At 70.8% G+C, this 102,151-nt stretch carries 89 protein-coding genes, 3 tRNA genes and 1 riboswitch (1 of these 93 only partly in view); of the genes, 37 read left to right on the plus strand and 55 right to left on the minus strand.

Features of this window, described 5'->3' with window-relative positions:
• The 3 genes from FFS25_RS02775 to FFS25_RS02785 form a co-directional block, all read right to left on the minus strand.
• Positions 1 to 677 carry the 5' portion of a D-hexose-6-phosphate mutarotase gene (locus FFS25_RS02775; RefSeq protein ID WP_058870756.1) on the minus strand. Its footprint begins 160 nt before the window's first position, so 677 of the gene's 837 nt are visible here — the first part of the coding sequence; the start codon lies at positions 675 to 677; the stop codon falls past the left edge of the window.
• 111 nt (positions 678 to 788) lie between these two features.
• On the minus strand, positions 789 to 2,228 hold the full coding sequence (locus FFS25_RS02780) for an alanine/glycine:cation symporter family protein (protein WP_040560477.1): 1,440 nt from the start codon (positions 2,226 to 2,228) through the stop codon (positions 789 to 791).
• Between the two features lie 211 nt (positions 2,229 to 2,439).
• On the minus strand, positions 2,440 to 3,663 hold the full coding sequence (locus FFS25_RS02785) for a multidrug effflux MFS transporter (RefSeq protein ID WP_058870757.1): 1,224 nt from the start codon (positions 3,661 to 3,663) through the stop codon (positions 2,440 to 2,442).
• 87 nt (positions 3,664 to 3,750) lie between these two features.
• Between FFS25_RS02785 and trmB the strand changes: the two genes are divergently transcribed.
• The gene (gene trmB, locus FFS25_RS02790) at positions 3,751 to 4,560 is read left to right on the plus strand and encodes a tRNA (guanosine(46)-N7)-methyltransferase TrmB (protein ID WP_171004075.1); all 810 of its coding nucleotides are present in this window, start codon (positions 3,751 to 3,753) and stop codon (positions 4,558 to 4,560) included.
• Here trmB and FFS25_RS02795 read toward each other — a convergent pair.
• From FFS25_RS02795 to dnaK, 5 genes are all read right to left on the minus strand, one after another.
• Positions 4,542 to 6,560, minus strand: coding sequence for a BCCT family transporter (locus FFS25_RS02795; protein WP_058870759.1), 2,019 nt, complete (start codon positions 6,558 to 6,560; stop codon positions 4,542 to 4,544). The two genes, trmB and FFS25_RS02795, sit on opposite strands and share 19 nt — an antisense overlap.
• 125 nt (positions 6,561 to 6,685) lie before the next feature.
• A complete protein-coding gene (locus tag FFS25_RS02800) occupies positions 6,686 to 7,168 on the minus strand; it encodes a heat shock protein transcriptional repressor HspR (RefSeq protein ID WP_058870760.1) in 483 nt (160 codons plus the stop codon).
• 101 nt (positions 7,169 to 7,269) lie between these two features.
• Complete coding sequence (locus FFS25_RS02805; RefSeq protein ID WP_137801837.1) at positions 7,270 to 8,268, minus strand: DnaJ C-terminal domain-containing protein; 999 nt, start codon at positions 8,266 to 8,268, stop codon at positions 7,270 to 7,272.
• 168 nt (positions 8,269 to 8,436) lie between these two features.
• The gene (locus FFS25_RS02810; RefSeq protein WP_058870762.1) at positions 8,437 to 9,030 is read right to left on the minus strand and encodes a nucleotide exchange factor GrpE; all 594 of its coding nucleotides are present in this window, start codon (positions 9,028 to 9,030) and stop codon (positions 8,437 to 8,439) included.
• Between the two features lie 163 nt (positions 9,031 to 9,193).
• Positions 9,194 to 11,053: a molecular chaperone DnaK gene (gene dnaK / locus FFS25_RS02815; RefSeq protein WP_058870763.1), complete on the minus strand. Its 1,860-nt coding sequence runs from the start codon at positions 11,051 to 11,053 to the stop codon at positions 9,194 to 9,196.
• Between the two features lie 265 nt (positions 11,054 to 11,318).
• On the opposite strand from dnaK, the gene FFS25_RS02820 reads away from it, so the two are divergent.
• Both FFS25_RS02820 and FFS25_RS02825 read left to right on the plus strand, forming a co-directional pair.
• A complete protein-coding gene (locus FFS25_RS02820; RefSeq protein ID WP_137801838.1) occupies positions 11,319 to 11,810 on the plus strand; it encodes a low molecular weight protein-tyrosine-phosphatase in 492 nt (163 codons plus the stop codon).
• 3 nt (positions 11,811 to 11,813) lie between these two features.
• A complete protein-coding gene (locus tag FFS25_RS02825; protein ID WP_006213843.1) occupies positions 11,814 to 12,404 on the plus strand; it encodes a nucleoside/nucleotide kinase family protein in 591 nt (196 codons plus the stop codon).
• A 10-nt stretch (positions 12,405 to 12,414) separates the two neighbouring features.
• Here the strand turns inward: FFS25_RS02825 and FFS25_RS02830 are convergent, their stop codons facing one another.
• The 9 genes from FFS25_RS02830 to FFS25_RS02870 form a co-directional block, all read right to left on the minus strand.
• Positions 12,415 to 14,793, minus strand: coding sequence for an ATP-binding cassette domain-containing protein (locus FFS25_RS02830; RefSeq protein ID WP_137801839.1), 2,379 nt, complete (start codon positions 14,791 to 14,793; stop codon positions 12,415 to 12,417).
• On the minus strand, positions 14,790 to 15,488 hold the full coding sequence (locus tag FFS25_RS02835; RefSeq protein WP_137801840.1) for an ECF transporter S component: 699 nt from the start codon (positions 15,486 to 15,488) through the stop codon (positions 14,790 to 14,792). The genes FFS25_RS02830 and FFS25_RS02835 overlap by 4 nt, the downstream gene beginning before the upstream one ends.
• 115 nt (positions 15,489 to 15,603) lie before the next feature.
• Positions 15,604 to 15,708: riboswitch (TPP riboswitch) on the minus strand.
• A 144-nt stretch (positions 15,709 to 15,852) separates the two neighbouring features.
• Positions 15,853 to 16,134, minus strand: coding sequence for a DUF4235 domain-containing protein (locus FFS25_RS02840; protein WP_058870766.1), 282 nt, complete (start codon positions 16,132 to 16,134; stop codon positions 15,853 to 15,855).
• A 107-nt stretch (positions 16,135 to 16,241) separates the two neighbouring features.
• On the minus strand, positions 16,242 to 16,631 hold the full coding sequence (mnhG, locus tag FFS25_RS02845; protein ID WP_024289798.1) for a monovalent cation/H(+) antiporter subunit G: 390 nt from the start codon (positions 16,629 to 16,631) through the stop codon (positions 16,242 to 16,244).
• The gene (locus tag FFS25_RS13990) at positions 16,631 to 17,017 is read right to left on the minus strand and encodes an MrpF/PhaF family protein (RefSeq protein WP_082676849.1); all 387 of its coding nucleotides are present in this window, start codon (positions 17,015 to 17,017) and stop codon (positions 16,631 to 16,633) included. The genes mnhG and FFS25_RS13990 overlap by 1 nt, the downstream gene beginning before the upstream one ends.
• Positions 17,014 to 17,697 (minus strand): Na+/H+ antiporter subunit E, encoded by a 684-nt coding sequence (locus tag FFS25_RS02855; RefSeq protein ID WP_058870767.1) that lies wholly within the window; start codon positions 17,695 to 17,697, stop codon positions 17,014 to 17,016. The genes FFS25_RS13990 and FFS25_RS02855 overlap by 4 nt, the downstream gene beginning before the upstream one ends.
• Positions 17,694 to 19,529 (minus strand): Na+/H+ antiporter subunit D, encoded by a 1,836-nt coding sequence (locus FFS25_RS02860; protein ID WP_058870768.1) that lies wholly within the window; start codon positions 19,527 to 19,529, stop codon positions 17,694 to 17,696. Before FFS25_RS02860 ends, FFS25_RS02855 begins: the two co-directional genes overlap by 4 nt.
• Positions 19,526 to 20,047 (minus strand): Na(+)/H(+) antiporter subunit C, encoded by a 522-nt coding sequence (locus tag FFS25_RS02865; protein WP_024289794.1) that lies wholly within the window; start codon positions 20,045 to 20,047, stop codon positions 19,526 to 19,528. Before FFS25_RS02865 ends, FFS25_RS02860 begins: the two co-directional genes overlap by 4 nt.
• Positions 20,044 to 23,268 (minus strand): Na+/H+ antiporter subunit A, encoded by a 3,225-nt coding sequence (locus FFS25_RS02870; RefSeq protein ID WP_058870769.1) that lies wholly within the window; start codon positions 23,266 to 23,268, stop codon positions 20,044 to 20,046. Before FFS25_RS02870 ends, FFS25_RS02865 begins: the two co-directional genes overlap by 4 nt.
• A gap of 232 nt (positions 23,269 to 23,500) precedes the next feature.
• Between FFS25_RS02870 and FFS25_RS02875 the strand changes: the two genes are divergently transcribed.
• Positions 23,501 to 24,871: an MFS transporter gene (locus tag FFS25_RS02875; RefSeq protein ID WP_058870770.1), complete on the plus strand. Its 1,371-nt coding sequence runs from the start codon at positions 23,501 to 23,503 to the stop codon at positions 24,869 to 24,871.
• Positions 24,872 to 24,921: 50 nt separating this feature from the next.
• Here FFS25_RS02875 and dcd read toward each other — a convergent pair whose 3' ends face one another.
• Positions 24,922 to 25,503: a dCTP deaminase gene (gene dcd / locus FFS25_RS02880; RefSeq protein ID WP_024289791.1), complete on the minus strand. Its 582-nt coding sequence runs from the start codon at positions 25,501 to 25,503 to the stop codon at positions 24,922 to 24,924.
• Between the two features lie 78 nt (positions 25,504 to 25,581).
• Here dcd and FFS25_RS02885 point away from each other — a divergent pair.
• The 7 genes from FFS25_RS02885 to FFS25_RS02915 all read left to right on the plus strand — a co-directional run bounded on the left by FFS25_RS02885 (position 25,582) and on the right by FFS25_RS02915 (position 31,845).
• Positions 25,582 to 25,652: transfer RNA gene (locus FFS25_RS02885), tRNA-Gly, on the plus strand.
• A 184-nt stretch (positions 25,653 to 25,836) separates the two neighbouring features.
• Positions 25,837 to 26,286, plus strand: a complete 450-nt coding sequence (panD, locus tag FFS25_RS02890) for an aspartate 1-decarboxylase (RefSeq protein ID WP_058870771.1) — start codon at positions 25,837 to 25,839, stop codon at positions 26,284 to 26,286.
• Between the two features lies 1 nt (position 26,287).
• Positions 26,288 to 27,310 carry an AEC family transporter gene (locus FFS25_RS02895; RefSeq protein ID WP_058870772.1) on the plus strand — a complete coding sequence of 341 codons (1,023 nt, stop codon included), beginning with the start codon at positions 26,288 to 26,290 and terminating at the stop codon, positions 27,308 to 27,310.
• 149 nt (positions 27,311 to 27,459) lie between these two features.
• Complete coding sequence (locus FFS25_RS02900) at positions 27,460 to 28,758, plus strand: extracellular solute-binding protein (RefSeq protein ID WP_058870773.1); 1,299 nt, start codon at positions 27,460 to 27,462, stop codon at positions 28,756 to 28,758.
• Positions 28,755 to 29,693 carry a carbohydrate ABC transporter permease gene (locus FFS25_RS02905; RefSeq protein WP_058870774.1) on the plus strand — a complete coding sequence of 313 codons (939 nt, stop codon included), beginning with the start codon at positions 28,755 to 28,757 and terminating at the stop codon, positions 29,691 to 29,693. Before FFS25_RS02900 ends, FFS25_RS02905 begins: the two co-directional genes overlap by 4 nt.
• 4 nt (positions 29,694 to 29,697) lie before the next feature.
• Positions 29,698 to 30,531, plus strand: coding sequence for a carbohydrate ABC transporter permease (locus tag FFS25_RS02910; RefSeq protein ID WP_058870775.1), 834 nt, complete (start codon positions 29,698 to 29,700; stop codon positions 30,529 to 30,531).
• Between the two features lie 54 nt (positions 30,532 to 30,585).
• Positions 30,586 to 31,845: an ABC transporter ATP-binding protein gene (locus FFS25_RS02915; protein ID WP_058870776.1), complete on the plus strand. Its 1,260-nt coding sequence runs from the start codon at positions 30,586 to 30,588 to the stop codon at positions 31,843 to 31,845.
• 126 nt (positions 31,846 to 31,971) lie between these two features.
• Here the strand turns inward: FFS25_RS02915 and FFS25_RS02920 are convergent, their stop codons facing one another.
• Positions 31,972 to 32,634, minus strand: coding sequence for a hypothetical protein (locus FFS25_RS02920; RefSeq protein ID WP_058870777.1), 663 nt, complete (start codon positions 32,632 to 32,634; stop codon positions 31,972 to 31,974).
• A gap of 52 nt (positions 32,635 to 32,686) precedes the next feature.
• Here FFS25_RS02920 and FFS25_RS02925 point away from each other — a divergent pair, with 52 nt between their 5' ends.
• Complete coding sequence (locus tag FFS25_RS02925) at positions 32,687 to 33,670, plus strand: hypothetical protein (protein WP_040560442.1); 984 nt, start codon at positions 32,687 to 32,689, stop codon at positions 33,668 to 33,670.
• A gap of 86 nt (positions 33,671 to 33,756) precedes the next feature.
• Here the strand turns inward: FFS25_RS02925 and FFS25_RS02930 are convergent, their stop codons facing one another.
• The 13 genes from FFS25_RS02930 to FFS25_RS02990 form a co-directional block, all read right to left on the minus strand.
• Positions 33,757 to 35,655 (minus strand): NHL domain-containing thioredoxin family protein, encoded by a 1,899-nt coding sequence (locus tag FFS25_RS02930; protein ID WP_137801841.1) that lies wholly within the window; start codon positions 35,653 to 35,655, stop codon positions 33,757 to 33,759.
• Between the two features lie 100 nt (positions 35,656 to 35,755).
• Positions 35,756 to 37,966, minus strand: coding sequence for a bifunctional copper resistance protein CopD/cytochrome c oxidase assembly protein (locus tag FFS25_RS02935; protein WP_249933742.1), 2,211 nt, complete (start codon positions 37,964 to 37,966; stop codon positions 35,756 to 35,758).
• Positions 37,967 to 38,105: 139 nt separating this feature from the next.
• Positions 38,106 to 39,509, minus strand: coding sequence for a Dyp-type peroxidase (locus FFS25_RS02940; RefSeq protein ID WP_137801843.1), 1,404 nt, complete (start codon positions 39,507 to 39,509; stop codon positions 38,106 to 38,108).
• On the minus strand, positions 39,506 to 40,186 hold the full coding sequence (locus tag FFS25_RS02945; protein ID WP_137801844.1) for a copper chaperone PCu(A)C: 681 nt from the start codon (positions 40,184 to 40,186) through the stop codon (positions 39,506 to 39,508). The genes FFS25_RS02940 and FFS25_RS02945 overlap by 4 nt, the downstream gene beginning before the upstream one ends.
• The gene (locus FFS25_RS02950; RefSeq protein ID WP_171004076.1) at positions 40,183 to 40,830 is read right to left on the minus strand and encodes a copper resistance CopC family protein; all 648 of its coding nucleotides are present in this window, start codon (positions 40,828 to 40,830) and stop codon (positions 40,183 to 40,185) included. The genes FFS25_RS02945 and FFS25_RS02950 overlap by 4 nt, the downstream gene beginning before the upstream one ends.
• A gap of 241 nt (positions 40,831 to 41,071) precedes the next feature.
• A complete protein-coding gene (locus FFS25_RS02955; RefSeq protein ID WP_137801846.1) occupies positions 41,072 to 41,731 on the minus strand; it encodes a hypothetical protein in 660 nt (219 codons plus the stop codon).
• A 248-nt stretch (positions 41,732 to 41,979) separates the two neighbouring features.
• The gene (locus FFS25_RS02960) at positions 41,980 to 42,264 is read right to left on the minus strand and encodes an HU family DNA-binding protein (RefSeq protein WP_006213874.1); all 285 of its coding nucleotides are present in this window, start codon (positions 42,262 to 42,264) and stop codon (positions 41,980 to 41,982) included.
• Between the two features lie 70 nt (positions 42,265 to 42,334).
• On the minus strand, positions 42,335 to 42,640 hold the full coding sequence (gene rpsN / locus FFS25_RS02965; protein ID WP_053447915.1) for a 30S ribosomal protein S14: 306 nt from the start codon (positions 42,638 to 42,640) through the stop codon (positions 42,335 to 42,337).
• A gap of 1 nt (position 42,641) precedes the next feature.
• The gene (gene rpmG, locus FFS25_RS02970; protein ID WP_006213876.1) at positions 42,642 to 42,809 is read right to left on the minus strand and encodes a 50S ribosomal protein L33; all 168 of its coding nucleotides are present in this window, start codon (positions 42,807 to 42,809) and stop codon (positions 42,642 to 42,644) included.
• A gap of 1 nt (position 42,810) precedes the next feature.
• Complete coding sequence (gene rpmB / locus FFS25_RS02975) at positions 42,811 to 43,047, minus strand: 50S ribosomal protein L28 (RefSeq protein ID WP_006213877.1); 237 nt, start codon at positions 43,045 to 43,047, stop codon at positions 42,811 to 42,813.
• Between the two features lie 419 nt (positions 43,048 to 43,466).
• Positions 43,467 to 45,740 (minus strand): 4-alpha-glucanotransferase, encoded by a 2,274-nt coding sequence (gene malQ, locus FFS25_RS02980; protein WP_349654407.1) that lies wholly within the window; start codon positions 45,738 to 45,740, stop codon positions 43,467 to 43,469.
• 119 nt (positions 45,741 to 45,859) lie between these two features.
• On the minus strand, positions 45,860 to 46,708 hold the full coding sequence (locus FFS25_RS02985; protein WP_137801848.1) for an HpcH/HpaI aldolase/citrate lyase family protein: 849 nt from the start codon (positions 46,706 to 46,708) through the stop codon (positions 45,860 to 45,862).
• A 152-nt stretch (positions 46,709 to 46,860) separates the two neighbouring features.
• Positions 46,861 to 47,937: a glutathione S-transferase family protein gene (locus FFS25_RS02990; RefSeq protein WP_137801849.1), complete on the minus strand. Its 1,077-nt coding sequence runs from the start codon at positions 47,935 to 47,937 to the stop codon at positions 46,861 to 46,863.
• 246 nt (positions 47,938 to 48,183) lie between these two features.
• On the opposite strand from FFS25_RS02990, the gene FFS25_RS02995 reads away from it, so the two are divergent.
• Positions 48,184 to 49,323 carry a hypothetical protein gene (locus FFS25_RS02995; protein ID WP_137801850.1) on the plus strand — a complete coding sequence of 380 codons (1,140 nt, stop codon included), beginning with the start codon at positions 48,184 to 48,186 and terminating at the stop codon, positions 49,321 to 49,323.
• A 59-nt stretch (positions 49,324 to 49,382) separates the two neighbouring features.
• Positions 49,383 to 49,979: a hypothetical protein gene (locus FFS25_RS03000; RefSeq protein WP_137801851.1), complete on the plus strand. Its 597-nt coding sequence runs from the start codon at positions 49,383 to 49,385 to the stop codon at positions 49,977 to 49,979.
• Between the two features lie 347 nt (positions 49,980 to 50,326).
• On the opposite strand, the gene catA is transcribed toward FFS25_RS03000, so the two are convergent.
• Positions 50,327 to 51,196 (minus strand): catechol 1,2-dioxygenase, encoded by an 870-nt coding sequence (gene catA / locus FFS25_RS03005; protein WP_137801852.1) that lies wholly within the window; start codon positions 51,194 to 51,196, stop codon positions 50,327 to 50,329.
• 412 nt (positions 51,197 to 51,608) lie between these two features.
• Between catA and benA the strand changes: the two genes are divergently transcribed.
• The 5 genes from benA to FFS25_RS03030 all read left to right on the plus strand — a co-directional run bounded on the left by benA (position 51,609) and on the right by FFS25_RS03030 (position 59,317).
• A complete protein-coding gene (gene benA / locus FFS25_RS03010; RefSeq protein WP_137801853.1) occupies positions 51,609 to 52,985 on the plus strand; it encodes a benzoate 1,2-dioxygenase large subunit in 1,377 nt (458 codons plus the stop codon).
• A gap of 47 nt (positions 52,986 to 53,032) precedes the next feature.
• Positions 53,033 to 53,548: a benzoate 1,2-dioxygenase small subunit gene (gene benB, locus FFS25_RS03015; RefSeq protein WP_171004077.1), complete on the plus strand. Its 516-nt coding sequence runs from the start codon at positions 53,033 to 53,035 to the stop codon at positions 53,546 to 53,548.
• A 251-nt stretch (positions 53,549 to 53,799) separates the two neighbouring features.
• Complete coding sequence (gene benC / locus FFS25_RS03020; protein WP_137801854.1) at positions 53,800 to 55,401, plus strand: benzoate 1,2-dioxygenase electron transfer component BenC; 1,602 nt, start codon at positions 53,800 to 53,802, stop codon at positions 55,399 to 55,401.
• On the plus strand, positions 55,401 to 56,306 hold the full coding sequence (locus FFS25_RS03025; protein ID WP_283957202.1) for a 1,6-dihydroxycyclohexa-2,4-diene-1-carboxylate dehydrogenase: 906 nt from the start codon (positions 55,401 to 55,403) through the stop codon (positions 56,304 to 56,306). Before benC ends, FFS25_RS03025 begins: the two co-directional genes overlap by 1 nt.
• A gap of 137 nt (positions 56,307 to 56,443) precedes the next feature.
• Positions 56,444 to 59,317, plus strand: a complete 2,874-nt coding sequence (locus tag FFS25_RS03030; RefSeq protein ID WP_137801855.1) for an AAA family ATPase — start codon at positions 56,444 to 56,446, stop codon at positions 59,315 to 59,317.
• Between the two features lie 51 nt (positions 59,318 to 59,368).
• Here the strand turns inward: FFS25_RS03030 and FFS25_RS03035 are convergent, their stop codons facing one another.
• The 3 genes from FFS25_RS03035 to FFS25_RS03045 are packed head-to-tail and all read right to left on the minus strand — an operon-like array spanning position 59,369 to position 63,150.
• Entirely contained in the window at positions 59,369 to 60,469 is a 1,101-nt protein-coding gene (locus tag FFS25_RS03035; protein ID WP_137801856.1) for a mandelate racemase/muconate lactonizing enzyme family protein, read from the minus strand.
• Complete coding sequence (locus tag FFS25_RS03040; protein ID WP_137801857.1) at positions 60,469 to 61,398, minus strand: LysR family transcriptional regulator; 930 nt, start codon at positions 61,396 to 61,398, stop codon at positions 60,469 to 60,471. Before FFS25_RS03040 ends, FFS25_RS03035 begins: the two co-directional genes overlap by 1 nt.
• A gap of 9 nt (positions 61,399 to 61,407) precedes the next feature.
• Positions 61,408 to 63,150, minus strand: coding sequence for a long-chain-fatty-acid--CoA ligase (locus FFS25_RS03045; protein ID WP_006213895.1), 1,743 nt, complete (start codon positions 63,148 to 63,150; stop codon positions 61,408 to 61,410).
• 315 nt (positions 63,151 to 63,465) lie between these two features.
• Between FFS25_RS03045 and FFS25_RS03050 the strand changes: the two genes are divergently transcribed.
• From FFS25_RS03050 to FFS25_RS03065, 4 genes are all read left to right on the plus strand, one after another.
• Complete coding sequence (locus FFS25_RS03050; protein ID WP_137801858.1) at positions 63,466 to 64,182, plus strand: LuxR C-terminal-related transcriptional regulator; 717 nt, start codon at positions 63,466 to 63,468, stop codon at positions 64,180 to 64,182.
• A gap of 40 nt (positions 64,183 to 64,222) precedes the next feature.
• Entirely contained in the window at positions 64,223 to 65,524 is a 1,302-nt protein-coding gene (locus FFS25_RS03055) for a sensor histidine kinase (protein WP_137801859.1), read from the plus strand.
• On the plus strand, positions 65,505 to 66,626 hold the full coding sequence (locus FFS25_RS03060) for a DUF8320 family protein (protein WP_137801860.1): 1,122 nt from the start codon (positions 65,505 to 65,507) through the stop codon (positions 66,624 to 66,626). The genes FFS25_RS03055 and FFS25_RS03060 overlap by 20 nt, the downstream gene beginning before the upstream one ends.
• A 113-nt stretch (positions 66,627 to 66,739) precedes the next feature.
• On the plus strand, positions 66,740 to 67,339 hold the full coding sequence (locus tag FFS25_RS03065) for a DNA-3-methyladenine glycosylase I (RefSeq protein WP_137801861.1): 600 nt from the start codon (positions 66,740 to 66,742) through the stop codon (positions 67,337 to 67,339).
• A 96-nt stretch (positions 67,340 to 67,435) separates the two neighbouring features.
• On the opposite strand, the gene FFS25_RS03070 is transcribed toward FFS25_RS03065, so the two are convergent.
• The 4 genes from FFS25_RS03070 to FFS25_RS03085 form a co-directional block, all read right to left on the minus strand.
• Complete coding sequence (locus FFS25_RS03070; RefSeq protein WP_137801862.1) at positions 67,436 to 69,004, minus strand: dihydrolipoamide acetyltransferase family protein; 1,569 nt, start codon at positions 69,002 to 69,004, stop codon at positions 67,436 to 67,438.
• A 54-nt stretch (positions 69,005 to 69,058) separates the two neighbouring features.
• Positions 69,059 to 70,072 carry an alpha-ketoacid dehydrogenase subunit beta gene (locus tag FFS25_RS03075; RefSeq protein WP_137801863.1) on the minus strand — a complete coding sequence of 338 codons (1,014 nt, stop codon included), beginning with the start codon at positions 70,070 to 70,072 and terminating at the stop codon, positions 69,059 to 69,061.
• Entirely contained in the window at positions 70,069 to 71,220 is a 1,152-nt protein-coding gene (locus FFS25_RS03080) for a thiamine pyrophosphate-dependent enzyme (protein WP_212742706.1), read from the minus strand. Before FFS25_RS03080 ends, FFS25_RS03075 begins: the two co-directional genes overlap by 4 nt.
• Before the next feature lie 324 nt (positions 71,221 to 71,544).
• Positions 71,545 to 72,651 (minus strand): histidinol-phosphate transaminase, encoded by a 1,107-nt coding sequence (locus FFS25_RS03085; protein WP_137801865.1) that lies wholly within the window; start codon positions 72,649 to 72,651, stop codon positions 71,545 to 71,547.
• A 132-nt stretch (positions 72,652 to 72,783) separates the two neighbouring features.
• Here FFS25_RS03085 and purB point away from each other — a divergent pair, with 132 nt between their 5' ends.
• A complete protein-coding gene (gene purB, locus FFS25_RS03090; RefSeq protein ID WP_137801866.1) occupies positions 72,784 to 74,226 on the plus strand; it encodes an adenylosuccinate lyase in 1,443 nt (480 codons plus the stop codon).
• A 130-nt stretch (positions 74,227 to 74,356) separates the two neighbouring features.
• Here purB and FFS25_RS03095 read toward each other — a convergent pair whose 3' ends face one another.
• The 4 genes from FFS25_RS03095 to FFS25_RS03110 all read right to left on the minus strand — a co-directional run bounded on the left by FFS25_RS03095 (position 74,357) and on the right by FFS25_RS03110 (position 78,802).
• The gene (locus FFS25_RS03095) at positions 74,357 to 75,169 is read right to left on the minus strand and encodes an FAD:protein FMN transferase (RefSeq protein ID WP_137801867.1); all 813 of its coding nucleotides are present in this window, start codon (positions 75,167 to 75,169) and stop codon (positions 74,357 to 74,359) included.
• 383 nt (positions 75,170 to 75,552) lie between these two features.
• Complete coding sequence (locus tag FFS25_RS03100) at positions 75,553 to 76,452, minus strand: glycerophosphodiester phosphodiesterase (protein WP_249933743.1); 900 nt, start codon at positions 76,450 to 76,452, stop codon at positions 75,553 to 75,555.
• Positions 76,453 to 76,654: 202 nt separating this feature from the next.
• The gene (locus FFS25_RS03105) at positions 76,655 to 77,476 is read right to left on the minus strand and encodes a hypothetical protein (protein WP_006213911.1); all 822 of its coding nucleotides are present in this window, start codon (positions 77,474 to 77,476) and stop codon (positions 76,655 to 76,657) included.
• 111 nt (positions 77,477 to 77,587) lie between these two features.
• Complete coding sequence (locus tag FFS25_RS03110; protein WP_137801868.1) at positions 77,588 to 78,802, minus strand: endonuclease/exonuclease/phosphatase family protein; 1,215 nt, start codon at positions 78,800 to 78,802, stop codon at positions 77,588 to 77,590.
• Positions 78,803 to 78,931: 129 nt separating this feature from the next.
• Here FFS25_RS03110 and FFS25_RS03115 point away from each other — a divergent pair, with 129 nt between their 5' ends.
• The gene (locus tag FFS25_RS03115; RefSeq protein ID WP_137801869.1) at positions 78,932 to 79,747 is read left to right on the plus strand and encodes a spermidine synthase; all 816 of its coding nucleotides are present in this window, start codon (positions 78,932 to 78,934) and stop codon (positions 79,745 to 79,747) included.
• A 9-nt stretch (positions 79,748 to 79,756) separates the two neighbouring features.
• On the opposite strand, the gene FFS25_RS03120 is transcribed toward FFS25_RS03115, so the two are convergent.
• Both FFS25_RS03120 and FFS25_RS03125 read right to left on the minus strand, forming a co-directional pair.
• Positions 79,757 to 80,080: an acylphosphatase gene (locus tag FFS25_RS03120; RefSeq protein ID WP_137801870.1), complete on the minus strand. Its 324-nt coding sequence runs from the start codon at positions 80,078 to 80,080 to the stop codon at positions 79,757 to 79,759.
• Positions 80,077 to 80,925 carry a DsbA family protein gene (locus tag FFS25_RS03125; RefSeq protein ID WP_171004078.1) on the minus strand — a complete coding sequence of 283 codons (849 nt, stop codon included), beginning with the start codon at positions 80,923 to 80,925 and terminating at the stop codon, positions 80,077 to 80,079. The genes FFS25_RS03120 and FFS25_RS03125 overlap by 4 nt, the downstream gene beginning before the upstream one ends.
• Positions 80,926 to 81,068: 143 nt before the next feature.
• Here FFS25_RS03125 and FFS25_RS03135 point away from each other — a divergent pair, with 143 nt between their 5' ends.
• The gene (locus tag FFS25_RS03135; RefSeq protein ID WP_006213916.1) at positions 81,069 to 81,269 is read left to right on the plus strand and encodes a hypothetical protein; all 201 of its coding nucleotides are present in this window, start codon (positions 81,069 to 81,071) and stop codon (positions 81,267 to 81,269) included.
• Between the two features lie 7 nt (positions 81,270 to 81,276).
• On the opposite strand, the gene FFS25_RS03140 is transcribed toward FFS25_RS03135, so the two are convergent.
• The 3 genes from FFS25_RS03140 to manA form a co-directional block, all read right to left on the minus strand.
• Positions 81,277 to 82,488: a hypothetical protein gene (locus FFS25_RS03140; protein ID WP_137801871.1), complete on the minus strand. Its 1,212-nt coding sequence runs from the start codon at positions 82,486 to 82,488 to the stop codon at positions 81,277 to 81,279.
• 125 nt (positions 82,489 to 82,613) lie between these two features.
• On the minus strand, positions 82,614 to 85,235 hold the full coding sequence (locus FFS25_RS03145; RefSeq protein ID WP_137801872.1) for an AAA family ATPase: 2,622 nt from the start codon (positions 85,233 to 85,235) through the stop codon (positions 82,614 to 82,616).
• Positions 85,232 to 86,404, minus strand: a complete 1,173-nt coding sequence (gene manA, locus FFS25_RS03150) for a mannose-6-phosphate isomerase, class I (protein WP_137801873.1) — start codon at positions 86,402 to 86,404, stop codon at positions 85,232 to 85,234. The genes FFS25_RS03145 and manA overlap by 4 nt, the downstream gene beginning before the upstream one ends.
• A 131-nt stretch (positions 86,405 to 86,535) precedes the next feature.
• On the opposite strand from manA, the gene FFS25_RS03155 reads away from it, so the two are divergent.
• Positions 86,536 to 87,933 (plus strand): phosphomannomutase/phosphoglucomutase, encoded by a 1,398-nt coding sequence (locus tag FFS25_RS03155; protein WP_137801874.1) that lies wholly within the window; start codon positions 86,536 to 86,538, stop codon positions 87,931 to 87,933.
• Between the two features lie 477 nt (positions 87,934 to 88,410).
• On the plus strand, positions 88,411 to 88,695 hold the full coding sequence (locus tag FFS25_RS03160; protein ID WP_249933744.1) for a hypothetical protein: 285 nt from the start codon (positions 88,411 to 88,413) through the stop codon (positions 88,693 to 88,695).
• Positions 88,696 to 88,790: 95 nt separating this feature from the next.
• Here the strand turns inward: FFS25_RS03160 and FFS25_RS13360 are convergent, their stop codons facing one another.
• Positions 88,791 to 88,967, minus strand: a complete 177-nt coding sequence (locus FFS25_RS13360) for a hypothetical protein (RefSeq protein ID WP_171004079.1) — start codon at positions 88,965 to 88,967, stop codon at positions 88,791 to 88,793.
• A gap of 651 nt (positions 88,968 to 89,618) precedes the next feature.
• Positions 89,619 to 91,478 carry a phosphoenolpyruvate carboxykinase (GTP) gene (locus FFS25_RS03165; protein WP_137801876.1) on the minus strand — a complete coding sequence of 620 codons (1,860 nt, stop codon included), beginning with the start codon at positions 91,476 to 91,478 and terminating at the stop codon, positions 89,619 to 89,621.
• Positions 91,479 to 91,798: 320 nt separating this feature from the next.
• Here FFS25_RS03165 and FFS25_RS03170 point away from each other — a divergent pair, with 320 nt between their 5' ends.
• The 6 genes from FFS25_RS03170 (at position 91,799) to FFS25_RS03195 (ending at position 97,023) form a co-directional block, all read left to right on the plus strand.
• Positions 91,799 to 92,905 carry an iron-siderophore ABC transporter substrate-binding protein gene (locus FFS25_RS03170; RefSeq protein ID WP_137801877.1) on the plus strand — a complete coding sequence of 369 codons (1,107 nt, stop codon included), beginning with the start codon at positions 91,799 to 91,801 and terminating at the stop codon, positions 92,903 to 92,905.
• A complete protein-coding gene (locus tag FFS25_RS03175) occupies positions 92,902 to 93,957 on the plus strand; it encodes a FecCD family ABC transporter permease (RefSeq protein ID WP_137801878.1) in 1,056 nt (351 codons plus the stop codon). Before FFS25_RS03170 ends, FFS25_RS03175 begins: the two co-directional genes overlap by 4 nt.
• Complete coding sequence (locus FFS25_RS03180; RefSeq protein WP_249933745.1) at positions 93,954 to 95,003, plus strand: FecCD family ABC transporter permease; 1,050 nt, start codon at positions 93,954 to 93,956, stop codon at positions 95,001 to 95,003. The genes FFS25_RS03175 and FFS25_RS03180 overlap by 4 nt, the downstream gene beginning before the upstream one ends.
• A complete protein-coding gene (locus FFS25_RS03185; protein ID WP_137801879.1) occupies positions 95,000 to 95,800 on the plus strand; it encodes an ABC transporter ATP-binding protein in 801 nt (266 codons plus the stop codon). The genes FFS25_RS03180 and FFS25_RS03185 overlap by 4 nt, the downstream gene beginning before the upstream one ends.
• 50 nt (positions 95,801 to 95,850) lie before the next feature.
• Positions 95,851 to 96,849, plus strand: a complete 999-nt coding sequence (locus tag FFS25_RS03190; RefSeq protein WP_137801880.1) for a siderophore-interacting protein — start codon at positions 95,851 to 95,853, stop codon at positions 96,847 to 96,849.
• 101 nt (positions 96,850 to 96,950) lie between these two features.
• Positions 96,951 to 97,023, plus strand: a tRNA-Arg gene (locus tag FFS25_RS03195).
• Between the two features lie 153 nt (positions 97,024 to 97,176).
• Here FFS25_RS03195 and FFS25_RS03200 read toward each other — a convergent pair.
• Positions 97,177 to 98,181: an aldo/keto reductase gene (locus FFS25_RS03200; protein ID WP_249933746.1), complete on the minus strand. Its 1,005-nt coding sequence runs from the start codon at positions 98,179 to 98,181 to the stop codon at positions 97,177 to 97,179.
• Between the two features lie 121 nt (positions 98,182 to 98,302).
• Here FFS25_RS03200 and FFS25_RS03205 point away from each other — a divergent pair, with 121 nt between their 5' ends.
• Complete coding sequence (locus FFS25_RS03205; RefSeq protein ID WP_137801881.1) at positions 98,303 to 98,740, plus strand: DUF488 domain-containing protein; 438 nt, start codon at positions 98,303 to 98,305, stop codon at positions 98,738 to 98,740.
• Between the two features lie 6 nt (positions 98,741 to 98,746).
• Here FFS25_RS03205 and FFS25_RS03210 read toward each other — a convergent pair whose 3' ends face one another.
• The 3 genes from FFS25_RS03210 to upp form a co-directional block, all read right to left on the minus strand.
• Complete coding sequence (locus tag FFS25_RS03210; RefSeq protein WP_137801882.1) at positions 98,747 to 99,289, minus strand: SixA phosphatase family protein; 543 nt, start codon at positions 99,287 to 99,289, stop codon at positions 98,747 to 98,749.
• A 106-nt stretch (positions 99,290 to 99,395) separates the two neighbouring features.
• Entirely contained in the window at positions 99,396 to 100,199 is an 804-nt protein-coding gene (locus FFS25_RS03215) for a winged helix-turn-helix domain-containing protein (protein WP_137801883.1), read from the minus strand.
• Positions 100,200 to 100,689: 490 nt separating this feature from the next.
• A complete protein-coding gene (gene upp, locus FFS25_RS03220) occupies positions 100,690 to 101,325 on the minus strand; it encodes a uracil phosphoribosyltransferase (protein WP_006213935.1) in 636 nt (211 codons plus the stop codon).
• A 94-nt stretch (positions 101,326 to 101,419) separates the two neighbouring features.
• On the opposite strand from upp, the gene tadA reads away from it, so the two are divergent.
• Positions 101,420 to 101,884, plus strand: coding sequence for a tRNA adenosine(34) deaminase TadA (tadA, locus tag FFS25_RS03225; RefSeq protein WP_137801897.1), 465 nt, complete (start codon positions 101,420 to 101,422; stop codon positions 101,882 to 101,884).
• Between the two features lie 63 nt (positions 101,885 to 101,947).
• Positions 101,948 to 102,034 (plus strand) — tRNA-Ser (locus FFS25_RS03230).
• The last annotated feature ends 117 nt before the right edge of the window (positions 102,035 to 102,151 follow it).

Raw genomic sequence — 102,151 nt, forward strand, 5'->3', positions numbered from 1 at the left:
TTCCACACGACGGTGTCCGCCGCCCCGCGCATGGTGATGCGCAGGCGCCGGCCCAGCACAGGATCCGCGACCGTCACGGGCCCGCCCGAGAGGTACACGCGGTCCGTCTCCCCCGTCAGCCGCAGCGACCGGCCGGCGGCGGGCACGAGCGCGTTGTCCTGCGTCTTGTCGATGAACTCGGCGTCCTCGAGGCCGCGCACCTCGACCTCCCGGACGTCGCCGACGGCCAGGTAGGTGTGCAGCGCCTCCTCGATCTCGAAGGCCTCCTCCCCCGTGTTCTCCACGCTGAGCACGACCTCCAGCGACGCCCCGGCACGCACGGAGAGCCGAGCGCGGAACGCGTGCGGGAAGGACTCCCGGTGCTCCTGCGACAGCGTCTCGTCGGTGAGCTCGAAGACGGCCGCATCCTGCTCGGTGCTCACCCGCGCCCAGTCCACGGTGCGCGCGAATCCGTGCGCCGGCTTCCGGTCCCCGCTGCGGCCGGGACCGAACCACGGGAAGCACACGGGGATCCCGCCGCGGATGGACCTGCCCACCTGGAATCCGGAGCGCCGGGACACGAACAGGACCGGGTCGTGGCCGAACGGGGTCCAGGAGGCGACGTGGGCGCCCTGGTCGTAGACGGTGGCGATCCCGGCGTCGCCGCTCAGGGCCAGAGGGTGGTTGAGTTCGCTCATGCTCCCACCCTAGGCACGCTCGGCTGCCGCAGGGGAAGCTGTCGTCGTCGTTTGCCGTGGAAAAGCGACGAGGGGCCTGCCGGTCCGCCGGCAGGCCCCTCCCGAGTGCGCTCAGCGCCCGGTCGACTCGTACGTGTCGATGCCGCCGGGGTGGCCCGCCATGAAGGCGTCGATCTGCGCCTTGCCGGCCCGCAGCTGCGGATCGTTGTCGAGGTAGTACTTGGTCTCCCGGTAGATCAGCCCGGAGAGCACGAGCAGGCCGATCAGGTTGGGGATCGCCATGAGGCCGTTCATGACGTCGGCGAAGTTCCACACGACCGCCAGGGGGACGGTGCAGCCGATGTAGACGACGATCGAGAACACGACGCGGTAGGGCATGACGGCCCTGCGGCCGAACAGCCGCTCCATGCAGCGCTCGCCGTAGTAGGCCCAGCCCAGGATCGTGGAGTAGGCGAACAGGACGAGTCCGATGGTCACCACGTAGTGGCCCCAGTTGCCGGGCAGGCCGTGCGAGAAGGCGTCGCCCGTCATGGTCGCGGCGAAGTCCGAGCCCTGCTCCCACACGCCGGTCGTGATGATCACCAGGCCGGTGAACGTCACCACGATGATCGTGTCGATGAAGGTCTGGGTCATGGACACCAGGCCCTGGCGCACCGGGTGGGTGGTCTGGGCGGCGGCGGCGGCGATGGCGGCCGAGCCCATGCCGGACTCGTTGGAGAACGCGCCGCGGGCCACGCCCATCTGCACGGCCAGGATCAGCGCAGAGCCGGCGAAGCCGCCCACGGCGGCCGTCCCGGAGAAGGCGTCGGTGAAGATCAGGGCGATCGCCGCGGGGACGTCGACGATGTTGACGATCAGGATCCAGATCGCGCCCACGACGTAGAACACGATCATGATCGGCACGAAGCCCGAGGAGACCTTGGCGATCGACTTGATGCCGCCCACCAGCACGGCGAGCGTCAGGATGGCCAGCACCGCTCCAGTGATCCACAGGGGGATGCCGAACGAGCCCTCGACATTCGAGGAGATGGAGTTGCCCTGCGTCATGTTGCCGATGCCGAACGACGCCAGCGCTGCGGCCACCGCGAAGAACAGGGCCAGGAACTTGCCGATGCCGCCCGGGATGCCGCGCTGCAGGTAGTACTGCGGCCCGCCCGAGATCTCCCCCTTGGCATCGGTCGTGCGGAAGCGCACGCCCAGGAAGGCCTCGGAGTACTTGGAGGCCATGCCGAACACGCCCGTGACCCACATCCAGAACAGGGCGCCGGGGCCGCCGATCGAGATCGCGGTGGCCACGCCCACGATGTTGCCGGTGCCCACCGTGGCCGCCAGGGCCGTAGTGAGCGCTTGGAACTGGGAGACGTCGCCGCCCACGGCGTCGTCGTCCGCCCGGTCGAGCAGGGCCAGGCGCAGCGACGGGCCCAGCTTGCGCAGCTGCAGGCCCGAGAGGCGGATGGTCAGGTACATGCCCGTGAGCAGCATCAGCGGGATGAGGCAGAAGGGCCCCCAGATGATCGACCCGAAGCTGCCGAAGCACTGGGCGGCATCGATCGAGCCGGGGGTGAAGCAGTACGAGCCGATGCCCGCGAGCTGGTCGAGCAGGTCCTGGATCACGGGGGGTCCTCTCGTCAGGGAGTCTGGAGCCGGTGAGACGCGCGACACGCCCCATCCGAAAGCATCTAAGCACACAGGTGATTGCCAGCCGGTGCTCGGCCTGCTCACGGGAGAAGTGTGTCGGCAGGCCTGCCCGTCGCTGGTCCGCTCAGTCGGCGTCGGCGCGCCGGGACAGCCGCAGGGCGGTCACGGCGCAGGTCAGCGCCAGTCCGGAGAAGATCAGCATCCACACCGCCATGGGCACCGCAGTGCTGTCGCCGCCGAGTCCGGACAGCGGGCTGGCGATCCCTCCGAGCAGGAACTGCAGCAGCCCGAGAACCGCCGAGCCGGCCCCGGCCCGGTGCCGCGCCTCGGCCTGGCCCAGCGCGATCGCATTGCCCATCACGAATCCGAAGCACGCCTGGGCGGCCACCACGTGGGCGATCAGCGTCCACATCGGCGCACCGGCCAGCAGAGCCGCCAGACCCACCAGGTTGATGCAGCTGAGCGCGATCAGCGCCGTGCGCAGGATAGCGCCTGGGGAGAAGCGGTTCAGGAGGCGGACGTTGACCAGGCCCCCGAGCAGCCCGCACAGCGCGCCGAGGGCGAAGACGAGCGAGTAGCCGAGCTCCGAGAGCCCCACGATGTTCTGGAGCACGAACGAGGAGGCGGAGATGTAGGAGAACAGGCAGCCGAAGGCGAAGGCCAGGGCCAGCGCCCAGCCCATGAACACGGGCTGGCCCAGCATGCGCCACGGCCCCTCGAAGATCCCCACCAGGCCGGCACGGCTGCGCTCGGCCGGAGGCAGCGTCTCCTTGAGGACCACGAGCGTCCCGGTGAGCATGAGCAGGCCGAAGCCCGTGAGCAGCCAGAAGACCGTCTGCCACACCGCCTGCGAGGCGATCACTCCGCCGATCAGCGGCGCGACGATGGGCGCCATGGAGGTGATCGTGCCGAGCAGCGTGTAGACCTTGGCGGCCTCGATGCCGGAGACCGTGTCCGAGACCATCGCACGACCGACCACCACGCCCGCGGCACCAGCGATCCCCTGGACGGCGCGCAGCACGAGCATCATCTCGATGCTCGTGGACAGGGCGATGCCCGCCGAGCTCAGCGTGAACACCGAGGTGCCGGCCACGATCAGGCCGTAGCGCCCCAGGCGATCGGAGACGGGCCCCAGCACGAGCTGCCCCAGGGCCATGCCGATCATGTACGTGCTCAGCGAGAGCTGGACCGCCGTGATCGGAGTCCGGAAGTACTCGGCGGCCGCCGGGATCGAGGCCAGGTAGATGTCCGTGGCCATGGGGCTCACCGCCGCCATGATGCCCAGGGCCACGATGAACATGGCCCGATCTGCTCCGGAGGACAGCTTCAGCCTGGTCAGCGACGACACGGTGCTCCTGCGCGACATGCCCGGTCGGGGCGGGGAGGGGTGGGCGGCGGCCCCATCACCCTAGCGGCTGGCTAGACTCACCGACTGATGAGCGAGCACAGTTCCCCCGATCAGACCGCGCCCGAGACCGACGACCAGACCGGCGGGGATGCGGATCCCACCCGCTTCCACCGCCAGCCGCTGTCCTTCGTGCGCCGCGGCGACCGCCTGACCCATCGCCGGCAGAGGGCCTGGGACGAGCTGGCCCCCGAGCGGATCCTTCAGGTCCCGCGCGAGATCACCGACACCTCCGTGGCCGCCCACGCCGTGTTCGACCAGGAGGCCGTCTACGGCCGGCGCGCCCCGCTGGTCGTCGAGATCGGCTCCGGGCTGGGCGAGGCCATGGCCCACCGCGCCGCCGAGATCCCCGAGCAGGACTTCCTGGCTGTCGAGGTCTACACCCCCGGTCTGGCCGACCTGCTCTCCAAGTCCGACGCCGCCGGGGCCACCAACGTGCGCGCCGTGCAGGCCAATGCCCCCGAGGTGCTCGAGCATTTCCTGGAGCCGGCCTCGGTCGACGAGCTGTGGGTCTTCTTCCCCGATCCGTGGCACAAGAAGCGCCACCACAAGCGCCGCCTGGTCTCCCCCGGCTTCGTCGAGAAGGTCGCCCGCGTGCTGCGCCCGGGCGCCACCTGGCGACTGGCCACGGACTGGCAGGAGTACGCGATCCAGATGCGCGAGGTCATCGAGGCCGACGGCCGCTTCGAGAACCTGCACCCCGGCCCCCTGGCCGATGACGCCCAGCCGGATCAGGGCTGGGCGCCGCGCTGGGAGGGCCGCACCCTCACCAGCTTCGAGCGCAAGGCCAGGGAGGCCGGGCGCACTCCGCGGGATCTGACCTACCGCTTCTCGGGCTGATCCCCGGCGGGGCCGGCCTCGGCGCCCGGCTGGGCGCCGGCCTCCGGGCGCCCCTCGACCGACGACCCGTCGGCGTCCGGGCTGCGGGGCTCGTCCTCCTGAGCGGGGAACGTGCCCGTGCCCCAGTCGTAGTCCACGGGACGGCCGTTCTCATCGGTGCGCTGGTACCAGTCGGTGTACTCGCTGGCCGAGGAGTCGAAATCGGCCGCCGTGGCCCACTCCCGGTCGGGGCCGTCGGCCTTCTGCACGGCGAGCATGAAGTCGTCGCCGTGCTCGTCCACGCCGTGGCGCACGGCCTTCTCCAGGGCCCATTCCCCGTAGGCGCTGCGCAGGATGTAGGGGTCGGTGCGCAGATCCTTGTGAAAGGCCACGGCCATGGCGAAGATGATCAGCGTGAACGGCAGCGCGGTCACGGTGATCATGTTCTGCAGTCCGGTCAGGGCGTTCTCACCACCGACCAGCAGCAGCACGACCGCGATCCCGGCCATGCACAGGCCCCAGAAGACGGTGACGAGCTTGCGGGGCTCGGGGTTGCCCTTCTGCGACATCTGCGAGGCCACGACCGAGGCGGAGTCCGCCGTGGTGATGAAGAAGACCGCGAGCATCACGATCACGATGCCCGTCACGATCGCCCCGCCGGGCAGGGTGTCTGCCACCACGAAGAAGATCTCCTCCGGGGCGGCAAGGGTCGCGGCGGTCCCGTCCGGGGCGATGGTCTGGTTCTGCAGCTGCTCCCGGATGGCGGTGCCGCCCAGGATCGTGAAGGCCAGCACCACGATCGACGACGGGATGAACAGCACGCCGAAGATGAACTGCCGGATCGTGCGCCCGCGCGAGATCTTGGCGACGAACACGCCCACGAACGGCGACCACGACACCCACCAGGCCCAGTAGAACGTGGTCCATGAGGAGAGGAACTCCTGCATCTCGGGGCCGTCGGACATCGAGGCGGAGAGCATCGTGGGCAGCTCCGCGAAGTAGGTGACCACCACGGCGGGGACGTAGTTCGCCAGGAACGCCGTGGGCCCCACGATGAAGAAGAACAGCGCCAGGGCCACCGCCAGCACCATGTTGATGTTGGACAGCCAGCGGATGCCGCGGGAGACCCCGGAGACCGCCGAGGCGATGAACCCGGCGGTGAGCAGGGCGATGATCATCAGCGCCATGGCGTTGCCGGTCTCGCCCAGGCCGGCGAAGATCTCGACGCCGCGACCGATCTGCAGCGCCCCGATGCCGAGCGAGGCGGCCGTGCCGAACAGCGTGGCGATGATCGCCAGGATGTCGATGATCTTCCCCGCGGCGTTGTCCGTGCGCCCGTCGCGGAAGAACGGGGCGAACACCGAGCTCATCAGCGGGACGCGGCCGCGGCGGTAGGAGGCGTAGGCCACGGCCAGGCCCACCATGCCGTAGATCGCCCAGGCATTGAGCCCCCAGTGCAGAGCGGCCTGGGCCGAGGCCAGCTTCATGGCCTCCTGCGTGGCCGGATCCACCGAGCCGGGGCGCGGGGAGAGGAAGTAGGTCATGGGCTCGAACGGCCCGAAGAAGATGATGCCGATGCCGATGCCCGCCGCGAAGAGCATGGCCGCCCACGACGCGGTGGAGTACTCGGGCTTGTCGGTGTCCAGCCCCAGGGGGATCCGCCCGTAGCGCGACAGGGCGAGGCACACCAGGTAGATCAGCAGCCCCACGGCCAGGGAGTTGAAGGCCCAGCCCATGTTCACGCTGGTCCAATGCAGCGCTGCCGTGGAGATCTCGGTCAGCGACTGCGTGTCGAGCAGTCCCCACACGATGAACGCCAGGATCAGCGCTCCGGAGACCACGGTGACGATGCGATCCACGCCGTAGCGGTTGAGCTGGTCGTCCACCGAGATACCGGGCACCAGCACCGGGTGGATGTTGTGCGGGTAGTTGATCTCCCGCAGGAAGGATCGCCCTGCTGCGGCCTCCTTCCCGTGTCGTCGGGATGCGGCGGGGGTGCCGGGCGCTTCGCTGCTGGGCATGGGGGGGGACCTTCGGTGTCGCGGGTGATGTGGACCGTTTCACCATAGGCGAAGGCGGCGGCCCGTCCCGGGGAGGACGGACCGCCGCCTTCACAGCCTCGACGTCCGAGTGCCGCTGTGCTGCCTCAGGGCCGCTGCCGCTCCGTCGCGGAGGCGCGCCCCTGGGCGCGGCTCGGGCGGTAGAGCATCAGCGCCCGGGAGCTGGACAGCTCGGGGCGCTCGGTCGGCAGGCGGCGCCTGCCGCGGGGCAGGCGCACGATCTCGCCGGAGGGCATGGCCGCGAACACGGACTGATCGGACTCCAGCTGCTCGAGGGCCTCGTCGCGCTCCTGCGTGAGCTCGGTGACCCGGTGCTGCAGGGCGGCGACCTGGTTCTCGAGCTCGATGATGCGCTTGATCCCCTGCAGGGAGACGCCATCCTGGGACAGCTCCTGGACCTGGCGCAGCTTCTCCACATCGCGCTGGGAGTAGCGCCGGGCGCGCCCAGGCGCCCGGGACGGGCGCACGAGTCCGAGGCGGTCGTACTGGCGCAGGGTCTGCGGGTGCATGGACGCCAGCTCGGCGGCCACGGAGATCACGAACAGCGGCTTGTCCGCGTCGAGAGCCATTGCACTCACGTTCCTTTCCAGATGATGGGGTTCCAGTGTCCCGGCGGGGGGACCCGGGAGCGTTCCCGGGTCCGCGGCGCGAGGCCGGGCCCGGAGCCGGCTCACGCGCCGGCGCGCTCCATGAGCTTGGCCCGAGGATCCTCGCCGGCGGTGGCGGCGGCGAAGTCCTCGACCGCCTTGCGGGAAGCCTCGTCGAGATCGGCCGGCACCGCCACCTCCACCGTGACGATCAGGTTGCCCTGGCCCTTGGACGAGTGCACGCCCTGGCCCTTCACGCGGAAGCGGCGTCCCGAGGACGTCCCGGCGGGGATGCGCAGCGACACGGTGCCTCCGGTCGGCTTGGGGACCTGCACGGTGGCACCGAGCGCGGCCTCCGGGAAGGAGATCGGCACCGTCACCTGGAGGTCGTCGGTGTCTCCCTTGCGGGAGAAGACGGGGTGGCCGCCGACCTTGACCGTGAGGATCAGATCGCCGGGGCCGCCCGGGCCGCTGTGGCCCTTGCCCCGCAGCTTGAGCTTCTGCCCGTCGCGCACGCCCTGCGGGACCTTGACCGTGGTGGTCTCGCCGTCGCCACGGCGCAGCCGCACCGTGGTGCCCTTGAGCATGTCGTCGAAGGAGATCAGCGTGGACGTGGTGAGGTTCTCGCCCTTGGCGGGCGGCTGAGGGGACTCGTAGCCGTCGAAGCCTCCGGCGCTGTAGCCCCCACCGCCGAAGCCGCCGCCTCCGAAGAGGTCCTCGAAGCTGAAGCCTCCACCGCCGCCGGTGGTGGTGTAGCGGGTGCGGGTGCGCCCGCCCCCTCCGAAGGCGTCGCCGAACAGGTCCTCGAAGCCCCCGCCTCCGGAGCCGCCGGCGAAGCGGGCGCCGGAGCCCATGGCGCGGATCTGGTCGTACTGCTGGCGCTCCTCAGGGTCTGCGAGGACGTCGTGCGCCTCGGAGATCTCCTTGAAGCGGGCCTCCGCCTCCGGGTCACCGGGGTGGCGATCCGGGTGATGCTTCTTGGCGAGCGTGCGGTAGGCCTTCTTGATCTCGGCGTCGGTCGCGTCCTTGGAGACGCCCAGAACGCCATAGAAGTCCTTGTCGATCCAGTCCTGACTGGCCATGACGCCTCCTTTCAGGGGCAGTTGACGGTGTCGGTGTGCGGCCGGCCCGCTTCTTCGGGGCCTGCCGGGGAGCTGACGGGGCCGCCCGCCGAGGCGGACGGCCCCGTCAGCTCAGGTGCTCGAGCCGCAGGCGGCGGCTCGGGGCGCGGTGCTCGTGAGCGCTCGGGCTCACTCGCCCGGGGCCACGGCCACCTGGGCCGCGCGCACCACGCGCCCGCCGACGCGGAAGCCGGAGCGCAGCACAAGCGAGACGTGATCCGCCTCGACGCCCTCGGCCGGCTGCTGCAGCACGGCCTCGTGCACGTTCGGGTCGAAGGCCTCCCCGACCGCGCCCACGCGCTCCAGACCGCTGCGCTGCAGCGTGTCCTCGAGCTTCTCGGAGATCCGCGCGAAGGGGCCGTCGGTGATCTCCCCGGCCTGGCGGCCGGCGTCGATGTCGTCGAGCACCGGGATCAGCGAGCCGATGACATCGGCGACGACGTGGTCGCGCAGCTGCTCGCGCTCGCGCGCGGTGCGGTTCTTGTAGTTCACGAACTCGGCCTGCAGGCGGCGCAGGTCCTCGAGGCGCTCGCGGGCGAGGTCATCGCCCTCGGGCTGCTGGTCCTGATCGGCCTGGCGGGCCTCCTCGGTCTGCTCCGCGCCCAGGACGTCCTCCGGGGTCAGCGGCTGCTCTGCCGAGGTCTGCTCCTGATCCTGAGCGGGCTGCTCGGAATCGCCGGGCTCCTGGCCCTGCGAGCGCGGATCCTCTGGGTTGGTGGTCATATCTGGCTCCTCAAGCGGTGGGTCGCCGTGCCCGGCCGCTCGGCCTGCGGCTGCGGCGCACGACGGGGTGCGGATGCGGGTGAGGCCCGCCCGGCGCCGTCGCAGGTCCGTCGCTGCTGGGCGACGGATCCTGCGCGGCGCTCGGGCGAGCCTCAGGTGCGGGTCACTTCGAGGAGGAGTCGTCCTTCTCATCGTCCACGACCTCGGCGTCGACGATGTCCTCGTCCTCGTCCTGAGCGGGCTGCTCGCCTGCGGCAGCGCCCTCGGCGCCGTCCTGCGAGTACACGGCCTCGCCGATCTTGCCCATGGAGCCCTGCAGCTTCTCGACGGCCGACTCCACGGCGGAGTCGTCGTCGCCCTCGAGCGCGGTCTTCACCGCGTCGATGTCCGCCTGGACCTCGGTCTTGACGTCGTCCGAGAGCTTCTCGTCGTTGTCCTTGACGAGCTTCTCGGTCGAGTAGGCCAGCTGCTCGGCGTTGTTGCGCATGTCCGCGGCCTCGCGGCGCTTCTTGTCCGACTCGGCGTTGGCCTCGGCATCCTTGACCATGCGATCGATGTCCTCCTGGGACAGCGAGGTGCCGCCGGTGATCGTCATGGACTGCTCGGTGCCGGTGCCCTTGTCCTTGGCGGACACGTGCACGATGCCGTTGGCGTCGATGTCGAAGGTGACCTCGATCTGCGGCACGCCGCGCGGGGCCGGCGCGATGCCGGTCAGCTCGAACGTGCCCAGGTTCTTGTTGTCCCGGGTGAACTCCCGCTCGCCCTGGAAGACCTGGATCGAGACCGAGGGCTGGTTGTCCTCGGCGGTCGTGTAGACCTGCGAGCGCTTGGTCGGGATGGCCGTGTTGCGCTCGATCAGCTTGTTCATGACGCCGCCCTTGGTCTCGATGCCCAGCGACAGCGGGGTCACGTCGATCAGCAGCACGTCCTTGCGGTCGCCCTTGAGCACGCCTGCCTGGATGGCGGCGCCGATCGCGACGACCTCATCCGGGTTGACGCTCTTGCTGGGCTCCTTGCCGCCCGAGAGCTCCTTGACCTTCTCCACGACCGCGGGCATGCGGGTCGAGCCGCCCACGAGGACCACGTGGTCGATGTCCGAGACCTTGATCCCGGCCTCCGAGATGACATCCCGGAAGGGCTTCTCCACGCGGGCCAGCAGATCCGAGGTCAGGGACTCGAACTTGGCGCGGGTCAGGGTCTCATCCAGGTGCACCGGGCCCTCGCTGGTGACGGAGAGGTACTGCAGCGAGATGTTGGTCGAGGAGGCGGAGGACAGCTCCTTCTTGGCCTGCTCGGCGGTCTCCTTGAGGCGCTGCAGGGCGATCTTGTCCTTGGACAGATCCGCGCCGGTCTTGGACTTCACCTGCTCCAGCAGCCAGTCGACGATGCGCTGATCCCAGTCATCGCCGCCCAGGCGGTTGTCGCCGGCGGTGGCCGCGACCTGGATGGTGGAGAAGTCGTCGTCGTCCTTGCCGACCTCCAGCAGGGAGACGTCGAACGTGCCGCCGCCGAGGTCGAAGACGAGGATGTTCTCGTCCTCCTTGCCCTTCTCCAGGCCGTAGGCCAGGGCAGCCGCGGTGGGCTCGTTGATGATGCGCAGGACGTTCAGGCCCGCGATCTCACCGGCCTCCTTGGTGGCCTGGCGCTCGGCGTCGTTGAAGTAGGCGGGGACGGTGATGACCGCATCCGTGACGTCGTCGCCCAGGTAGGACTCGGCGTCCGTCTTGAGCTTCATGAGCGTGCGGGCCGAGATCTCCTGCGGGGTGTACTTCTTGTCGTCGATCGTGGTCGTCCAGTCCGTGCCCATGTGGCGCTTGACCGAGGCGATGGTGCGATCGACGTTCGTGACGGCCTGTCGCTTGGCGACGGCGCCCACGAGGGTCTCGCCGTCCTTGGAGAAGGCGACGACCGACGGGGTGGTGCGGGCGCCCTCCGCGTTGGCGATGACGACGGGCTCGCCGCCCTCCAGCACTGCGACGCAGGAGTTGGTGGTGCCCAGATCGATGCCGACTGCTCGAGCCATGGTGGTTCCTCCTTCTGCCGAAGCCTCTGACGGGGCTTTCGGATCTGTTCTGCGGTGCTCAATCTGCGAGCGGTTGCCGGATCCTTCAGCCCCGGACGGCCTCTCGTTGAGCTTTCTGGACTCAAGTATAGCCCTGCCAACCTTCATGTCAAGAAGACTTGAGTCAGTTCGTATCAACTTTCCGATGTGCCCGTGCACTCCGCTGTCCCGCGCTCGTCAGGGCCCGCTCATACGCCGCACATGCATGCCGCCTACACTGGAGCGCATGTATCGCATCGCAGTCGTGTGCACCGGCAACATCTGCCGCTCGCCGATGGCCGAGTTCGCCCTGGCGCGCGAGCTCGACTGGGCAGGGCTCAGCGGGTCGGTGGCCGTGGACTCCGGCGGGATCTCGGACGAGGAGCACGGCAATCCCGTGGACCCCCGTGCCGCGCGCGTGCTCGAGCGCGAGGGCCTGGATCCCTCGGGGCACAGCGCACGCCAGGTCACCCCGCAGTGGCTCGAGGACCACGACCTCCTGCTGGCCATGACCCCGGACCATGCCCGCGCGCTGCGCGCCATGGCCCCGGAGGGCACCCAGGACCGGGTCCGCCTGTACCGCTCCTTCGATCCGCAGGCCGCCGAGCTGCCCGAGTCCGAGCAGGGCGTGGCCGATCCCTGGTATGGCGGGGCCGAGGGCTTCGAGACTACGTGGGAGATGGTCGTCGACGCGCTGCCGGGGATCGTCGAGCACGCCCGCGAACAGGCAGGGGCCTGAGCCATGCAGGACGTCGAGCTGCACATGGACCCCGCGATCGCCGAGCGCAACCCCTCGGGCATCGCCCTCATGCATCAGCTCACCGAGCCGATCCACCGGCCCCACCTCATCGGGATCGACGGGCGCTCCGGGGCGGGCAAGACCTCGCTGGCCGGGCAGCTCGCGCAGGTGCTGTCCGTGACCCGAGATGTCGTGGTCTTCCACCTCGAGGACCTCTACCCGGGCTGGGACGGCCTGGATCGGGGCATCGCCATGTACGAGGAGTCCATCCTCTCCCCGCTGCGCGACGGCCGGGACGCCTACTGGACGGCGTGGGACTGGCTGGCCGACTCGCCGGGCGGACCGCGGCTGACCCGTGCTGCGGAGATCGTGGTCCTGGAGGGTGTGGGAGCCTGCAGCGCACCGGCGCGAGAGGTCCTCGACGTCTCCGTGTGGGTCGAGCTGCCGGAGGCCCAGCGCCGGGAGCGCGCCCTGAACCGCGACAGCGGCTTCGAGCCCTACTGGGACATGTGGGCCCAGCAGGAGCTGGACTACCTGCAGCGCGATCCCGTGTGGGAGTCCGCCACCATCATCCAGCCCGGCCCCACCGGCTGAGCCCTCGGCCTCACTGCCAGATGAAGCGGTGGGTCCCCAGGAGCTCGGAGACCGCCGGCGCGGCCGCCGCTGCGGCCACGGCCGCCCCCAGCAGCAGCGCATCCGCGCGCCCGAAGCGCAGCGGACGGGCCCAGGTCCGATCCCTGGCATCCACCACGCCGCCGAAGCCGCGCACCTCCATGGTCACGGCCAGCCGCGAGGCCCGCCGCAGGGCCTGCACCAGCAGCCCGAACGCCCGCCCGCCGGCCTCGCGCAGCACAGCCGCAGGACGCCGGGAGCCGCCCACGCCGCGGGCGCGCCGCGCCGTCACGAGCACCTGCCACTGATCGATCATCACCGTCACCAGCCGCAGGCCCACGAGTGCGGCCAGCACGATCCGCACCGGAAGCCGCAGGGTGCGCGCCAGGCGATCGGCCAGATCGGTCGGATCCGTGCTCAGCAGCAGCATCACCCCCGGCAGCGCCAGGGCCAGGGCGCGCAGGGCGATCGCCGCACCGGCGGCCACCGAGCCGGACGTCAGCTGCAGCGGCCCAGCGGAGACCCACAGCTCGCCTCCGGCATCGGAGAGCACCGCGGTGCCCCACCCGGAGAGCACGGCGGCCAGCAGCAGCGGCCAGACCCGCAGCAGCACCGCGGACGGGCGCTGGCCGATCACCGCCAGGCCCACGAGCTCGACGGCCAGGATCAGCCCCGAGGTCACCGGATCCGCCGAGACCAGCAGCGCCAGGCTGAGCACGGCCACGGCGGCCAGCTTGGCCAGCGCGTCCCGTCGGGCGAGCACCCCGCGCTGGCGCCCAGGCGCGGTGGAGGGCTGCGTGCCGACCGCGCGCGGCACGGGCCGCACCGGGACCTCCCGAGCCGCCAGAGCGCGGATCAGCTCGGCGTCATGGGTCACGACCACCACGCAGCGACCCCGCTGCACCTGCTCGGCCAGCAGATCGACGACGGCCGCCCATGTCACGGCATCCTGGCCGAAGGTCGGCTCGTCGAGGATCAGGATCCGCGGGGCCGCGGCCAGCACCGTGCCCACCGACAGGCGGCGCTTCTGCCCGCCGGAGAGCGTGAACGGGTTGGCCTCGGCCAGCTCCGTCAGCCGCAGCCGATCGAGCAGCTCGTCCACGCGCCCGGCGATCTCCTCCTCCGGGACCCCGGCCCGGCGCGGGCCGACCGCGAGCTCCTCGCGCACCGTGCCGGTGAGGAACTGGTGCTCCGGCTCCTGGAAGACCGTGCCGATCCGCTCCACGAGCTCGGGACCGGACCACACCGAAGGATCGTTCGGGATCCCGTCGGCCAGAGCGTCGGCGGCGCGCACCGCACCGGAGGCGGGCACGAGCAGCCCGGCCAGGCTCAGCGCCAGCGTGGACTTGCCGGCTCCGTTGGGACCGGTCAGGGCCACGGCCGACCCGGCGCGCAGCTGGAGGTCGACCGGCAGGGCTGCGGGGGCTCCGGCCATCGAGTCCTCCGGAGCGGGCCGCCCCGAGCGCACGCGCCGTCGGCGCCTGGACAGCCGGCGCTGCGAGGGCTGCTCGCGCGAGACCTCCAGGGCCCCGGCACTCAGCAGCAGGCCGCCTGCCAAGGCCTCCGGCAGCAGCGGCTCGACCTGCGCCCCGGGAGTCCACACACCGGCTCGGCGCAGCTGCTCGGCGTAGGTTCCGTGGGCGTCGAGCAGCTGCGTCGGAGATCCGTCGGCCACCACGCCGCGCGGACCGAGGACCACCACGCGATCCACGAGATCGGCCCACACCTCGGTGCGGTGCTCGACCACCACCAGGGTGGCCCCGGTGTCCTCGACGACCGCCTCGACGGCCCGGCGCACCGTGGCCACGCCCTCGGGGTCCAGGTTGGCGGTGGGCTCGTCGAGCAGCAGCAGCCGCGGGCGCATGGCGGTGATCCCGGCCAGCCCCAGGCGCTGCTGCTGACCGCCGGACAGGGCGGAGGTGTCCCGGTCCGTGGAGATCTCGAGCCCCACGGAGTCCAGGGCGCGGTCCACGCGCGGGCCGATCTCGGCCGCCGGCACCGCGAGGTTCTCAGGCCCGAAGGCGACGTCGTCACCGGCCCGCGCCAGCAGGATCGAAGACTCCGGATCTTGCTGCAGCAGCCCCGTGACCGCGTCCCGCTGCGCCGCCGGGCGCCCGTCCACCAGCAGCTGCCCGCGGGGGCCGCTGCCCGCGCCGTCGTCGGTCTCGTCCTCGGTCTGGGGCAGCACCCCCGCCAGGGCGTGCAGCAGGGTGGACTTGCCCGACCCACTCGCCCCGAGCAGCAGGATCCGCTGACCGGCGGGGATCTGCAGGTCGAGGCCCTGCAGCGCGGGCTCGCCGCGGCCGTCGGGCTGCCAGCCGAAGCCGCGGGCCGTCACGCTCGCCCCAGCGGTGCGGACAGCCTCCGTCATCGCCCGGAGGCCAGGCCCGACAGGACACCGGTGGCACGCAGCGCGCGCACGAGCAGCCACATGGCAAGCCCGGCGATCACCGCGCCAGAGGCCGTGCCCAGCACGACGTAGACCGCCTGGTGAGCCCCCGGCCACTCGTAGTAGTAGAGGAGGCACTCGCTCAGCGTCCCGAGGGCGCCGGCCAGCGCCCCGGAGGCGATCGCCACAGCCGGTCCGAAGCGGCGGTAGCCGAAGGCCAGGAAGACGACCTCCGCCGCAGCGCCCTGGATCAGGCCGGAGATCACGACTGTGGCGCCGAACGTGGTGCCCAGCAGCCCCTGGAAGGAGGCGGCCAGCAGCTCGCAGGCCAGGGCCGCTCCCGGACGGCGGATGATCAGCGCGCCCAGCGGTCCGGCCAGCAGCCACCCGCCCACCAGCAGCCCGCCTGCCGGCGGGTAGCCGACGGTCAGCGCCTCGGAGACCGGGTAGACCAGCGACGACCAAGCCCAGAACAGGACACCGCTGGCGGCGGCCAGCACCGCGAGGACCACGAGGTCGAGCACGCGCCACCGCAGGCGGGAGCGGGAGCCGCGCTGCGGGGAGCGGGCGGCGCCATCCGGGCGCGGGTGGGGACCGCTCTGCGAGCGCGGATCGAGGCCGGGATCGGCGCTGCTGCGATCGGGGCTCAGCGGGTCGGTGCTGCGATGCTGCGTCATGGTGCTCCTCCTGGGGCATCGGGGGCGCCATGGCGTCCCGCTGATCAGGAGGGGAAGGATGCGTGCCGCGCTCGACGGCGGGGCCGGAAGGCGCCGATGCCGCTGCGCGACAGCACCCTCGAGATGCTCGACTCCCTTCGCCGGTGCTAACCGGAGCAGGTTCGAGGGTCTGCGGCGGACCGCACTCTCAGCGCCGTCGGGCGCTCCCCTGTCGTGTGCCTGAGATCCTACGCGAGACGCGGCCGCGATGCAGGTCGGCCGCTGCCACGCACGGAACGGAGGAAGGCGCCGGGAGCGGATGCTCCCGGCGCCTTCGCCATCGATCAGCAGGCCGCGCGCAGCGGCCAGCCCGGACCGGTCGAGATCAGCCGCGGCCCTTGGCCTTCTCCTGCGCCTTGAGCTCGGCCTTCTCGCGCTGCTCGGCGACCTGGCGGTTGACCAGGGTCCGCACGACCGTGGTCAGCACACCGCTGACCACGGCGAACAGGACGATGTCGAGCCAGCGGTCCTCACGGGGGTCGTCGCCCTTGGACGGGACCTGGCGGCCGGTGACCTTCTTCCACGTGGCGTCGAGGCCCTTTGTGGCGGCCTGCACGCCCAGCACGGACGCGCCGGTGCCGATGAGTCCCATGATCTTGGGGTTCATGTCATCTCCTACCCCGAGTGAGCCACTCGGGAGATCGCGGAACCGGCGCCTCAGCCGGCGCCGGAGGTTCGGTGCTCACCCTAGCGCGCTCGGCGAGCCGTTGCGGATCACGACGGGCGGTCCGCGCCGCCCTGCGACTCGGCGGTGTCGGCCTCGTCCAGGGCTGCGGCCAGGTCATCGGCGATCAGCGTCTCATCGAGCACGTGCTTGGTCCGATAGCTCGAGCGCCCCACCATGTGCGCCGAGACCGGCGCCGTGAGCAGCATCAGGGCCCAGCCCAGCAGGGCCAGCGGCAGCAGCGTCCACTCGCGGGAGTGGATCACCACGGCCAGCAGCATGCACAGCAGACCGAGCACCTGCGGCTTGGTGGCCGCGTGCATCCGCGACAGGACGTCCGGCAGCCGGATCAGGCCGAGGCCGGCCGTCAGGGACATGAGGCAGCCCACGAGCAGCAGCACGCCCACGACGATGTCGAGCACGAGGTCCATGGGATCCATCAGCGGTGTCCCTCCTTCTCGGACGGGGCGGGCTTCTGCATCGGGGCGGGCCGGTGATCCTGCTCGGCCCGCTCGCCCTCGACCGGCTCCTTGGTGGCGCCCTCATCGGTCTGGCCCGTCTTCCGTGGCCGCGTGGGCTGGACGAACCGCGCCACAGACACCGAGCCGATGAAGCCCAGCAGCGAGACGGTCACGATGACCATCATGTAGTCGGAGTGATCGCTCCAGACCATCTCCAGGGCGATCGCGGCGACCACCACGGAGAGCAGGACGTCGCTGGAGAGCACGCGGTCCAGCAGCGAGGGTCCCTTCACCAGTCGGTACAGCACGCCGGCGGCCCCACCGGCGAGCATCACGAGGCACACGGCCATGACGATGGTGCTCATCGGCTCTGCTCCTCATCCCGTCGTTCGGCCTTCGATCTGTGGGCGTAGCCCGCCCAGCTGCGCAGCACGGCCCGGGGGTTGAGTCCACGGCCCTTCTGGGCGTCCTCGCGCCGCAGCGCGGCGTAGTCCTCCGGAGAGCCCATCATGCGGATCCAGGCAGCCTCGGTGTTGCGCACGGACTCCCGGAAGTGCTCGATGTCCTCGTCGTCGTGCACGTCCAGGACGTGGAAGTAGAGGGTCGCGTTCGGACGGTCCACCTCCAGCAGCACCGAGCCCGGGATCAGTCCCATGGTGCTTCCGGTGGCCGTGAGGATCAGATCGGAGTGCGAGCGCATCTGCACGGCGGTCACCGACGAGGAGGCCCTGGGCCCATGGGCGATCACGGTCCACATGACCTCGAAGCTGGCGCGGATGACCTGCCACAGGAAGGTGACGAACAGGGTCACGGCGTGCAGCACGTTGAAGCGGCTGGACAGCTGCACGGGCGGCAGTGCCAGCGCCCGGGTGACCAGCAGGGACAGCACGAGTCCCACCAGGAGGTTCTTGGCCGTCAGCTCGCCCCACAGCACGGCCCATACGAGCATGAGCCACAGGATCAGGGGGATCTCCACGGCCCAGCGGTGCTCGCGCCGCCGGGGCCGGGCGGATGAGGACCCGCGGGATGTCGCTGTCGAGCTCACTGATCTGCCTCCTCGGACTGCTCGGAGCCCTGCCGCTGCGCGTCGGCCTCGGCCGAGGGCCGCGAATCCGTGCCGTCGTAGACCTCGCGCTGGATGCCGGCGCCGCTGTCCTCGCCCACATCCTCCCCGTACTGCTCGCCCTCCGGCACGCTCGGTGCGGCAGGGTCGTCGGAGCTCGGGTCCTCGCCGTCGTCCACGACGCCGCGCGGTCCCGATTCGTCGCCGAAGACCGCCTCGACGTAGCGCTCGGGGTGCATGAGGTTCTCCGCGGCGTTGTCGGCCACCGAGAACAGCGGTCCCGCGAAGACCGTGAGGGCGACCCCGACCGCCACGAGCATCCCGGTGGGCATCACCATGAAGAACGGCATGAGCTGCACGTTGCTGCGACCGGCCCACCGGCCGCCGCCCTCGGCCTCCATGGACACCGAGGCGGCGCTGCGGGGCCCGTGCTCCCGTGCCTCGTCCCGGGAGACCAGCAGGACCGGATCCGGGTAGTCGGCGTCGTCGGGGGCGCGCAGGAACGCCTTGTTCCAGATGCGCATCAGGGCCATCAGCGTCAGCAGCGAGGTGAGCACGGAGCCGGCGATCACGACCCAGATGGCCCAGCCGCCCTGGTCGGTGCCCGCCTGGATCAGGCCCACCTTCCCCAGGAAGCCGGAGAACGGCGGGATGCCGCCCAGGTTCAGCGCGGGGATCATGAACAGCAGGGCCAGCAGCGGTGACAGCCCGACCAGACCGCCCAGGCGGTCCGTATTGGTCGACCCGCCCCGGCGCTCGATCAGACCGGCCACCAGGAACAGGCTGGTCTGGATGATGATGTGGTGGACCACGTAGTAGAGCACCGCGGCCAGCGCGGTCTGCGAGCCGACCGCGATGCCGAAGATCATGTAGCCGATGTGGCTGACCAGCGTGAACGACAGCAGTCGCTTGATGTCGATCTGGGCCAGCGCTCCCAGGATGCCCACGACCATGGTGAGCAGGGAGACCCACAGCAGCAGCTGGTCCGCTCTGTCCCCGGGGAACAGCAGCGTCTCCGTGCGGATGATCGCATAGACGCCGACTTTGGTGAGCAGTCCCGCGAACACGGCCGTGACGGGTGCCGAGGCCGTGGGGTAGGAGTCGGGCAGCCAGAACGACAGCGGGAAGACCGCGGCCTTGATGCCGAAGGCGATCAGCAGCATCAGGTGCAGCTGCATCTGCGTGCCCACCGGCAGATCGCCGAGCTTCACGGCCAGATCCGCCATGTTCACGGTGCCGGTGGCCGCGTAGATCATCGCGATGGCGATCAGGAACAGGACCGAGGAGATCACGGAGACGACCACGTAGGTCACGCCGGCCCGGATGCGCTGGGCCGTGCCGCCCATGGTCATCAGGACGTAGGAGGCCATCAGCAGGATCTCGAAGCCCACGTACAGGTTGAAGAGATCACCCGCCAGGAACGCGTTCGAGACGCCTGCGACCAGGATCAGGAACGTGGGGTAGAAGATCGAGATGGGGCCGTCGTCGTCGCCGTCGGCGATGCCCTGCCCGGTCGCGAACAGCAGCACCGCCAGCGAGACCAGGGTCGAGACCACGAGCATGATGGCCGAGAGCTGGTCCACGACCAGCACGATGCCGAACGGGGCCTGCCACCCGGCGATGTTGATCGAGGTGGGGGCCGACTCCCATGCCGTGGCCAGCACGAGGCACTCGGCCAGCAGCGTCAGCGACAGCGACACGATCGCCACGAAGCGCTGGGCCCGGTTGCGGCGCACCAGCACCAGCGACAGCGCCGCGCCCAGGAAGGGCAGGACGATGGCCAGCGGAGCGAGCTGGATGATGTCGAAGCTCACCGCCGTCCCTCCTTGCGCTGACGCCGCCGCTCAGCGGACTCATGCTCCCTGCGGTGGCGTGCCAGCTCCTCGGCCCTCTCCTTCTCGTGCTTGTCGATCTCGTCGTCGTCGAACTCCGAGTCCTCCTCGGGCACCTCGGCGTCCAGCTCCTCGTCGTACGACGACTGGACTGCCACGCGGCGGTCCTCGGCGTCGTCAGTGATCTCATCGCGATGGGAGAGCACCCAGGAGCGGTAGATCATGCCGAGCAGGAACGCGGTGATCGCGAAGCCGATCACGATCGCCGTGAGCACGAGCGCCTGCGGCAGCGGGTCCGAGTAGGCCCTCGGGTCCAGACCTGAGTCGTAGAGCGGCGAGCGCCCTGGCAGCCCTCCGGTGTGCAGCAGCAGCAGGTTGGTGCCGTTGGTCAGCAGCATGATGCCCAGCAGCACGCGGGTCAGCGAGCGCTCGAGCAGCATGTAGACGCCCACGGCGTAGAGCACGCCCATGACCACCAGCATGGTGAGGTTCAGGCTCATCGTCGTCCCTCCCCCGTCCGGTCGTCATCGGTGCTCGTGCGCTTGCCGGCGCTGAGGATCTGCTGCCGGTCCATGCCCCCGCCGCCGAAGTCCTTGAGGTCGGTCTCGGAGACGGTGACGTCCTGCGTGGCGTCGCTCTTGGTCAGGTCGACGTCGTCGCTGGCCTCTTCGCGCAGGACGGTGATCGCCCCGGTGCTGCCCGGGTCCGAGGAGGGGCGGCGCACCACGCGGATGCGGGCACCGCCGCGACCGGCGGCACGACGACGGCGGCGCAGCGCCTCGTCCTCGGTGTGCCGATCGATCTGCCCGCCGAGCGAGCGCAGGACGTCCAGGACCATGCCCACGACCACCAGGTAGACGCCGACATCGAAGATCATGGCGGTCACGAACTTCACCTCGCCGATGATCGGCCAGGTCCACTCGAACGTGTAGCTCTGCATGATCGAGCCGCCGAAGAAGATCGGGGCTATGGCGTAGACCGCGGCAATGGCCAGGCCCAGGCCCAGCATGGTGCCCGCGTTGATGGGCGTCGAGCGCCACAGCTCGTAGCGCCCGCCCGCGAGATAGCGCAGCGTGAGCGCCAGACCGGCGGTCAGGCCGCCGGCGAATCCGCCGCCGGGGAGGTTGTGACCGGCGATCAGGAAGTACAGCGAGACCATGATGATCGTGTGGAACAGCAGCCGGGTCACGATCTCGAGCACGATCGAGCGCCGCTCCGGGGACAGCGTGCGCCCGGCCACTATGTAGGGATCGTCCTCGTCGCCGCGGAAGGACCGCGAGGCGCGGTCGAACTCGGTCTCGAAGCTGCGCGCGGTGATCTCGGCGCGCTGGCGGATCTGGCGGATCTGCCCGGTGCTGGGCTGAGCCGTGGCGTGCGGGCGGTCCCGGCGCCCGAGCACGAAGATCAGCGAGGCGATGCCGGTGGCTGCCAGGACCAGCACGGAGATCTCCCCGAACGTGTCCCACACGCGGATGTCCACGAGCAGCACGTTCACGACGTTCGCGCCGTCGCCCTCCTCGTAGGCCAGCCGCGGCATGGCGAACGAGACCGGGGACTCGGTGCGCGAGGCCATGGAGAAGGCCGCCAGCAGCATCATGAAGCCGCCGAAGAGGATCGCGATGATGGCCCGCGGCAGGCGGGTGCGATCGGCCTTGCGGTCCCACACGGGCGCCGGCAGGGTCCGCAGCGCCAGCACGAAGGCCACCAGGGCGATGGTCTCCACGAGGGTCTGGGTCAGCGCGAGGTCCGGAGCGCCCTGCAGGGCGAAGGTCAGCGCCAGGCCGTAGCCCGTCACGGAGACGAGCAGCACGGCCAGGAAGCGCTTGCCCGCGCGCAGCACGGCCAGGCACGCGCCGATGATCAGCGCGGCCGCCACGAGCTGTCCCCACGAGTCCGCGATGCGCATGGAGCCCAGCGGCGGGGTCTCGTAGAGGAACAGGACGGTGACCGGCACGACGATCGCCGTGATCAGGATGACCGAGAGGTAGAAGCTCAGCGAGCCCCTCTGGGTCTTGCCCGTGACCCACACAGCCAGCTTGTCCAGGGAGTCGATGACCTCGCGGTAGATCCGCTCGGCCGGGGTCATGTGCGGCAGGGAGTGCAGCACCGCGGCCAGCGTGCGGCGATTGGCGTGCATGAGGAGCCCGAGCGCGATGATCCCCAGCGAGATCAGCAGCGCGCCGTTGATGCCGTGCCACAGCGCCAGGTGCAGCGTGGCCTCGCCGGCGAACTCGCCCACCCAGGGCAGCAGCGAGTGCTCGACCGGTCCGGGCACGAAGCCGTAGACGATCGTCAGGACGGTGAGCACCACGGCAGGGGCCACGAAGGAGCGGGCTGCGTGGTGGGCCGGGGTGCGCATGGGCCGGCCGTCCTCGCCCGTGGGCAGCTGGGCGAACGCGCTGCGCTTGACCCCGAAGGCGCCCCACACGAAGCGGGCCGAGTACACGACGGTGAACACCGAGCCGAGGATCACGCCGAGCAGGCGGATCCAGGCCAGGGCGTCTCCCGTGTCCGCCTGGACGTCGTGGAGCAGGGTGCCGAGCACGGCCTCCTTGGCCACGAAGCCCCCGAACGGCGGGACGCCTGCCATCGAGGCCGCCGCGATGATCGCCACGACCAGCAGGACGGGCATCTGGCGACCGACCTCGGAGAGCTTGCGGATGTCTCGGGTGCCGGTCTCGTGGTCGATGATCCCGACCGTGAGGAAGAGGGTCGCCTTGAACAGCGCGTGGCCCACGAGCAGCGCCATGCCGGCCAGGGCGGCGTCGGGGGTGCCGACGGACAGGACCAGGATCATGAAGCCCAGCTGGGACACGGTGCCGTAGGCCAGCAGCAGCTTGAGGTCGTACTGGCGCATGGCGACCCAGCCGCCGAAGACCATGGTGCCGACGCCCAGCGTGAGCAGCATGGGCTGCCAGGCGGCGGTGTCCGAGTAGCCCGGGGCCAGCCGGGCCACCAGGTAGACGCCGGCCTTCACCATGGAGGCGGCGTGCAGGTAGGCCGAGACGGGCGTGGGGGCGGCCATGGCCTCGGGCAGCCAGAAGTGGAACGGGATCAGCGCCGACTTGGTTACAGCGCCCACGAGCAGCAGCGCGATCGCGACGTCGATGATCGGCCCGTGCGAGGCCAGCTGCGGACCCATGGCCACGAGCTCGGAGATCCGGTAGGTGCCGGCGCTCTGCCCCAGCAGGATGACGCCCACGAGCATGGTCAGGCCGCCGGCGGTCGTGATGATCAGGGCCTGCATGGAGGCGCGACGAGCCGAGAGCCGGACGCGGGCATACCCGATGAGCAGGAACGACAGGACGGTCGTGATCTCCCAGAAGATGAACAGAAGCAGGAGATCATCGGCCACGACGAGCCCGTACATGGCCCCGGCGAAGGCGACCAGCTGCGCGCCGAAGGAGCCCGTGTCCGGAGAGTCCTCCGAGAAGTAGCGGGCGCAGTAGGCCAGCACGAGCGCACCGATGCCCAGCACGATCAGCGACATCACCCACGCCAGGGAGTCGGTGCGCAGGGCGATCGCCAGGTCCATGGTGGGCAGCCAGGGGATCACCTGCTGCCACTGCCCGGAATGCGCGGCCCCGCCCTGCAGCAGCACCCAGATGAACGAGGCCGCCGGCACCGCCGCGATGACGTAGAAGGCGGACCGGCCGAAGCGGGTGAACAGGAGCGGTGCGAGCAGAGCGATGGCTGCGTGGGCTATCAGCACTGCCAGCACGTGCGCCTCCGTTGCGGCTCGAGGAGTCGACGACCAGCGGCTCTGCAGGCCGGCCGATCGGTCGAGGGACCGGCGACGAGGGCAGCGGCTCGTAAGTCGTCTTGCGGGGTCGTCTTGCGGGGAACTGCCCAGCAGACTACCAACTCGCCGGCAGGCCCCGCCGTGCCCAGGGCCACCTTCACCTTGTCGCGAAATCGTCCGACGGCCGCCGTCACCCCTAGTCTTCAGCATCATGGAATCCACTGCGCGGCCCGCGGCCGTCGATCCGACGGTTCCCCCTGCTCCGCTGTCCCCCGCCGGGCCCGGCGCCCTGCGCTCCTGGTACCTCTACGACGCCGCGATCTCCGTGATCGATGCGCTGATGATCACGTTCGTCTTCGGGACGTACCTGACGTCAGGGTCCTTCGGCAGCACCGAGCACGCCACGCAGATGCTGTCCCGGGGAACGGTCGTGGCCGCGGTGATGATCGCCGTGGCGGCTCCGCTGATCGGCTGGCTCTCCGACCGCAGCGGCCGCCGATCGACCGGCATCGCCGTGTTCACAGGGATCTGCGCGGCGTGCACGGCAGCCTGCTTCCTCGTGCGCCCCGAGGAGCAGCTGCTCATGCTCGGCGTCGTCCTGCTCAGCGCCGCCAACGCGGCCAAGGAGCTCGCCGTCGTGGACTACTACGCGGCCCTTCCCGGGCTGACCTCCCCGGAGTCGATCGGACGCGTCAGCGGACGCGGCTGGGCTGTCGGCTACATCTTCTCGATCCTGGCCACCGCGTTCGTGCTGTTCGGCTTCATCACGCCCGGCTTCGTGGGGCTGCCCACGGACGAGGCCCTCAACGTCCGGGCGGTCGCCCTGTTCTGCGCCGTGTGGTGCGTCGTCCTGGCTGTCCCGCTGATCGTGAGCCTGCGCCGCATCGAAGTCCGGTGTCCCAGCCACCGGGTCCCGGGCACCGGCGGCGGAGCTCTGGCTCCCTACCGGGAGATCGTGCGCATGGTGGTCCACCTCTGGCGCACAGATCGTCGGGCGCTGCACTTCCTCGCGGCCTCGGCCGTGTTCCGCGACGGCCTGTCCGCCGTGTTCGCCTTCGGCGGCCTGATCGCTGCGGGGACCTTCGGGTTCAGCCTCACCGAGGTCATGATCTTCGCGATCGCGGGCAACCTGATCGCGGGCCTCGGTGCACTGCTGGGCGGCCAGCTCGACGACCGCCTGGGTCCCAAGCCGGTGATCGTCGCCGCACTGGCCCTGGTCGCCGTGGCCGGCACCGCCCTGATGCTGCTCGAGGGCAAGGGGGCCTTCTGGGTCTGCGGCCTGGCGCTGTGCGTGGCGGTCGGCCCGGCCCAGGCCTCGTCGCGGTCCTATCTGGGGCGGCTGACCACCGAGGGCACGGAGGGCTCCCTCTACGGGCTCTACGCCACGACCGGGCGTGCGGTGAGCTTCCTGGCCCCACTGCTGTTCGGGACGGCCATCGGCGTCTTCGGTGAACAGCGCTACGGGATCCTGGGCATCGTGGCCGTCGTCCTGCTGGGCCTTCTCATGATGATCGGGCTGCCCACGCGGCCCCGGCCCGCCGTGGCCGCCGCCGAAGCGGTCTCCACCGCGCACACCGCCTGAGTCCTGCAGCATGCGGCTGCGCACAGCAGCCCGCACCGCCCGAGTGCTCCTCAGCGCGGCAGCTGCGTGCGGTGGAAGCTCAGGTGCGAGCGCGAGGCCGTGGGTCCGCGCTGGCCCTGGTAGCGGTTCTGGTGATCCCCCGTGCCGTAGGGCTCCTCGGCGGACGACGACAGCCGGAAGAAGCACAGCTGCCCGACCTTCGAGCCCGGCCACAGCTTGATCGGCAGCGTGGCCATGTTGGACAGCTCGAGGGTCACGTGCCCCGAGAAGCCCGGGTCGATGAAGCCCGCGGTCGAATGCGTCAGCAGGCCCAGGCGCCCCAGCGAGGACTTGCCCTCGAGCCGGGCGGCGATGTCGTCGGGCAGGCTCACGCACTCGTAGGTGGAGCCCAGCACGAACTCGCCGGGATGCAGCACGAAGGGCTCCTCCGGATCCACCTCCACGAGCCGGGTCAGCCCCGGCTGCTCGATCGACGGGTCGATCACGGCGTGCTTGTGGTTGTCGAAGAGCCGGAACCATCGATCCAGGCGGACGTCGATGCTCGAGGGCTGGATGAGGTCGAGGTCGCAGGGCTCGAGCCGGACCCGCTGGGCCTCGAGCTCGGCGCGGATATCGCGATCGGAGAGCAGCACGGCTGCCACGGTAGTCCACGCGGGCGCCCGACGCATTGGCGCCGTGTCGTGGACTGCGCTAGAGTCGGCGTTCGTCGCGCGGCTGTAGCTCAATGGTAGAGCGCACGCTTCCCAAGCCTGATACGCGGGTTCGATTCCCGTCAGCCGCTCTCTCGTCGGCCTGCGCCGACCGCGCCCGCAGACCCTCCGGTCTGCGGGCGCTTCTCATCGGAAAGGCCCGTCCCGCTGCGGACGGGGCGCTTCGTGCGGCCGCAGCCCCGACGCCACACGCATATGCCGTCAGCGGCATCCGAGCTTCCCCGCACCCCTGCTCGCGTCTCGTGAAAGGCAGCCATGCTGCGCACCATGTTCACCGGCAAGATCCACCGCGCGACCGTGACCCACGCGGATCTGCACTACGTGGGCTCCGTGACCGTCGACCTGGACCTGCTCGAGGCCGCCGACATCCTCCCGGGCCAGCTGGTCCACATCGTCGACATCACCAACGGGGCGCGCCTGGAGACCTACACGATCCCCGGCGAGCGCGGCTCGGGCGTGATCGGCATCAACGGCGCCGCCGCCCACCTCGTGTCCGTGGGCGACCTCGTGATCCTGATGGCCTACGCCCAGATGGACGACCAGGAGGCCCGCACGTACGAGCCGCATGTCGTCCATGTGGATGCCGGCAACCGCATCGTGCACCTGGGACAGGACCCCGCCGAGGCCGTCGTCGGGGACGTGAAGACCCCCGATCACGCCGTGAGCTCCCCGGACGCGCGCGCCGAGCTGGGCGAGCGCGGCTGAGATGGCCGGGGTCCTCGCGGGATTCGCGGTCATCTGGATCATCATCCTGGTGGGGGCCATCGTCTACCGCGCGGGGATCCTGGGCGATGCCGGCCAGCGCTCCCTGAGCGCCTTCTCCTTCTGGGTGGCCTCCCCCTGCCTGCTGTTCCTGACGGTCTCCGGGGCGGACGTCTCCCAGATCTTCTCCGCCCCGCTGCTCGTGGCCCTGGTCTCCGCCTGGGCCACCGCCTCGCTGTGGTGGGGCTTCGCCTTCGCACGGCGCGCCCTGCGGCGGCGGGATCAACGGGATCGGGCCGCGCAGAGCCTCCCCTCGGCCGACGACGACGGCAGCTCCATCGAGCGCCGCGGCGCCCAGGGCGGACGCGCGCGGCTGGGCTCCGTGATCATGTCCGGACAGTCCGCCTCGATGGTCAACTCCGCCAACCTGGGCATCCCGCTGACGACCTTCGTGCTCGGCGATGCCTCGGCCGTCGTGCCCGTGATCCTGTTCCAGCTGGCGATCTACACGCCCATCTACCTGGCCCTCATGGACATCGCAGTGCTCGGGCGCCGCCCGAACCCGCTGTCGCTGCTGCGCTCTGTGGCCACGAATCCCATGATCCTGGGCTCGCTGCTCGGCGTGGTCTTCTCGGCCACCGGCTGGCAGCTGCCGACCGTGGCCCACCAGCCGATCGAGCTGATCTCCGGGGCGGCCATCCCGTGCATGCTCGCCGCGTTCGGGATGTCGCTGGTCTCCCACCGCCCGCTGCAGGGCACTCGCGCCCACCGCCAGGAGGTCGCGCTGCTCTCCGCGCTGAAGCTGATCGCCCAGCCCGTCCTGGCCTGGCTGTTCGGCCTCGCCCTGGGCCTGGACCCCGCCATGCTCTACGGCGTGGTCCTGATGGCGGCGCTGCCGACGGCGCAGAACGTCTATGTGGCGGCCGTGCGCTATCGCAGCGCTGAGGCCGTGACCCGCGACGTCGTGCTCGTGACCTCCGTGGCCGCCATGGGGACCATGGCCGTCGTGGCCCTGCTGCTCGCCTGAGCCGCCCCCGTTCACCTGCCGTTGCGCGACTTTCGGGGACTCGCCCAGATGATTGTGTGCCAATTCACATCTGGGAGTATTCTGGGCCGTGGAGGTGCCTGCCGTGTCCACGGTGCGCCTCGCACGAATCGAGCACACGGAGGAACCTCGTGAGAGCAGAGCACCATCGGCGAAGGCTGCGCACCGCAGCGCTCGCCTCGATCGGAGCACTGATGCTGGCGGGCTGCGCATCGGATGATGGCGGTCCCACCGAGCTGACGTGGTACATCAACCCGGACAACGGGGGGCAGGCCACGATCGCCGAGCAGTGCTCCGCGGACTCGGGCGGGAAGTACACCATCACCACCTCGCTGCTGCCGCGCGATGCCGCCACGCAGCGCGAGCAGCTGGCCCGCCGCCTGGCTGCCGGCGACAGGTCCATGGACATCATGTCCCTGGACCCGCCCTTCATCCCCGAGCTGGCCGAGCCGGGCTTCCTGGCCGCACCGCCGCAGGAGCTCGTGGAGACAGCTACGCAGGACACCCTCGAGGGCGCCCAGGCCGGTGCGCAGTGGGACGGCGAGTACGTCTCCATCCCGTTCTGGGCCAACACGCAGCTGCTGTGGTACCGCAAGTCCGTGGCCGAGGCCGCCGGGCTGGACATGACCCAGCCCGTGACGTGGGAGCAGATCATCACGGCCGCGAAGGACCAGGACAAGTACCTGGGAGTGCAGGGCGTGCAGGGCGAGTCCATGACCGTGTGGGTCAACAGCCTCGTGGAGTCCGCCGGCGGCTCGATCGTGGAGGGCGACCCCGCCTCGGTCGACACCCTGGAGCTCGCGCTCGATTCCGAGGCCGGGGGCAAGGCCGCAGGCATCGTCGGGACGATCGGCGAGGAGGGACTGGGCGGTCCGGGCATCGACACCCAGGACGAGAACGCCGCCATGGAGCAGTTCCGCGGCGAGAAGGGCTCGTTCATGGTCAACTGGCCGTTCATCTACTCCGCCACCCAGGGCGCTGTCGCGGAGGGCTCGGTCGAGCAGTCCGTGATGGACGACATCGCCTGGACCACCTGGCCCCGCGTGGACGCGGACACCCCGTCGGCTCCCCCGCTGGGCGGCATCAACCTGGGCGTGGGCGCCAGCTCCGAGAACCAGGACCTGGCATGGGAGGCCATCGAGTGCATCTCGGACCCGGCCAACCAGGCGCAGTACATGGTCTCCGACGGCAACCCCGCCTCCTCCTCCTCTGCCTACGAGGACAAGGCCGTGCAGGAGGCCTACCCCATGTACGAGGCTATCCGCGAGTCCCTGGACAGCGCCGCCCCGCGCCCGCAGACCCCGTACTACAACGAGATCTCCTCCGGCATCCAGCAGGAGTGGACCCCGATCCATGAGGTCAACGAGAACACCCCGGCGAACTCGCAGGAGTTCATCGACTCCGTCCTGAAGGGAGAGTCGCTGCTGTGAGCACCTCGACTCAGGGCCGCCGACGGCCCGCCTCCGCCCCGGTCTCCGACCGGCTGAAGTCCGAGCGCCGCCTCGGCTGGCTGCTGGCCGGACCGGCCTTCGCGGTCATGCTGCTGGTGACCATGTACCCCATCATCCAGGCGCTGTTCGACTCGCTGTTCTCCTACCGCCTCACGGCCCCGGATGACCGCGAGTTCATCGGCCTCCAGAACTACTGGACGGTCCTCACGGACGGTGTGTTCTGGAAGGACCTGTGGGTCACGTTGCTCATCACGCTCGTGACCGTCGCCGTGGAGCTCGTGCTCGGCTTCGCGCTGGCGCTGGTCATGCACTCGGCGATCAAGCAGCTGCGCGGCCTGCTGCGCACCGTGATCCTGGTGCCCTACGGCATCATCACGGTCGTGTCGGCCTTCGCCTGGTTCTACGCCTTCGACATCAACACCGGCTACGTGAACTCGTGGTTCGCCTGGCTGCCGGTCATCGGCCCGGACTTCAACTGGTTCGGCCAGAGCTGGTCCGCGCTGCTGGTGATCATGGCCTCCGAGATCTGGAAGACCACGCCGTTCATCTCCCTGCTGCTGCTCTCGGGCCTGGCGCAGGTGCCGAACGAGCTCGGCGAGGCCGCCAGGGTCGACGGCGCCGGCTGGTGGGAGCGCATGGTCAAGGTGACCATCCCCTCCATGAAGGCCGCCATCATGGTCGCGGTCGTCTTCCGCGCCCTGGATGCCTTCCGCATCTTCGACAACATCTACATCATGACCAACGGCCAGTACGGGACCGAGTCGCTGTCGCTGCTGGCCTACCGCACCTCGATCACCCGTCTGGAGATCGGCCTCGGCTCGGCGATCTCCGTGATCCTGTTCATCTGCGTCCTGCTGATCGCCGTCGTGGCCATCAAGGGCTTCAAGGTGGATCTCACCGGAAGGAAGGGCTGATCCCATGACCGGCAAGCAGAAGCTCGGCTGGGCGGTCATCACCGTCCTCGTCCTCGTGTGGTGCCTCTTCCCGGTGCTCTCGATCCTCATGAACTCCTTCAAGTCCGCCTCGGACCTGACCTCGGGCGGGTTCATCCCCACCCAGTTCACGTGGGAGAACTACGAGATGATCTTCGTGGGCTCGGCCCAGGACCTCTTCGTCCCGGCGCTGCGCAACTCGATCGGCATCACGCTGATCGCCACGGCGATCGCCGTGGTGCTGGCGACCCTGTGCGCCTACGCCATCGCCCGCCTGGACTTCCGCGGCAAGTCCCTGATCCTCACGACCTCGCTCATGGTCTCCATGTTCCCCGTCGTGTCGATCGTGACCCCGCTGTTCAACATGTGGCGCCAGATCGGGCTCTACGACACCTGGCTGGGCCTGATCCTGCCGTACCTGTCGCTGACCCTGCCGATCTCCATCTGGACGCTGGCGGCCTACTTCCAGCAGATCCCGTGGGATCTGGACTCCGCGGCCCAGGTCGACGGCGCCACCACCCTGCAGTCCTTCCGCAAGGTGATCGTGCCCATGGTGACCCCGGGCATCTTCACGACCGCGATCATCGCGTTCTTCATCGCCTGGAACGACTTCGTGTTCGGCATCGGCCTGACCTCGACCTCGGCGGCCCGCCCCGTGCCGGCCGCACTGGGCTTCTTCACCGGCGCCTCGCAGTTCGAGGACCCCGCCGGCGCCATCTCCGCCGCCGCGATCGTGGTCACCATCCCGGTGGTCCTGCTGGTGCTGCTGTTCCAGCGCCAGATCGTCGCCGGCCTCACCCAGGGCGCCGTCAAGGGCTGACCCCCGGCACGGACCCGAAACCACACTTCCTCCCCACGAGAGGCGCACAGCACCATGGCATCCATCACCATCGACAATCTCGTCAAGAAGTACGACGACGGCTTCCCCGCCATCAAGGGCGTCAGCATCGACGTCGCCGACGGCGAGTTCCTGATCCTCGTCGGCCCGTCCGGCTGCGGAAAGTCCACCCTCCTGCGCATGGTCGTGGGTCTGGAGGACATCACCGACGGCGAGCTGCGGATCGACGGGACCCGCGTCAACGAGAAGCAGCCACGAGAGCGCAACCTCTCGATGGTCTTCCAGAACTACGCCCTGTACCCGTTCCTGACCGTGTACGAGAACATCGCGTTCCCGCTGCGCCTGGCCAAGGGCTCGGACAAGCTCTCCGAGGACCAGATCGACGCCAAGGTCCGCGAGGCCTCGCGCCTGCTGGATCTCGACGATCACCTGGAGCGCAAGCCCGGCAACCTGTCCGGCGGTCAGCGCCAGCGCGTGGCCATGGGCCGCGCGATCGTGCGCGAGGCCGACGCCTTCCTGTTCGACGAGCCGCTGTCCAACCTGGACGCCAAGCTGCGCGGTCAGATGCGCACCGAGATCGCGCAGCTGCAGCGCCGTCTGGGCATCACCTCGCTGTACGTGACCCACGATCAGACCGAGGCCATGACCCTGGGCGACCGCGTGGCTGTGCTGAAGAAGGGCGAGCTGCAGCAGATCGCCTCTCCGCGCGAGCTCTACGAGCAGCCCGTCAACCTGTTCGTGGCCGGGTTCATCGGCGCCCCGTCGATGAACTTCCTGCCGGCCCGTCGCAACGGCGACGTCTTCGTGACCCCGCTGGGCGAGATCCCGGTCCCGGCCCACGCCCAGGGCCGTCTGGACTCGGCCGGCGAGCTGCTCGTGCTGGGCGTGCGCCCGGAGCACTTCGCGGATGCCCGCGACGTCGCCGACACCCCGTGGTCGGCCAAGGGCGCCACGTTCGATGCCGAGCTCTCGCACACGGAGTGGCTGGGCAACCAGCAGTACGGCTACGTGCAGTTCGAGCAGGACCGGGACGTCAAGGACAAGCTCGACGAGCTCGCCCGCGACCTGGACGCCGATGAGATGCCCGCCCAGGTGGTCGTCGAGCTGCCCGCCAGCTCGCGCGTGCGCGGCGGCTCGCAGGCCAGGCTGTGGCTGAACACCTCCAAGATGCACGTGTTCGACCCGCAGACCGGCGAGAACCTCACCCGCGACGAGGAGGCCGGTGCCGAGCTGACCCGCGAGGCCAACGAGGAGCGCAAGGCCGACATCGCGCGGATGCGCGACCAGCAGGCCTGACCCGCCTCCTGCCTGACGACAGCGGCCGGTCCTCCCCTCACGGGAGGACCGGCCGCTGTCGTCGTGCCGGGTCGCAGGGTGGCCGTCCGCCTGATTCCCGCACGGCGATCCGGCGGGGCCGGCGGCTCAGCCCTGGTTCCAGGCCATCCACACCAGCAGCAGAACCGCGGCGATCGCCGCCAGACCCGTGAGCAGGGGACGCAGCCACGGGAAGCGCATGAAGGGGCCCACGAGCCGCGGCCAGGTCTTCGCCATGTGCGCTGGGCTGGCCTGGGCGAAGCGCTCCGTCTTCACCCCCAGGTGCTCCACGAGGCGGTCGATGGACTTCCGGTCCCAGATCGTCCCGTCCATGCGGAACAGGCGCCGCCCCGCGTCGTCGGCCGCCCACAGGTAGGGCCGAGCGACGCCGCGGCGGCGCTTGGTCCCGTCGGAGCCGGTGCGCGCCGGGCGGCGCAGGGAGTCCACGACCACCAGCCGCTCGATCTTCGCCCGCTCCATCGTGTGGAAGCCGATCGTGCGCGAGCCGAGCACATGGGTGGGCGTGATCGCCACGGTCACGGGCCGCAGCCAGCGCCACGCGCTGACGGCGCAGCCGATGATGACGATGACCAGCACGATGATCCCCATGGGCGCCGGCCGCCGCACCCCCAGCACGGCAAGGCACAGCAGCCCGAGCACGACCGTGGGCAGGCAGGCCAGCAGACGCCGGCCCATCGAGCCGATGCGAGGGTGCAGAACCCGTTCGGCGGTGCCGTACTTCGCGGGGATCTGGCGGATGGACTCGGCCATGGAGTGCGGCTCCTTCGAAGCGCGGGCGGTGTCGTCGACTAGCGTAAGGAGGATGGATCAGAACACGGCGGTGCGCAGGGCGATCGGCATGTGGCTGGTCCTTCTCGTGCTCGCCATGGCTGCCGCGTGGATCACGATCTCGCTGGTCAACAAGTACATGTACGGCCCGGAGACGGACGTCCGCGCCTACTTCGAGAGCCTCCAGGACGGCGACGGCGGCCGCGCCCTGGGCCTGCTCAATGCGCAGGTCGATCCCGAGGACGATGCCGTCCTGCTCGACGGCGAGCCGCTGGCCGCGGCCACCGAGTCGCTCGAGGACCTCGAGATCTCGACCGTCTCCCAGGACTCGGAGGAGGCCGTGGTGCGCGCCGACTTCACCCTGGACGGTCAGCCGCATGCCTCCGAGTACCGCCTGGTGCCCGTGGACACCCAGTGGGGCTTCTTCACGGTGTGGGGCTTCGAGGAATCCGAGCTTCCCTCGGTCACCGTGTCCATGCCCGGGGCCACCAGCGCCGATCTCAACGGAGCCTCGGCGGCGCTGCCGGAGTCCGAGCAGCGCTTCGCAGCATTCCCGCCCGGTGTCTACTCGGCCTCCTACGCCTCGCGCTGGGTCGACACCGATCCTGCCTCGGTCGTGCTGACGGATGAGGCCCAGACCGAGACCATCGCGCTGGAGGCCACCCCGTCGGAGGCTCTGGAGACCGAGATCTCCGAGCAGATCGCCGCTGACCTGAGCACCTGCACCGAGCAGTCCAGCCTGTACCCGACCGACTGCCCGTTCTCCTACGACTTCGACGGCCGAGTGGACGGCGACGTCACCTGGAGCATCACCAAGCAGCCCGAGCCGCCCGTGACGATCGGCGTGGACGGCGGCAAGGACTGGGCCCTGGGCTCGGCGAAGGGCATGGCCGAGGTCTCGTTCACCTCCGTGGACCTGTTCGACGGCACCACCGAGGAGGTCACCGAGTCGGTGCCCTTCACCTACCAGGCCGATCTGGCCGTCAGCGACGACAGCGTGAAGGTCACCCGCCGCTGAGCCCCTCGCGCCTGCTGCCCGCATGCGCTTCCGCGCCGCGCATGCGGCATCCAGGCACACAGGCGCGGGAGGCCGGGTGGGAGGGGTCAGGCGTTCAGACCGCGCAGATCCAGCACCAGGGAGTCCTCGGCGCCCTCGGCGACCGTGAACGGGATCCCCCAGTCCTGCTGGTACAGGTGGCAGGCGGCGTGGTCCGGGATCTCGCCGCCGGGCTCGCCGTCGCAGGCGGCCGCGCGGGCGGTGATGTGCAGGACGCCCTCGGTGACGCCATCGGCGAGCGTGATCTCGCGCTTGAGGCCCTGGGCGGCGCCGCCGCCGTCGACCAGCGCCTCGGCCGGGGAGACCGACAGCTTCAGCTGCGTGGGATCTCCCCAGCGGTCGTCGAGCTTCTGGCCGCTGGGGGCGACGAAGCGGACGTCGATCGTCATGGTGCCGCCGGCGATCGGGGTGCGGCTGCGCTGGGAGACGGAGGCGCCCTCGTCGACCTGCAGCAGCTTCTCCGGAACGGGCAGGCGCACCAGGCGGTGCCGGTTGGTCTCCACCACGATCAGCTCGGGGGTCTCCCCCGAGTCGTCGACCAGCAGGTCCGACGGCTCGTCGAAGTCGCGCTCGAGCGTGGAGAGCTGTCCCTCGACGGGATCCCAGCGCCGGATGGCGCCGTTGTAGGTGTCGGCCACGGCGATCGAGCCGTCGGGCAGCACCGCGACGCCGAGCGGGTGCTGCAGGCGCGCCTGGGTCGAGTCGCCGTCGCGGAAGCCGAAGTCGTAGAGGCCGAGCCCCGCGGCCGTGGCCACGCCCGAGAGGGCGCCGTCCGCCACCGCGATGGAACGCAGCGCCGAGGACTCGGAATCCGCCGCCCAGATCGTGCCGTCCGGGGCCTCGACCAGCCCCGACGTCTGCGCGAACCAGGACTGCGAGGGATCCCCGTCGACCAGGCCCTCGTCGCCGGTGCCCGCCGCCACGGCCAGCTCGCCGGTGCGCGGATCGAAGGTGAAGATCTGATGCGTGCCGGACATCGCCACCACCAGGGTGTCGGCGGCCGTGGACCACACGGTGTCCCACGGCGAGGACAGCGCGACCTCCCGCGGGTCGGCTTCAGGATCGATGTGATCGGCGTCCACGCCCTTGGCCCGCTCGGAATCCAGCAGGCGCTGCACGCCGCTGCCCGCCAGGGTCGTGACCTCGCCGTCGGACAGGCGCACGCCGCGCAGGCGGTGGTTCACGGTGTCGGCCACGATCACGTCATAGCCCACCTGCTCGCGGACGCCCTGCGGCAGCAGCGCGAGCCCGCGCGGCTCGTTGAAGTGCGCCTCTTCGGGGCCGCCGTCGGCGTGGCCGCGGGTGCCGTCGCCGATCACGGCGCGCACGGTCTGCAGGTCTGCGGCCATGCGGACCAGGCGGTGGTGGCCGGTGTCGGCCACCAGCACGGAGCCGTCCTCGAGGGCCACGGCCTTCTCCGGGAAGCGGAGGTCGCCGTCGGTGATCTCCGGGGGGACGTAGGGACCGTCGCCGCGGTGCAGCGTGCCGGCCGCCTCGTGCTGCTCCACGAGCTGCTCGACGAGCGAGACGATCCCCTGGACGTGGCCCTCCCCCGAGAGGTGGGCCACGATGTAGCCCTCGGGATCCACGACCACCAGGGTCGGCCAGGCGCGCGCGGTGTACGCGTCCCAGGTGCCGAGCTCGGGGTCATCGAGCACCGGGTGGTGGATCTCGTAGCGGTCCACCGCCGAGGCCAGGGCCTCGGGATCGGCCTCGTGCTCGAACTTGGGCGAGTGCACGCCGACCGTCACCAGGACGTCGGAGAAGCGCTCCTCCAGCGGACGCAGCTCATCCAGCACGTGCAGGCAGTTGATGCAGCAGAACGACCAGAAGTCCAGGATGACGATCTTGCCGCGCAGCTTCTGCCAGTCGAGCTGCTCGCCGCCGGTGTTCAGCCAGCTGCGGCCTGTCAGGGCGGATGCTCGGACGCGGGACTGCGCGCTCATCTGGGGTCCTCTTCCTCGTGCTCGTCTCGTGCGGGGCCCGATCGCTCGGTCCTGCCCCGTCGTGTCAACCCCCGGCGGGCGCCGGGGTATTCCGTCCGGCTCAGCGGCGCTCGCGCTCGGCCAGCGACTGCATCATCTCGTTGTAGGCCTCGAGCTCGGCATCGCCGGTGCGATCCGCCTCGCGATCCACCCGGCGGTTCTCGCGCCTGCCGTCCATGGCCCACTGGATGGCCACGACGACGGCCAGGATGGCCGTGGGCAGCTCGCCGATGCCCCACATCAGGGCTCCGCCCTTCTGCTGGTCCTCGATCGCCGAGTCTCCCCAGGGGCGGCCCATGTTGCCGAACCAGGAGGCCTCCAGCAGCGTGTCCATGCCCATGATGGTGACGCCCACGAACGCGTGGTAGACCATCGTGGCGATCAGCAGGACCAGTCGCATGAAGTGCGGCGGCCGGTACGGGATGGGGTCCTGGCCCACGAGCACCAGGGCGAACATGTACCCGGTGAACAGGAAGTGGGCCATCATGAACTCGTGGCCCACGTGGTAGCGCAGCGTGACCGACAGCAGGTCCGTGAAGTAGAAGATCACGATCGAGGCCGCGAAGTTCACCGAGGCGAAGATCGGGTGCGTGACGACCTTGCCCCAGGTGGAGTGGACCAGGCGCAGGATCCACTCGCGCGGTCCGCGAGTGCCGTCCTGGCGCGGCTCCAGGGCCCGCAGGAGCAGGGTGACGGGCGAGCCCAGGACCAGGAACACCGGGATGATCATGGTCAGCGACATGTGCTCGACCATGTGCGCGGAGAACAGCACCCGCGCGTAGATGGCCAGACCGCCGGACGTCGCGTACATCAGCAGGGCCAGGCCCACGAACCAGGACACTGCGCGCAGGGGCGACCAGCGCCCGCCGGTGCGCGCGAGCTTCCACAGGGCCCAGGCGTAGGACAGGCCCAGCACGGCGATGACCGCGACCCACAGCCAGTCGAAGCGCCACATGGTGACCAGGCCCTCGGGCGTCGGCGCCGGCGGCAGCTCGTAGAACGTGAGGATGCGCGCCGGGGAGGCGTTGTCGGAGAGCTCCTCGGGCACCGGGGGCGCCGAGTTGCCGAGTGCTACGGCGACGCCGATCAGCGCGCCCATGAGCACGAGCTCGCCCAGGATGACCTGCCATACGGCTCGGCGCCCCGAGACCTTCCCCTCCTCGAGCGCGGGGATCACTGCGCGGCGGTGCATGAGACCGGCCACGCCCAGCAGCAGGGTCAGCAGGAGCTTGAGCAGTGCCAGGACCCCGTAGTCGCTGGTGAGCTGCTCCCAGGTGCCGATGCGCACCCCGGCGTTGATGATCCCGGAGGCCAGCACGAGGGCATAGCAGCACAGCGCCAGGGTCGAGAAGCGATGCAGGACCACGGCGATGGTGGGGACGCGGCGGCCTCGGGCGGCCTGCCCGGACTCGGCGCCGCGGCGCCCGCGCGTGCCGATCGGCAGTGCCGTAGTGGTGGTGTCCGCGGCCAGCTGCGGCGAGATCCACGCCAGAGCGGCGAGGCCGCCGGCCCAGAGGCAGACGCCGAGCAGGTGCAGACCCAGGGAGTTGACCGCGCCCATGTGATCGTCGCTGCCGGCGCTGTGGCCGTTGAGGGCCATGGTCACGATCGCGAGGCAGCCGACCGCCATGGCAGCGGCCAGTCCCAGCCGGGAGCGCAGGCCGAAGAGCAGGGTCGTGGTCACGGCGGCGACGATCGTGCCCACGGCGATCGCCTGCCCCGTGGGGATCTCGGTCGCGAAGCTCACGAGCTGGCGCGTGTAGTCCGAGCTGGCGGACAGCTGCACCCCGGAGACATCGGCATAGGTCAGGATCAGCACCGCGACCGAGGCCACGGTCCACACGATCGACGACGCCCCGGCCAGAGCGACGGTGCGCGCGAACAGCGGGGACTCGGGCTCCTGCTCCCCCGCGCGGGCCCGAGGCGAGCGGCCCCGCCCCGAGCGCTGCCGGTGCGGGAGCACCGACACGGCCAGCAGCACGGACCCGAGCGCGACGATCATGCCCGTGTCCCGCAGCGCCTCGGCGATCGGCAGACCCCAGCGCACTGCGGCTCCCGGATCGGCGACCTCCTGCGGGGCGGAGGCGCCCGAGAAGGCCAGGGCGCCCAGAAGCGACAGCAGCACCACCACGAGCACCCCTGCGATCCACCAGGGCGAGAGGCCGTGGACGACCCCGGGCCCGGTGGAGGGCGAGGATCCGCCTCCGAGGGCGGGGCCTCGCCCCGACCGCCGCTGCTGGGCGGTCCCGGTCGAGTTCGCCGTGCTGCTCATGCTGTCCTCCCGGCCGGCGTCGTCTGCGCCGCGGCCTGTGCTGCTGGGCGCGCCGTCGCGGCGCACCTCCATCCATCTGCTGCCGGCCGACCGGGGCCCGCGTTCGGGGCCTCCGCCGGGCAGCGCTGTCCCGAGGGTCTCACCACAGCTGCTCCCCCACGAATCCGCCCGGCTCGCAGGCCGGCGGGATCGCGAACACCGAGGACCCGATTGGCACCGTCCAGGTGTTGAGCATGTCGAGCTCGTCCAGGCGCTGCTGGATCGGGAGGAACTGCTGGGCCGGATCCGACTGATACGACGCGAACAGCAGACCGGAGTCGCTGACCCCGCCCTCCGTCTCGTCGTGGCGGGAGAACCCGGAGGCCCCGCTGACGGGCATGTCGTAGTTGTAGACCCGCCGGTGGATGCGCACCCGCTCATCGGGGTGCCGCGCCCGGCGCATGTGCGAGTAGTCCGAGATCACGGGGAACCCCACGGGGGTCGTGGCCTCGAAGTCGGGCTCGTCGTGCTCGTGCTCACCGGTCAGGGGCGCCCCGGTGTCCAAGGTGCGTCCCACGGCGTCCTCGCGCCCGATGCGGTCGACCTCGTCCCAGGTGTCCAGGTTCGTGTGGATCCGGCGCAGCACCAAGGAGGTGCCGTTCTGGATCCAGGGCTCGAACGCGTCCTCGCCCTGGCCCCACACGATCCTCTCGTGCTCGGGCGTGCCTGCGGCGGTGTCGACGGTCCCGTCGACCTGCCCGAACAGGTTGCGCGGCGTGGTGCCCGCGGGTTCGGCTCCGGCGGCGGTGCGGAACCCGTCCTGCACCCAGCGCACCTGCCCGAAGCTTCGGACGTCCTTGAGCAGCACGCGCTGAGCGTGCGCCAGGGTCAGCGGGTCCTCGCAGCACAGCTGCAGCAGCAGGTCGCCGTCGCTCCAGCGCGGCTGCAGCTGATCGATCGAGAAGTCCGGCAGCGGGGCCAGCCATGACGGGGCGGCCGCCGGGGCCAGGATCCGCATCAGCCCCGACCCGAAGCCGAAGGTCACCGTGAGCCTCGACGGGTTCAGCGCCAGCTCGGGCTCCTGGTCGCCGATCGGGGCCTGGCCCTCGGTCAGCTCGGCGGCGTCCTGGGTGAGCACGACGAGCATGCGGCGCAGGTCCTCCCGCGTGGTGCCCTCGGTCAGATCGATGCCCAGGAAGGCGGCGAAGCCCTGCGCGGGGGTGTCGATGCCGGCCTGGCGCTCGCCGTGGAAGTCCTCGGCGATGTCGCCGATGAACGCGGGCTGAGCCTCTTCCGCCTGAGCGTTCGAGCCTGCCGAGCGCGTCGGCTCGGACAGCCTGGAGGCGCCCAGACCGACAGCGCCCAGGCCAGCCGCAGCGGCAGCTCCCACGGCGCCGCCTGCGCCGAACAGCCCGCGCCGGGACAGGCCCCGCGCGGGACGGGATTCGCCCTGAGGCGCCCCGGCCGCCGCCCAGGGCGGTTGCGCTGAGCCGCCCTGGGCCTCGACCGGGCCCTGCTGCGCGCCGCGGGAGCGCGCAGCAGGATCGGGACGGCGCTGTGTCACGCAGCCTCCTCGCACATGGACAGCGCCTCCGAGGAGGAGTCCTCCATCCCCGCCATGTCACCGTGATCCATGCCCTCCATGCTCTCGTCGGCATGTTCCGGGCTCTCACCGGCGGTGGGCTCCTCGCCCGGTGCGTACTCCTCCTTGGCACCGGCGTAGTCGCGCACGGGCAGCCGGAGGCTCTGCTCCTGACCGCCCTCGAACTGCAGCTGCACGCTCAGCTCGGTGCCGGCCATGGGGGCGCACTGCAGATCCATGAGCATGATGTGCTGCCCACCCGGTTCGAGGGTCACGGTCTCCCCCGGCTCGATCACGATCGGGTCCTCCAGCGCCTGCATCTTGGTGGCCCCGGTCTCCGGATCCGCGACGGTCTCATGCAGCTCGACCTCGCCCGCGATGCCGTCGGCAGAGGCGCCGGTCAGGGTGACGGCGGTGTCGCCGTCGTTGCGCAGCTGCCCGAAGGCGGCGGTCATCCCGCTATCGGCCGCCTTGATCCAGGGCTGCTCGACGCTCAGCTGATCGCCGCCCTGCGCCTCGGCGCTGCTCGAGGCGCTGCTGGAGGCCGAGTCGCCGTCCAGGGCGTCCTGTCCCACGGCGCAGCCGGGCAGCAGGAGCAGGCCGCCCACGGCGGCCGCAGCGGGCAGAAGGCGCCGCCGCGCGGCTGCCTGCGCGCTCATCGCCCCATCCTCCGCATCATCACGACGGCCGCAGCGACGGCACCCAGCACGACGACGCCGCCGCCGATCAGCAGCCACAGGGCTGTGCCGGAGGACGACTCGTCCCCGGTGTCGGACGAAGACTGGTCGTCGTCCTGCCCCTCGGTCGGGGCGTCGTCCGCGTCCGAGGAGGCCGACTCCGGGGCCTGCGCCGAGCCGGAGGCCCCGGCGGACGACGACCCCTCGGCCGGCCCCCCGCCTGCGGGCTCCTGCGAGGCGCTGGCCTCCCCGCCCTCGACCGTGTAGTCGTAGGCGCCCTCGATCGGGTGCCCGTCGGAGGAGACCACCCGCCACACGACGGAGTACTCGCCCGGCTCGTCCGCCTGATCCGACAGGGGCTGGCTGACCGTCGTGCCCTGGATCTCGGGCTCGCCGTCCGTCACGTCCGAGCCGTCGGGCCCGCTGACACGGATATCGAGGCCGATGTCCTGCGGGGCCGCGGAGAACGTCAGATCGATCCCCTGGGGAGCCTCAGCGCTCGAGGCCCCGCTCTTGGGGCTCGAGCCGGTGAGGCTGTCATGCGCCAGCGCCGGTGCCGGCATGGCGATCAGCGCGGCAGCGGCCAGTCCGGCCCCCGCGCTCATGGTGTGCTTGCTGATGGACATGGAGTTCCTCCTCCGCCGCGCCTCGGACATGCCCTTCAGGGAATGGAGGGGCGGCGATGATGCTGTGATGGAGCCGATCCGGTTCCGGTGCTGGCCCGCTCGGCGTGGAGCTGCGCATCTCGCCATCGTCCGCAGGCAGAAGCCGCTGGACCCGTGAGGGGCCGCGACGTCCACGGGCCGACGCGCCGGTGCGGTCTCAGGCGCACTCCGGAGCGCGCGGCTCGACGTGGAGCGCGGAGGATCAGATGGCGAGCATCCGCACGGGCGGACCCCGGTAGCGCAGTGCGGCCAGGATCACCTGGGCGAGACGCGGCACGGCCGGGCCCATCGGTGCGCAGCGCCACGCGGATGCGGCGATGACGACCGGGTCCCCGATCCGCGAGATCAGTGCTCGAGCACGGATCAGCAGCGTGGCCGCGGCCCGCAGGGCGAGCTTCTCGCCGTGGCGCAGCACCAGCACGGTCACGATCCCGGCCGCAGCGTGCAGGACGGGCATGAGCCATGCGGCGCTCGAGGAGCTGACTCCGAGCGCCTCGAGCGCCGCATGGTCGTGGACCATGGCTCCGGTGGCGCTCAGGACCAGCTCCGGGCCGTCGGAGGCGGCACCCAGGTGCCCGGCGTGCGAGGTGTGATCGACGGATGCGGACATGCTCCCGGACACGGAGAACAGTCCGTGGAACAGCAGCTGCGACACGGCGACGGACAGCGTCAGCCCCAGCCCGGGCAGCCGCAGTCCGGTCAGCAGCATGCACACCGGCGCCGACAGCGCGAGGCACAGGGCCACGAGCAGCGGCGACGGCCACGGGCCTCCGGCGGCGGTGTGGGCCAGGGCGGCTGCACCCGTGGCCACCGCGGCCGCGGTCCAGCCGCGCAGCAGTCGGAGGGAGCGCGCGGTGATCACGGCGAGCGTCCCTCCTTCGGGCCTCCGGCGGCGATGCGGACTCCGGGCGGCGGGGCCTCGACCGCCCGGGCAGATGCCCCACAGTATGCCGCGCGCCGCGTCCGCCCCGCGAATCCGCGGGGGCCGGCTGCCGAGCCATGACGCGGAGCACCGCCTGGTCTGAAAACGCCTCAGGGCGGCTCCCCCGAGGGGGAGCCGCCCTGAGGCGCTCGGACCGGGCAGCAGTCCTGCTGCTCAGCCGCGCGGCATCACTTGGAGGAGGCCGCAGCCTTCAGCTTGGAGCCGGCCGAGAGCTTCACCGAGTGGCCCTCGGGGATCTCGATGGACTCGCCGGTCTGCGGGTTGCGTCCGGTGCGCGCCTTGCGGACGGTGCGCTCGACGGAGAACCAGCCCGGGATGGTGACCTTCTCGCCCTGAGCGACGGAGGTCTCGAGGACCTCGAAGAGGGCGTCCAGGACGCCGTTCACCTGCGCCTGGGTGGTGTCGGCCTTCTCGGCGATCTCGGCGACGATCTCGCTGCGGTTCTTAGCCATACTGCAGTCCTCCTGAAGATTGGGGTCTACTCAGTGGCATCTCATCGGGAGATGCCCGCCGAACTGGAAATTACCAGCTCGACTTGGTGATGCCCGGCAACTCGCCCTTGTGAGCCATGTCCCGGAAGCGCACGCGGGAGATCCCGAACTTCTGGAAGGTGCCGCGCGGGCGGCCGTCGATCTGGTCGCGGTTGCGCACGCGGACCGGCGAAGCGTCGCGGGGAAGCTTCTGCAGGCCCAGACGAGCTGCCTCGCGAGCCTCGTCCGAGGCGTTCTCGTCGATCAGGGTCTTCTTGAGCTCCGCGCGCTTGTCGGCGTAGCGGGCGACGATGACCTTGCGCTGCTCGTTCTTGGCGATCTTGGACTTCTTGGCCATCTCAGCGCTCCTCGCGGAAATCGACGTGCTTGCGGGCGACCGGGTCGTACTTCTTCAGCACGATGCGATCCGGGTTGTTCCGACGGTTCTTGCGGGTCACGTAGGTGTACCCGGTGCCGGCGGTGGACTTCATCTTGATGATGGGACGGACGTCCTTATCCTTGGCCATATCAGAACTTCTCCCCTCGTGCCTGCATCTCGGCGACGACAGCATCGATGCCGCGGGCGTCGATGACGCGGATGCCCTTGGCGCTGAGGTTCAGCGTGATGTTACGGCGCAGGGACGGGACCCAGTAGCGCTTCTTCTGGATGTTCGGGTCGAACCGGCGCTTGGTGCGGCGGTGCGAGTGCGAGATGGTGTGCCCGAAGCCCGGCTGAGCTCCGGTCACCTGGCAATACGCTGCCATTGTGCTCTCCTCCAAATGTCGACGAATGACGGCACGCTGTGGTGCGCGCTGATGCACGGATGCAACTGCGGCAGCGGCCAGGGCGTCCCGTCACCTGAGTACAGCCACCGTTCATGAACCCAGGGCCCGCACTCGGGCCCGGCACGGTGGGTAACCGTCAGGGGTCCGCCATGACGACGGTGAAGATCTTGGTGCCGGAAGGTGGACTCCACCACACGACAGCCTTAGATAGTAGGTTGACGCCGGGTTGCCCGCAACTTTCCGCATCCCCCGGTGAAGGAGGATGCCGCCCCTCCCCGGGTGCCGTCCGGAGCCGTGATCGGGCCCGAGACAGGGATGGGACGAGAGGTGAGTCTAGTCGACACGGCGCGGAAGACCAACCGGCAGGGGGTGGGATCACCCACACCCTGCCGCGCGGCTCAGCCTTCGACGGGGCTCACGGAGCCGGTGGTCCACGGCGCGGTGGGGGCGTCCGGGTCCATGGTCCGCGGCTGCGAGGGCGCGCCCTCGCGGTTCTGCCTGCGCATCCCGCGCCCGAGTGCCCGATTCATGACCGCGGACAGCGAGCGCACGCGCTCCGAGCCCTGGATCCCCTCGAGCAGCACGCGTCGGCCCTCGTCGTCGGCCAGCGGGATGCGCCAGTTGGGGTGCTGCTCGCCGGTCGTGCCGGGCTGGTTCTGCACGCGGCGCTCGCCCACGGCGTCGACGAGCTGGACACAGTGCAGCAGCGACGGCGCCAGTCCCAGATAGGCGTGCAGTGCCTCGACGGTCTGCTGCTCGCTCGCCTCCTCGGGCAGCAGGCCCTCGGCCCCGACGGCGTCGAGCCAGCGCTGCAGCGTCTGCTGAGCCTCGGCTCGCTCCTGCTCGACGGGCCGCTCGAGCAGTCCGAGCTCATCGCGCAGGTCCACCTGGACGCCCTGGAGGTAGCCGGCGGTCGGCGGGAAGTCGTGCGTGCCCACCGAGGCCATGGTCTCCACGCGGTAGTCGCGAGGGTCCTTGGGGCCGTCGCCCTCGGTCTCGAACCACAGCACCGAGGTGCCGAGCACGCCGCGGGCCGCCAGCTCCTCGCGCACCCAGGGCTCCACCGTACCGAGGTCCTCGCCGACCACGACGACGCCCGCGCGCTGGGCCTCGAGCGCCAGGATGCCGAGCATGGCCTCGTGGTCGTAGTAGACATAGGCGCCCTCGGAGGCCCTGTTGCCCTCCGGGATCCACCACAGCCGGAACAGGCCCATGATGTGGTCGATCCGGATGCCGCCCGCGTGGCGGAAGATCCCGCGCAGCATCTCCCGCCACGGGCGGTAGCCGGCCTCCGCCAGACGGAACGGATGCCACGGCGGCTGGCTCCAGTCCTGACCCTGCTGGTTGTACATGTCGGCGGGAGCGCCCACGGAGACTCCCCGAGCCAGAGACCGGTTCAGCGACCAGGCATCGGCCCCGTCCTTGGACACTCCCACGGCCAGGTCATGCATCACGCCGATCGCCATGCCCGCCGAGTCCGCAGCGTGCTGGGCGCTGGCAAGCTGCTCGTCGAGCAGCCACTGCAGCCAGATGTGGAAGTGGACGCGGCTCTGCAGGCGCGTGCGGGCCTCGACGGCGTACGGCGAGTCCGGACCGGCGGCCTCGTCCTCCCACAGCGGCGAGTCCTTTCCGATCTCCTCTCGGATCGCGCACCACAGCGCGAAGTCCTGCAGCTGCTGCCCGCCCTCGGCGGCGAAGCGCCGCAGCTGCTGCTGGCGCTGTGCTGAGCGGCGGACGGTGTAGAGCAGCTCCAGCGCCTTCAGCTTGGCGGCGTAGACGGAGTCCCGCTCGACGTCGTCGACCTCGAGGATCCTGCGCCGCTGGATGGCATCCAGCGTCTGGACGACCTCGGCGTCGCCGGGACGGAGGTAGACGATCTCGGGGATGCCCGCGATGCGCAGATACAGCGGGTTGAAGAACCTCCGGGTCACCGGCAGGTAGGGCGAGGCCTCCAGCGGGGGCACCGGCTCGGAGGCGTGCAGTGGGTTGATCAGGATGTAGTCCGCGCCCTGCTCGCCGCCGATCGCGGCCAAGCCCGCGAGGTCGTTGAGATCGCCCACGCCCCAGGTCCGGTTCGAGGCCACGGAGTAGAGCTGCACGGCCCAGCCCCAGCGGCGCTTGTCCTGCAGCCGATCGGTGGTGGACAGGCGGGCGGGCGTCACCGCCAGCTCGACCTCGGTGGGCACCCCGTGATCGATCTCCGGGGCGCTGGCGCGCAGCTCGTACCACTCCGGGGCCAGATCGGAGGGGATGCGGTAGAGGATGCGATCGACCGGGCACCCGTCGATCTCCCGGGTGCTCAGGCTTCCGGGCACGGCCTCGAGGGGCCGGGTCCGCTCTCCCGCGAAGAGCTCCACGGTGGGCTCGCTGCCGGAGGGGACGTGCACGGGGAAGGAGTCGTCGCGGCCTTCGACGGCGATCACCACCGGCGGCAGGAGCCTGCGCCAGGGGGCGTCCAGGTGCTCCTGCAGGGAGTCCAGCGCGGCCCGCTCGGAGGAGACATCGAGATCCAGGGCCGTGAGCACCGAGCTCAGCGTGGCGTCCGGGACCTGCGCCTCCTGGCCGTCGAAGCCCTCGTATCTGGTGCTCACGCCCAGCTGCTCGGCCAGGCGCCGCAGCGTCTGCCCAGACGGACTGCCGCCGGTGCTGGTGGGTCCTGTGGAAGTGCTCAAGCGCTCCTGGGGATGATCCATGCCGCCATCGTATCGGTCGGCTCCATCGTCCCGACGAGTCGACCCTCACACCGCCGACGAGCCCTCGTCGCGCGCGGCGAGGGCTCATCGGAGTCGGGTCAGCGGTTCCAGAGGCCGTAGGTCGCGGCGAGATCCGAGACCTTGCGGGCGCGGGCCAGGCGCGGCAGGTAGCTGCCGTCCATGGTCCCGGACATGCCGGAATCGTGCTCGTGGAGCAGCTCGCGGGCCCAGGCGATCTCCTGCTCCGAGGGCGCCAGTCCGGAGTTGATCGTCTCGGTCTGGGCCGGATCCAGGGTCAGCTTGCCGGTCATGCCCATGGACTGGGTCACGCGGCAGGCCTCGGCGAGCTGCTCGCCGGAGGCGCCGGGGGTCGGGCCGTCGATCGGGCCGGGCAGACCGCCCACGCGGGAGGCCACCACCAGGGTCGAGCGGGCATGGGCCAGGGCCATGGGATCGCCGGAGGCGCCGGTGTCGCGGCGGAAGTCGCCCACGCCGAAGGCCAGGCGGAAGACGCCCGGGGCCCGGGCGATGTCATTCGCGTTGACCAGGCCCAGCGCGGACTCGATGAGCGCGATGACCGGGGTGCCGGCCGGCATCATCATGGCGGTGCGCGTGATGTGATCGGACGATTCGGTCTTGGCCAGCATGATCCCGCGGAGGTTGCGCGCCCCGGACAGCGCATCCAGGTCCGCCTGCCAGTGCTCGGAGTGGATGTCGTTGATCCGCACCCACGCGCCCGCGCCCTGGTTCAGCGCCTCGACGACATCGGCCCGCCCCTGCTCCTTCTGCCCCTCGGGCAGGCCGTCCTCGATATCGAAGATGACGGAGTCGGCCTCCGAGGCCAGCGCCGGGACGAAGGCCGAGGGATCGCCGGCTCCGACCAGGAGCACGGAGCGGGAGAGCCGGGCCGGCAGAGCGGCGGCTCGCTGATTGCGGTAGGGGGTCACGGAATCATCCTTCAGGGGAGTGGGGGCGGCCCGGCGGCGGGGGCGGGGCCTGCGCGGCAGCCGGGCGAGTCTCGACCCACCAGCGTACCGCCGTCGCCCCAGCCGGGCCGGGCCGCTGAGCGCAGGTCGCGCTGCGGAGTCGGCGCCCGGGCTCAGACCGCCAGGGGCGTGTGCGCCGGATCCACGCGCTCGTCGGGGCGCACGGGTCCGGGGGCGGTCCCGTCGCCGAACGGGCTGCCGCCCAGCGCCTCGCGGCCATGGGGCTCGAGCCAGTTCTCCAGCGACGGCCCGACCGGAACGATCTGCGTGGGGTTCAGGTCCTCGTGGACGATGTAGTAGTGCTCCTTGATCTGCTGGAAGTCGACGGTGTCGCCGAATCCGGGGGTGGTGAACAGATCGCGGGCGTAGGCCCACAGGTTGGGCATCTCGGACAGCTTGTTGCGCGAGGCCTTGAAGTGGCCGTGGTAGACGGGATCGAAGCGCACCAGGGTCGTGAACAGGCGGACGTCCGCCTCCGTGATGTGATCGCCCATCAGGTAGCGCCGGTCCGCCAGCCGCTCCTCGAGCCAGTCCATGGCGGTCCACAGCCGGTCGTAGGCCTTCTCGTAGGCCTCCTGCGAGCCGGCGAAGCCCGCGCGGTACACCCCGTTGTTGACCTCGATGTAGATCCGCTTCATGACCGCCCGCATCTCGTCCTCGAGCTCAGCCGGCCACAGGTCCGGGGCGCCCTCGCGATGATGAGCCGTCCACTGCTTGGCGAAGTCCTCCGTGATCTGCGGGAAGTCGTTGGTCACGACCCCACCGGTCTCGATGTCCACGATCGCCGGCACCGTGATGCCGCGGGGGTAGTCGGGGAATCGGGCGAAGTAGGCCTCCTGCAGCCGCTCGATGCCCAGCACCGGGTCCTTCCCGCCCTCGTCGAGGTCGAAGCGCCACGAGCGGACGTCGTGGGTGGGCCCCGGGAGCCCGACCGAGATGGCATCCTCGAGCCCGAGCAGGCGGCGCACGATCAGCGTGCGGTTGGCCCACGGGCAGGCGCGCGCGGCGACCAGGCGGTAGCGCCCCGCCTCGACCGGCCAGGCCTGCGCCCCCTCGTTCAGCCGCGCCGACGACGGGTCCGCCACGATCCGGTCCTCGATGTAGTTGGCGTCCCGGTCGAACTCCTCGCCCTGGTGCACGTAGGCGCCCTTGGTGCTGTGCTCGGTGCCTGCTGTCGTCAGCTCGCTCATGGCTCTCCTCCATCGTGGTGCGCTTGCGGCCCCGAGCCCCGCGCTGCGGCGGGGCCGGCGACCCGTTCCTGTTTTAGATGATACGTCACCAAAAGAGATCCGGCCAGTGCCCATGACCCGCCTCACGACCGAGGACGCTCGCGCATCCCGTACGATCCCGCCAGACGCCCCCACGGGCGGCGGGAACACCCCGACACCCCCACCGTCACCCGACCCGCTGCGCGCGGGCCAGAGGGAGAGCACCCCGTGAGCCAGAGACTTCGCGTCGACATCGTGCGGACGGAGGCGCAGCTGCAGGAGTTCATCGACCTGCCCTGGCAGCTGCACCCGGCCCACCTGCACATGCCGATCATGGAGGAGACGATCCGCAGCTGGTTCCACGGCTCCGCGGATCACCCGGGGCGCATCGACCTGGTCCTGGTCCGCGACCAGGAAGGGGCCGCGCGGGCTCGCTCGACCGTGCACACCCACGACGCCTTCGAGCAGCGTCTGGGCACGCCGACCCTGTTCTTCGGGGCCACCGAGTTCGCAGATCACGCCTGCCTCGAGACGCTGACCGCCTGGGCCGCCGAGCGCGGGCGGTCCATGGGCAAGCAGCAGCTGCTCGGCCCGGTGGCCCTGGACGGGCAGGAGCGCTGCGGCGTGATCACAAGCGGCTTCTCCCAGCCGACGTTCATGGACCAGCCCTGGAACCCGAGCCGCGTCCCGGACAGCTTCGAGGCCCTGGGCTTCGAGCGCTGGACCGAGGGTGCGACCTGGAGCGTGGACCTGACCCGCGCGCCGCTGCGCCGCCCCGAGGCGGCCGAGCTCGACGCCCGCGGTGTGGAGCTCGTGCAGCTGCGCCGCCGCGACGTGGACGGCATCCTGCCGGAGATCGCCGCCGCAGTGAACGAGGCCATGGGCCGCCAGCACTACTTCACACCCATGGACGAGCAGCAGTTCGCCGCCTCGGTCAAGGACCTGTCGATCATGCTGGATCTGGAGATCGTGGGACTGCTGCGCGATCGGGCCACCGGGCGGATCGCCTCGCACTTCATCTGCATCCCGAACATCTCGCCCGCGGTGCGCGAGGCGCGCGGCCGGATGCGCCTGTGGGACCAGGCCAAGCTGCTGGTGCGCAACCGGCGCTACCGCCGCGAGGCCCTGCTGCTGGTCCAGGGCACGCGCGCGGAGCACGAGGGCCAGGGCCTGCTGTCGATGCTCAGCCAGGAGGTCATGTCCCGCCTGCGCGAGAAGGGGTATCGCCGGCTGCTGGTGACCTTCATCGTGGAGGAGAACCGCGGCTCGTCGCGCCAGTTCGAGCGGATGGGCGGGGCCCCGCTGCACGGCACCACCTTCTACCGAAGGGATCTCACCGGGACCCGCGAGGCTCCGGTCGTATCCTGAAGACGGGTCAGATCTGCCGCAGATCCGCCGGCGGATCAGAACCACCAGGAGGTGATCCCGTGACCGAGCGCCCCGATCCGGCCGAGGACTCCGTGCAAGCGCCGTCGACAGACGAGCGCACCGTCCGCGCGCGACGCCGGGCTGTGCGCGGGATCTCCCTGGCCATGATCAGCCTGGGCCTGCTGCTGTGCGCTTCGCTCTCCACAACCGGCCGGAGCCTCCTGGGAGCCCTGGGCCTGCTGCCTGCGGTGCTGGGTGCTGCGGGATTCCTGGCCGTGGGCATGGGCGTGCCTGCAGGGCTGCGCCTGCCCGCTCGCGAGCACCGCCGCGGCCGCGCGCTATGGCTGCTGCCCTCCGCGGTGCTTGCCCTGGCCCTCGTCTTCCTGGGCGCAGCCTTCTGGGCCGACGGCACCGCCCCGGAGTCCGGCTCCCCCTGGACGATCGTCTGGCTGGTCAGCGCAGCCACCCTGGTCACCTTCGCCGGACTGAGCTTCGGACTCGTGGCGGCCTCCCGCCTCACCATCCACGATGACGATGACGCCCCGCTGCGCCGTGTGGAATGGGCCGAGGAGTATCCCGAGCGCTTCGAGGATCGTCCGCACCGGCACCCCGACGACGGCTACGACTCCTCCTGGATCCGCGGCCAGCGACGCTGAAGAGCATCCTGCCCCCGGGTGTGCGAACGGGCCCTGCCGCTTGGGGGATCAGCAGGGCCCGTTCTGGCGTCCGCATCGGGGGAACGGGACGCACCATCGCACGCGGGAATCATCCGAGAACACATACGGGGGACGTCCTCGGGCCGATACGCGCGACACCCCCCAATATAGGGGACACCTCAGTTCACTGACAAGACATCGACTAATCATGTTTCTCCGCACGTCGGGCGGAGTCGCAGAAGCCCCCCGGGCGCACCTGGATCGGTGCCTCCCGAGGGCTCGTGCGATGCGACGCCGGCCAGCGGGAGCTCCCCCCTGGCCGGCGTCGCGGGATCAGCGGAGGCTGATCACTTGGTCTCGCCCTCGCGGGCCAGGACGTAGTCGTAGATCGCCATCTCGCCGGGGGCGTTCGGGTTGTCCTGCGGATCCAGCATGAGCTCGGGCTTCACGGCGCCGGCGATGTCATCCTCGTTATGGACGTCGCCCGGGAAGTAGAGCTGCTGGGTGACCAGCTGGTAGCCCGGAGCGTGGACCTTGATGTGGATGTGGGCCGGACGCCAGGCGTGCCAGCCGGCAGCGGCGATCAGCTGACCGCAGGCGCCGTCAGTGGGGATCTGGTACGGCGCCGGGCGCATGGTGTGGATCTCGAAGTGGCCGTTCTCATCGGCCTTGACCGTGCCGCGGAAGAGCCACTTGGGCAGCTCCGGTGCGTACTGCGAGTAGAAGCCCTGGGCGTCGGCATGCCAGATCTCGACGGTCGCATCCTTGATCGGGTTGCCCGCGGTGTCGGTGAAGTCGCCCTGGAAGACGAAGGGGGTGCCCGCCTCGTCCTCGCGCATCTCCAGCGTGGCCGGGGTCTGCATCTGCGGGGCGTTCGGAACGTAGTACGGGCCCTCGATCGTGCCGACGACGCCCGGACGGTCCTGGGAGTTGATGTCCTCGATGGTGTGCTCGAGCCACACGTCGAGGAACAGCGGCCACTCGCCGTCCGAGCCGACCTTGATGAGCCAGGCCTTGAACGCGTTGAACTCCTCGTACGTCGCGCTGTGCTTGACGGCGATCTCGTTCATGGCGTTGACCAGGTCCGAGGCGATCGCGTTGACGCGCTCGACCGGGACGTCCAGGCCGGAGAGCTTGCCGGACTCGGCGAAGCGCTGGGTGGCGAGCGAGCCGGCCTCGACGGCGGTGCCCTCGTTCTCCTTGCGGGTATCAGTCATGTCGACCTCCACGTAGTTCGGGTTGCCGACGCGAGCATGCCGCCCATGGCTGTGCCGCGTCGATGCGGAGCCGGCCTCGCCGCAGCGGATGCCCATGAGCCCCAGGGGGCTGCGGACGTCCTGCCGGAGCGAGGAGCCCGGCCGCACATGTGATGTGCGATACAGCAAAAGTAGGTCGCTCATTGCTCACATCACAAATATCAATCGACCTGCTTCTCTTCTCGAATCGGCACATGCGAGCCCCTTGCCCTGCACTAGGCATTCCCCTGATGTGAGCGCCGTCACCGAGCCCCAGACTTGGGGAACCATCGAAGCGTGCCGCATTGCCGCAGACCGCACGTCGGGAAGCGCGAGCCGCACACCCGCCCCAGGACACTTCCGGGGCGGCCCGGTCGACACTCCAGGAGGAGCCATGACTGAGAACCTGAGCCATCTGCACGAGGTCATCGACAACGCCGTCATCGACGACCGCGAGAACGGCGTCATCCGCGCCAAGCGCGAGATCTTCACCGACGAAGAGGTCTTCGAGCTCGAGATGAAGTACATCTTCGAGGGCAACTGGATCTACCTGGCCCACGAGTCGCAGATCCCGAACGTCGGCGACTACTACACGACCAACATCGGCCGCACCCCCGTCGTGATCACCCGCGACAAGGACGAGCAGCTGCACTGCATCATCAACGCCTGCGCGCACCGCGGCGCCATGCTGTGCCGCCGCAAGACGGACAACCGCACCACGTTCACCTGCCCGTTCCACGGCTGGACGTTCCGCAACAGCGGCGAGCTGCTCAAGGTCAAGGACGGCCGCAACGGCGCCTACCCGGAGGGCTTCAACAAGGAGGGCTCGCACGACCTCACCAAGGTCGCGCGCTTCGAGTCCTACCGCGGCTTCCTGTTCGGCTCGCTGAACCCGGACGTCAAGCCCCTCGAGGAGCACCTGGGCGATGCCACCAAGGTCATCGACTCGATCGTCAACCAGTCCCCGGACGGCCTCGAGGTCCTGCGCGGCGCCTCCACCTACACCTACGACGGCAACTGGAAGGTCCAGGCGGAGAACGGCGCCGACGGCTACCACGTGACCTCGGTGCACTGGAACTACGCCGCGACCACCTCGCGCCGCTCTTCGGGCGACTCCGCCAACACCACCAAGGCCATGGACGCCGGCAAGTGGGGCAAGCAGAAGGGCGGCTTCTACTCCTTCGAGCACGGCCACCTGCTGCTGTGGCAGGAATGGGGCAACCCGCAGGACCGCCCGCTGTGGGACCGCCGCGAGGAGCTCGTGGAGAAGTACGGCGAGGAGATGGCCAACTTCATGGTCAACATCTCGCGCAACCTGTGCCTCTACCCGAACGTCTACATCATGGATCAGTTCTCCTCGCAGATCCGCGTCTTCCGCCCGCTGTCCGCGGACAAGACCGAGGTCACGATCTACTGCATCGCCCCGGTCGGCGAGTCCAAGGAGAACCGCGCCAACCGCATCCGCCAGTACGAGGACTTCTTCAACGCCTCGGGCATGGCCACCCCGGACGATCTCGAGGAGTTCCGCTCCTGCAACAAGACGTACTGGGCCAAGGGCGCGCAGTGGAACGACATGACCCGCGGCATGGAGCACGAGATCCAGGGCCCGGACGAGCAGGCCAAGGCGCTGGGCATGGACAACGTGCTCGCCTCCGGCGTCAAGACCGAGGACGAGGGCCTGTACCCGATCCAGCACGGCTACTGGCACGAGGTCATGGAGTCCGGCCTGCAGGCGGAGGAGGCTGCGGAGTCCGCGGCCGCCTCGAGCTGACGCCCGCCCCTGGCAGACCGACCCCACAGACCTGAAGGAGACACCACATGGCTGAGCTCATGAGCATCGAGGACATCCAGGTCCTCGAGACCGTCCGCGCGTTCCTCCACCGCGAGGCCCGCCTGCTCGACGACCGCGACTTCGACGCCTGGATCGAGTGCTACCACCCGGACGCCGAGTACTGGATGCCGTCGTGGGACGACGACCACGAGCTGACCACCGATCCGCAGACCGAGATCTCGCTGATCTACTACGCCAACCGCGGCGGCCTCGAGGATCGCGTCTTCCGCATCAAGACGGACCGCTCGTCGGCCACGTCGCTGCCGGAGCCGCGGCACAACCACAACCTGTCGGACATCGAGGTCCTGGGCCGCGACGGCGACACCGTCCACGTCCGGTACAACTGGCTGACCGGCTACTTCCGCTACAACAACGACATGTACTACTGGGGCTGCGCGGAGGTCGACATCGACCTCTCCGGCGACAAGCCCCAGATCACCAAGAAGAAGGTCGTGCTCAAGAACGACTACATCCACCAGGTGATCGACGTCTACATGATCTGATCCGAGGCGCCCTCCGGCCCGCCGACCGCGCTCTGCCTCCGTCACGGACCGATGCAGAGCACGGCGGCGGGCTTTCGGGTACCGCCCGATCGATCCGCGCGAGTCGCCGTCTGCCCGGCGCCCCGCACCCCGCCCGGGGCCCTCCCGGGCCACCCCGCAAGCCGACGCCCGTGCGAGCCACCCGTTCGCGGCCGTCGGACCACGAGCTTTCCCGAGCCGGCCGCAGCGCCGCAGAGGACGAGGAGAAGACCATGCCTAACCAGGTCGCACTGAATTTCGAGGACGGCGTCACCAAGGTCATCAAGGTCGGTGACATGGAGACGATCATGGATGCCGCGTTCAAGGCGCGGATCAACATCCCGTCGGACTGCCGCGACGGAGCCTGCGGCACCTGCAAGTCGTTCTGCGAGTCCGGCGAATTCGATCCCGGCGACTTCATCGACGACGCCATGACCGAGGACGAGCTGGAGAAGGGCTACCTCCTCACCTGCCAGTCGACCCCCGAGTCGGACATGTCGATCAACATCCCGTCGACCTCCGAGGTCGCCAAGACCTCCGCCGTGACGTTCAACGGCAAGGTCGACATGATCGAGCGCCACTCGGACTCCACGATCTCCTTCGGCATCGACATCCCCAACCGGGAAGAGCTCGCCTTCCTGCCGGGGCAGTACGTGAACATCAAGGTCCCGGGCACCGACGAGGTCCGCTCCTACTCGATGTCCAGCGGCCCGGACACGGACGAGACCACCTTCATGGTGCGCATCTCGGAGAAGGGCGCCATGTCCGAGTACCTGCGCGACCGCGCGCAGGAGGGCGATGACATCGAGTTCTCCGGCCCCTTCGGCTCGTTCTTCCTCCGCGAGCCCAAGCGCCGGCTGCTGCTGCTGGCCGGTGGCACCGGCCTGGCACCGCTGCTGTCGATCCTCGAGAAGCTCGCCGATTCCGGCACCGATCAGCCGGTGCACCTGATCTACGGCGTGACCCGCGAGGCCGACATCGTGGGCCTGGACCTGCTCAAGGCCTACGAGGACCGCCTCTCGGACTTCACCTGGGACTACATCGCCTCGGAGGAGGGGACCTCCGCCCCGCACACGGGCTACGTCACCCAGATCACCGAGCCGGAGCACCTCAACGACGGCGACGTCGACATCTACCTGTGCGGCCCGCCCCCCATGGTCAACGCCGTGTCCTCGTGGCTCGACGAGAAGAAGGTCAACCCGGCCAACTTCTACTTCGAGCGCTTCGCCCCCAAGGGCACCACCGGCGGCGACGACGAGACCGGCTCTCCGGTCTCCCCCGACCAGGTCGACTCGTCCACCTCCGCCGAGGAGGCGGTCTCGTCCATGGAGACCGGCGTGCTCAAGTTCGGCAAGGTGGACACCGCCGCCCACCTCGATGCCCGCGCCGGCCTGGAGACCGCCGCCGCCCGTCTGCTGATCGGCAAGCTCACCGAGGAGCAGCTCGACAACTGGGGCCGCCTGGCGGACAAGTGCGACGGCACCGTCGAGGACGGCAAGCTCGTGGACTACGAGGCCTTCGTGGCCGCGAACTACGACTTCCACGAGTACCCCTTCACGGTCGCCGACAACCCGGCGCTGCTCGCGGCCTACCAGGGCCTGGACACCCCCTCCCACATGCGCGAGGCCCTGGAGAACGGCGGCGTGATCTTCGAGACCGTCACGGAGGAGCACCACGAGCTCGTGGAGCTCATGCGCGCCGGCGATCTCGAGAAGACCCTCGAGCTGATCCAGTCCCACACCGTCCAGGCCAAGCAGACCATGGACACCGCAGTGGACGCCCACGACGCCTCCGCCGACGAGAAGCCGGAGACGGCCGCCGGGGCGGATTCCTGATGGCCTCCGCAGACGGCAAGGGCCCCGGCACTCCCGGCGCCACGGGCACCGATGTCTCTGGGATGCCGACCGTCGAGGCTGAGGCCGGGCAGCGCGCGCACCTGAGCCCGGGCCGCTTCGCGGACCGTGTGGTCGTGGTGACCGGAGCTGCTCAGGGCATCGGCCGCGCTGTGGCAGAGCGGGTGGCGGCCGAGGGCGGCACCGTCGTGCTCGTGGACCGCTCCGAGATCGCCGAGGAGGTCGCCGTGGGCATCAACGAGCGCGCGGAGACGGGCTCCGGCGCCGGCCGGGCCACCGCGGTGACGGGAGTGGACCTGGAGCAGGCCGCGGGCGCGGAGCAGTTCGTCTCCGCCGCGCTCGAGGCCCACGGCCGGATCGATGTCCTCATCAACAATGTCGGCGGGACCATCTGGGCCCGGCCGTACGAGGAGTACGACGTCGAGAAGATCGACAAGGAGATCCGCCGCTCGCTGTTCCCCACCATGTACTCGTGCCACGCCGTGCTCCGGCCCATGCTCGAGGCGGGCTCGGGGACCATCGTGAACGTGTCCTCGGTGGCCACCGGCGGGCTGAACCGCGTGCCGTACGCAGCGGCCAAGGGAGGCGTCAACGCCCTGACCAAGGCACTGGCCTTCGAGGTCGCCGAGCGCGGTGTGCGCGTGGTGGCCACGGCCCCCGGAGGCACCCTGGCACCCCCGCGCGCCGTCCAGCGCGGACCCGGCCCGGAGACCGAGCAGGAGGAGGCCTGGTACCGCGCGATCGTGGACCAGACCGTCGACTCCTCGTACATGAAGCGCTACGGCACGCTCGAGGAGCAGACCGCCCCGATCGTGTTCCTGGCCTCCGACGAGGCCTCCTACATCACCGGTTCCGTGCTGCCGGTGGGCGGCGGCGACCAGGGCTGAGCGCTCGGGCACGGCTCACCGGGGCCGGTCGACTCCCTCGAGTCGGCCGGCCCCTCCTTCTCGGGCAGATCCCGCGTCGTCGAGCCTTCCCGGGCCCGAGCCCCGGACCGCTCGGGCGCGATCGCTATGATCGGCCCATGCCCCACGCTCCCAGCGGAAGCTCCGGCGATGTCGCGCTCGTCGGGCGCGATGCGCAGCTCGAGCACCTCCTGCGGCTCTACCAGGAGGTGCGCCGCGGTCATCCCCGCACCGCCGTGATCTGCGGGCCGGTGGGCATCGGCAAGACCAGGCTGCTGCGCGCGCTGCTCGCCCAGACCTCGTCCCGCAATCGCGCGGTCCTCTCCGCCAGCGGCAGCGAGTGGGAGTCCGCGCTCCCGCTGGCCGGCTACACCCAGCTGATGGGCAGCGCCCCTCTGCGCAGTCCCTCCGGGTTCGACGGCGGCCCGCAGCCGCCCTCGCAGGTGGTCGGGCGGCTCACCCCCGACCAGGCGCTGAACTACGCCCAGACCCTGCAGACCCACCTGGAGGCCCAGCAGCGCCGCGGGCCGGTGATCGTCGTGATCGACGACCTGCAGTGGCTCGACGAGGACTCGCTGCGCATCCTGATCTTCGCCGCGCGACGGCTGCACAGCTGCCGGGTGCTCTTCCTCTTCGCCGTCGACCTGGACCAGGCCGCCGGGCTGCCTACCGGGATCATCGACCATCTGACCGGCTATCCCACCGAGGTGCTGCACCTGCCTCCGCTCGAGGCCGAGGCCGTCGCCGCCCTGGGCCGCGAGATCGTGGGTGCTGAGCTGAGCATGACGACGGTCCACGAGCTGCTGCGCCACACCGAGGGCCACCCGCAGTCCGTGATCGAACTGCTCCAGGAGGTCCCCTCGGAGCAATGGCACGGCTGGCTGCCGAAGCTGCCTCCGTCGCGGCGCACCCGCGCCCGGGTGGCCTCCCAGCTGCGTCGAGCCTCTCCCGAGCTGCTGCGCATGGCCGAAGCCGTCTCCGTGCTGGGGCAGGACGCGCCACTGCAGCAGGTGGCCGCTCTCGCGCAGCTGTCCCACTTCCTGCCCGTCGTCGACGAGGGCCACGCCGCCGGGCTGCTTCGCCTGAGCATGGACCGGCAGCCCTCCGCGGTGCACTTCGTGGAGCCCAGCGCGACCGCCGCCGTCTACGAGCAGATCGCCCCCACCCGCCGCTTCGCCCTGCACCGGGCTGCCGCGGAGGTCGTGGACGATGAGGGCGTGCGGCTGGGCCACCTGGTCGCGGCCTCTCCCGGTCCACAGGAGCTGCTGGCCCTGCAGCTGGTCGCCTATGCCGAGCGCCAGGCGGCCGACGGCTGCTGGTCGGAGGTCGCCTCAGCCATGCTCTCGGCCTCTCGGCTCTCTCTGGACCGCCGGGACGGCGACCTGCGGCTGCTGCGCGGGGTCGACGCCCTGATCGGCGCCGGCGACATCACCCAGGCCGCGAGCCTGCTCAGCGTGGTCGAGTCCATGCCGCCGTCTCCCCTGCGCGCCTCCGTGCTGGGCTACCTGGCCGTCGTCACGGGGCGGCGCTCGACGGCGGCGGCGCAGCTGGCCATGGCCTGGCGCACGGTGCGCGAGGACCTGGATCCCAGCGCCGGAGCGCGCATCGCCCTGCGGCACACGCTGCACGCCCTGGCCGACTGGGACGGCGAGGGCATCGTCACCTGGGGCGAGCGCACAGCTGAGCTCGCCGAGGCGCCGCATCACAGCAGCGTCGAGGCCCGCGCCATGTACGGCCTGGGGCTGTTCGCCTCGCGGCGCCTGGACGAGGCCGAGCGGCCGTACCTCGATGATCTGGGCACGACCGTGGGCAACGCCCAGGAGCAGCGACTGCTCATGGGCCACGCCTGGCTGGCCCTGCGCACCGACGATGTGGAGACGGCCCGCCTGCGCTTCGAGGAGGCTGTGCCCACCGAGTACCGCGGCGGATCGCTGCGCATCTCCCTGTGGGCCGAGTCCTGGCTGGCGCGCTGCCGGCTGATCCTGGGCGACTGGGACGCCGCGGCCGCCACGATCGCCCATGCCTCCGTGCGCCTCGAGTCCTCGGGCATGCGCCTGATGCGGCCTCTGCTGTACTGGACCGCCGCCGAGCTCAACGCCATGCGAGGCGACTGGGACCGTGCCGAGCACTTCCTGTCGCTGACGGTCGTGCCGACCGACGGCTACCGCAGCATGATGGTCCCGGCGGCACTGGCCCGAGCGCGCTACCACGAGGCCCGGGCGGACTACGAGTCCGCGCTGGAGGCCCTGCGCCCGCTGCGCACGGCTGATCCGGTCACCGCTGGCCGCGAGCCGTTCTGGTCCTGGCAGGACACCCTGGTGAACTCGCTGGTCATGACCGATCAGCTCGACGAGGCCCAGGGATTCCTGGACGAGCTCAAGTCGGTCGACCCCTCCTCGCCCTTCCCGGCCGACGCCGCCCGCATGGCGTGGGCGGAGGGGCGGCTGCTGGCCGCGCGCGGAGAGGTCGATGCCTCCCAGGAGCTCTTCGACCGGGCGCTGGACGCGCTGCGCTCGAGGCGCCGCCCCTATCTCGAGGCCCGGGTGCGCTTCGCCTACGGGCAGAGCATGCGGCGGGCCGGCAAGCGGCGGCTGGCCTCGCGAGTGTTGCGCTCGGCCCGCGAGCTCTACGCCTCCCTGGGCGCCCAGACCTACGTGTCCCGATGCGACCGGGAGCTGAAGGCCGCCGGGGCCAACGCCCTCGTGCCGGCCGCCGAGCAGACCGGCTCGGACGGGCTCTCCGATCTGCGCAGGCAGGGCCCCGACGCTCTGCACGTCGGCTCCGAGGCCGTGCAGCTGACCGCCCAGGAGCAGGCCGTCGCCCAGTTCGTGGCCGGGGGGTCGACCAACAAGGAGGTCGCCCAGGCGCTGTTCATCGCGGAGAAGACGGTGCAGTTCCACCTGACCCGCATCTATGCCAAGTTCGGGGTGCGCTCGCGCAGCGAGCTGGCGGCCGTCTACGCCAGGGAGGGCATGGGCTCGACCGACGGGTGAGGGCGCAGGATCTCTGCGAGGGCCGCAGCGGCCCTCGCAGGGCCGAGCGACTCAGCGGTCGCGGTGCGCGGCCAGCTTCTCCAGATCGGGCTCGGTGCCCACGCCCGGGACGTCGGGGACCATGATCTTCCCGTCGGCGATCGTCAGCGGCCTGGCGATGAGGTCATCGGCCATGTCCAGGTAGTTGGACAGCTCACCCGCCCGGCGGTGGGTGTGCTCGAACGCCGCGCCGAACACGACGGAGGCGACCGAACCGATCTGCGTGTCGATCTGGTTGCCCACGTAGACGTCCACGCCGGCCGCCTGCGCGAAGCCCACGATCTTGGCAGACTCGGTGAACCCGGTGCGCGCGGTCTTCACGCACAGCAGGTTCGCTCCCCCGGTCAGGATCTCGCGCGCGGCCTCGCCCATGTTGGGCGCGGACTCGTCGGCGGCGACCGGGATCGCGGACTTCTCCACGAGCCGACGACGGCCCAGCACCTCGCGGGCGTCGTCCGGCTCCTCCAGGAAGCTCAGCCCGAGACCCGCGGTGCGGCGAAGGACCTCTGCAGCCTCATTGGCGCTCCAGCCGCGGTTCGAGTCCATGTAGATCTCGGTGTCCTCGCCCAGGCCCTCTCTCAGCACGCGGGCGGCCTCCACGTCCAGCGACAGCGGACGGCGTCCGGTCTTGAGCTTGAACGTGTCGATGCCGTAGGTCTCGCGGAACTCGAGGGCCAGGTCGAGCAGCTCCTGCGCGGGCTTGAAGCCGAGCATGTGCGAGACGCGCATGTGATCCGAGAATCCGCCGAGCAGCTCGGTGACGGGTCGGCCCAGGATCTTGCCGAGGCAGTCCCACAGGGCGATGTCCACCGCGCCCTTGGCGGTCTCGTTGTGGATCGTCCGCGCCATGACGGCCTGGGCCTTCTCCCGGTCGAAGACCGAGAGCCCCTCCAGCTGCGGGGCGAAGATGTCCTCGATCACGGCCACGATCGACTTCTGCGTCTCCCCGTACGTGTACGGCCGCGGCGGGGTGTCCGCCCAGCCGACGACCCCGTCCGAGGTCTCGATGCGCACCAGCACGTGATTGGCCTCGTGGACGGCCCCGGAGGCGAAATGCAGAGGGGTGGAGTACGGGATCGTGTAGGGGATCGCCTCGATCTGTGCGATCTGCATCAGTGCATCGGCCTTTCGACGGGGTCTGGACCCGGCTGGTCCTCGGATTCTGGTTCATCGGCCAGCTCGGTGACCAGCTGGATGAAGTTGGACAGCAGCACCGAGCGGTCCTCGCGCCGCCAGGCGACCGCCAGCTCCGCGTGCGGGGAGTCCTCGAGCTCGCGGTAGCGCACGCCGCGCAGCTGGACGCTGCGCACGCTGGCGGGCATCAGCGCCACGCCGCCGCCTGCGGCCACGAAGGACAGGATCGTGGAGGTCTCCTGGGCCATCTGCGAGACGCGGTGCTGGAATCCGGCCTCGCGGCACAGGTCCGCGGTCATCCGGTACATCACGGACTCCGGCGGGTAGGTCACGAAGCGCTGCTCGGTCAGCTCGACCATCGACAGCGGCCGGTCCGAGGCCAGCGGGCTGTGCGTGGGCAGCGCGACCACGAGCGGCTCGCGGTTGATGATGCGGAAGTCGATCTCCGGGCTGGAGACCGGGGGGCGCAGGATCGCGGCGTCGAGCGTGTGCTCGAGCAGCCCGCGCTCCATGGCCGGGGTCAGCATCTCGCCGTGCAGGTCCAGGCTCAGCCCGGGGTACGCCGTGCCGGCCGCGCGCACGATCCGGGGCATGACGCTGTACGTCGAGGCTCCGGAGAAGCCCACGTGCAGCACGCCCGTGGCGCCCTGGCCGACCTGGTAGACGTCCGCCTGCAGCGCCTCGACGTCGTTGAGGATGCTGCGCCCGCGCTCGAGCATCAGCGCCCCGGCCGCGGTGAGGTCCACGCGGCGGGTGGTGCGGTCGAAGAGCTTGACGCCCAGCTGCTCCTCGAACTGGCGAATCTGCTGCGACAGCGGCGGCTGGGCGATGTGCAGCCGCTTGGCCGCGCGCCCGAAGTGGCGCTCCTCCGCGACGGCGATGAAGTAGGTGAGCTGGCGCAGTTCCATGGACGCGGCCTAGCTGCGACGGGCCAGGTCGACGCCCAGCTGCTCGAGCTGCTGGCGGACCTCGCGGCGCTGGATCTTGCCGAGCATGGTGCGCGGCAGCTCGTCGAGCTCGATGATCCGTCGGGGCACCTTGTAGCGGGTGACCTTGCCGTAGCAGTGCTCGCGCAGCCGGGCTTCGTCGAACGTGCGGTCCGGGGAGGTCACCACGGCGGCCACCACGACCTCCGAGCCGTCCTCGCCCCGCAGCCCCACGACGGCGGCCTCCGCGACGTCCTCAGCAGTGGTCAGCGCGTGCTCGACCTCGGTCGGAGCCACGTTGAAGCCGCCGGTGATGATCAGCTCCTTCAGCCGGTCGACCACGCGCAGGAAGCCGTCGTCGTCCACCGTGACGATGTCGCCGGTGCGCAGCCAGCCGTCCTGCAGGATCTCGGCGGTCTCAGCGGGGCGCTTCCAGTAGCCCTGGAAGACCTGCGGGCCGCGCACCCACAGCTCGCCGGGCTCTCCCACGGGGGTGTCCTCGAGGGTCTCGGGATCTACGGTGCGGATGTCGGTCGACGGGAACGGGATGCCGATCGAGCCGGTGCGGCGGGTGTCGTTGAGCGGGTTGCAGGCCACCAGCGGAGAGCACTCGGTGAGCCCGTAGCCCTCGATCAGCATGCCGTCGGTGTGCGCCTCCCACTCCTCGACCAGATGATGCGGCAGCGCCATGGCCCCGGAGACGCCCACGGTGATGCCCTCCAGGGAGCGGCCCTTCTCATCGGCCAGCTCCATGACCTTCTGGTAGATCGGCGGCACGGCCGGCAGCACCGTGGCCGGGGTGCGCTTCATGGCGCCCACGATCAGATCCGCGCGCGGCGTGGGGAACAGCACCAGGGTGGCCCCCAGCGACATGGCGAAGGTCATGCCCAGGGTCATGCCGAAGACGTGGAACAGAGGCAGAGCCCCGTAGACGACTTCGTCGGAGCCGGTGTGCAGCCACTCGCGGCCCATCACGGCGTTGGACTCGAGGTTGCGGTGGCTGAGCATCACGCCCTTGGGCCGGCCCGTGGTCCCCGAGGTGTACTGGATGATCGCGAGGTCCTCCGCGCCCGGGCGGGGGTGGTCGTGGGCCAGGGGACCGTGGGAGAGCAGCTGCTTCCAGTCCGTGGCCCCGGAGGCCGGGGCAGTGAGCGCCGCGCGCTGCTGCCTGAGGCGGCGCACGGGCAGGCGAAGGGCTGTGCGCATGGGCAGCGGCATGGACCGGGTGATGTCGACGGAGATGATGCTCTCCACGGCCACATCGCCGGGGAGGCTGCGAACGGTCTCGACCGTCTTGTCCCAGACCACCGCGACCTTGGCGCCGTGGTCCTCGAACTGGTGGCGCAGCTCGGCGGCGGTGTAGAGCGGGTTGTGCTCCACCGCGATCGCGCCCAGTCGCATCACGGCGTAGAAGGCGACGATGTGCTGCGGGCAGTTGGGCAGCACGAGGGCCACCCTGTCGCCGCGGCCCACCCCGAGCCGGCGCAGCCCCTCTGCGGCGCGCTCGACCTCGGCGCCCAGGCGGGAGTACTTCCAGCGAGCTCCGAAGAACTCGAGGGCCACGCGCTGCGAGTTGACCGCCACGGAGCGCTCGAGCATATGGATCAGCGAGGTCTCGGGCAGGTCGATGTCATGGGCGACGCCGTCGTCGTAGGAGGCGGTCCACGGCCGGGTCGCGAGGAGCTCCCGCGAGGATCCTGGGGTGGCCGCCGGGTCATCTGTCTGCTCAGGCATGAGATCGAGGATACCGTCCGGGCTGTGCGCGCACCGGCTGCGGTCCCGAGATCGAGCCGGGGTCCTCCGCAGGACGGGCGGGCGGGCGACCGAGTCGGCGATTCTCAAGTCATATTCATGGACAGTTGGGAACGAATCCTCTTCGACGACCTCGCGCTGGACTACACTGAGGCAAGTCCATACGCCGGAGACCGCGCCTGTTCGGGGCAGACGCGCGCTCCGTCTCGGGGGCCACACCTGCCTGAGAGGTCATCAGTCCGTCACCCGGACAGACCCTCAGGCCGTCCGATTCCGTCAACCTCCCAGAGGTGTCACATGCCGTCCACGCTCGTCGCCGTCGTCGATGACCACGAGGTCGTCCGCGAGGGCATCCGTCTCGTCTCCATGACCTCCCAGGCGGACGTCAAGCTGGTGGGCTCGGCCTCGACCGTCCCCGGCCTGATCGACCAGCTCGGCCGCGACCCGGAGAACACCGCGCTGACCGCCCCGGGCGCCAAGCGCATCGAGTGCGACGTCGTGCTGCTGGACCTCTCGCTCACGGACCGCTCGCGCCCGTCCGAGAACGTCGAGCGCCTGCGCGAGGCCGGCATGAAGGTGCTGATCTTCTCCATCGGGGAGAACGCCGCCCTGATCCGAGAGGCCCTGCGCGCCGGTGCCCTCGGGCTGGTGCGCAAGTCCGAGCCGCTCGAGCACGCGATCGAGGAGGCCCGCAACATCGCCGACGGCAAGCCGGTGATCACCAAGGAGCTGGCGGCCGCGATCGAAGGCGACATCGAGTTCGCCCGCGCCAACCTCTCGCCGCGCGAGCAGGAGACGCTGCGCCTGTACGCCTCGGGCTTCGCCCAGGTGCAGGTGGCCCGCCGCATGGGCATCAAGCAGTCCGCCGTGAAGACCAACATCGACCGCATCCGCGAGAAGTACGCGCGCATCGGCCGCCCTGCCCCCACCAAGATCGATCTGCGCATCCGCGCGATCGAGGACGGACTGGTGGAGCCCGAGGCCGATGTGAACAACGTCGAGATCCGCCGCTGAGCAGCCCGCTCGTCCTGCTGACCGGGGACGACGCGCACCCATGATCCACGCCGCCGAGCCGTCCTCCCAGGACTTCAAGCGCTATCACGGCAGGGCCCTGCGCTCGCGGCTGCCCTCGCCGGTCTCGGCCGGCACCATGGGTCCGAACGTCTACCGTCTGCAGTGGTCGGCGCAGCTGTGCGCGGCGGCCGCGATGTTCGCCAGCGGCCTGGCCGCGCTGCCCTCGGTGAGCACGCTCACCGGGGCGCCCGCGCTGCTGAGCACCCTGTTCTTCGCCGGGCTGCAGGTCTGCGCGGGCATGCTGTTCTACTTCGGCGCACGGCGCCGTGTGGTCACCTGGCCCTCCACGGCCGCCGTCGTCCTGATCATGCTCTGCTACACCTCGCTGGCCCCGATCTGGGCACCGGCCTCCGAGATCTCTCCCCCGTGGCTGTCGTTCCTGCTCGTCCTCGCGGCGGGGCTCACCGCGATGACCTGGGGAGCGATCGCCTCGCTGGCCGTGATCGGATGGGCGGTGCTGTGCCTGGGGATCTACGTCCTGCAGATGCCGCTGGGCTATCCGCTGCAGTCGGAGATCATCCAGAGCGGGGTCGACTGCCTCTATGCGATCCTGCTCGCGATCGCGGTCTCGCTGACCCTGCGCGCCGCCGATCACGCCGACACCGACTACAGCACGGCGATCGCCCATGCCACCGCGCTGCGCCGCTCGCGCACGCAGTCGGATGAGCAGGAGCGCCTGGACCGGCTGATCCACGACAACGTCATGGCGGCGCTGCTGGACGCCTCACGGGCCCCGGGCGCCGTCTCCAAGCGCACTCGAGAGCTGGCCATGCGTGCCCTGAGCGTCCTGGAGTTCGAGGAGAAGCGGGCCACCGGAACCGCCACGACCTACGTGCACACGCTGATGGACGACCTCCTCGACGCCCTCACCCCGTGGCGCTCGCGCGTGCGCTTCAACGTCCTCGTCCCCGACATCAGGCCCATGGGCCACACCCGTGCCTTCATGCCCTCGGACACGGCCCAGGCCCTGATCCACGCGGTGACCGAGGCGGTCTCCAACAGCGCACGGCACTCCGGCGTGGCCACCACCTTCGTGACCATGGACGGAGGGGCCTGCCCTCCCACGGCGCTGAACCCCTTCGGCTTCTACCTCTCCTTCGAGGTCCTCGACCGCGGCAAGGGGTTCCAGATGCGCTCCATGGATTCCCGGCGCCTCGGCGTGCGGGTCTCGATCATCGGCAATGTCGAGAACGCGGGGGGCCGGGTCGACGTCGTCTCCGCCCCGCACCGCGGGACGCGCATCCAGATCCTGTGGCCCAGCGATGCCCATCCGTCGGACTAGGCGCCGCAGCGCCAGGTACCGCGCAGACGTCGACGTCGGGCTGCGCAGCCGCCTGCTGGACCTCGTGGGCCAGTGGGTCGCACGGCTCACGGCGGAGGGCCGGGCCCAGAGCTCCGTGCTGTTCTTCGGCCCGCTGCTGGCCTTCCTGATCCCGTCGCTGATCGCGGGGCTGCCGCTGCTGCAGTTGGTCCAGCATCCGCAGCTGCAGCTGATCTCCGGCGTGCCGTACATGATCGCGGTCCTGCTCGTGATCGCCCCAGGGCGACGCCGGCTCGACGAGCTTCCCGTCATCACCGCCGTAGTGGCCATGATCTCGTGCCTGGCGCTGACCCACGACTCCGACCCCGAGCGGCTGCCGCTGCTGTCGCAGCACTGGGGGTACCAGGGGCTGCACCTGTTCCCGGTCGCCCTGGCCGTTCGCCAGCGCACGGCGTGGGCCTGGGGGACGGTGTTCATCGCGACCGCCCTCGGTGCGACCTTCGGCGCTCGCTCCGAGCACGGCATGCTCATGGGCATGGCGCCCATGGCCACGGTCGCAGGCACCCTGGTCGTCGCCATCCTGATCATCACGGAGATCGAGCGGCTCCTGGATCGCCGCCGCGAGGCCCGGGCGCTGGGGGCATCGGCGCGGACCGATGACGACGCCGAGCAGGATACCGTCAACGCCTCGATCCGGCGCATGCACGATGTCCGACGTGTCGTCGGCCCCGCGCTCGAGCGGATCGCCTACGACTCGAGCCCCGTGGACGACGAGGAGATCCGCCGCTTCCGGGTCCTCGAGGCCCACCTGCGCGATTCCATCCGCGGTCGGTCGATCTCGACCCCGGAGCTGCACGAGGCGGCCCGGCGTGCCCGCGAGCGCGGCGTCTCCGTCGACATCCTCGACGAGCGCGGCTCCGTCCTGCCCGAGCGCGTGCTGCGGATCGTGGGGCGGCAGTCCGCCGCGGTGCTGGACGCCGCGCAGGCGGGCTCGGTGACGATCCGCGCGTTCCCCGCCGATGACCAGTCCGCCGTCCTGATCGTGCACGACCCGGGCGACGATGACGAGGACGCGATCGCCCTGGAGATCGCCCAGGGAACCGGTGAGATCTCCGAGTTCTGAGCCCTTGGGCACCAGGCTCCACAGCACCCGGATCGGCGGAGATGGGGGCCGCAGCTGCACAGTCCGGTCCTCGGGCCCCGATGCTGCTGCGAGCATCGCCGTAGCGTGCCGCCATGCACACCGCCGAAGCCGCCCACTGCTCCTCAGATGCGCCGTCCTGCACCGACCGTCTGCGCGACGACCCGTCCGTCCTGCTGAGCCCCGTGCTGTGCGCCGACGGTCGGCTGCGCTGCCCGTGGGCGCTGTCTACCCCGGATGTCCTGGACGATCACGACACCTCGTGGGGCATCCGCCCGCAGCTGCGCTCCGAGTGGTTCCGGGCGCTGAGCCTCGAGATCCTGCAGGCCGGGCTGGCCCCGGGTGCCTCGGTGTCGCGGCTGCCCGCGCTCGAGGAGGTCTTCAGCTGCTTCGACCCGCGGATCGTGGCCGGTCTCGATGACGACGCCGTGGACGAGCTGCTGCTGGACCGTCGGCTGATCCGCAATCGCGCCAAGCTCACCGCTGTGGTGGTCGCCGCCCGCGCCGTTCGCAGCTGGTCCGGCGAGGACTGGCAGCGGGAACTGGAGCCGGCCGAGGGGACGGATCACGTCCAGGCGGTCGCAGGTCGCCTGCGCGAGCACGGGCTCGTGCACGCCGGCCCCGGCACGATCGCCCGGCTGCTGGCCCGCACCGGGATGACCCCCGGCCACCTCGACGGCTGCTTCCGCTGCTGAAGGGGCCGCGAGCTCCTGTGCGCATGCCTCGGCCCCGGCAGCGACGCGCGCCGGCCGGGGCCTTCCGCAGGGGTGCTCGTCAGGCCGTGAGCGGGTTCAGTCGAGCAGCAGCGCGGGCTCCTCGAGAATGCGGGCCACGTCCGCCATGAAGCGCGCGGAGAGGTCGCCGTCGACCACACGGTGGTCGAACGATCCGCCGAGCGTGGTGATCCACCGCGGGATGATCTCCCCGTCCACGACCCACGGCTTCTGCTTGATGGTTCCGAAGGCCACGATCGCGACCTCACCGGGGTTGATGATCGGAGTGCCGATGTCGATTCCCAGGGAGCCGATGTTCGTGATCGACAGGGTGCCGTTCTGCATGTCGCCGGGCTGGGTGCGCCCGGCACGAGCCGTGGCCGTCAGCTCGTTGAGGGCGATCGCCAGCTCGCGCAGGCTCATGTCCTGGGCGTCCTTGATGTTCGGGACCATGAGCCCGCGCGGGGTCGCCGCGGCGATGCCCAGGTTCATGTAGCGCTTGATCACGATCTCGCGGTCGGTCCAGGTCGCGTTGACCTGGGGGTTGCGCGCTGCGGCCCAGATGACGGCCCGGGCCAGCAGGAGCAGCGGGGTGACCTTCACTCCCTCGAAGTGATCGGAGGTCTTCAGCCGCTTCACGAACTCCATGGTCCGCGTGGCGTCGACATCCACGAAGATCGACACGTGCGGGGCCGAGAACGCGGACTTGACCATGTTCTGGGCGGTCAGCTTGCGCACGCCCTTGACCGGGATCCGCTGCGTCCGGTCCCCTGCCCCGGGGGCGTCCGAGGAGACCCAGAAGCCGTCGGGGCCGTCCGGGACCTCGCGCAGATGGGCGGCGTAGGCCAGCAGGTCTCGCTTGGTGACCTGTCCGGCCTCGCCCGTTCCGGAGACCTCCCGCAGGTCGATGCCCATCTCCTTGGCGGCCTTGCGGACGGGAGGCTTGGCCAGGGCCGGCTGGGAGGCCCGCGCCGGCTGCGCTGCGACCGCGCCGCTTCCCGAGGCCGCGGCCTCCTCTCGGGAGCCGCCCCCGGCCAGGCGGGCCAGCCGGTCGCCGCGCGAGCCGGGCCCCTGCCCCAGGCCTGCTCGCGAGAGCAGGTCGGCGATGCCGTCGCCCAGCGAGGCCCTCCCGCCGGCGGGCTCGGCCGTGCTGCGGCCGCGCGAGGGCTCGGCCTGCTGAGCAGGGGCTTCCGGACGGGTCGGCTCCGGGCGGGCGGGGCGGCGCGAGCGCTGCCTGCGCACGACCGGATCCGCCTTGGGGCCCGACCCCACGAGCGGCTTCTGCTGCGGCTCCTCCTCCGCGCTGGAGGACGGTGCCGGTGCTTCCGGATCGCTCGAATCGGCGGCGGCATCGCCGCCTGCGCTGGTGGCGGAGTAGCCCGGATCCGGGCGCGAGCCCGGGGCCTCGGCGGAGTCGCCGATCGAGACCAGCCCTGCGCCGACATCCAGGGTCTCGCCCTCCTGGGCGAGCAGCTCGAGGACGGCCCCCTCCCAGGGCGAGGGCAGCTCGACGAGCGACTTGGCGGTCTCGATCTCCACGAGGGGCTGATCGACGGAGACCTGGTCGCCGACGCGCACCTTCCAGGTGACGATCTCGGCTTCGGTGAGCCCCTCGCCGACATCGGGGAGGCGGAAGATCTGTGCCATGCGGGAATCCTTCGGAAGCGACGGTGCGGGGCGCGTGCGTGCGGTGAGCGGGTCCTAGTAGGCGAAGGCCCGGTCCATGCCGTCCAGGACGCGGTCCAGGTCCGGGACGTAGTCCGCCTCGACCCCGGCGGGCGGGTAGGGCATGTGGTAGCCGCCCACGCGGATCACGGGGGCTTCGAGGCTGTAGAAGCTGCGCTCCGTGATGCGCGCGGCGATCTCGGCCCCCAGCCCGGAGAAGACCGGGGCCTCGTGGGCCACGACCATGCGCCCCGTGCGCTGCACCGAGGCCTCGAGGGTCGCGAAGTCGATCGGCGACAGCGAGCGCAGGTCGATCACCTCGACCGAGCGGCCCTCCTGCGCGGCGGCCTCTGCGGCGGCCATGGCCACGGGCACCAGCGGACCCCACGCCACGAGGCTGAGCTCCGAGCCCTCTCGCAGCACCTGGGCGCTGAAGGGATCGGCGGTGCTCGGGTTCTCGAGGTCGACCTCCCCCTTGAGCCAGTAGCGGCGCTTGGGCTCGAAGAAGATCACGGGATCGGGGCAGGCGATCGACTGCTGGATCATCCAGTAGGCGTCCTGCGGCGAGGACGGCGAGACGATGCGCAGCCCGGCAGTGTGCGAGAACTGGGCCTCGGGCGACTCGGAGTGGTGCTCGATCGAGCCCACGAGCCCGCCGTAGGGGATGCGGATGGTCACCGGGACGGTGACGTCGCCGTCGGTGCGGGCATGCATCTTGGCCAGCTGGGTCGTGATCTGGTTGTAGGCGGGGAAGGTGAAGCCGTCGAACTGGATCTCGCACACCGGGCGGTACCCGCGCATGGCCATCCCGGTGGCGGTGCCCACGATCCCGGCCTCGCCCAGAGGGGTGTCCAGCACCCGGTGCGCGCCGAACTCCCCCTTGAGCCCCTCGGTCACGCGGTACACCCCGCCCAGGGAGCCGATGTCCTCGCCCATGAGCAGGACCCGGGGGTCCTCCCCCATGGCCCGGCGCATGCCCATGGTCAGGGCCTTGGCCAGAGTGACCCGGACGGTCGTGGGTCCGCCCGTGCGCGTCTGCTGCTCGCTCATGCCCTCTGCCCCTCCTGGCTCTGCCCTGCGTCTGCGCCCGGTCCGCCCTCGCCGTCCAGGAAGGAATCGGCGTAGTCGCGGTGCCAGGCCCGCTCCTCCTCCACGAGCGGGTGCGACTGCGCGTAGACGACGTCGAAGCGCTGGTCCAGCTCACCCGGATCGGAGCGCAGCAGCTCGGAGCGGACCTCCTTCAGCCACTGGTCGGTCTCCTCCTCCAGGTCCTGGAACCACTGCTCCTGCACGCCGAGCTCCGTCTCGAGCAGGGCGCGCATGCGCAGCAGGGGCTCCTTCTGCGCCCACTGCGCCTCCTCTGCGGAGAGGCGGTACTTGGTGGGGTCGTCTGCGGTGGTGTGCGCGCCCAGTCGGAAGGTCTCCGCCTCGATCAGCACGGGGCCGCGCCCCTCGCGGGCCTCGGCGGTCGCCCACCGGGTCACCGCCAGGACAGCCAGAGGGTCGTTGCCGTCGACCCGCACGCCCTCGAAGCCGTAGCCGGCCGCCCGGGCCGCCAGGGGCACGCGGGACTGCGTGGAGAACGGCACCGAGATCGCCCACTGGTTGTTCTGCACGAAGAACACCACGGGGGCGTCGTAGGAGGCGGCGAAGACCATGGACTCGTGGATCTCGCCCTCGGTCGAGGCGCCGTCGCCGAAGTAGACGGTGACAGCACCGGGCTCCGGCGCGGGCTCCCCCGCCTCCTCGGCAAGCCGACGATCCTGGACCATGCCCATGGCGTAGCCCACCGCGTGCGGGACCTGGGAGGCCAGCACCAGCGAGTAGACATGGGTCCGGGTCTCGGACGGCTTCCAGCCGGAGGCCGCGTGGCCCCGGAACTGCACCAGGACCCGCTCGGCCGGGACCCCGCGCTCCAGGACCACGGCATGCTCGCGGTAGGAGGGGAAGACGTAGTCGTTCTCGCCCTGGGCCAGCGCCGAGCCGACCTGGGCCGCCTCCTGGCCGCGCAGCGGGGGCCACAGGGCCATCTCGCCCTGGCGCTGCAGCGCAGTGGCCATCTCGTCCAGGCGGCGCGCCCGCACCATCGAGCGGTGCATCCGCTGCAGCGCCTCGGCATCGACGTCCTCGACCCAGCGCGAGAAGCGCTCGTCGTGCTGGCGGACGCCGTTCTCGTCGAGCAGGCGGACCACGGGCATGGTCGCGGCCACGGCCGCGGGGTGCGCTCCGGTGCCGGCGCTCGCACGGGCGTCATGGGGATCCGCGACGAGCGCTTCCGGCGATCCGTCCGGGGCCACGTCGGCGGCGACCTCGACGGCCGACGCGGCCTGCGCCGTCTGCGCGGACGACTGCTCAGCGCTGGGCTGGTCCTGATCGGGTCCCCGCTCCGGGACCTCGTCGGCCTGCGCCATGGGACACCTCCAGGTGTGGTTCACGCGGTGGCACGGCCCCGGGCCGTCCGGCCCGGCAGCTCATGCCTGTGTCTCCGTCTGCTGCGCGCAGGGCCCGGAGACGAAGCTGTCTCATGAGACTACGTGACGCGCGGGCGTCTGGAAGTTGGAGCAGATCTCCAAAAACCTGTCGTTGGCCTGGGGCACATCGATGCTGACCCGCACTCCGTCGCCGTCGAACGCCCGCACCGACAGCGCCTGCTGCGCGCAGGCCTCGGCGAAGCGGCGGGCGTCCTCGCCCAGCGGCAGCCACACGAAGTTCGCGCGCGTCTGCGGGACGTCCCAGCCCAGTTCCGCCAGCCGGGCCAGGACGCGCTCGCGCTCGTCGACGATGCGCTGGACCCGCTCCTGGACCTGCTCCAGGTGATCGAGCGAGGCGATCGCCGCGGTCTGGGCCATCTCGGTCACCGCGAACGTGGTCGCGACCTTGCGCAGCGCGGCTGTGACCTCCGGCTGCGAGAGCGAGTACCCCACGCGCAGACCGGCCAGACCGTGGGCCTTGGAGAAGGTTCGCAGCGCGACCACGTTCAGGTGGGCGCGGTAGGTGCGCACGCCTTCGACGAGCTCCGGGTCGCCCTGGAACTCGAGGTAGGCCTCGTCCAGCACCACGAGGATGCCCTCGGGCACCCGGGCCAGGAAGCGCTCCGTCTCGTCCTGGCGCAGCGACGGGCCGGTGGGATTGTTCGGCGAGCACAGCAGGATCACGCGGGTGCGCTCGGTGATGGCCGCGAGCATGCCCTCGAGGTCGTGCGAGCCGTCCGGCAGGTTGGGGACCTGCACGCTCACGGCGCCTGCGGTCCCCACGACGATCGGGTAGGCCTCGAACGAGCGCCATGGGTAGATGACCTCATCGCCCGTGCCGTCGGAGGAGGTTCCCGCGAAGGCCGCGATGATCTGCGTCAGCGCACCCAGGCTGCCCGCACCGGTCACGATGTCATCGGCGGGCACGCCCAGGTGCTGGGCGATGCGCTCGCACAGCGTCGCGGCGGTCGGGTCGGGATAGCGGTGCATCCGCTGTACTGCCTGGGCGATGGCCTCCTGGGCTGCCGGCACCGGGCCCCAGGGGTTCTCATTGGAGGACAGCTTGAAGGCCTCGAGGCCCTCGACGGGCTGCGGGGGCCGGCCCGCAGCGTAGTCGGGCAGGGCGGACAGGGCGGCGCGGGGTATGACGGAGGGCATGGCCCTCACTGTAGCGGCGCGGCCCAGCATGAGGCCCGCCCTCGGAGCCCCGTTCCGGACGGAACGCCGGCTCGAGCAGCGCGCGCCCGCCGCGCGCCCGGAGACGCCGCCCGAGGATGGAAGAATGTCCGCATGTCTCAGTCTTCCGCACCCTCGACCGACGATCCCACGGCCCGCATCCCGCTCGCCGGGCTCGAGCCGCCCCTGGCCCTCGGAGCACTGGACGGGCGCTACCGCCCGGCCGTCGCACCGCTGATCGACCACCTCTCGGAGGCGGCGCTGAACCGCAACCGGCTCCATGTGGAGATCGAGTGGTTCATCCACCTGTGCGCCGGACGCGTGCTTCCCGGGATCGAGCCGCTGGGCCAGGAGCAGATCGACGGGCTGCGCCGCATCGTCGAGGACTTCGGCGCCCAGGGCATCGCCGAGCTGGCCGAGATCGAGGCCGTGACCGTTCACGACGTCAAGGCCGTCGAGTACTACATCGGGCGCCGGCTGCCCGCGCTGGGCCTCGAGCACCTGATCCCGCTGGTGCACTTCGCCTGCACCTCCGAGGACATCAACAACCTCGCCTACGCCGTGGGCGTGCGCGATGCCGTCGAGCTGGTCTGGGCCCCGGCTGCCCGCGAGCTCGTGGAGCAGATCTCGCAGCTTGCCGCCGACAGCGCGGAGGCGCCCATGCTCTCGCGCACCCACGGACAGCCGGCCACGCCCACCACGCTGGGCAAGGAGCTCGCGGTCTTCGCCCACCGCCTGGGGCGCCAGCTCGCCCGGGTCGGATCCACGCAGTTCCTGGGCAAGATCAACGGGGCCACCGGAACCTACGCCGCCCACACGACCGCCGTACCAGAGGCCGACTGGCAGGAGGTCTCGCGCACCTTCGTCGAGGGGCTGGGGCTGAGCTGGAACCCCCTGACCACGCAGATCGAGTCGCACGACTGGCAGGCCGAGCTCTACGCGGACGTCGCCCGGTTCAACCGCATCCTGCACAACCTCTGCACGGACATCTGGTCCTACATCTCGATCGGCGTCTTCCGCCAGGTCCCCGTCGAGGGCGCCACCGGGTCCTCGACCATGCCGCACAAGGTCAATCCGATCCGCTTCGAGAACGCCGAGGCCAACCTGGAGATCTCGTGCTCGCTGCTGGACACGCTGGGAGCCACGCTCGTGACCTCGCGCTGGCAGCGCGACCTCACGGACTCGTCGTCCCAGCGCAACATCGGCACCGCCTTCGGGCACTCGCTGCTGGCGATCTCGAACGTCGCCAAGGGCCTGCAGCGCCTGGATGTGGCCCACGACGTCCTGGCCGCCGACCTCGACGAGAACTGGGAGGTCCTGGGAGAGGCGATCCAGACCGTCATGCGCGCCGAGGCGATCGCCGGGACCCCCGGCATGGAGAACCCCTACGAGCGCCTCAAGGACCTGACCCGCGGCCACCGCGTGGATCAGCAGCGCCTGCAGGAGTTCGTGGCCGAGCTCGGGCTGCCCGATGCCGCAGAGCAGCGCCTGTCCCAGCTCACGCCGCAGACCTACATCGGGATCGCCCCCAGGCTCGTGGAGCATCTCGAGCGCTGAGGGGCCCCGTCCCGTCCGAGGCTCCCGCGCAGACGACACCGGGCGGTACTGCTGGTCCAGCAGCACCGCCCGGCGTCGTCGTTCGCATCCCCTCTCAGCGGCGCGGATCCGTCAGGTCCGCACCGCCCGATCACATGTCCTTGGCCGCCCAGCCAGCGGTGCGCACGCGGCGACGGCCGAACAGCCGTCCGGGGCGCGACGGGCGCAGCTCGGCCTGAGCGCCGACCGTCTCGAGCCACTCGGGGGCCATGCGCCCCAGCTCCTCGGCAGAGCCCGCGAAGGCCAGCGCGTCCACGGCGCTGTCGGCGCTCACGGCCACGGCATCCCACACCTCAGCGCCGACGCCGCGAGTCTGCTCGCAGAGCACGGCGAAGGCGCGGGCACCGCGCTGCAGCGCGGGGTCCAGCACGGTGAGGTCCTCGCCCAGGGCCTCGGAGATCTCCCAGGCGGCGCCCACAGCGCTGACCGAGGAGCCGACCGCGATGGCCAGGGAGGCGAAGGGATCGGCCTCCTGGACGCGCTCCATGATGCGGTCGGCGGCCCTGGCGCAGCCGATGTCCCACAGGTCGAGCTCGGTGCCGCGCGGCAGGGTGAGCCGGCGCGTGCGGGTGTCGAGCTCGACGGTCTCGCCGCCGGTCAGCTCTCGCGACAGGCGGATCGGGCGGTACCAGCCGCTCGAGACAGCCTGGGCGCGCTGAGCGGCCTCGAGGACGGCGCACAGCGTGGGCGAGATCTGGGCGGTGAGCGCATGATCGCTGCTCAGGGAGAGCAGCAGGGACAGCTCGGAGTCCGGGCGCTCGGTGCTGAGCACCCGCGACAGGTCGGAGAGGACCTCGTCGGCGATGGACTCGGCGACCATGCGGGTCAGCGGGTCGACGGCGGACACGGTCCGCTGCGCCGTCAGCGTGGGGGCGCTGCGGCGGAGCCTGGGGGGAACGGCCATGGTGGGGGAACCTCGTGGGGGGATGAGGCGGGGCTGGGGATGCCCCGGACCAGATGAAGGCCGCCGCAGATCGACACCGGCCAGATTTTCGGGAGACAGAGGGTGAAGACGTATCGCAGCCCGCGATCCGGCTCCGTTCCTCTGCGCGATGCTCCGAGACTCCAGTCTCTCGGACTGCTGTCACAGCCCCTGTCGAATCGGCGCGCCATGTCGACGGAAGCGAGGTGAGGCCCTCGGCACCCGTCGGCACAGCCCATACGTTACCTGCGAGTAATGAAGATGCAACACCTTTCCTCCGATATTTTCGACCCATCTGACTGGGGACGATGTCGAAACTTGGCTGCACCGAATATCTAATGAATATGCATTTTGCAGTGGGCTGTTCAACACATTCTATCGCTGCTGCCGACAGCGGTGGGGGCACCGCCCGCAGCGAGTCGATCCAGCAGCTCCCCCGGCCGGTTGGTCGTGATCTGCTGGACGCCCAGGGCAAGGCACAGCTCGAGGTCCGCCGCGGTGTCGACCGTCCAGACCCGCAGGATCGAGCCCTGCGCCAGCCAGGTCCGCACGAGACCGGGGTGATCCCGCACGAAGGCGATGCCCGGACCCGCGATCTCGCACAGGCCCCGGGTGATGATCGGCTCCGCCGACGGCACGACCCAGCGCATGCCGGCGTGCACGAGCCGGGCCGTCGCAGCCGGGACCCGCAGGCTCGCGGCCACGGACTCCGGGGTGGGATCCTCGATCAGCTGGCACACGTTGCGCGGGGCGACGGTCTGCAGGACATGGCGCACGGCATCCGGGTGGAAGCTCATGATCGAGACCTGCAGGTTCCCCAGGCGCCCGGTCTCCGGGTCCCAGCCCTCGGCCATCAGGACGCTGAGCACAGCCACCTCCAGCCGATGACCGGCCGGGGAGGGATGCTTGGTCTCGATGGCGAGTCCGACCCGCCTGCCCGCGCCGCGCAGCAGCTCGAGCAGCTCCGGCAGCGTCAGCAGCTGCTCATGGGGCTCGCCGTGGCTGACCGGGATCTCGATGCCCTTCCAGGAGACGAAGTCCAGACGGCGCAGCTCGGCCAGCGTGTGCGAGGAGATCGGTCCGCGGCCGTCGCTCGTGCGCCCCAGCTGGGCGTCGTGGTGCAGGACCAGGTGGCCGTCGCGCGTGAGGTGGACGTCTCCCTCCACGCCGTCGGCCCCGTCCAGCAGGGCCTGCACGTATGCCGCCCGCGTGTGCTCGGGGTACTGAGCGCTCGCTCCGCGATGCGCGAGGATCCTGGGGCCCAAGCTGTGCCTTCCTGCGAGGAGAGGGTGCTGCGCCGTCGACTCGCAGGGAGTCGGACAGCGCTCTCGCCTCTCACGCTAGGGGCCTGCTGTGAACGCCGGAGGAACGACGACGGCCGACCCGATGAAGCACCTGGTCCCCGCCTGAAGGATCAGGCGGGGACCAGGGGTCCTGCATCATGTCGGCCGCTGTGCGCCGCAGGACTCAGCTGTCCTGCTGACCCTCGCCGCTGATCTGCGCCGGCTCACCGGCCTCCTCGGAATCCTTGGAGCGGTCTCGGGCGTCGTCGGCGAGCTTGGGAGCCCGGTCGACCTCGGACAGCTCGGGCGGGAAGCTCGCCGGAAGCGGCCCGAAGGCCTCCTGGGTGCTCTTCACGACCGCCCGCGACATGGCCAGGTTGGCGCCGCCGCCGACCACGGCGCCGATGCCGAAGGGCAGCGCGCGGCCCAGCGCCGCCGTGGACTGCTTGCGGATGAAGCGGCGCACGAACATGTTGCGCAGCTTCTTGCCGACATCGAGGCCGCCCTCCTTGGAGCCAGTGCCCATCATCAGGCCCCAGCGGTTCGTCAGGCCTCGGGACTTGGAGCTCGAGGCCAGGACCTGCTTCATGAGCACGCCCCCGTCCTCGCCGAGCATCAGGGCCATGACCATGGAGCGCGTGCGCACCGGGTCGGAGGTGTGCACGCCGTGCAGCTCCGCGATGGCCTGGGCGTACAGCGCGGTCATCTCCAGGTAGCCGCCGACCGAGACGGTCGACACGCCCAGGGAGGCCAGCGTGCCGATGCCCGGGATCATGGCCGCACCGCCGGCCACGCCGCCGGTGGCCGTGTTCGCCCGGACGTACATCCGCTCGAGGCGCTTGGCGATCTGCTCGGGGGTCTCGTCCGGGTGCTCGGCGCGCAGCCGCTTGACCCAGCGCAGCACGACGGGACGCTGCACCTTCAGGGCGTTGTCGAGGAAGCCGTTCAGCGCCGGGGTCGGCTTGCCGTCATCATCGAATGCGTGCTTCAGGGGGTTGAACGCCACGGTCGTCTCCTGGGGTGGGTGTCCTTGAGAAGTTCGACACCAGCCTACCCACGGCCATCAGCGCCCTGTCTGATCGGCTCCTGACGACTGGCTGGGAGCCGCAGGCACGACTCAGCGCACGCGCAGATCCGCCCAGACGGGCCGATGGTCCGAGGTCGGGAAGGGATACGAGCCCGTGAGCTCCGCGCCGGGCTGCCCCGGGGCGGGCCAGAACACCTGGGAGTCCTGCACCCGGAGATTCGACGACGGCAGGACGTAGTCAACCCGCAGGTTGCCCGGCGCCTGGTCGGTGAAGTCCGCCGTGTCGAAGCGGTGCTCGCCCAGATGCCTCGTGTTGGCACCTCCCTGGGCGGCAGCCGCCGCGACGGCCCCCTCCGAGCTCGGCCGGGGATCCTGGATGCGGTGGTGCTCCAGCAGCTGCCGGGCAGCCCCGGGCCAGGAGTCCCCGTCCTGAGGGTCGGAGTTCAGATCGCCCATGATCACGAACCTGCTGCCGGGCAGCAGTCCGCCGGTGCCCCCGTTGTCGTCGCGGATCCAGCTGCCGCGGCGCGAGCCCGTGATGTAGTCCGCCCAGAAGCGGATCTCGTCGTGGTTGCGCCTCCCGTTGCGGTCCTCGGATCCGTCGAACGACGGCGGAGTCGGGTGGGAGGCCAGCACATGGACGGTGTCGCGGCCCACCCGCACGGGAACGTCCCAGTGCGACTTCGACGACAGCCGCAGCCGCTTCCCGATCTCGCGGCCGTAGTAGTCCCAGGGCAGCAGGCTGTCCGGCATCTGCGACCAGAGCTGAAGCTGGAAGGTCCGCACCGCGCCGTGGTCGATGGGCGCCGTGGAGTACACGGCCATGCCGTACTGGCCGGGGAAGAGGCCGAAGCCCCAGGCATCGTCGCCGGTGCGCAGCGTCCCGTCGCCGTTGAGATCCAGGCCCGAGTCCACGCCCGTGTTGACGGCAGCGGTGAAGGCGTGGGGGAAGTCCAGCGGGGCCTGGCCGTTCTGGCTGCGCGCCAGGTAGTTGTCCCGGAACAGCTGCACGCCCAGGTGCTCGGCGTCGTAGTCGAACTCGTTGATCAGCAGGACGTCGGGGGCGCAGCGCTGGATGACCTCGGCGACCGCCTGCGCCTGGGCGTTGCCGGGCGTGGAGAGATCCCGCACCAGCTGCCCCTGCGAGCCGCGGTTGAGCGAGGCGTTGTAGGTCATGAACCGCAGCGTCCGATGCCCGGCCCCGCCGCGCTCGGAGGCTGCGGCGGGAAGGGCGATCGAGGTCACCGCGGCCCCGGCCAGGCCTCCGACCAGGCTGCGGCGGGTGAGTGCGGTGCGGCGGCTCATGTGATCCCCTGGAGTGCTCGGTGGACGCGGCCGGTCGGCCGATGACATGGACCGACCGTAGCGAGAGCGGTTGAACCGGCCGTGAACGCACGGCGAGCGGATCGCGCGGATCGGTGAGACGATCCGAGCATGTCCCGCCCCGCACGCCGCTCCCGCTTCCTGTCCGCCCTCGATGCCGGGGCCGAGATCGCCTGGGACGAGCTGACCGAGGGGTGGATCCTCAGCATCGGCGGCGCCGAGCAGTCGCACGTGGACCTGGCAGATCCGAGCCGGGTCTTCTACGAGTACCTGCAGCGGATGTCGGCGGCCTGCGATCTGCAGCGCCCGAGCGGACAGCCCGTGCGCGCGCTGCATCTGGGGGCCGGGGCGCTGACGCTGCCCCGCCGGCTGAGCGCGGTCCGCCCGGGATCGCAGCAGACGGTGATCGAGCTGGCCCGCGAGCTGCCGGGGTTCGTGCTCGAGCACCTCCCCTGGCCGGACTCGCAGCCGCCCCGGGTCCTGATCGGCGACGCCCGGGAGCAGCTCAGCGCGCTGCGCGAAGCCGAGACGGAGCCGTTCGACCTGCTGGTGCTCGACGTCTTCGCCGGCGACGACGCACCCGCCCATCTTCGCGAACGATCGTTCTACCAGGAGATGGGCCAGGTCCTGGCCCCCGACGGGGCGCTGATCGTCAACGTGGGCGATGACCCAGGACTCGGCTTCTTCCGCGAGCAGGCCGAGCGCATGGTGGAGGCCCAGGGCAGCGGCGGTGCCCCGGCCTTCGCCGACGTGTGGTGCCTCAGCGACGCCTCGATGCTCGACGGGCAGCGCGCCGGCAACCTCATCCTGCTGGGCTCGCCCTCGAGCATGCCGCGCGAGAACCTGGACGCCCTGCGCGCCGCCGGCCCTCACCCGGCCGCGGTCCTGGACCGCATGCAGCTCGAGGACTGGCTGGCCGGTGAGTGAATCCGCCGCTCAGGCGGTCGTGAAGCCGCTCAGGTCGCCCTGGGGGCCCTCGAAGTGCGCGTCCACGCGCATCACGGCCCCCGGTGCGTCCGGGCCCTGGATCTCCTTGAGCAGATCGCGCACCGCCCAGCGGGTGCCTTCGGCGATCACCTCCACGGTGCCGTCGTCGAGGTTGCGGGCGCAGCCCACGAGCCCCAGCTTCTCGGCGTGCTTCCACGTCCAGTAGCGGAAGCCCACGCCCTGCACCGTTCCGTGCACGATCGCGATGGCCCTCAGCCTCTGCCTGGTGTCCAGGCCGTCCTCCTCGTCTCGTGCTGCGCCCTGCTGGCTCATGCCCGGGTCCCGGAATCGCTGGAGGAGCCCGAGGAGCCCTCGGCCGCATCGCGCAGGACGTCGCGGAGGTCCTCCGCGCTGCCGATCTCCCCGAGGTCGATGGCCCTGCCATCGGCCACGAAGCTCGGAGTCCCCGTCAGCTCGAGGTCCTCCGCCTGCTGGCTGTGCTGCTCGACGATCTCCTCGACGTCGCTGGAGCCCATGTCCTCGCGGAAGCGCTGCTCATCCAGCCCCGCCTCCCCGGCGAGCTCGACGAAACGGTCCTCGAGCTCGCCGTCCGAGAGCTCGGACCACTCGTCGACGTCGTCGTAGACGAGGCTCGCGTACTCGTGGGCCTCCCCCTGACGACCGGCGGCCTCGACCGCGTGGGCCGCCGGCACCGCGTTGTCGTGCATGGACAGGGGGAAGTTCTTCACGCGCACGACGACCTCGCCGTCGAGCTCCTCGGCCACCTGCTCGACCGCAGGGTGGAAGGACCCGCACGCGGGGCACTCGTAGTCGGTGTACATGGTCACGACGGGCAGATCTCCGCTGGCCGTGTTCAGGGCGTAGCCGTCCTCGATGGCCTGGTCCACGCCGGGGACCTCGGTGTCCTCCTGCGGGGCCTCGGAGTCCTGGGCGCTGGCGGAGTCCTCCGCCTGGGCGGAGCCCCCTTCCGACGGGTCCTGGCTCGGGGAGCCCTCGCTCGCGGTCTCCGAGGCGGAGGCGGAGTCCTGAGCCGAGGCGGAGCCCTCGGTCGAGGGGTCCTCATCGGAGCTGGGAAGGCAGCTCGTGAGCAGCAGCGCGCAGCAGGCGGCAGCCGTCAGGCCGGCCGCGAGGCGGGATCCGGTGGGATGGGATGTCATGGCACTCCCGGGGGGTGAGGCGGTGCCCGGAGGGCCCCGCGGTGATCGGTCTGCGATGGCCCAGACTACGGGCGGGATCTGACTGCGCGATACCCTGCCAGCGTCGTGCCGTCCGAGAGCCCGTTGCCAGAAGGAGTCCGCCCGTGCAGCTGATGGTCCCGTTCCAGATCGTGCTCATCGTCCTGGCGGTGATCGTCATCGTCGTGGGAGCCGTGATCTCCGACCCGCTGCTGATGCTGCTCGGGGCGCTCATGGCCGCGATGGCCATCACCGGGCTGGGCATGGCGCTGCGGATGCGCCGACGGCACTCAGGCCAGGCCCCGCAGCGCCCCACGCGCGGCTGAGTCCGGATCAGTCCTGGGCCTCGGCCTGCTCCTCGTCCAAGGGCAGCGGCTCTCCGTCCAGCCGGTGGTCCAGGTGCATTCCGGCCTCCGCAGCGCTGCCGCTCAGGGCCTCGGCCGCTTCCTCGTACTGCGGCTCGCTGTACTCCGGCAGCCGCTCGGAGCGCACCCTGAGCATCGGCGCCGCCCCGTCCGAGCCCTCGACCCGCGCCGTGGCCTGCAGATCAGGGACCTGGCCCAGGTCGTGGAGGTCCTCGAGCAGCTCGGGCGTCAGCGACTTCGCGAACGCGCTCGGGACCGTGAGCCGCACGCGGCCGTCGATCACGGTCACAGCGACCTGGTGCCCGCCCGGCGCCTGGCCGGCCTCCTGGGTGCCCGTGAGCACCCGGGAGAGCTGGGGAAGCGCTCCCTCAGCAGACAGATCGGCCGAGTAGACGGTGGTCACCTCCAGCTGCTGGCCCACGCTCACCGACCAGCGGCGCTCGGGCCCCTGCTCCTCGGCGGAGGACGGCGACGCCGAGGGATCCGGGGCAGCAGTCTCCTGCGCGCCCGGCTGGGGGCCTGTGCGCTGCAGCGCGGCAAGCAGGTCGATGGCCTCGGGGATCGTCGCTGCCGAGCCGGTCGCCCGGCCGTCCGCAGCGGCGGGCTCGGAGGCCGACGAGGCCTCTGCCGGTCCCGAGATCGAGGAGCCGTCGTCGAGCACCAGGGAGACCTGTCCCAGTCCGATGCCGGCCCCCGACAGCTGGGCCTCGGCCTCCGTCTCGGCTGAGGACCAGGCCTGAGCGATCTGCTCGGGGGTGGCTTCGGGCGCGAAGAGCAGCCCCAGGTCCACGGTTCCTTCGCGGGCCTCGCCCCCCTGGGAGTACGAGCCCTCCACGGAGGCCGAGACCACCCCGGGCAGCTCGCACAGGGCCAGCTCGGTCTGCGGCACCACGAAGGCCACGTCAGCGGCATCCGATGCGGGTGCGGTCCGCGCCAGGCCGTCGTCCTCGGCGCTGGGTCGAGGCTGATCGCAGTCGGCGCTGCGAGCCCAGACGGGCAGCTCAGCCCCGGCCACGAGCCCGGGCTCGGCGATCTCCCGGTTCGGCGGCTGCTCCATCTCCGGGATGTCCGGCTCGGGATCGGCCGGTGCGCAGCCCGCCAGCGGCAGTCCCATGGCGGCGAGACAGCCCAGCAGCGCGGCCGATCGGAGTCCGGCGCTCGGGCGCGAGGCGGCTGTCATCTCAGATGCCTCCTGCGAAGCGAGCGGATACGGGGGGGGGGGTGCCGGGCGGCGCCGCACGGCCATCCTACGGATCGCGGCCTCCTGCCGCGCACTGCGGTCCGGGCCGTGACGCGCGAGCCGTCTCAGCCGCGCAGCCAGGGACCCGTGACCGAGTCGGGATCGACGGCGACCTCCTCCGGAGTGCCTGCCGCCACGACGGTCCCGCCGCGGCGCCCGGCGCCCGGGCCCAGATCGATGACATGGTCGGCCGTGCGGATCGCCTCCGGGCGATGCTCGGCCATCACGACGGTCGCCCCGTCGCGGGCGAGGTCGTGCAGCACCCGCAGCAGTCGCTCGGCATCGGCCGGATGCAGCCCCGTGCTGGGCTCGTCGAGCAGGTAGAGCGTCCGGCTGCGACCGGTGCGGTGCAGCTCGGAGGCGAGCTTGATCCGCTGGGCCTCTCCGCCGGAGAGCTCGGTCGCCGGCTGGCCCAGTCGCAGGTAGCCGAGTCCCAGCGCCCCGAGGGCCTCCAGGGGCCTGCGGATCGCATCGACCCGGCGGCGCTGGGAGGCCGAGCGCGGCTGATGCGCAGCCTCCTGGTCGGACGGCTCCTCCGCGAAGACGGCGAGCGCCTCGGCGACCGTGAGCTCCAGGATCTCGGCGATCGTCCTCCCCTCCCAGCGCACCGAGAGGGTCTCGTCGTCGTAGCGGGTCCCGTGGCAGACCGGGCAGACGGTCCAGGAGCCGGGCAGGAAGACCAGCTCGACCTCCACCTGGCCCTGCCCCTGGCAGTGCGGGCAGCGCCCGGGGGTCGTGTTGAAGGAGAACCGCCCGGCCTTCCAGCCGCGGGAGCGGGCCTCCGGGGTGTCGGCGAACAGCGCGCGCACGTGATCGAAGAGCCCCGTGTAGGTCGCCAGGTCGGAGCGCGGCGTCCGTCCGATCGGCTTCTGGGTGATCCGCACCAGACGGCGCACCTCCTCCAGGCCCTCCGCGGCCGCGACGGTGGTGCCCGGACGGCGCTGCTGCTCGGCCTCGGAGCCCTCGCCGGTCTCCTCCGGGTCGCCGGCCTCGAGGTCCACCACGCCGGAGCCCTCCAGATGCTGCGCCGTCGCATCCCCCAGCGCATCCAGCAGCGAGGACTTGCCCGAGCCGGAGACGCCCGTCAGCGCGGTCAGCGCCCCGATCGGGAACTCGGCGTCGATGCCGTCGAGGGTGTTGCGGCGCACGCCCCGCAGGTGCAGGCGCTGCTCGCTCACCCGCACGGGGCCGCCGCGGATCTGCTCCGGCGGCGTCGAGGCGCGCAGGAAACGGCCCGTGGCCGATTCCGCGACGTCCTGGAGCTGGTCGACGGGACCGGAGTGCAGGATGCGTCCGCCCTGGGTGCCCGCGCCGGGGCCGACGTCGACCACCCAGTCGCAGCCGCGCACGAGCTCCATGTCGTGCTCGACCAGGCACACGCTGCTGCCCGCGCCCACGAGGCGGCGCAGCACCGCCATGAGCTGACGCGCCTCCGATGGGTGCAGCCCCGCCGAGGGCTCGTCCAGGACGTAGACCACCCCGAAGAGCCCCGAGCGCAGCTGCACCGCCAGGCGCAGGCGCTGCATCTCGCCGGGGGAGATGCTGAGGCTGCTGCGATCCAGGCTCAGATGCCCGAGGCCCAGGTCCACGACCGAGCGCAGGGTCGAGCAGCCGTCCTGGAGCAGCAGATGCTCGGCCTCCTCGCCGGGACCCAGTCGCTGGCCCTTCTCAGCACGGCGGTCCAGCTCCGCGCGCCTGTCCTCGAGCAGCTGCAGCAGCTCGTCCAGGGGTCGGGCCTGCAGCCGGTCGATCGGCTCGCCGGACCAGGTCACGGACAGCGCGGCCCGGGTGAGGCGGCGGCCGTCGCACTCGGGGCACGGGCGGGACTCCACGAAGCGCAGCGCGCGGGCGCGCATGCTCGCGCTGCCGGTCTCGGCCAGCGTGCGCATGAGCAGGGAGGCCGCCGAGGAGAACGTCCCCTGGTACTCGCGCTGGACCTGATGGGCTCCGCGCACGGGATGGACGGTCACGACGGGGTGCTCGTCCGTGAACAGCACCCACTGCCGGGTCTGCTCGGGCAGCTCGCGCCACGGCAGGTCGATGTCGATGCCGAGCTCGCGGCAGATGTCGCGCAGGTTCTTGCCGTTCCAGGCGCCGGGCCACGACGCGATCGCGCCGTCGGCGATGCTCAGGCTCGGATCCGGGACCATCGACTCTTCGGTCGGAACGTGCTGCACGCCCAGGCCGTGGCACACCGGGCACATGCCCGTCGGGGTGTTCGGGGAGAAGGCGTCGGAGTCCAGCCGACCGCGCGGGCCCAGCTCCATCCCCTGGGGATACTCCCCTGCCCGCGAGTACAGCAGCCGGATCGTGTTCGACAGCGCCGTGATGGTCGCGACCGAGGACCGGGCGGTGCCGCCTCCGCGCTGCTGGCCCATGGCGACGGTCGGCGGAAGACCTTCGACCGATCGGACCTGGGGATCGACGGCCCCGGCGATCAGCCGACGGGCGAACGGGGCGACCGATTCGAGATAGCGGCGCTGGGCTTCGCCGTGCAGGGTGCCGAAGGCCAGCGAGGACTTCCCGGAGCCGGAGATCCCCGTGAACGCCACCAGTCGCTCGCGCGGGATCTCGACATCGACATCGCGCAGGTTGTGCAGGTGGGCGCCGCGGATGCGGATCATGCCGTCGTCGGCGGCGTTCTCGGCCTTCTGAGACGGGGTCGGCTCCCCGGAACCGGCGGTCATGCCCGCAGCTCCACGGCCCAGAAGGTGCCGTGCCCGCTCACGACGACCGGCTCGCCGTCGGCTCGGACCCAGGCCGAGTGCCCGGAGCCGACCTCCATCTGCTCGGCCCCCGGGGCGCCGAGCGTCACGGAGCCGTCGACGCACAGGACCGTGCACGTGCTGGGATCGAGCTCGAGCTCCCGCCCGGGCTCGACCTCTCCCGAGACGAGGCTCAGGCGGTCCTCCCACAGCGGGATGCGGCGCAAGCCGTCGGGACCCGTCACGGCCTCCTGCGGCACCCCGGGATCCTGGTCATCGGTCACGACCCGCAGCAGCTCGTCGACGTCGACGTGCTTGGGGGTCAGCCCCGCGCGCAGCACGTTGTCCGAGCAGGCCATGATCTCCACGGCCGTGCCCTGCAGATAGGCGTGGACCTGGCCTGCGGGGGTGAACATGGACTCCCCGGGCTCGAGCACGAAGTGATTCATGCACAGGGCCACCAGCAGGCCGCGATCACCGGGGTGCGAGCGGGCGATGTAGGTCAGCACGGAGCCCAGCTCGTCGTCGGCGGGCAGGCTGCGGACCGCCGCCTCCAGAGCGGCCAGAGCCGCCTGCGCCCGGTCCTCCGGAAGGCTCAGCACGGTGCGCAGGACGGGCTCGGGGTGCTCGAGCGCCTCGCGCAGCCACTGCTGGTCCAGCGCCTCGGCCAGCAGACCGAGCTCGGCGCGATCTCGCATGCCCGTGAGGATCTGCAGCCGCGACAGCGCCACCACGGTCTCCGGCTTGTCGCTGCGGTCCTTGTAGCTGCGATGTGCCGCATCGATCGCGATCCCGGCGGCCTCCTCGCGCTCGAACCCCTCCCGGGCCTGCGCGATCGAGGGGTGGACCTGGATCGACAGCGGGGCCTCGATCGCCAGGATCTTGAGCAGGAAGGGCAGGGATCCGTCGTCGGCCACGACCTGGGCGCCGTCGCGCACGAAGCGCTCGGGCTCCTCCAGGAGCAGCTCGTTGAGGGGCTGCGGGCCGGCCTGGAGCACGAGCTGCGACGGTGCCGAGCGGTGGGCTCCGATCCACAGCTCGGCCTCGGGCTGCTGCGAGGGCGAGGGCCGCCCCTGCATCTGCGCCAGGACCGAGCGCGAGCCCCAGGAGTAGTGCTGGACGGGGTCGATCATCTCGAATAGCTGGGGCATGGCTCCATGGTAAGCACGGGGACTGTCCCCGCCTTCCTGCCGCAGCAGGGCCCCGCGCCCCCATGTATGGGGCGGCGGCGCGCCCGCCTGCGCTCGGGAGCCGCCCGATCGCCTCCATTAGAGTGCCGGGCATGACCATCGAACTGTCCCAGTCCTTCAAGGCCTACGACGTCCGCGGCATCGTGGGCGAGACCATCACCGCCGAGACCGTGCGCGCGACCGGCGCCGCCTTCGTCGACGTCCTCGAGCTGGCCGGAAGGACGGTGCTGGTCGGCGGCGACATGCGCCCGTCCTCGCCCGAGTTCATCGACGCCTTCGCCGAGGGCGCCACCGCTCGCGGCGCGGACGTCGTGAAGATCGGGCTGATCTCGACCGACGAGCTCTACTTCGCCTGCGGCGTGCTCGATGCCGCCGGCGTGACCTTCACCGCCAGCCACAACCCGGCGCAGTACAACGGCATGAAGATGGCTCTGCCGGGGGCTGTGCCCGTGTCCTCCGAGACCGGGCTCTACGAGATCCGCGACCGCGCCCAGTCCTACCTGACCGACGGCATTCCGCCAGGCGAGACCCGGGGGACGATCTCCGAGCGCGACGTCCTCAAGGACTACTCCGAGTTCCTGCGCGGACTCGTGGACCTGCGCGGCATCCGCCCGCTGAAGGTCGTCGTGGACGCCGGCAACGGCATGGGCGGGCTCACGACCCCGGCCGTGCTGGGCGACACCGTGCTGGAGGGACTGCCGCTGGAGATCGTGCCGCTGTACTTCGAGCTCGACGGCACCTTCCCCAACCACCCCGCGAACCCCCTCGAGCCCGCGAACCTCGTGGACCTCCAGAAGGCCGTGAGGGAGCACGGGGCGGATATCGGCCTGGCCTTCGACGGCGACGCCGACCGCTGCTTCGTGATCGACGAGAACGGCGGGGCGGTGACCCCGTCGGCGATCGCCGCGATCGTCGCCGAGCGCGAGATCGCCCGGGCGCAGGCCTCCGGCGAGCAGACCCCCGTCGTGATCTACAACCTGATCACCTCCCGCGCCGTCCCCGAGCTGGTGGAGGCGCGGGGCGGGCGCCCGGTGCGCACGCGCGTGGGCCACTCCTTCATCAAGGCCGTGATGGCCCGCGAGTCGGCGGTCTTCGGCGGCGAGCACTCGGCCCACTACTACTTCCGCGACTTCTTCAACGCGGACACCGGCATGCTCGCGGCCATGCACGTGCTGGCCGCCCTGGGCGAGCAGCAGCGTCCGCTCTCCGAGCTCATGGCCAGCTACGACCCCTACACCGCCTCCGGTGAGATCAACTCCGAGATCGAGGACAAGGCGGCAGCGGTCGAGCGCGTCCGCGGGTCGTTCGCGGGCGAGGACGTGGAGGTCGAGGACTCCGACGGCACCACCTTCGCCGCCGCCGACGGGACCTGGTGGTTCAACCTGCGCCCGTCGAACACGGAGCCTTTCCTGCGCCTGAACGTCGAGGCGCACGACCCCGCCGTGATGGAGCAGCTGCGCGATCGCGTGCTGGGCATCGTGCGCGGCTGAGGCCTCGCGCGACAGGATCCGCGGCCCCGTCCTCGCCCCGGCCCGGCCCGGTGCGCGCGTCGGGGCCGCTTCGGCGGCGATCCCCTCCACGCGACGTCAGGGGAGGTGAAGGGCAGCCTTGGCCATCTGGATCAGACGACGCAGCCGATCGGCATCCCAGCAGCCCCTCCCCCAGGACTCCGAGCAGCAGGCGGAGGACGCGCAGCCTCGCCCGACCCTGCCTCATGCTGCGGAGGCCGAGCGCCCCGGACCCCGCGAGACCGCTGTGCACGCACCGGCTCGAGCCCCCGAGGCGCCTGTCCCCGAGTCCGCGGCACCATCACAACGTCCTTCGGCGCACCAGCCGATCGAGAACCCGCCCTCCGCGACAGCAACCACGCAGGAGAGCACTGACATGTCCCACTGGATGATTCCATCAAGGAGCTGCTGAGCATCGAGGGCACCAACGGCGCCGCCATCGTCGATGCCTCCAGCGGCATGGCCCTCGCCTCCGGCGGCAACCCGGGCTTCGACCTCGATGTCGCCGCGGCCGGCAACTCCAACGTGGTCCGCGCCAAGCTGCGCACCATGCAGGAGATCGACATCGACGCCGAGATCGAGGACATCATGATCACGCTGTCGAACCAGTACCACCTGATCCGGGCCCTGAACTCCCGGGACACCTCCGGCCTGTTCGTCTGCCTGGTGCTCGATCGCACCAGCGCGAACCTGGCCCTGGCCTGCCACAAGCTCAACGCCGTCTCCGGCCGCATCGCGATCTGAGACCCCGGCTTCCGAGCGCTGAGAGCCCCCTCCCGCTCGGGAGGGGGCTCTCGTCATCCCCGGGACGCCGCTGGCGGGCGGCTGACCGGTCGGACTCAGGCCGAGGTGGCGGCGCGGCGGCCCGAGCCGGAGGGCTCCGATGCGCCGATGCCGGCGGACATGAGGGTGTCCTCGGTGGCCGCGGAGTTCTCCTGCTGGAAGACCAGGCGGCCGTCGCGCATCACCAGGATCCGGTCCACGAGAGAGCGGACCTCGTCCACCCGGTGGGGCACGTAGAGGATGCCGCAGCCGCGCTAGGCCATCATCTCGCGCAGGACGTCGGCCAGGGCCTGCTCCGCGCGCAGGAGGCCGCTCACCGGCACCGATGAACTCGCGGACGCTCATGCCCGCAGGCGCCTCGAAGCGCTGCTGCACGGCGCCTGACCCCCAGCTCGAGCGCCTCCCGCTCGCTGGAGGTGCGGTAGGGGCGGACGCTGAGGTGCATGGTCCCGCCGTTGGCCCTGGCGGCGCCGGAGGCGATCGAGATCAGCGTGGACTTGCCGCGCCGTTGCTCCCGACGAGGCCGACGGTCTCGCCCTCTCCCACCGCGAGGTCGATGCCGCGCAGCACCCGGCGGTGCCCACGGGTCGTGGTCAGTCCCTCGATGCGGAAGCGCTCTGCCTTGGATCTCTCGGTCTCCTCGCCCCTCAAGGGCCCTTGGACGGCCCGCCGAGGATCAGCGGACCGGATGCTCTGCCGCCGGCCCTGGATCACGGGCGACGGTCGACTCCCGACAGGCGCATGGCGCCGCGACGAGTCGACTCTGCGAGGTTCGTCGCGGCGCCATATCTCACCTGAGCGGCGTCGCTTCCAAGGATTCGGCCACCGATGCCCCCACGAGCACTGTCCCCCGGGCGGGTGGCATCTCGATGAGGGTGGGCCGATCAGCGGGCGTCCGAGAGCCGGGCGCGCAGCCCCTCCGACTGCTCGATCAGCACCTCGGGCACACGGCCCAGGCGCTCGAACCATGCGTCGATGCTGGGCAGCTCGGCCTCCCACTCGTGGACGTCGACCTCCAGAGCGCGGTCGATGGCGGCCGGATCGTAGTCGAGGCCCTCGAGATCCAGGTCATCACGAGTGGGGACGATTCCCACCGGGGTCTCCTGGCCCTCGGCGCGTCCGTCGATGCGCTCGGCGATCCACTTGACCACGCGCGAGTTCTCGCCGAAGCCCGGCCACGCGAAGCCGCCGTCGGGCGTGCGGCGGAACCAGTTCACGTAGAACACCTTGGGCATGTTCTCCTCGCCGTGGCGCTCGCCCACGTTGAGCCAGTGCTGCAGGTACTCGTTCGCGTTGTAGCCGATGAACGGGAGCATGGCCATGGGGTCGCGGCGCACCACGCCCACCGCGCCCTTGGCGGCGGCGGTGGTCTCGGAGGACAGCGTGGCGCCTTGGAAGACGGCGTGCTCCCAGCCGAAGGACTCGGAGACCAGCGGCACGGTGGTCTTGCGGCGCCCGCCGAAGACGATCGCGTCCAGCGGCACGCCCTCGGGATCGTCGTACTCGGGGGCCAGCATGTCGACCTGCTTGATCGGCGTGCAGAACCGCGAGTTCGGGTGCGCTGCGGGGCGGCCGGACTCCGGGGTCCAGTCGTGGCCCTTCCAGTCGGTCAGGTGCTCGGGGACCTCGTCGGTCATGCCCTCCCACCAGACGCCGCCGTCGTCGGTCAGGGCCACGTTCGTGAAGATCGTGTTGCCCTTGGCGACCGCGCGCATGGCGTTCGGGTTGGTGGACCAGCCGGTTCCGGGAGCCACGCCGAAGAGGCCTGCCTCGGGGTTGATCACGCGCGCCTGGTCGTCCTTGAAGCTGATCCAGGCGATGTCGTCGCCGACCATCTCCGCCTTCCAGCCCGGGATCGTGGGCTCGAGCATGGCGAAGTTCGTCTTGCCGCAGGCCGACGGGAACGCGGCCGAGATGAACTTGGTGTTCTGCTGCGGGTCGGTGATCTTGAGGATCAGCATGTGCTCGGCGAGCCAACCGTGGTCGTGGGCAATGGCCGAGGCGATGCGCAGGGCGTAGCACTTCTTGCCCAGCAGAGCGTTGCCGCCGTAGCCGGAGCCGAAGGACCAGATGGCGCGGTCCTCGGGGAAGTGGACGATGTACTTGTCCGGATTGCAGGGCCAGGCCACATCCTCCTGGCCCTCGGCCAGCGGCGCACCCAGCGAGTGCAGGCACTCGACGAACCCGGAGCCCGTCTCCTCCATGCGGCGCAGGACGTCGTCGCCGATGGTCGCCATGATGCGCATGGAGCACACCACGTACGCCGAATCGGTGATCTCGACGCCGAACATGGGAGTCTCGGCGTCCAGATGGCCCATGACGAACGGGATGACGTACATGGTGCGGCCCTTCATGGAGCCGGAGAACCGGCCTCGCAGGGTCTCCTTCATCTCCACCGGATCGCGCCAGTTGTTCGTGGGGCCCGCACCGGACTCGGCCTTGGTGCAGATGAAGGTCCGCTCCTCCACACGGGCGACGTCATCCGGATCGGAGAAGGCCGCGAAGGAGTTGGGGAACTGGGACTCGTCCAGCCGCACCAGGGTGCCCTGGTCGACCATCTCGTCGGTGAGCTGCTTCCACTCCTGCTCCGAGCCGTCGGCCCAGTGGATGCGATCAGGGGTGGTGAGCTCGGCGATCTCGCGGACCCACGAGATCAGGCCCTCGTGGGTGGTGGGCGGCGAATCCAGGGCGGCCCGGGTCTCGGCCGTCAGTCCGGCGGTGTTGTCGGTGGGCTGCTGAGCCATGGACGTGTCTCCTCGTTGAGGCCGGTGCTGCGCGCACTGCCCCCGGGGATCTCATCGTCGAGATGCGCGAGCGCCGTCATTGGCGTCCGCGCGGAAGCAGCCGCTTGCGGGTGTGATCCCAGTCTACGCAACGCACTGCACGACGCGCCGTGTGACAGATCACCGCCGCCTTGCCGCCCCGACCGGAGCGGCATATGCTCGAGCGCCGGTAGCTAAGCCTTACCTTAACTGGACGAGGTCAGCGCCCTGCCGCCGTCGATGCGGCGCTGAACGGGCGGTCGGATTCGCCCTTTCCGCCTTCCACACCACAGGAGCTCCACGTGTCCGATTCGAATCTCTCCGCGCTCTCCCGCCTCAGCTTCAGCCGGCGCTCGGCACTCGCCGGCCTGACCGGCCTCGGCGCCGTCGCCCTCGCCGGCTGCCAGACCGGCGACGGCGGCTCCTCGGACGACTCCTGGTCCGGCGGCTCCGACGAGCGCGGCGAGTTCCCCCGCACCATCAAGCACGCCTTCGGCGAGACCGAGATCGAGTCGGCCCCCGAGCGCGTGGCCACCGTGTCCTGGGCCAACCAGGATGCCGCGCTGGCGCTGGGCGTGGTCCCGGTCGGCATGCCGTCCATCGACTTCGGCGGCAACGAGAACGGCTCGACCGACTGGTTCGACGACAAGCTCGAGGAGGTCGGCGGCGAGGCTCCCGAGCAGTACTCCGAGACCGACGGCATCGACTTCGACGCCATCGCGGCGCTGAACCCGGATGTCATCCTCGGCGTCTACTCCGGGCTGACGCAGGAGGACTACGACAAGCTCTCGGAGATCGCCCCCACGGTGGCCTACCCGGAGGGCACCCAGCCCTTCGGCACCTCCTGGCAGGACACCACCCGCGGCGTGGGCGAGGCCCTGGGCCTGGACGATCAGGCCGACGACCTCGTCTCGGACCTCGAGGGGCAGCTGGCCGACGCCGTCGAGGCCAACTCGGTGCTCTCGGGCAAGACCTTCATCTACGGCACCGTCGATCCGGAGGCCGAGGACGAGATCTCGATCTACACCTCGATCGACAACCGCCCCCGCTTCCTGTCCTCGCTCGAGATGGAGCAGGCCCCCGTCGTCGCCGAGGAGGAGGGCGAGGACCCGGAGTCGTTCTTCATCACCTGGTCGCCGGAGCGCGCCGATGAGCTGGACTCCGACATCCTGATCTCGTGGGCCATGTCCGAGGACGTGCGTCAGGCCATCGAGTCCGATGACCTGCTCAACAAGATCCCGGCCGTCGCCGACGGCAAGCTCATGCTGCAGGTCGACGCGCAGGAGACGCTGTCCGTCTCGGCGATCTCCCCGCTGAGCCTCCCCTGGGCCCTGGAGACCATCCTGCCCCAGATCGTCGCCACCCTCGAGGGCGGCAGCGCGGACGCAGAGGCATCCCCGAGCGCATGAGCCATGCCGGCACGAGCCCCCGGGTCGCTGGGGCGGCTCCCTGGACCGCGCTGGTCGCGGCCCTCGTCCTCGTGGCGGGGGCCGGGCTGGCCTCCCTGTTCCTGGGCAGCCGCTCCGTCGACCCGGCGGTCGTGTCGGAGGTCCTCCTGCGCATTCCGGGAATGGTCATGGGCCAGGACTCCGGTGCGACCGCGGACATCGAGACCGCCGTCGTCCTGAGCCGGGTCCCGCGGACGCTGACCGCGATCCTCGTCGGAGCGGCGCTGGCCGTCGCCGGCGCCGGGCTGCAGGGCGTGAGCCGCAACCCGCTGGGCGACCCCGGCCTCCTGGGCCTGAACGCCGGCGCCTCGGCGGGCATCGTGACCGGCCTCGGCTGGTTCGGCGCCGCCACCAGCTGGGAGATGGGCGCCGCCTCCCTGGCGGGCACCCTCGTCGCCGCCGCGCTCGTCTTCGGACTGAGCCAGATCGGCGGCACGTCCCCCACACCGGCGGGCCTGACCCTGTCCGGGGCCGCCGTGAACGCCGGATTCATCGCGCTGACCTCAGCGATCGTCCTGACGCACTCGGACATCCTCGACCGCTTCCGCTACTGGAACATCGGCTCCGTCTCGCGCGCCGATGCCGCCGACCTCTCCGCTGCGCTGCCGCTGATCGCGGTGGGCCTGGCCCTGGTGATCTTCGGCTCCTCCGGGCTCAACGCCATGGCGCTGGGCGACGACCTCGCCCACGGGCTCGGCGTGGACCTGCGCCTGCAGCGCCTGATCGTCTTCCTCGGCGTCGTCCTCCTGGCCGGATCCGCCACCGCAGCCGCCGGCCCCATCTCCTTCGTGGGCCTGCTGATCCCGCATGCGATCCGCCGTCTGGTGGGCGGGGACTACCGCTGGATCGTGGTCCTGTCCCTGCTGCTGGGCCCTGCGCTGCTGCTGCTGGCCGATGTCATCGGACGCGTCATCGCACCGCCCCAGGAGGTCTACGTGGGCATCATGACCGTCGTCCTGGGCGTGCCCGTCCTGCTGGTGCTGCTGCGCCGCGGCAAGGGGGTGTCGCTGTGAACGCCTCGGAGATCACCACCATGCGCCGCCGCGAGTCCCGCCGCACGGGCCGCCTGATCGCGATCATGTACCTCGCGGTGCTCATCATGCTGGCCGTGCGCGTGCTGCTCGGCGGCTACACCGTCACCATCCCGGACTTCTTCCGGATCCTGGGCGGTGAGCGCATCCCCGGCGCCACGTTCATCGTGATGCAGGACAAGCTGCCGCGGGCCCTGCTGGGCGCCGGCGTGGGCATCTGCTTCGGCTTCGCCGGAGCACTGTTCCGCCGCGTGCTGCGCAATCCCCTGGCCAGCCCAGACATCCTCGGCATCTCGCAGGGCGCTGCCGCCGGTGCCGTGATGGGCATGGCGTTCCTGGGCATGCGCGGAGCCAGCATGATCGTGACCGCGCTGCTCGGCGCGTTCGCCGCCGCCGCGCTGATCGCCCTCGTGTCGACCTCTCTGGGCGGTCGCGGAGGCGGCGGGGCCGTGGGCATCGTGGGCGAGCGATTCCTGCTCGCGGGCATCGGCATCGCCGCTCTGGGCGGGGCGGTCGTCTCGTTCGTGATGGCGCGGCTGTCGCTGCAGAGCGCGCAGGACGCCGCCACCTGGACCACGGGCTCGCTGAACCTCGCGACCTGGGACCGCATCCTCGTCGTGGCCATCGTGCTCGCGGTCGGCATCCCGGCCGCGCTGGCCCTCCACCGCGCCATGGAGCCCGCGGAGCTGGGCAGCGAGCTGGCCTCGGCCCTCGGCGCCCGCCCGGCCCTCACGAGCGCCGCCGCACTCGGACTGGGAGTCCTGCTCGCCGCCGTCGCCACCGCGACCAGCGGCCCGCTGGCCTTCGTGGCCCTGCTGTCCACCCCGATCGCCGCGGCCCTGCATCGCGGGCGGGTCTCGCTGCTCGTCAGCGGGGCCGTCGGCGCGCTGATCGTCGTCGCAGCGGACATGATCGGCGCCGAGGCCTTCGGCGACGCCCGGCTCCCCGCCGGTGTCATCACAGGCGCCGTGGGCGCCCCCGTCATGCTGTGGCTGCTGGTCCAGCAGAGGAGAGGAGCGCGCTCATGAGCGAACCGGTCTTCGACATCCGCGGGCTCAGCCTGGCCTACGGCCAGCGCGTGGCCGTGCAGGACGTGGATCTGCAGATCCGCCCGCACGAGACCACGGTGCTGATCGGCTCGAACGGCTGCGGCAAGTCCACCCTGCTCAAGGGGCTGTCCCGTCAGCTGGCCCCCAGCTCCGGGACGATCTCCTTCCAGGGCACCGAGCTCTCCCAGGTCCGCTCCAAGGGCTACGCCCGCGATGTGGCACTGCTGCCGCAGACGCCCGTGGTGCCCGAGGGCCTGACCGTGGCCGAGCTGGTGGCCCGCGGCCGCCATCCCCACCGGCAGTGGTGGGGCTCCCCGGCAGCCGGCGACGACGAGGCCGTGGCCCGGGCCCTGTCCATGCTCAGCCTGCAGGACTTCGCCGACCGCCGGGTGGACGAGCTGTCGGGAGGTCAGCGCCAGCGCGCCTGGATCGCACTGGTGCTGGCGCAGGACACTCCCGTGGTGCTGCTCGATGAGCCGACCGCCGCCCTCGACCTGGCCCATCAGGTCGATCTGCTGGATCTGCTGCACGGCCTGCGCCGACCGGACGGCACCCGCACCACCGTGATCGCCGTGCTGCACGAGCTGAACCTGGCCGCGCGCGTGGCCGACCGCGTCATCGCCATGGCCGGCGGACGGATCGTGGCCGCGGGAACGCCGGAGGAGGTCTTCACCCAGCAGCGGCTGCATGACGTCTTCGGCCTGCATGCCGATGTCATGCCCGATCCTGTGGAGGGCCATCCCGTGATTCTGCCGCGGGCCCAGGTCGTCGTCTGATCGGCCCGCCCGGCACCCGTTCGCACCGCACACCGCCCCCAGGAGGCCCCATGACCCGCACGTCCGCACGAGTCCCCCAGACCATCTCCGCGCTGGTGTCCGTGACCTCGGTGGAGGACCTCTCCCCGACCTTCCGCCGCGTCCGGATGGCCGGAGCGGACCTGCTCGGCGCCTCGCCCGCGCTGATCGGCGAGGGTCCCGAGATCACCTGCGCCGATGCCTACCTCAAGCTGCTGATCCCGCCGCCCGGGCGCGAGGCCGAGCACCCCGACCTGAGCCAGGGCCTCCCCGAGTGGTTCGCCCTTCCCGCCGAGCAGCGCGGCTGGCTGCGCACGTACACCGCGCGCAGCTGCCGCTGGATCGACCTGGACGGACAGCGGGTGCCCGAGATCGCGATCGACGTGGCCCTCCATGATCACGACGCCGGCCCCGGTGGCCTGTGGTTCTCGCGCGCCTCGATCGGCTCCACGGCGTGCCTGCTGATCCCCGGCCCCGAGGAGCCGCTGTGGAGCTCCTGGGCCCCGGGGCAGGCCGAGCGGGTCATCGCGGTCGGCGACGAGACCGCCGCGCCGGCGCTGCTGTCGATCGCCGAGCAGCTCCACCGCGACCGTCCCGACCTGCGCGCCGACGTGATCATCGAGGTCCCGGACGACCACGACGCCTCCTCCTACCCCGACAGCTCCCTCCCCCGCACCCCGCCCGATGGACAGCACGGACTGAGCCTGCACATGCTGACGCGCGATCCCGAGACACGGCTCAGGGAGCCCGGCGCCCGCGTCCTGGGCGAGCTGCTGGGGCTCGAGACGAGCGTCGTCGACGAGGCCCTGGCCGGGCAGCGCCCGAGCCGGTCGCAGCACGCCGAGACGCCCGAGCCGGCCGAGCGCGAGTGGTCCCTGGCCGAGGCCTCCTCCGAGGGCACCTATGTGTTCCTGGCGGGGGAGGCTGCCAGCATCAAGGCCTGGCGCCGCATGTGCGTGGACGGCGCCGGGATCGACCGCTCCGCCCTGTCCTTCATGGGCTACTGGCGGCAGGGCCGCGCCGAGTCCTGAGAGCCGCTGCCGATTTGCGCGCGAGCGCAGCGGGCGAGTACAGTCTTACTTCGTTCGCAGGACGGGAGACCGTCCAGCAGGACACGGCTCGCAAGGGCCGGGCGCCACTAGCTCAACGGATAGAGCATCTGACTACGGATCAGAAGGTTGGGGGTTCGAATCCCTCGTGGCGCACTTCACGAGACAGAGGCCCCGCCAGGCAGCACGCCTGGCGGGGCCTCTTCGCATCCCGACCCGCCCGTCGCTGCGCCCTCCCCGCCGAGGGGACGCGTCCGACGGCTTCTAGGCCTCGAAACGCGTCGGATGCGTCCCCTCGGTGCGCGACGCTCAGTAGCGGGGCTGCGCGGGAGCGGGCATGCCGTTGAGGGCTGCCACGTCCTCGTCGTCGAACTCGATCTCGGCGGCGCGCGCGTTCTCGGCCAGGTGCTCCAGGTTCGTGGTGCCCGGAATGGTGATGACCGAGCCTCCCTGCCGCTCGGGCAGCAGCGACCAGGCGATCGACACCGCGGCCTTCGAGACGCCGTGCTTGCGGGCGATCTCCTCGAGCAACGGCAGGATCAGCTGATCGTTGGCGGCGCGCGCCTCCGGCGTGAACCGGGAGTTGCGGGCGCGGAAGTCGTTGTCCGAGAACGTCCTGCCGGTCAGCGCACCGGAGAAGTAGCCGCGCCCCACCGGCGAGAACGGCACGAAGGCGGCGTCGTGGTCGCGGCACCAGGAGATGACATCCCCGGCGGGATCGCCGTCAGAGACGACTCCGGAGCCGTCCGGGTCGCGGGTCCACAGCGAGTACTCGGACTGCACGGCGGCCACCGGATGGATCGGCTGGGCTCGCTCGAGCTGCTCGACGGTCACCTCCGACATCCCGATCGAGCGCACCTTGCCGGCCTGGACCATCTCGGCCATCGCGCCCCACGTGTCCTCGAGAGGGACCTCCGGGTCCAGGCGGTGGACGTAGTACAGGTCGAGGACGTCGGTGCGCAGACGTCGTAGGCTGTCGTCGATCGCCTGGCGGAGGTAGTCCGGGCGCCCGCAGCGTCCGGTCCTGGGCGGCTCCAGCTGCTCGGCGAGCAGCACGGCCTTGGAGCACAGGAAGATCTCATCCCGCCGGTCGTGCAGCGCGGCCCCCACGATCTCCTCGTTGGCGCCGCCGCCGTAGAGCGTGGCCGTGTCGATGAAGTCCATGCCGCCGTCCACGGCAGCGCGCAAGACGTCCCTCTTGGCCGCCTCGGACAGCTCCTGCCGGTCATAGGCGCAGCTCAGGCCCATGGCGCCGAAGCCCACGACCCCCACCTGATCGCCGGTCGCGGGGAAGCTCACCTGTCGCATGCTCATCCTCTTTCTCATCCGTGCAGGAAGCGGCGCCGTCGTCGTGCGCCGCTGCTCGAAGACCCACGCTACGTCCCCGACGACCGAGCCGCCGCTGCAGCGCAGCGGCGGCTCCTACAGTGGGCCCATGAGCGGCGACGAGATCTGGACCATCGGGCACTGGGTCTGTGAGCAGGGGGTCTTCCTGGAGGCACTGGACAGCGCAGGCATCGGCGCGATCGCAGATGTGAGGGCGCAGCCCGGCTCGCGGCGCAGCCCGCAGTTCAGCAGGGACGCGATGCCCGAGTGGCTGGGCGAGGCGGGCATCGAGTACCACCACCTCCAGGAGCTGACCGGCCGGCGGCGCAAGCAGCCCGAGATCCCTCAGGAGCTCAATGCCGGCTGGCAGAACCGCAGCTTCAAGAACTACGCGGACTACACGCTCACCGCGCGGGGCTGGACCGTGCGCCATCCGTCCACCACGGTCGAGCCGCGGCTGCACGAGTTGGGGATGTGGGGCGCTCACGCGGAGGTCTCCGACGACGGCGTGGTCACCTACCCGCCGATCGCCGAGGACTGCGACTGAGGCCGATCAGCCGCGGGGCGAGCGGAAGCCGACCAGGCGGGCGTCGGCGCCGTCGAGCTCGGCCCACGGCTTCTGCAGCCGGAAGACGGCCAGCCCCGCGGTGGGGAAGCCCGCCGAGAGGTCCATGACCGAGTCCATGTCCGAATCCGGGGCGGCCAGGCGCATGGCGACCTCCTGCACCGCGGGCTGGTGGCAGATCACCAGGAGGCTGCGGACCCGCTCGGGAGTCGCGCAGATCTGCGCGAGGACCTGCCGATCGGAGGCCTCGTAGAGCCGGTCGGACAGGCTCGCGGTGGGCGCCCGATCGCCCAGCACGCTCGAGACCCAGGTGCAGGTCTGCCTGGTGCGCAGCGCCGACGAGCACAGGACCATCTCCGGCAGCTCGCCGCTGTCGAGCAGCCACTGCCCTGCCTCCGGCGCCTCGGCCTCACCCTGCTTGCCCAGCGGGCGGTCGAAGTCCGCCACGCCCCACCCGGCGTCCGCTTGAGCATGGCGCATGAGGATCAGAGTGCGCTCGTCCGGGCCCGTGGTCTCCGAGGTGCTCGTCATGGGCTCATGGTCTCACGCACCGCGGGAGGAGGCCTCGGGCAGAAGTCGAGCCCCGTCCTGATCCGGCAGGACGGGGCTCGAGGGGGCCGCGGGATGCGGCCGCGACTCAGATGGAGTACTCGGGCGCGGCCCAGACGATGACCTCGGGGTGGTCGTAGAACCGGTAGCCCTGGCCGCGGACCGTGCGCACCGTGTTGGCCAGGCGACCCAGCTTGGAGCGCAGGCGCCGGATGTGGACGTCGATGGTGCGCTCGTTGGGGGTCTCGTCGGCATCCGACCAGAGGCTCGAGATCAGCTCGGTGCGCCCCACGGTGCGGCTGCCGTTCTCCACGAGGTAGTTCAGCAGCTCGAACTCCTTGTAGGTCAGGTTCAGCACCGACCCGTCCAGCATGACCTCGCGGCGCGAGAGGTCGATCAGCACGCCGACCGACTGGGTGGTGCGGGTGTCGCGAGCCGAGACCGGGGCCGTGACAGCCTCCGCGGCGGGCTCGACCGCGGTCGGATCACCGAGGGCGTTGCGCACGACCTGCAGGTCCCCGCCCGGGGCGCCGGCCTGGGCCAGCGCCACGGCCGCGTAGCTCTCCGCCTCCGGGGCGATCTGTGCCACCGACCGACGCAGCTGCTGCACGATCTCCACCAGCGTGGTGCCGTTGGCGGCCGCCTTGGCCTCGCCCAGGCCGACGTACAGGACGAAGCCGCGGGCCTCCGAGCTCACGCCCGGATCCTGGGGGTTCAGCCGTCGATCGGCGCGCACCTGCTGGGGCGCACCGCCCGCCTCCACGGCGCCGGGGTGACGCATTCCGGGACGGCGGCGCATGGGCGCCGCGCCCCCTGCTCCGGCGGCCATCTGGCTCGCGGCGGCGGTGCGTGCTCGCTGCGAGATGTGGACATACCCGGGTGCTCCGGCCATGACTGCTCCTCATGCTGTGAAACGACCCTGCCACGGGCCGCTGCCGGGCCGAGTCTCGACCGGGCCTGCACGCCCGACGCCGCACCGAGAGGCTCTCTCCCCTGACCCGGCTGACCTGCCGGAGAGACCGGCAGGCGGCGTCGCGCGCTCCTGCAATGGCTCCATACTCAGCCAGCTCCAAGCTTCTGCGCAAGACACATACCGACTTGTGTCTCACTATCCGAGATTAATAACTTGTAAACGCACCTATGTGCGCCCGCAACCCTTGTCTGGCGCGTTTCCTGGAGCAACTTCAGCCTTCCGGTGCGACCGGGGGAGACATTCGCGCCAACTTACTCACCGGTATTCGTGCACTCACCCACCCCTATTTGTCAAGGCCTATTGCCACATCGGCAACCGAGTCTCAGATAATGAGACGCCCCTCGATGCTCGGCATCGAAGGGCGTTCGGGGCATCACCCCAGGTGCCGCCGGGCGGCGGGCGCAGGGAATCAGTCGACGACGCCGTACAGGCGATCGCCGGCATCCCCCAGACCGGGGACGATGTAGGAGTTCTCGTCCAGGCGCTCGTCGACGGTCGCGAGGACCACGTGGACGTCGTCGTCGCCCAGCTCCTGCTCCATGGCGGCAAGCCCTTCGGGTGCCGCGAGAAGGCACAGGCAGGTGATGTCCTGAGCCCCGCGCCGGCGCAGGAAGCGGATGGCCTCGATCAGAGTGCCTCCGGTGGCGAGCATGGGATCGAGGACGTAGACCTGTCGGCCGGTGAGATCATCCGGCAGCCGCTCGGCATACGTGACGATGTCCAGGGTCTGCTCATTGCGGGCCATGCCCAGGAAGCCGACCTCCGCCGTGGGCACCAGACGGGTCATGCCCTCGAGCATGCCCAGACCGGCGCGCAGGATCGGGACCACGAGCGGTCGCGGCGTGCTCAGCGCCGTGCCGGTCGTGGTGCTCACGGGGGTGCGGACCTCGATGGGCTCCACCCGCACCTCGCGCGTGGCCTCATAGGCGATCAGCGTGACGAGCTCCTCCACGAGCTGGCGGAACACGGGGGACGAGGTCTCCCGATCGCGCAGGACGGTGAGCTTGTGCGAGACCAGCGGATGGTCGAGAACTGTGAGGCGCATGACGCAAAATTAGCATTCGGCCGCGTCCGCGGCGCAGATGCAGAAGACGCCGGAGCGCACCCGAGGAGGAGTCCCGCCCGTGGCACTGCCCCCGATGCGCAGCACCCGAGTCCACGAGGCCTGGATGCGCCAGGCCCTCGCGCAGGCGCGCCTTGCCCTGGCCACGGGCGACGTCCCCATCGGAGCCGTCGTGCTGGATCCCGACGGCCGCACGATCGGGTACGGGCGCAACGAGCGCGAGGCCCACCACGACCCCACCGCCCACGCAGAGATCCTGGCCATGCGCGAGGCCGCCGAGGCCCTGGGCAGCTGGCGCCTGGAGGAGTGCACCCTGGTGGTCACCCTCGAGCCGTGCACCATGTGCGCCGGGGCCGCGGTGCTCGCGCGCATCCCGCGGATCGTTCTCGGAGCCTGGGACCCCAAGGCCGGAGCCTGCGGCTCGGTCCTGGACGTGGTGCGCCACCGGCAGCTCAACCACTGGAGCGAGGTCCACGGCGGCGTGCTCGCCCACGAGTGCTCCGCACTGCTCACCGAGTTCTTCCGGGCCCATCGCGACTGAGCGGCCCCGACCCGGCCCTGCCGATTTTGCGCACCGCCCACCCGCCAGTATGATCTTGGGCCTGGTGGCGTGTCCGAGCGGCCGAAGGTGCATCACTCGAAATGATGTTTGGTGTAAAAGCCAACGAGGGTTCAAATCCCTCCGCCACCGCGCATGTCCTGAGTCGCGACATCGTTGACAGACGATGTCGCGGCTCAGGCTTTTTTCGTATGGGTTCGTTTTCTCCGTCGAGGCCGTGGGGGTGTTCCGGTCGGGGCGTGGGTTCAG

The organism is Kocuria sp. 2SI, assembly GCF_005502825.1.
Classification (GTDB): Bacteria; Actinomycetota; Actinomycetes; order Actinomycetales; family Micrococcaceae; genus Kocuria; species Kocuria palustris.

What these genes read in the sequence shown, in the direction of transcription:
- trmB (WP_171004075.1), top strand. Translation starts at nt 3,751, where the DNA reads ATGAGCGAGCACAGTTCCCCCGATCAGACCGCGCCCGAGACCGACGAC.
- FFS25_RS02795 (WP_058870759.1), bottom strand. Translation starts at nt 6,560, where the DNA reads ATGCCCAGCAGCGAAGCGCCCGGCACCCCCGCCGCATCCCGACGACAC.
- FFS25_RS02800 (WP_058870760.1), bottom strand. Translation starts at nt 7,168, where the DNA reads ATGGCTCTCGACGCGGACAAGCCGCTGTTCGTGATCTCCGTGGCCGCC.
- FFS25_RS02805 (WP_137801837.1), bottom strand. Translation starts at nt 8,268, where the DNA reads ATGGCCAGTCAGGACTGGATCGACAAGGACTTCTATGGCGTTCTGGGC.
- FFS25_RS02810 (WP_058870762.1), bottom strand. Translation starts at nt 9,030, where the DNA reads ATGACCACCAACCCAGAGGATCCGCGCTCGCAGGGCCAGGAGCCCGGC.
- dnaK (WP_058870763.1), bottom strand. Translation starts at nt 11,053, where the DNA reads ATGGCTCGAGCAGTCGGCATCGATCTGGGCACCACCAACTCCTGCGTC.
- FFS25_RS02820 (WP_137801838.1), top strand. Translation starts at nt 11,319, where the DNA reads ATGTATCGCATCGCAGTCGTGTGCACCGGCAACATCTGCCGCTCGCCG.
- FFS25_RS02825 (WP_006213843.1), top strand. Translation starts at nt 11,814, where the DNA reads ATGCAGGACGTCGAGCTGCACATGGACCCCGCGATCGCCGAGCGCAAC.
- FFS25_RS02830 (WP_137801839.1), bottom strand. Translation starts at nt 14,793, where the DNA reads ATGACGGAGGCTGTCCGCACCGCTGGGGCGAGCGTGACGGCCCGCGGC.
- FFS25_RS02835 (WP_137801840.1), bottom strand. Translation starts at nt 15,488, where the DNA reads ATGACGCAGCATCGCAGCACCGACCCGCTGAGCCCCGATCGCAGCAGC.
- FFS25_RS02840 (WP_058870766.1), bottom strand. Translation starts at nt 16,134, where the DNA reads ATGAACCCCAAGATCATGGGACTCATCGGCACCGGCGCGTCCGTGCTG.
- mnhG (WP_024289798.1), bottom strand. Translation starts at nt 16,631, where the DNA reads ATGGATCCCATGGACCTCGTGCTCGACATCGTCGTGGGCGTGCTGCTG.
- FFS25_RS13990 (WP_082676849.1), bottom strand. Translation starts at nt 17,017, where the DNA reads ATGAGCACCATCGTCATGGCCGTGTGCCTCGTGATGCTCGCCGGTGGG.
- FFS25_RS02865 (WP_024289794.1), bottom strand. Translation starts at nt 20,047, where the DNA reads ATGAGCCTGAACCTCACCATGCTGGTGGTCATGGGCGTGCTCTACGCC.
- FFS25_RS02875 (WP_058870770.1), top strand. Translation starts at nt 23,501, where the DNA reads ATGGAATCCACTGCGCGGCCCGCGGCCGTCGATCCGACGGTTCCCCCT.
- panD (WP_058870771.1), top strand. Translation starts at nt 25,837, where the DNA reads ATGCTGCGCACCATGTTCACCGGCAAGATCCACCGCGCGACCGTGACC.
- FFS25_RS02895 (WP_058870772.1), top strand. Translation starts at nt 26,288, where the DNA reads ATGGCCGGGGTCCTCGCGGGATTCGCGGTCATCTGGATCATCATCCTG.
- FFS25_RS02910 (WP_058870775.1), top strand. Translation starts at nt 29,698, where the DNA reads ATGACCGGCAAGCAGAAGCTCGGCTGGGCGGTCATCACCGTCCTCGTC.
- FFS25_RS02915 (WP_058870776.1), top strand. Translation starts at nt 30,586, where the DNA reads ATGGCATCCATCACCATCGACAATCTCGTCAAGAAGTACGACGACGGC.
- FFS25_RS02920 (WP_058870777.1), bottom strand. Translation starts at nt 32,634, where the DNA reads ATGGCCGAGTCCATCCGCCAGATCCCCGCGAAGTACGGCACCGCCGAA.
- FFS25_RS02925 (WP_040560442.1), top strand. Translation starts at nt 32,687, where the DNA reads ATGGATCAGAACACGGCGGTGCGCAGGGCGATCGGCATGTGGCTGGTC.
- FFS25_RS02930 (WP_137801841.1), bottom strand. Translation starts at nt 35,655, where the DNA reads ATGAGCGCGCAGTCCCGCGTCCGAGCATCCGCCCTGACAGGCCGCAGC.
- FFS25_RS02935 (WP_249933742.1), bottom strand. Translation starts at nt 37,966, where the DNA reads ATGAGCAGCACGGCGAACTCGACCGGGACCGCCCAGCAGCGGCGGTCG.
- FFS25_RS02945 (WP_137801844.1), bottom strand. Translation starts at nt 40,186, where the DNA reads ATGAGCGCGCAGGCAGCCGCGCGGCGGCGCCTTCTGCCCGCTGCGGCC.
- FFS25_RS02950 (WP_171004076.1), bottom strand. Translation starts at nt 40,830, where the DNA reads ATGTCCATCAGCAAGCACACCATGAGCGCGGGGGCCGGACTGGCCGCT.
- FFS25_RS02960 (WP_006213874.1), bottom strand. Translation starts at nt 42,264, where the DNA reads ATGGCTAAGAACCGCAGCGAGATCGTCGCCGAGATCGCCGAGAAGGCC.
- rpsN (WP_053447915.1), bottom strand. Translation starts at nt 42,640, where the DNA reads ATGGCCAAGAAGTCCAAGATCGCCAAGAACGAGCAGCGCAAGGTCATC.
- rpmG (WP_006213876.1), bottom strand. Translation starts at nt 42,809, where the DNA reads ATGGCCAAGGATAAGGACGTCCGTCCCATCATCAAGATGAAGTCCACC.
- rpmB (WP_006213877.1), bottom strand. Translation starts at nt 43,047, where the DNA reads ATGGCAGCGTATTGCCAGGTGACCGGAGCTCAGCCGGGCTTCGGGCAC.
- FFS25_RS02990 (WP_137801849.1), bottom strand. Translation starts at nt 47,937, where the DNA reads ATGAGCGAGCTGACGACAGCAGGCACCGAGCACAGCACCAAGGGCGCC.
- catA (WP_137801852.1), bottom strand. Translation starts at nt 51,196, where the DNA reads ATGACTGATACCCGCAAGGAGAACGAGGGCACCGCCGTCGAGGCCGGC.
- benA (WP_137801853.1), top strand. Translation starts at nt 51,609, where the DNA reads ATGACTGAGAACCTGAGCCATCTGCACGAGGTCATCGACAACGCCGTC.
- benB (WP_171004077.1), top strand. Translation starts at nt 53,033, where the DNA reads ATGGCTGAGCTCATGAGCATCGAGGACATCCAGGTCCTCGAGACCGTC.
- benC (WP_137801854.1), top strand. Translation starts at nt 53,800, where the DNA reads ATGCCTAACCAGGTCGCACTGAATTTCGAGGACGGCGTCACCAAGGTC.
- FFS25_RS03025 (WP_283957202.1), top strand. Translation starts at nt 55,401, where the DNA reads ATGGCCTCCGCAGACGGCAAGGGCCCCGGCACTCCCGGCGCCACGGGC.
- FFS25_RS03030 (WP_137801855.1), top strand. Translation starts at nt 56,444, where the DNA reads ATGCCCCACGCTCCCAGCGGAAGCTCCGGCGATGTCGCGCTCGTCGGG.
- FFS25_RS03035 (WP_137801856.1), bottom strand. Translation starts at nt 60,469, where the DNA reads ATGCAGATCGCACAGATCGAGGCGATCCCCTACACGATCCCGTACTCC.
- FFS25_RS03040 (WP_137801857.1), bottom strand. Translation starts at nt 61,398, where the DNA reads ATGGAACTGCGCCAGCTCACCTACTTCATCGCCGTCGCGGAGGAGCGC.
- FFS25_RS03045 (WP_006213895.1), bottom strand. Translation starts at nt 63,150, where the DNA reads ATGCCTGAGCAGACAGATGACCCGGCGGCCACCCCAGGATCCTCGCGG.
- FFS25_RS03050 (WP_137801858.1), top strand. Translation starts at nt 63,466, where the DNA reads ATGCCGTCCACGCTCGTCGCCGTCGTCGATGACCACGAGGTCGTCCGC.
- FFS25_RS03055 (WP_137801859.1), top strand. Translation starts at nt 64,223, where the DNA reads ATGATCCACGCCGCCGAGCCGTCCTCCCAGGACTTCAAGCGCTATCAC.
- FFS25_RS03060 (WP_137801860.1), top strand. Translation starts at nt 65,505, where the DNA reads ATGCCCATCCGTCGGACTAGGCGCCGCAGCGCCAGGTACCGCGCAGAC.
- FFS25_RS03065 (WP_137801861.1), top strand. Translation starts at nt 66,740, where the DNA reads ATGCACACCGCCGAAGCCGCCCACTGCTCCTCAGATGCGCCGTCCTGC.
- FFS25_RS03070 (WP_137801862.1), bottom strand. Translation starts at nt 69,004, where the DNA reads ATGGCACAGATCTTCCGCCTCCCCGATGTCGGCGAGGGGCTCACCGAA.
- FFS25_RS03075 (WP_137801863.1), bottom strand. Translation starts at nt 70,072, where the DNA reads ATGAGCGAGCAGCAGACGCGCACGGGCGGACCCACGACCGTCCGGGTC.
- FFS25_RS03080 (WP_212742706.1), bottom strand. Translation starts at nt 71,220, where the DNA reads ATGCCCGTGGTCCGCCTGCTCGACGAGAACGGCGTCCGCCAGCACGAC.
- FFS25_RS03085 (WP_137801865.1), bottom strand. Translation starts at nt 72,651, where the DNA reads ATGCCCTCCGTCATACCCCGCGCCGCCCTGTCCGCCCTGCCCGACTAC.
- purB (WP_137801866.1), top strand. Translation starts at nt 72,784, where the DNA reads ATGTCTCAGTCTTCCGCACCCTCGACCGACGATCCCACGGCCCGCATC.
- FFS25_RS03095 (WP_137801867.1), bottom strand. Translation starts at nt 75,169, where the DNA reads ATGGCCGTTCCCCCCAGGCTCCGCCGCAGCGCCCCCACGCTGACGGCG.
- FFS25_RS03110 (WP_137801868.1), bottom strand. Translation starts at nt 78,802, where the DNA reads ATGAGCCGCCGCACCGCACTCACCCGCCGCAGCCTGGTCGGAGGCCTG.
- FFS25_RS03115 (WP_137801869.1), top strand. Translation starts at nt 78,932, where the DNA reads ATGTCCCGCCCCGCACGCCGCTCCCGCTTCCTGTCCGCCCTCGATGCC.
- FFS25_RS03120 (WP_137801870.1), bottom strand. Translation starts at nt 80,080, where the DNA reads ATGAGCCAGCAGGGCGCAGCACGAGACGAGGAGGACGGCCTGGACACC.
- FFS25_RS03125 (WP_171004078.1), bottom strand. Translation starts at nt 80,925, where the DNA reads ATGACATCCCATCCCACCGGATCCCGCCTCGCGGCCGGCCTGACGGCT.
- FFS25_RS03140 (WP_137801871.1), bottom strand. Translation starts at nt 82,488, where the DNA reads ATGACAGCCGCCTCGCGCCCGAGCGCCGGACTCCGATCGGCCGCGCTG.
- FFS25_RS03145 (WP_137801872.1), bottom strand. Translation starts at nt 85,235, where the DNA reads ATGACCGCCGGTTCCGGGGAGCCGACCCCGTCTCAGAAGGCCGAGAAC.
- manA (WP_137801873.1), bottom strand. Translation starts at nt 86,404, where the DNA reads ATGCCCCAGCTATTCGAGATGATCGACCCCGTCCAGCACTACTCCTGG.
- FFS25_RS03155 (WP_137801874.1), top strand. Translation starts at nt 86,536, where the DNA reads ATGACCATCGAACTGTCCCAGTCCTTCAAGGCCTACGACGTCCGCGGC.
- FFS25_RS03160 (WP_249933744.1), top strand. Translation starts at nt 88,411, where the DNA reads ATGGCCCTCGCCTCCGGCGGCAACCCGGGCTTCGACCTCGATGTCGCC.
- FFS25_RS03165 (WP_137801876.1), bottom strand. Translation starts at nt 91,478, where the DNA reads ATGGCTCAGCAGCCCACCGACAACACCGCCGGACTGACGGCCGAGACC.
- FFS25_RS03175 (WP_137801878.1), top strand. Translation starts at nt 92,902, where the DNA reads ATGAGCCATGCCGGCACGAGCCCCCGGGTCGCTGGGGCGGCTCCCTGG.
- FFS25_RS03185 (WP_137801879.1), top strand. Translation starts at nt 95,000, where the DNA reads ATGAGCGAACCGGTCTTCGACATCCGCGGGCTCAGCCTGGCCTACGGC.
- FFS25_RS03190 (WP_137801880.1), top strand. Translation starts at nt 95,851, where the DNA reads ATGACCCGCACGTCCGCACGAGTCCCCCAGACCATCTCCGCGCTGGTG.
- FFS25_RS03200 (WP_249933746.1), bottom strand. Translation starts at nt 98,181, where the DNA reads ATGAGCATGCGACAGGTGAGCTTCCCCGCGACCGGCGATCAGGTGGGG.
- FFS25_RS03205 (WP_137801881.1), top strand. Translation starts at nt 98,303, where the DNA reads ATGAGCGGCGACGAGATCTGGACCATCGGGCACTGGGTCTGTGAGCAG.
- FFS25_RS03210 (WP_137801882.1), bottom strand. Translation starts at nt 99,289, where the DNA reads ATGACGAGCACCTCGGAGACCACGGGCCCGGACGAGCGCACTCTGATC.
- FFS25_RS03215 (WP_137801883.1), bottom strand. Translation starts at nt 100,199, where the DNA reads ATGGCCGGAGCACCCGGGTATGTCCACATCTCGCAGCGAGCACGCACC.
- upp (WP_006213935.1), bottom strand. Translation starts at nt 101,325, where the DNA reads ATGCGCCTCACAGTTCTCGACCATCCGCTGGTCTCGCACAAGCTCACC.
- tadA (WP_137801897.1), top strand. Translation starts at nt 101,420, where the DNA reads ATGCGCAGCACCCGAGTCCACGAGGCCTGGATGCGCCAGGCCCTCGCG.